The following is a 115,343-nucleotide window of genomic DNA, read 5'->3' on the forward strand; positions in this document are numbered from 1 at the left end:
ACCCGCTTAGATAGTAGAGTAAAAATAGCAAAAAAATTCTATATAAAAAGCTTCTCATTTACTCTTCTCTATAGAGCGTTCCTTTTGCAACTTCTATCCCCTCCTCGTCCAGCTGCATAAAGAGAGATTGCGTATCATTTACTTTTTTTAGCACTACAAATAGCTTGTCTGTACATCTTTGCCACCCGTAATTAAGCTTTTGACGAAACTTAATCATTGTCGAACTCTTTTGCTGAATAATCAAATCTCCGCCGCAATTTGAAGCAATATAGTTTATGGTCGCTTTTCCGGAATTGGTTATCTTTACAATAACATCACTGCTGCTCCCTCCACTTTTCATAATAAAACCCTTCCATGTGCCATAAAAACCTTGTTTTATCTGAGCAATTTTGTCATCTACTCCATCTATGCTAAACTCTTCACTCTCTCTTTGCATAGCCATATTTTGCAAATCTTCATCCGTGGCAAAAGCCTCAATGGTTACGACAATATCACCGAATTTTTCTCCGTTTCTAAATTTCGGTTCGCCTTTAATGCGCACAATGCCGCTTGATTCTTCTCGTATAACATCATCCAAAATCTTTCCGTTAAACATTAGAGTTTCAGAAGTTAAAAATTCACCGTAAATCTCTTTTGCAGCAGCACTTTTTGCCTCCTGCAGAGCAATCTCTTTTACCTGAACAAACGATTTCTCGGGATAGAACATCTGATTTATAGTAACTGTTTTAACAACTGTTTTGTCTGCAAAAGCCAAAGCGAAAAAAAATGTAACGATTATAAATAAATATCTCACTTTTGTTCCCTTTTTTACATATTTTAAACAATTCTAGTTAAAAAAGATTTAATCCAATATTAACCTCTTTGCATTCTTTAACGAAACAATTTTTTTTGCTTCTATATCTGAAATAGTCTTCTCATATTTTTTAGCGTTTTGTAAAACCAAAAGTACCATCAATTCATCCATTGATTTTGCTTCATCTATTTTTTGTAAAAATCTCTTATCTTCACTCTCTTTAGAAGCTCTTTTTTTTATTTTTATTTTTCCCACAAAAAATCCTGTAATAAAAAAGAGAGAGAAATAAAGATAGTCGTAATTAAAAACAAATTTCTCTTTTTCTTCCTTATCAAGAAGTTCCTCTTTACTAAATCCTTTTGCAACACTTATCTCTATATTATCAGCAGCCAGACTCTTTATCTTCTGCTCTTTAAGATTAAAATACTCAATCTCTGTTTTTGGAATTATAAAATCTTTCTCTGAGACAAACGCAAATTTTTGACTCCACTCTCCATGCAGACCATCTTCATGCAGTGTTTGTCTCTGCGTAGGCTCTGCTGCAAAAATTTTAACACCCTCTATAGTAAATTCGATTGGTTTTATAGCTTCAAAATTACCTACTCCATCAATAATAATCTGCATATGATAAGGCTCATAAGCCTTGACTTCAGGTTTGTTTGTTTTTACTTTTAAAGCAAAATCCCCCACTAAAGTGCTATTTGTCTCTTTTACATCAATTTTAAAACTTTTTTGTTTAAACTTCTTTACAAAAAAGTCCTCTTTTTGAACATTATCTCTGCCGATTACGGTATTTTCAATTGACTCTTTTGTCGTCTTTTTCATAAGAGCATCAAACTCAATGATAATCTCTCCCGTCTCTTTAGGATAGACTACAAACTCATAACTGTTTACCCTTTTTCCTTCGATAATGCTTTCGCTCTGGCGTAAATTTTTTACCGTATATTTTTCATACTCTTTTGCAGGGTTAAAATCTATGGTGTAAAGCTCTGAAGCATCACTAAATGTACAAACATATCTAATATAAACAGGCTCATGTAAATAAGCTGTTTTCTTACTTATTGTTGCACTCCATGTATATGTTGAAGCAAAAACTTCTGTATAAAAAAATAAAAAGAATAATAGAAAAATGTTACCAAGGTTTTTTCTCATCTACACTCCTTTTGTTTATAAGCTCATACTGTTTTGAACTCAGCTTTGCTTTGCCGCGGGCCAAGTTTATTGTATTTTGGGATTTTACCTCTTTTCCGCTATCATCAGCTCCGCTGCTTGCAGCCGCACTCACCTGCATATTGGAACCGCCGCCCTCTTTTTTATTTTTCTTACTCTGCTCTTTTTTTGCCAAAGCCGATCTTTTTTTTGCTTGCTGCTGTCCTGTGCTCATCTCTTTGTTCTCGCCAACATCTCGAATATACTCCAAATTTTCATCCGCCTCTTTTGAGTACATAAGCGTTAAAGATTTTATATACGCCTCTCTTGCTTTTTCAAACCGCTTAAGTCTTACAAGTGTATTCCCTATATTGTAAAAAATAATGGATTTTGTCTCACTATCACCCGATTTTACAACCTCAAAATTTTGCAATGCCTTTTCATACTCGCCGCTTCTGTAAAACTCTGTCGCCTTATTGAAAAACTCCATATTTTGGCTTGCATTCAGATGTACCCCAAAGAGAAGTAAAAAAGCCACAATAAATTTCTTAAGTGTTGTAACACTTACTAAAAAAGTGACAATTGCCAATGCGATAAAGTAATAAAAAAGCTCCAAATTTCTCATAATAGTTGTTTTACTCTCTTTATCTTTACTCTTTTGTGCATCAAGTGCATCAAGAAGCGTGTCCAGATCTTTTGTATAGACCCCCTTAGTAGCATCTGAAATCTCTTGAATCATACTGTTTTCTCTGCTTATAACAATATCTCCGAGTTCATCTTTTAAAAGTTCGCCGTTTTCAAGTTTAAGAGTAGAACCCATCTTGGAAGCCGTCATAAAAATATTTACAATCATATTATTCTCTTTTGCAAAATTTGCTTCGGCTTCATAACTAAGCTCGTCTCCTCCGTCGCTAAAGAGTACAACCGTGATTTTTTTTGCTTTTGACATTTTTCTAGCAAGTTGCAGCGCGGAGATAATAGTGCTGCCTTTGGTTATAACAAACTTCTCATCAAGAGAACCAAATAGATGCATCAAAAGCTCTTTGTCTTCGGTCATTGGAGAGAGTATTATCGCATTTGTAGTAAATCCCAACACCCCAAAACGACTTTTATCTTCTACTTGAACCATCTCTTTTAGCTTCTCTTTTGCATAGAGAAGTCTTGTAGGTTTCAGATCTTCTCCCTGCATCGAAAAAGAGAGGTCCACGCCGATAATAATATCGCTTAGCATCTGTTTGGATTCTATGGGTTCTTGTTCGATAACCGGTCTTGAAAGCGCTATCACAATAAACATAAATGTTAAAATATATCCATAAAATGTTATGCGAAACTCTCTAAAATCTTTTTTCATAAAAAATGGCAAAATCAGAAGCAAAAGCCACAGATATTGAGGATATAAAAGAGTCATTTTTTTGCCTCTGTATAAAGTAGGTAAAGCAAAATACCTAAAGCAAAAAGAAGCAACATCCAGTAATAAAAATCTTTTAGAAGATACTCTCTGCTTTTTATCTTTGAAGACTCCATTGCATCAATCTCTTCATAAATGCTCTTTAGCTCTTTTGCCGAGTATGCACTAAAGAAAACTCCCCCGCTCTCCTTCGCTATCTTTTGCAAGAGCGCCTCATCGGCTTCACCTTTGCTGCCCATGCCAATCGTATATATCTTTATATCTGCATCCTGCGCTAGTTTTGCAGCCTCTTTTGGAGAGATCTCACCGCTGTTATGTTCTCCGTCTGTTAAAAGAATTAGGATCTTTGATTTTGCGCGTGAGTGTTCAAATGCGCGCACACCCATCGCTATTGCATCGCCTATTGCCGTGTTTTGTCCTGCCATGCCATGTGAAAGATAACTAAGCATTTCAACAACTATCTCTTTCTCATATGTAATAGGAGAAGCGATAAAAGCAAAATCGCCAAATGCAACAACACCAACATTATCACTCTCTCTTTTATATATAAAATCTGAAGCAATTACCTTTGCAATCTCAAGTCTTGAGAGCCGCTTCCCTCTGCTTACTTCATCCTCCATATCAAACCCTGATGCGTTCATGGAACCGCTTGCATCTATTGCCAAAAGTATATCTTTTCCGTGCCTATTGAGCGGATTTATTTTATCTACAGCTATTGGAGAAGCAAGCGCAGTAAAAAGCAACAAAAATATAAAAATCTTCAAAAGCTGCTCAGCCTTTAAAAAACTCTTTTTTGCAGATAAAAAATGCAGATGCACAAAATAGTTTGGTTTCTTATGCTCTTTGCATCTGTATATACAGTAAAGTGCCGGAAATAACAGTAAAATCAAGAAGGAGTATTCTAAACTAATATTATTCATTCTTATGTATTTTAACTAAAAAAATGTAAAATTTTTATATTTTTTAAATTTTTACTTGACATACAAGCTCTATTTCCCTATAATTCGCGTCCACAAACAATAAGTTTGTATCTGTCTTGTTAGCTCAGCTGGTAGAGCACGTCACTTTTAATGATGTGGCCGATGGTTCGAATCCATCACAGGACACCATTTATATAGACATTAATTTTTCTTTTATCAAGGAAAATTTGATTTTTTTAATAAGAAAATGTACATATGGTACATGACGAATGAAAAATTAAATTTGACGCAGAGAAAAATAAAATTTGGCCCCGTCGTCTAGCGGTCAGGATCCATGGTTTTCATCCATGTTACAGGAGTTCGATTCTCCTCGGGGTCACCACTTTTTATCTTCTAATTCTATATCACTATATTATGCCACTTTAAACTTCAATTGGCAATTTTAATTTACATTACAATCCATTAAAAATGATATAATCAAAATATTAATAAATTTTAGAATAAAAAAGAATTGTTTTTAATGCATAAAAAAAATATTATAAAGTATGTCCTTATTTTTATCTCTCTAAGTGCTGTTGCACTTTTTATCTCAAACTATCAATATAAAAACCATGAACAAGAAATTTTAAATCAAGAAAAAGATCTGCTCTCTATTACCTATAATACAATTAAAAAATCTTACAAAATACATTCAGAGATTTTTTTTATAACTAAAATCAACACCAAAGATATTCTTGATTTAATGAAAAAAGCAAATAGCACAGAAATAGATAAAAAAAACAGTGCAAGAGAAGAGCTCTACTCTTCATTATCTGATACATACAACTCTATGAAGCTTTTTAAAATCAAACAACTTCACTTTCATCTTCCAGACAATGAAAGTTTTTTACGATTTCACAGACCAAACAGATATGGAGACAATTTAACCGGTATAAGAGATACCGTTGCTTATGTCAATAAACATAAAGTGCCTGTATCTAGCTTTGAAGAGGGAAGAATTTACAACGGATACCGTTTTATATATCCTATTATTGAAGAAAATAGACACTACGGAAGTGTTGAAATTTCTGTTTCAATGCATGAAATCATTCAACATATAAAAAATGAAACTATTTCTGATGTGGAATTTATTATTAAGAAAAATATAGTTCAAAAAAAAGTTTTCGAAGATGAGAAAAAAAACTATGCTCAAAGTAAAATACATAAAGACTATTTTTATGAAAAGAGTATCTCAAATAAAGAGAGTGCGCTTATCAAAACTTTTACCGATTCATATCCCTATCTTGGCAATAATATAAACAAAGGTTCCATATTTAATTTTTCTACAAACTATAATAATACTATTTATATAACAACTTTTATTCCAGTCTATAACACTCATTCAAGACAATATGTGGGCAATATTGTTATTACACGCCCTAATATATCTCTTGAATATCACCATAAAAAAAATATATTTATAAACATAATTATCATAATGTTCCTAGCGCTTTTGATATATGCATACTATAGAGTTGAAAAAAAGAATCAAGAGTTAAAGAAAAAAAACAAAACACTCAATAATATACAAGATATTGCAAAATTAGGTTCTTGGGAATTAAATGCAAAAACCAATAAAATAGAGTGGAGTGATGAAGTTTATAAAATTTTTGGATTTAAGCCGCAATCTTTTGAGTTGACATATGAAACTTTTCTTGAATTTATTTACCCAAAAGATAAAATTAAAGTAGATGAAATTTTTAAAAAATCAATAAAATTAAAAGAGACTTATCAAATCCAACATAGAATTATAAAATCTGATAAATCAATCGCTTATGTAAATCAAACAGGACATCATATATATGACCAAAAGGGTGCTTATATTTACACCATCGGAACGATACATGATGTTACAAGCATTATTGAATATGAAAACAAAATTAATTTTATAAAAAATGAATTAGAATCAATAGCAAATCATATTCCCGATATTTTATTTAGATCTAAAACTGATGACGCTATGACTATACTTTTTGTAAATAATGCTATTTATAAAATCACCGGGTACAAAGCACAAAGCTTTATACTAAACAAAGTTAGAAGCTATAGAAGTATCATACATCCTCAAGACAGAGAAAATGTCTATAAAGAGATCAAAAAAGCTTTGATTAAAAATCGTGACTACTCTATAGAGTATAGAATTTTAAACTCAATCGGTGATGTTGTATGGGTTCGAGAAAGTGGCAAAAAAGGTAAAAATGATGAAGGAATGGAAATAGTAGAGGGTATTATTACAGATATCACGCATCAGAAAAACAGTATAGACAAACTTAGAAAATTTATTGACATACAAGACAGTATAGTTATTTTGACAGATACAAAAAAAATTATTTTCGCAAATAAAAAGTTTTTTGATTTTTTTGGATATAAAAATCTAAAAGAGTTCAATAATAATCATAACTGTATCTGTGATATGTTTATAAAAGATGACACTTTTTTTCATCTAGAAAAAATCTCTCCAAAAGAGAAAGACTGGGTAAAAAGTATGCTAAATCTTCCGGGAAGAGAGAGAATCGTCTCAATGTCAAGCAAAAACAACAATCCTCATGCTTTTTCAGTCTCTATCAACAACTTTGATCCACAAATCTATATAATTAATTTCAGTGATATCAGCGACACAATGTTTGAAAAACTTCAACTAGAGAAAAAAGCTACTAGAGATCAGCTTACAAAAGCTTATAATAGAACATATTTTGATTCTTCAATTGAAAATATAATTAAAAACAATGAAAAACTAAATGGAAAAACAGGTGTTATACTACTGGATATTGATTATTTTAAAAAAATAAATGACAACTATGGACATAACACCGGTGATGAAGTTTTAAAAACTTTAGTTAAACTTTTAAATCGTTTGATTAGAAAAGATGATGTTTTAATAAGATGGGGCGGTGAAGAATTTATTATAATTCTTTATGCTAAATCAATTGAAAATGTATTAAAACTAGCAGAAAAATTAAGATATGCCATAGAACATCATAGATTTGCAAACATTCCAAGTGTTACATGCAGCTTCGGAATAGCACTGCATAACTATAATGATACAATTGAAGAGACCATAAATAAAGCTGATCAAAAACTCTATGAAGCTAAAAACAGAGGTAAAAATATAGTTGTATCATAAAAAGTTATTAATTTAAATGATAGTTTATAGGAATATTTAAAATAACTTCTTCACTCGGTTTTGGAAATTTTTCTGAGAGTTGTTTAATAGTTTCTATTGCGGCTTTACTAAGAACATCGCTACTTGACTCAACAACTTCAATATTATGGACAACAGCATTTGTATCTAGTGTAAATTTAACAACAACCAAGCCCGTAGTGCCTCTTCTTCTTGCACTTGCCGGATAGTAAAGATTTTCTTTTAATAATTGTGCTATTTTTTGTATATTTACTTTTATATACTTTTCTGTCAACTCTTTTTGCTGCAGTTGTCCATCTCCCTGCTTTGATTCAAACACTTCTTTTTGAGCAACTTGTTCTTCTGCAACAACTTCTTGTGTGACTTCTTGGGTAACTTCCTGAGTGATTTCTTTTTCTTCTTTGACCGGCTCAGCAACAGGTTTTACATCTGCTACTTTTACCTCTTTTGGTATCTCTTTTTTTGGTTTTTCAACTTTTTTTTCTATCTTTTTTGGTTTTTCTACTTTTTTTTCTATTTTCTTCGGTTTTTCAATTTTCTTTGGCTCTTCAATTTTTTGTACTTTTTCAATTTTTTTCAACTCTTGCTGTTGAGGCACTCTTTTACCTAGCTCCATGTTACAAAGTCTTAAACAAACTCTGTTATGCTCTATTTTTTCAACTTTATTATAAGTTTCCCATGTAAAAAAAAGTGTTAAAAATAAAATAACATGAATAAAAAGAGATATAAAAAATGAACTGCTGCATCTAATCATAAAAGAAATAGTAACAGAAAATCTATTACTATTTTATTAAAATATTTTTAAAGTTTTATATAGCTCTTTTAAACTCCGGATAAGATTCAACACCGCACTCATTTATATCCATACCTATAAGCTGCGCTTCATCGTTTGCTCTAAATTTAAATAACCTATTTATGATGTATATAACTGCGAAAGAGAGTGAAAATGTAAAAATTCCAACAACAATTACTCCTTTGAGCTGAGAAATAAAAGAAACATTATCTACAAAAATTCCAACAGCCAAAGTTCCCCATATACCATTTACCAAATGTACAGAGAGAGCTCCTACAGGATCATCTAATTTAAATTTATCAAATACCGCCACTGCAAAAACTACTAAAGCGCCACCTACAAAACCTATCAAAATAGGTGTATACATATCATAAAGATTTGGAGCAGCAGTTATGGCAACCAACCCCCCTAAAGCTCCGTTTAAAATCATAGTAATATCAAAAAGTTTATATTTGATATACATTATAATTCCAACAATTATAGCGCCTGCAAGACCGGCGGTATTTGTATTCATAATTGTTTTTGCAACACTATTTGCATTTTCTACACTAGAGATTGAACCGATACTCCCGCCGTTAAATCCAAACCATCCGATCCAAAGCAAAAGAGCCCCAAGCACAACAAGCGGAATATTTGAAGCAGGAATAACTCTTATTTTTCCATCAATATAACGACCCTTTCTAGGACCCACAATAAATAACGCTGCTAAAAGAGCCCATCCTCCAGTTGAATGGATAACCGTTGAGCCGGCCAAATCATATATATCGATATCAAATATAGTTCCGGCAATTACATCCGCACCCCAGCTGATGTTTACTACAAGAGGATATATAACAGCGCCCATTACAACCGTAAAAATGGCTAAAGGAATTATGCGTACGCGTTCACTAACGCCGCCGCTCATAATATTTACTGTTTTACCCACAAAAGCCATCTGAAACATAAAAACAGCCCATATACTGCTTGAAACACTATCCCAATTTCCAAAAGCAAGTTTATAACCAACAAGTAAAAAAGCCAAAGAAGCAACCGCATAAATCATCACATTTGTCGTAAGAACTGCTGAAACATTTTTAGTACGAACCAAACCTGCTTCAAGCATAGCAAAACCAGGAACCATAAAAATAATTAGTGTCATTGTAAAAAGGGTAAAGAAAGTATCGAGAATATATTTAAAATCTGTCTCTAGCATATAATATCCTTTAAAATTTAAAAAAAATTATAGCTTAGAAACAGCGTTTATTATTTTTTCATTGATTAATTTTTAATCAATTTTTTTCAGACAAAAAGTTGCTAGAGATGTTTAACTTCTATCCTTAAAATGGATAAAATCCGCTCTAACAGGATTAGGTTAGTTATATAGCTTCGCTGTCTGTTTCACCCGTACGAATACGAATTATTTTTTCAATATCTGTTACAAAGATTTTTCCATCACCTATTTTTCCAGTTCTAGCAGCCTCTACGATAGTATTTGTCACCTCTTCAACACTATCATCTTCGACTACCATCTCCATCTTTATTTTCGGAAGAAAATCCACAACATATTCGGCACCGCGATAAAGTTCGCTATGCCCCTTTTGGCGACCATAACCTTTTACTTCACTTACAGTCATACCTGTAACCCCAATTTCAGCCAAAGCATCTTTTACATCTTCTAATTTAAATGGCTTTATAACCGCTTCTATTTTTTTCATAACAATATCTCCAAATTAAGTTTAAAATTGTAACCATTTTTATGGTTTTAATCAACAAAAATCCAATTTTACATTTTTTGTAATTCTCTAAAAACTCCGTTTTTTCGTAGCTTTAGGATGTTGTAGGGACAAATTGTCCCTGTCATTAAAATGGATGAGCTCATTTTAATGTTAGACATCAAATATTTAACGCCTTCTCTCCATGAAGAGTTTCATCAAGCCCTATGCTTTCGCTCTCTTCATCAACTCTGCCACCTCCTGTCAGCTTTGAAGAGACAAAATAAACGACTGCTGTTGCAGCAGCACTATAAACTATTGTCAAAGAGATAGCTTTTAGCTGATTTACTAGCTGTGAAGCCATATTATACTCAGCAGGCATTGCATAAGATGCTATAAACAGTGCTGTAGCAACTGACCCCCAGATACCGACTAAACCATGAATCCAAAAAGCATCCAGCGCATCATCAACTTTAAACATATTTTTAAGTTTTGTAACGCCAAAAAAGCCAACAATACCACCCACTAAGCCGATGATAATAGCACCTTCTACACCGGCACTTCCAGAAGCGGGAGTAATTGCAACCAAACCTGCAACAGCACCTGATGCACCTCCAACTATGGTAGCTTTTTTATAAATCAGCCACTCAGTTATAACCCAGCCTATAACACCGAGTGATGCAGCAACATTTGTGACCAAAAATGCGGATGCGGCAATACCGTCTGCAGCCAACTGAGATCCTGCATTAAAACCAAACCATCCAAACCAGAGCAGTGCCGCACCAAGAGATACTAAAATCGGAGAAAAAGGTTTTATAGCAACTTTACCGTAATCTTTTCTTCGTCCAAGTATCAAAGCTACTACCAAACCTGCGACACCTGCATTAAGATGAACAACCGTTCCCCCCGCAAAATCCATTTCATTAAAATGCAGAGTTTCTCCTCCACCCCATGCCCAGTGAGTAATCGGTGCGTAAACAACAATTATCCATAAGGCTGCAAATAAAATATAAGTAGAAAACTTTACTCTCTCTATCATAGAACCGCTTGCAATTGCAACTGCAATCGCCGCAAAAGTTCCTTGAAAAGCCACAAAAAGAAGTTCAGGAATAGTTCCGCTTAATGTATCAGAAGTAATCCCGGATAAAAGCACCTTGCCGCTGCCAATGATATCACCTTCTCCAAAAGCAATGGAGTAACCGACTAAAATCCATACCAATGTTCCAACAGCATAAGCACCCAAACTCATGCTTATAGTATTAAGCACATTTTTAGAACGAGTCAAACCGCCGTAAAAAAGTGCCAATCCAGCCGGAGTCATAAGCATTACAAAAGCAGTAGCAACAAGCATCCAAGCAGTATCTCCGCTACTTAACAACTCATCTGCAAATGTCAATGAGGGGAGCATCAATAACATAAAAATGTATCTCTTCATTTTTTATCCTTTATAGTTAAAGTTTTAAAATTATACACCTATAAAAAATTAAATAATCAATTTGTTGATTAATTTTTAATCAAAACAACATTTTACTAATTTTAATATAGAATTATCTTTTTTTATTTTATAATGAAGACTATTATAGCTTTTTAGAGGGATGTTTAATGGAAAGTATGCTTGATTCTTTAGTTAAAAATTTAAAAAGCAGTGATTTGTCTATTATTGAAAAATTGACATATATTATTGATTTTATAAGACCTGCTGATGTAAATGATATTGATAACTCCATTAAAAAAATCCATCAAATTGTTAATTACTTAAATAATAACACTAAAACAGCTGATGATTTATCTGCTTGCGTAAACAGATGGCTGATAAAATCTAGAATTTCAACAAATATCTCAAACTTAGGCATTTTGTCCAGAGATGGATTTTTACATGAACTTAATAAGCGTTTTTATAATAAATTTCTGCCTTCGCCCCCAAAAGAAGGGGATTTTAAATACCTCTTTGCAACACTTTTTTACAAAAACAATGATCATATATGGGTCAATGCAATTGAAAATGAAATCTGGATAGAGTTTTTTTCCACAATTTTATATAATAATGAGTATTCTCAAACAACAAAAGATTATCTTTTTGACGAGCTTCTATATGCTGTCGAAATCTTATCTATCTGGATAGCTTCTGAAGAGTTTGATGAAAACTTTATCAGAATAGACAGCTCTTTGCTCAATAAAGATTCTGCATTTATAGAGCTCCATAGAAGTATAAGCAGCTTTATCACAGTGATTCAAAAAGCAAAAATAGATATTAATTCAACTGAACTAGATTTTCAACATACTAAAGTTATATTAGAACAGTGTCATGATCAAGTCTCATTTTTAAAGAAAAAATCAATAAACAAAGGTATTTCCGTAGCTTTAACTTATGAACTTGAGAGATTAGAACAGATAATCCAAAGAGTAGAAGATATTCTTGAGCTTATCAAAAAATTTGATACCCCTGAATTTTACAACTCTCTTATAGAATTATTTAAAGAATCAGTTCAATACAATAGTAAAAAAAACTCTATTTATTACTTTTATAATCAAAACATTAAAATACTTGCAAAAAGCATCACAAATAATGCCAGTGAACATGGAGAACACTATATAACAAGTGATAAAAATGAGTATCTTAAAATGTTTTTCTCTGCCGCCGGCGCAGGAATTATTATAGCTATTATGGCACTTTTAAAGATAAATATTTATCAGCTAGATCTCTCTCTGTTTTCTCAAACTTTTCTCTCAAGTTTAAATTATGGATTAGGATTTGTGCTTATTCATATGCTGGGTTTTACCATTGCAACAAAACAGCCCGCTATGACAGCTTCTACATTTGCAAAAGCTATCGAAAAAGAGCAAAACAACAAAGCCAACCAACTCAAACTCGTTGAACTTATTTTTCAAGTAAGCCGTTCCCAATTTGCAGCAGTTATGGGGAATGTTATACTGGCGCTTAGCGTTGCTTTTGTAATTAGTTTTTTCTTCTTTTCCAATGATTTTAAAATACTCTCAGTAGAAGAGAAAATGTACTATCTAGAAGGCATAAAATCTTACTCTGCCCTTTTTTATGCAGCCATAGCAGGAATTTGGCTTTTTTGTTCAGGACTTATTGCCGGATACTTTGACAATAGAGCAAACTATCTCAATCTTAAGGAGAGATATTTTTACCACCCTTTTTTTAAAAAATATCTTTCGCCAAATTTAAGAGAAAAAACAGCTGAGTATTTATATGAAAACCATGGGGCAATGGCAGGAAATTTTTTCTTTGGTATTCTTTTAGGCATTACTCCGTTTTTAGGATATCTTTTCAATCTTCCTTTAGAGATAAGACATGTTGCTTTCTCTACTGCAAATCTTGGATACTGTAGTGCAGATTTTCTACTCTCTTTAAAAGACTTTTTTATTGCTTTTGTTTTTGTTTTTATGATAGGTTTTGTAAATCTTAGTGTCAGTTTTATTTTAGCGCTCAAAATATCTTTAAAATCAAGAGACGCCTATTTTGGAAGCGTTTTTTCATTTTTAAAACTCTTAGCAACTGAGTCTCTTAAACGACCTTGGGAATTACTTTTTCCTATAAAAAAGAGTGAAAAAACAAGCTCCTAAAGAAAAAATTCAAATGTTCTTCTTTTTCACAAAAAGCCTTTGTTTAAGAACTTTTACCGCTATTTTCTAATTTCTTAAGGGACAATAAGATATTATAAAAAGATTTTATTTTTAAACTAGGTGTTTTATATGAGCGATTTGCTAACTAACGATAATATACAAACTATAAACATTGAAGAGTCTCTTCAAAACAGCTATCTTGATTACTCTATGAGTGTAATTGTAGGTCGTGCACTTCCTGATGTTCGTGATGGACTAAAACCTGTTCATAGAAGAATTCTATATGCTATGGACAAACTAAATCTCTCTCACGGAGCAAAGTTTAAAAAATCCGCGCGTATTGTCGGTGATGTTATCGGTCAATACCATCCACATGGGGATACAGCTGTCTACGATGCTTTAGTTCGCATGGCGCAAGATTTTTCTATGAGAATGGAACTTGTAGACGGTCAAGGAAACTTTGGTTCAGTTGACGGCGACAGTGCCGCTGCTATGCGTTATACTGAAGCGAGAATGACAAAATATGCCGGTGAACTTCTTAAAGATTTAGAAAAAAACACGGTAAACATGATAGACAACTACGACGGAACGACAAAAGAGCCTGATGTTATGCCTACACGCGTACCAAATATTCTTATAAACGGCTCTTCGGGCATTGCAGTCGGTATGGCAACAAATATCCCTCCACATAATCCAAAAGAGATTATGAACGGGCTAAAAGCACTTTTGGCAAACCCTAAAATTGAACTTGCTGAATTAATGAGGTATATAAAAGCTCCTGATTTTCCAACAGGCGGAACAATATTTGGAAAAAAAGGAATTATGGACGCTTATGAGACTGGACGCGGACGCATAAAAGTTCGTGCTAAAACTCATATTGAAAAAAAAGGAAACAGAGATGTTATCGTCATTGATGAACTTCCTTATCAGGTGAACAAAGCACGCCTTATAGAAAGTATAGCAAATCTTGTAAAAGATAAGATGATCGAGGGTGTATCAGAGATTCGTGATGAGTCTGACCGTGAAGGTATACGCGTAGTAATAGAGCTTAAAAAAGATGCAATGAGCGAAATAGTTTTAAACAATCTTTTCAAGCAGACAAGCATGCAGACTACTTTTGGTATCATTATGCTCTCTATCCTAAACCAAGAGCCAAGAATTTTCGGAATTATAGATATCTTAAAACATTTTATTAATCATCGTAAAACTATTATTATCCGCCGCACTATTTTTGATCTTGAAAAAGCAAAAGCAAGAGCTCACATTTTAGAAGGACTTAAAAAAGCGCTTGATATTATTGATGAGATTATTAGAGTTATTAAATCAAGTAAAAACATTGAAGATGCCAGAGATAATTTAGTCTCAGAATTTGATTTTACGACTATTCAGGCTCAAAGTATCGTTGATATGCGTCTTGGCAAACTAACAGGCCTAGAGCGTGAAAAAATCGAAAACGAACTTCGTGAACTTATTGAACTTATTGAATATTTAGAGTCGATTTTAAAAAGCGAAGAGGTACTACATGGAATCATAGATCAAGAGTTTGACGAAATTCTAACTATCTATACGGATGAAAGACGAACTGATATTGAAGATGATTATGATGACATAGATATTGAAGATCTGATTCCAAACGAGCCAATGGTTGTTACTATTACGCATAGAGGCTACATTAAAAGAGTTCCTTTGGCGCAGTACGAAAAACAAAAAAGAGGCGGAAAAGGCAAAACTGCAGTCACTACTTATGAAGACGATTTTATAGAGAGATTCTTTACATGTAATACACATGATACGCTTCTTTTTGTGACTGACCGCGGACAACTGCACTGGCTAAAAGTTTATAAAATTCCTGAAGGAAGCAGAACGGCAAAAGGAAAAGCTGTTGTAAATCTGCTTAATCTAGTAGCTGATGAACAGATTCAATCCATAAATCCTACAACAGACTTTAGCGAAGAGAAATCTTTGGTATTTTTTACAAAAAAAGGTATTGTAAAAAGAACAAACTTAAGTGAATTTTCAAATATCAGAAGCAACGGCGTAAAAGCTATCAGTCTAGATGATGATGATTCTATTATTACTGCTAAAATTGCAGATCAAAGCATTAAATATCTCTTTATCGTAACAAAACTTGCACAATGTATTAAGTTTGATATAAACAAAACACGCGATCAAGGCAGAAATACAAGAGGTGTTAGAGGCATTAAATTTAAACATGCTGATGATGAAGTTGTAGATGCAAATATTATTTCAAGTGATGAAGAAGAGATTTTAATAGTAAGCGAAAAGGGCATCGGCAAACGAACAGAAGCCGGTGAATACCGTTTAACAAATCGCGGCGGTTCAGGTGTAATCGCTATGAAAATTACTGCAAAAACCGGTAAATATGTAGTAGGATGTTTAATGGTTGATGAACGAATGGACATGATGGCACTTACAAAAGCCGGTAAAATGATAAGAGTTGATATGCAAACTATCTCAAAATCAAGCAGAAATACAAGTGGTGTCTATATTGTCAAAGGCGATGATGTAGCAAGCGTTTCTCGTTGTCCAAAACAGCCTATTGAAGAAGAGGATGATGATGACTCTTTGTTTGATACAGAAGAGTTATAACAATATTTATTTGCAAGTTCACCTGCATTAAATGCAAGTGAACTCTATATATTTTTACAAATTTTGCAATTTAATTCAAAGTCGATTTTAATGATAATTTTGTTATAGTTGCTGCTTAAAAAGATGGCTGTTTATATGTCAAAAATCTAAAATTTTTTAGTAAAAAACTACAAATAGTTAAAGATTATAACAATATGAAAGAATCTTTTAATATAAATACTTTAGTTACTGTTATCAAAAACTTTAGAATCTTCCCCTTAATATGGGTAAAACAAATTTAAAAAAATAAAAATTTATGAACTATAGGAGTAGGAATGTCAAAAAAATATAATGTGGCAGTTGTTGGTGCAAACGGAGCAGTTGGGGAAGAGATATTGGCAATTTTAAATGAAGTTAATTTTCCAATTAACAAACTTGTTCCACTTGCTAGTGCTAGAAGTGCAGGAACAAAGATAGAATTTGCCGGTAAAAGTATAATTATAAAAGAGTTGACTGATACTATTTTTGAAGAAGAAGAGGTAGAAATAGCACTTTTTAGTGCAGGAGGAAGTGTAAGCGCCCAGTTTGCTCCTGCCGCTGTAAAAGCCGGAGCAGTTGTAATTGACAATACTTCACATTTCAGAATGGATCAAAATACTCCGCTTGTTGTTCCTGAAGTAAATCCTGAAGATATTTCAAAATGGGAGAAAACCGGAGTTATTGCAAACCCTAACTGCTCTACCATTCAAATGGTTCAAACACTCAAACCTCTTGATGAAGCTTATGATATTAAAAGAATTGATGTAAGCACATATCAGGCAACCTCAGGAGCCGGAAAAAGTGCAATGGAAGAGTTAGTTACGCAAATGCATGACTTTTTTGCTTTTAAATTAGATCAAAGCGAGCATAAAGCATTTAAACACCAAATAGCTTTAAATGTTATTCCTCAAATAGATGTTTTTATGGAAAACGGGTATACAAAAGAGGAGATGAAAATGGTAAATGAAACAACCAAAATCATGCATAAACAGATTCCTCTAAGTGCTACCTGCGTTCGTGTCCCGACTCTTCGCGGTCATGCAGAAGCTCTTACTATTACTTTTGCGAATGAAGTTAAAGCAGATGAGGCAAGAGAGCTTTTAAGAAAAGCTCCAAATATTGTTATTTTAGACAATCCTTCAGAGTCTCTATACCCTATGCCTGCAATTTGTTTAGAAAAAAATGAAACTTTTGTAGGCCGCATTAGAAATGACAATTTTTCTAAAAATATGCTTCATCTTTTTATTGTTGCTGACAATTTAAGAGTTGGTGCTGCTACAAATGCAGTAAGAATAGCTCAAAAATGGATAGAGATGGAAGAGGAAAAGTAGACAATGCTGGAAAAAATGTTTGAAAAAAGTCTATGGGGTTCAAGATTTATCATAATTCTTGCTGTAGTCTTTGGTCTTGTCGGTGCTGTTTTACTCTTTTTGGTTGCTAGTTTTGACATTTACGAAACAGCAGCTTATGTTATAAACACATATATAACGCATGCTCATCCGGAACATTTCCATGAAGAAGTTGTAGGCGGCATTATCGGTGCAGTAGATCTTTATCTTATTGGTGTTGTAATGATAATTTTCTCTTTTGGTCTATATGAACTTTTTATCTCAGATATAGATCCTGCAAAAGATGAGCATGGAGAAGAGAATCAACTTTTAGCAGTTCACTCTCTGGATCAATTAAAAGATAAAATATCCAAAGTTATTGTTATGGTTTTAGTTGTCGGATTTTTTCAAAAAGTCGGGCATACTACATATAGCGGTGCGCTGGATCTGCTCTACCTGGCTCTTTCAATAACAGCGGTTGCGGTAGGTCTTTACTTTTTAAGCAAAGTCGGAAAAAGTCACTAAAAATAAAATAATATCAAGGATTAAAATGAGTAAAATATTTGTAGACGCATGTTTTGGAAAAGAGACTCCGTACACTCCGGTTTGGATGATGAGACAAGCAGGCCGTTATCTTCCAGAATATATGAAAGTGCGCGCAGAAGCAGGAAACTTTTTAAATCTTTGTCATGATCCAAAAAAAGCTTGCGAAGTAACACTTCAACCAGTTGATATTGTCGGTGTTGATGCCGCTATTCTTTTTAGTGATATATTGGTTGTTCCAAATGAGATGGGAATGGATTTGGAGTTCATAAAAGGCGAGGGACCAAAATTTCATAATCCTATTAAAAATGAAGCTGACTTAAATAGACTTATCGGCGGCAAAGAAGCTGCATCTAAACTGACTTATGTTTACGACACTATTAAACTTATAAGAGAAGAATTAGCAGATGACAAAGCCCTTATCGGTTTTACGGGTGCTCCTTGGACTCTGGCAACATATATGATAGAGGGAGAAGGTACAAAAACTTACAATATCTGTAAAAAAATGATGTACTCAAATCCTGAACTTTTGCATAAAATCTTAGCAAAAGTAACTGAAGTTGTAAAATTTTACATGGAAAAACAGATCGAATCGGGCATAGATGTAGTTCAAATCTTTGACTCATGGGCAGCTGCAATTGAGCCTTCTAAATATGATGAATTTTCTTGGAAATATATGGTAGAAATTGCAGACTATTTAAAAGCAAAATATCCTCATATCCCAATTATCATGTTCCCTAAAGGTATTCCTGCATTTTTGGATAAAGTATATGGAGAGTTTGAAGTATTTGGCGTTGACTGGTCAACTCCTATGGCTTTGGCAAAAGAAAAATTGGGTGAGAAATATGTTCTTCAAGGAAACATGGAGCCATGCAGGCTCTATTCAAAAGAGGCAACGACCGAGTGCGTAGAAGCGCTGCAAAACATCATGGGCGGAAAAAGACATATCTTCAACCTAGGTCACGGCATCCTTCCCGATGTTCCTGTTGAGAATGCAAAACATTTCATAGCTGAATGTCACAGAGTCAGTAAAAAATAAGTGAAGACTATTTTTGGTCCCATAAACTCAAGAAGATTTGGTTCTTCTTTGGGTATAGATCTCTCCCCCGCTCTAAAACAGTGCAATTTTGACTGTCTCTATTGCGAACTAGCTCCAAGTGCAACAACCGATGTACAAAAAAAAGTAGTAGAAGTCTCTACGATAATTAACGAGTTAAAAGAGCATCTAAACGACAAAATAGATGTCATAACCATAACTGCAAACGGTGAACCGACTCTCTACCCTTATCTCGATGAACTTATTGATGAAATAAACAAAATCAAAGGCAATGCACAAACGCTTATCCTAACAAACAGCGCAACACTTGTTGATGATAAAATTTTCAATTCACTTCTAAAACTTGACCAAGTTAAACTCTCTCTTGATGCAGTAAGTAAAAATGTTTTTAAGAGAATAGACAGACCGCATGCAGGCATAGAGATAAAAGATATCGTTCAAAAAGTGATAGATTTCTCCAAGGCTTTCAAAGGAAAACTCTTCATAGAAATACTCTTTGTTCACGGTCTAAACGACACACAAGATGAGATAAAAAAACTAAACGAAGTTCTACTGAAACTTGATGTGAGCAGAATTGATTTAGGCACAATTGACAGACCGCCTGCCTATCCTGTAAGCGGACTTAGCTACAAAGAGCTTCATGATGCATCCCTGCTCTTTGACAGTTCTCTTCCTATCCATATAGCTTCAAGAACTCACGCAGAACCAAACAACTCTAGCTATAGTGATGAAGAGATTTTAAATACGCTCGACAAAAGACCGCTAACCATAGATGACATCAACCTGCTCTTTGACCAAAATAGCAAAAAGCGACTTGAAAATCTCATCTCTTGCTCAAAAATAGTTACTAAAAAAGTGGGAAATTTGGAATTTTTTATCCTAAATGAAAACGAAAAGCGAAAACGCGCAAAGTAGCATAAAAAAATCTTGACTTTTTAAAACTCATTAAGTATAATTTCGACCTATCAAATATTCCGGATTAGCTCAGCGGTAGAGTAGGTGACTGTTAATCACTTGGTCACTGGTTCGAATCCAGTATCCGGAGCCACTCACTTCAAAAGTCTTATTTTAGGCATCTTCAAAGCTTTTATTTTTCATGCTAGCTATATGGTAACTAAAATATATCTATATGAACATCACTTGTTACAATCGATTATTATTATCAAAATATAAGTTTTTTTTAGTTAGCATTTAAAACAAAAAAAATAAAGGCTGTTATGAAGTATATAGTTATTTTATCATTTTTATATACTCTATTATTTAGCCATCCTCATGTATTTGTAGATGTTAAATTTGATATAGTCATAAACCAAAATAGTTCAGATATGGATGTGTATTGGTATTTTGATGAGATGACTTCAAATCTTTTACTGATGGATTTTGATCAAAACAGAAATAATAAACTAGAGAAAGAAGAGATAGCTTTTTTAAAACAAGAATCATTTGACAACTTAAAAGAGTTCAACTACTATATCTCCCCGCATCAAAAAAACAAAAAATTAAAATTTTCAGAGCCGCAAAATTTCACAGCCTATATAGAAGGGGCTAAACTTGTATATAAATTCAGTATTTCAACGAATATAGATTTATCAATAAAAGAGCTTAAGATAGGCTGTTTTGATGAAGAAAATCTAACTTCTTTTCATCTTAGCGAAGATATAAAAATAAAAATTAACCATGAAAATATAGATCTTTCTTCTGTAGATTCTAAACTAGAAGACAAAGATTACTATATCGCAGATATGTTGATTGTCAAATGGAGAGGAATTAAATGAGTGAAATTTGGGGAAAATTTATTTATGAGATAAATAGTTATCAAAAAATATTAAATACAAATATAGCATCCTCTTTTAAACAGGTAGATGAAGCAGGTATTTATGGCTCACTCACCATTATAGCTATTGCTTTTGTTTATGGCATAGTTCATGCGGCCGGACCTGGTCATGGCAAAGCAATAGTAGCTTCATATTTTTTATCTCAAGGCAGAAGGCTTATAAGCGCTTTTAAAATGGGCTATCTTGTTTCAACAATTCATGCTTTATCAGCTTTAATCCTAACATTTTTAATCTACTATTTGGTAGATGGTCTCTTTTCTAGAACATTCAACCAAAGTGTGGATATTATGTATAAAGTTTCCGGAATATTTATTATTTTTGTCGGACTTTATTTAATCTATGAATTAAAAAAAGAGTGGAATACTTATGAAAAAATAGAAAAAACAAAAGATAAAAAGTCATATATTGTAGCGCTCTCAGTCGGCATAGTTCCCTGCCCCGGAGTTATGACTGTTCTTTTTTTCTCTTTAATGATGGGACATCTTGTAACCGGTATTTTGGCAACCATAGCCATGAGTATAGGAATGGGGCTTACTATATCGCTCACAGGAGCTTTAGCCATCAAAAGTTCTCATATAGCAAAAAACAATTCAATTATTATCAAGATACTTCAAGTATTATCTCCTTTTTTGGTACTCTGCATAGGAGTGTTCCTTGTTTTGTAACAATATAAACAAAAATTATTTATTTAAAAAATCATTTTTATATAAAATAATAACAAAATCATCACATTTTCTACTAACTTTCAGAAATTTATACTATAATACTTTTATAAAATAATTACATTTAAACATTATGGATCAAATATGAAAAGAAATTCTATTATTATTGTTGAAGATGATGAAATTACAGCACTGAATCTGAAATTATCTTTATTGAAACATGACTATGATGTTATTGCAGTGTGTAGTGATGCAGTTCAAGCAAAAGAAAAGATAGACAAATATAAGCCTGATGTAATTATTATTGATATCTCTCTTCAAGAGGGTGATGATGGAATTAGACTTGCTAAAACAATAAAAGAGTCTTACACAATTCCTTTTATATATTTGACATCTTACAGCGATGATGAGATAATATCTGAAGCAATTAAAACGGAGCCTTATGGCTATATAGTAAAACCTTTTGATCCATCTTCTCTCCATGCAACAATACAGATGGCAATTTTTAAATTTAATATGGAAAACAAAAGATTTGAAGAGATTGATGCCAATAAAATAAATGAACAAAACATAGAAAAACTGCTCTACTCAAAAAGAGAATCAGATAAACCTATTGTTAATTTTGGAAACGGTTACTCTATAGATATTTCTAAAAATCATATATTTTACAATAATGAAAAAATCAAACTTACAAAAAAAGAGAGTGCAATACTAAGACTTCTTGTTGCAAAAATTGGACATATTATTAGTTTTGACCAAGCTATTGATTATGTTTGGAAAGAACGCGGAGCAACAGAAAACAGTATCAGAACACTTGTTTGGCGGCTTAGAAACAAACTTCCGACAGACATTATAAAAAATGCCTCTGGAATTGGTTACTATATTGAAAAATAATTAAAATATTTTTATTTTCGCTAATCTGCTTTTTATTTTTTCAAATGCACTTTCATAATCATATTTTTTATCTTTAGCTTTAGCCATTTTTTCTATTTTCTCGCTCTGCTCCTGTATCTCTTCAAGCCTAAAATTGCCACTTGAACCTTTTATACTATGAGCAATAAGAGCTATCTTTTTATAATCTTTTGATTTAATTGCTGCTTCTAATTCAGGAATTTGCTTTGACATTTTTTTTAAAAAAAGCTCTACCAGCATAATTAATTCATCATCATTTAGCATAAGCTCTTGACTCAATTTTTCATAATTTAATCCTTCTATCTTACTGTTTATAGCAGATTGTTTTAAATTAGTGTCATCTTCTTTAGTGACTTTTAGATAATTAAAAAATACTCTCTCTAGATCCTTCATCACAATAGGTTTTCCTAAAAATGAATCAAACCCACTCAATAAGCCACGCTCTTTTGCCCCTTTAATAACATTTGCCGTTAAAGCAGATACAGGCGTGTGTCTAAGCCCCTTCTCTTTTTCATATTTTATAATCTCTTGAACAGCTTTATTGCCATCCATCACCGGCATCTGTTCATCCATTAAAATAAGATCATAATTATTTTTTTTGTAAAGATTTACTGCCTCTAAGCCATTAGTTGCCAAATCATAAGTAAGTCCATATTTGTTTAAGAGAATTTTAATTAATTCCTGATTTGCTTCATTGTCTTCGGCTATTAAAATATGTCCTTGGAAATTTAAGTTATTGCTATTTTTATGAGGAGAATATAGTAAATATGGATTAAGCAATTCATTAAAAGCAGCTTTGATTTTTGAACAATAAAGAGGAAAACACACGCATATTATATGTGCATATTTTTCATATTTATCACTTGGTCTGCTTTCAAGAATTATAAATTTTTTATCTGAGTTTAGCATAGTTTTTTTTAGTTTATCATCGATATGCTCATCCAAAAGTATTGCTATATCATACTCTGTGTCAAGATTATCAACAATATCTATATCAAGATTAAATACTTTAGCATATTTAAAAAATGAATCTATTTTATAATTTTTTATAGCATTTTTTGAATAAAACACTGTTTTTAATTTTTTCAATTCATGCATATCAGTGAAAATTTGGCACTCATTATTATGAATTTCAACAGGAATCTCAACCCAAAATGTACTCCCGTGTCCTATTTCGGATTTTACATGAACACTTCCCCCCATATGCTCTGAGAGCTGATGACAAATAGACAATCCCAATCCGGTTCCATGCAACTTTTCTATCTCTCCCTGTCCGGCTTGAGTAAAAGCTGAAAAGATATGATTGATATCATCTTTATTTATGCCGATTCCATTGTCGCTAACACTTACTTTTAATATCTTATCTTTACATGTAGCTTCAATATTTATGTAACCCCCTACCGGAGTAAATTTTATAGCATTGCTTAAAAAATTAGATAAAATTTGTTTAATTCTTAGTGAATCGGCATATAACTCTTTGGGTATATTTGGATCTATAAAAGATGTAATAGTAATATCTTTAGAATTTGCAGAGGCTACAAAAAGTTCTAATGTATGGCTGATTTCATTATGAATTGAAAATACTTTTGGTTCAATAGTAAACTCGCCGCTTCTAAGTTTTGAAAAATCTAAAATATCATTAATAATGCTAAGTAAATTTTCTCCGCTGTTTAAAATAATTTCCAAATATTTTCTATGCTGTTTTGAAGTATCTTGTTCTATTAAAAGATTTACAAAACCTAAAATTGCATTAAGCGGTGTTCTTATCTCATGTGACATATTGGATAAAAAATACTCTTTTGCTTGAGAAGCTCTTTGAGCTTCAAGTCTTGCATCGATTAGTTTTGTTACATCGTTCGCAATAGATATATACTCAACAGAATCATCATAGGCATCCACTATTTTTACAATTGTTACATCTACATAAAAATAGTCTCCGTTTTTTTTATTATTTTTAATAGTTCCTCTAAAAATACCCGCATTTTCTAACTGAAACCATAAATCTTCAAAATACTCTTGGGGCATATCTTCATGTTTGAAAATACTATATTTACTGCCGATAAGCTCCTGTGCGCTATATCCGCTTAGTTGGACAAATTTATCATTTACATAAGTTATATTGCCATCTTTATCCGTTTTTGAAATAATAGCACTCTCATCTAATGCTTTTTGATATTCACTTAAAAGTTTAACATGCCGATCTATCTCTTGCTCTTTTTGAAAAACTGTATCTGTGTAATATTTTAAAACCCCTTTAAAATTTTCATCGAACATAAAAGATATTTCATCAAAGAGCATTTTTGAATTTAAATTAGAATCATATGAAAAATCAATCATTGATTTTCTAAAATGGCTGCATATATCAAAAAGCTCATCTGCTCTGACATCTTTATCTTTTAAAAAATCTAAAAAGTTATGCATCGTAGGACAATCACCTATCTCAAATTCACTGGATATTACACCCATAAAATAGTCAAATACGCCTTTGCCATAATCATTTACAAACTGTTCTACTTCTATATCATGAATTTTTAATATTTTTTTGACAGAAATATATGACGCCCATTGATGCAGAATACTCTCTTTTGAAGATATAAAAATATCTCTATTTTTTATAAGAATCGGTACTTTTTTTTTCATAAACTATTACTTTCTTTACATTATAAAATAAGACAATAGTATAATTACAAAGAGCTTAATTAAAGATATCACGGTAGTTCCGATTATATTTCCTATTTGGCAGCTAGTACAAGATGTGAATTTTCTACCTTCATATTGGGCATAGAAAAAATATATTACATTAAGCACTATCGCACTAGAAAAGAGATAAGTCTGATATTGCCAAAGTTGTTGAGAAATTTCCTCGTCTACAAACAATGAACCAGTAAGCAAAACTGCCATTGCAATCATTACTATATTTATAATCTTAATTATAAAATCTCTCTTAAATGTTGTCGGGCAACTCTCTGAGATAGCGATATCACTTCCAAATTCTAGCTTTTTTTGAAATACTTTTTTTTCATCTTTTGAGAGTTTATTTAAAAAACTTGAACCAAAAGTATAATCAATCTTTCTTTGAAGCAAAATACTAAGATCCCCCTCAGCTTTTAAAGAGTGCTGCTTCCCCTCTCTATCTTGATATACAATGCTTATCTTTTCATATCTTGTAACTTCTGCACTTAATCCCGGAAAATAAGCTGTTGTTTCTGTAGTAGTTACTTTGCCGTTATTGCTTATTATTCTTGGATTTATTAACTCTAAAAAATCTTTCTCATTACTTTTTTTAACAACTACTATATTATAATAACTGCCTATTTGAAAAGCGGCAAGAGCCTCTAAAGAGTTTGCCTCAATTGTATCTTTTATATCCTCGATTAAAGAAAAAATCTCTTCATTAAAAACTCTAACATCCGTTGCGTATTGAACACTCGGCGGAGTTGGGTAAGTAATTATCTCTTTAATCATAAATATGCCTTGCTAAAAAATAATAGTAGTAATTTGTTTTAATAAATAAAGACCTTAGATTTATATTCTAAGGTCTTAAAAATTATAAATTTAGTGGCTTTTGTTTACTACCACTAACATTTTTAGATTTATAACAATAAATCTTATCAATTGCCAAATTTTACATGTTCTTAACTTGACGGCAAACGGACCGGGAGTCATAGTTGTAAAATTTTTGTCATACGCTTTAATATTGTGTTCTGCTTTTTTTTGCATTTTATCTCCTTTGATATCTATCTTAATTTTTATTCTGGGATCATCGTCCAGCCGGTTTTTAACTTAGCCTTCCAAATAAACACATGATGAAGGATATGTTTAATCCAGTGACCAGCAAGACCAATCTCGCCAAAAGTATAATCCGTATCACGACCAGTTCCCGGATATTTTTCAAAATCAGGAACAACAGGATAAATTGTCATTGCAGCAGCAGTTCCGTCAAAAAGACCTTTTCCTGCAGATGCGACACAAGCAGCACCCATATGAGCCATAGAAATCTCATGTAAAGGTGCATTTTCACCTTTTAATATTTTATCGCAGATACTGCGCGCCACTGCTTTGCCTATAATACCAGATGGCATACCCGTACGAGGAGGTGTAGGATTAATAGGTGTTCCATTTGGAGAACTCATAGGTTTAGAGATAGGGTGCGGAGGCGCAAATGCTATACCGCAGGCAAACATATTGTTATATGTAGGATTTTGGTAGGTTTTCGGCCAATCACTTGCTTTCCAGTTTTCATAAGCACCTGCATTATAATTAGCATCAACTTTCATAAAACCGTTTGGAGCAAAAACTGTATTTGTAATATCTGAACCGTCTTTGCCGTAAGCTTTAAGACCAACACCCGCAAACGGAGGAATCAACATTGAAAAGTCAAACTCCTCTTCTCCCATAGAACCGTCAAGCAGCTCATAGTGTACTTTTCCTTTTTCCACCTTATTTACATGAGCACCAATTAGCCAATCAATATTTCTCTCTGTAAAAAGTGACTCAGCGAAAATTTTTGAACTAACTGCATATCCCATACTCTTCATATGTAATCCGCCGACACCGAAATCACCAAGGAATGATTCATTTGAAATCCATGTTAAATCAGCCATATCACGAACACCGGCTTTATTTAACTCATGTTCAATATTAAAAATATATTCAAATGCAGCACCTTGGCAAGTACACAGACCATGTCCGGTACCGATTAAAAACTTTTGACGCTCACCTTTTTTCATCTTCTCTATGCATTTTTGAAACTCTTCATTTGCATGTGTTGCATGATCCGCTGTACAAACAGAGACGGTAAATTCACCCAACCCGTTAGCATCTCCAAGCCCCGGAGTTGCACCAAAATTGAGCTTTGGACCTGTAGCATTGATCAAATAATCATACTCTACATTCTCAACTTCACCTTCACGCCCATCAAGCGTATACTCAATAGTAACAAAAGGCTTGTTATTTGATTCATCACCCTCTGGATTAATAGAGACGGCCTTTGCTTGTTTATAATTAATACCGGCTTTTGCATAAATAGGAGCCAATTCAAAAGTGACCTCCTCTTTTTTCATTTCACCAACACCTACCCAAATATTTGAAGGAATCCAATTCCATTTTGAATTTGGAGTAACAACAACTACTTCATGAGATGATCCTAACCATTTTGCTGCGAAAGTCGCAGCCGTATGACCAGAAATACCTCCACCAAGAACAACTAATCTTGCCATAAAAACATCCTTTTTATAAAAAGTTTTAAAACTTCTTATCTATGATATCAAAAAAAATGGAAATATCATCTATAAAATAAGAAATAATTATTATTCTTTGTAATTATAACAGAAAGAAAAAGTCCTATTTCTGGGAGTTTTTGCCCTTTTATTATAAAAAAAATTATTGATTTTTTATAATTTTACTTACAATTTCATAAACATTTTTTGAAAGAGAGTGTGTAGAAACTACACGCTCTAACTCTACTTTCATCATTTTTTTGTTTTGAACATTTAATTTTTTATAGATTTTAAATGCTCCGGCAAGAGATGAAGCCATCTGCGGATTTATTTTATCTATATCTATAATTTTATCTGCTACAAATTTATATCCGCTTCCATCTTTTGCATGAAAATATTTATAGTTTCGAGTAAATGTTCCAACAAGAGAGCGAACCAAGTTTGGCACAAGTTCATTGTATGCCGCATCCTTTTGAAGCGCGATTACACGCTCTAAGGTACCCTCTCTATGAGAAGCCGCTAAAAGAGAGAAATATTTATTCATAACAAGTGTATTTTGTCTATATTTGTCGTGAAAATGCTTAAATGCAACAGCAGAATACTCAGACGATATATTTTCTAAAATATCAAGTGCTGCAACTTTGTCTGTCATAGTTAGTGAATTGCTGTACTGCTCATTTGCCATCACTGCAACTTCATCACTCTTTAGTGACGAAAGAAGTTTTAAACAACGATTTTTTATACTTCTGCTCCCTATGCTATTTGCATCAAGATCTACGCATAAAGGATTATGAAATTTACTATATATCTCTAAAAGTTTCTCTTTATAAAGTGACGCCAAATGTTTTTGAAGCTTCTCTATCGCATCATAAATAAGTTCAAAATCAACAACATTTTGTCTCTGCATCAGCGCAGATATACTTGGGAGCTCAAGCAACAGAGCTTTATAAGAAATATCTAAATCACTCTCTAAAATATGCCCATAAGCTCTTACATACTCATCATTTATATCATTGCCTTGCATAAGAGATTCTATAATTTGGATACCAAACAATTGCGCTGCTTCATACTTGGCAAAACTATTTGTATCATGCTTCATCAAAAATCCATAATGAGTCTCTTTTTGATCAATAATAATAGGGGCAGAGAAGTCTCTATTTATAGACAAAACGGGCTTAAAAGAGGTTTTAAATAGAAACTCCTCTTTCTCTTTTGAGATAAGAAGCGTTTTTTCTAAAATCTCTTTTCCGCTCTCATCCAAAAGTCCAATCTTTAAAGGAAAAAAGTGTGGTTTCTGCTCACTGCCATCTACTGCATGAGGTATTTTCTGTATAAGAGTAAGAGTATAAGTACCGTCTTCAAATTTTTCATCTACATCCAACTTTGGCGTGCCTGACTGATGGTACCATCTCTTAAACTGTTCGAGATTCATCTCGCCGGCTTTACTCATCGCCCATAAAAAATCATCTGTGCGTACAGCCTGAGCATCAAATGTATCAAAATAGAGATCCATCGCTTTACGGTATTTTTGCTCTCCTAAAAGAGTATGCAGCATGCGGATAACCTCAGCGCCCTTTTCATATACAGTTGCCGTATAAAAGTTATTTATCGCCATGTAAGAATCAGGCTGAATCGGATGCGCCATAGGAGAGTTATCCTCAACAAACTGTCGCTCTCTAAGAGCTTTTACATCCTCTATGCGCTGCACCTCTTTTGAGTTTAAATCTGCAGAAAAGCATTGGTCGCGAAATACTGTAAGCCCCTCTTTTAGAGTTAATTGGAACCAATCCCTGCATGTAATTCTATTTCCCGTCCAGTTGTGAAAATACTCATGCGCAATAACACTTTGAATACCCATAAAGTTGGCATCAGTAGCCGTATCTTCATCCGCTAAAACATAAGCAGAGTTAAAAATATTAAGTCCTTTGTTCTCCATTGCTCCCATATTGAAACTATCAACCGCAACAATATTGTAAAGGCTCAAATCATACTCTCTGCCATATTTTTCTTCATCCCACTGCATCGCTTCTTTTAAAGATTTCATAGCATGTTTGCATTTGGATTCATTCCCTTTGTCAGTGTAAATATTTAATCTTACATATTTCCCGCTTGCAGTAATATACTTATCTTTTACAACACCCAAATCTCCTGCTACCAAAGCAAAAAGGTAGGAGGGTTTTGGATATGGATCACTCCATGTAACGCCATGTCTTCCGTCATCAAGTTTAAAGTTTGATTCAGTATTTCCGTTGCTAAGAAGTACCGGATACTTTTCTCTTGAAGCCACCAGCGTAGTTTTAAACACCGCCATTACATCAGGGCGATCTATATAAGGAGTTATTCTTCTAAAGCCCTCAGGTTCATTTTGTGTACAAAAAATGTTGCCAGATTTATAGAGTCCTTCAAGTTCACTGTTTCGATGCGGATAAATTTTATTAATAATGATAAGTTTAAACTCATCTTCCACATCTAAAACTCTTAAACTCTCTTTTTCAACAACATATCTCTCCTCTTCAAGTTTTACATCATTTAAATGAATCTCGACCAATTCTAATTCAACACTGTCTAACACCAAGTCTTTAGCACTTTTATCCATTTTTACAATCTGCATAAGATTTGTAACCTGCGTATACTCTTCAAAGAGTTCAAAAACCAAATCGCATGTTTTTACAGTAAACTCCGGTGCTTTATAATCTTTTAGATAAATTGTTTTTGCTTCGCTCATAATTTCTCTTTATTTTTTTGCAATAATAGCATATTGGCATCTCAGCTTTTATTAATTAAAAAGCGCGACAACCTTCTTAAACTCTTCACTCTCTTTTATATTTTCAAATAATTTTTCATTATTGATTTCATCTTTTAACTGCGGCGAGTTCTCTACTGCCGTCTGAAGATCTTCTATGGCTTGATGTTTGTTGCCAAGAACTGCATTTGCACATGCCCGCTGCCAATAAGCATACCCATACTGAGGGTCTATCTCTATGGCTTTGTTGCTAAGACTCAGCGCCCACTCATACTCATCCATATCCAAAACAGCATCCGCTTTATAAGCATAAACTTCAGCATCATTATCATTTATCTTTAAAATTTCATCATAAATATCTATTCTTGACTGTGGATTTGTCTCTAAATTTGAGCGCATCCACAAGGAGTGAATATATTGGGTGTTGTAGATTTTGTTTTGATTGTCAAGTATCTTTTTTGACTGCTGAGAGAGTGTGTTTTGCAAAGCTTCAAGTTGAGTGTTGTACTTTTTTGTAATAGTGTCGATTCTCTCTTCGACAATTTTTTCAGTTTTACTTCTAATATCTCTAAGAGAGTTCCAACCGGCAAAAATAAGTATGGATGTAGCAGCCGCTATAAGATAAAAAACATTTCCTATTGTATCTGTTATATATCTTGCAGCTCTGTCAGTCTGCTCTATCTCAGCTCTAGAGAGCCTTTTTTCAACATCTGCTTTCAATTTTATGGTTTCGACACGCAAATCTTTTAACTCATCTAAAATATATCTCTCAACCAAAGGCTTCTCCAGTGACTTGTCAGTGGTTTCACTTACACTGTTTTGAGCACTCAACTGAGATGAAAAAAACAGGAAAAAAACAAGTGTAAAAAATTTTAAAAAGAGATTCATAAACGACCTTTATTATATTGAAATTCTTTTCATTATAACAAATCTCTCTTTGGTAAAATTGAAAAAAAATATTAGGTGCTAAACAAGATATATTTTTTTTTAAAAAACAACTATTTCAATTTCTAATAGTATTGATTATATGATTCTAAAGTGATTTATTGTAAAATTACATTTATACAACCACAAAAGGCAAAAAAGTGAGTATTTACAGAGAGTATGACATAAGAGGGATTTACGAAAAAGAGTTAAATGAACAGAGTGTTGTTCGTATAGGTTATGCACTGGCTTCTAAAATAGAGGGTGAATATGTGGCTGTCGGTTATGATGCCAGAAACCACTCCCCTATCCTCTTTGAGTATTTGGTTCAGGGGCTCAATGCCGGAGGCAAAAAAGTACTCGATATGGGGCTTGTTCCGACTCCCGTTAACTACTTTTGCAACTACAACGAGTTTGACGGAATTACTCCCTCTGCTTCAGTAATGATTACAGGTTCACACAATCCAAGTGAATACAATGGTTTTAAAATCACCATAAACAAAGCACCTTTTTTTGGAGAAGAGATTTATGCTCTTGGGCGAGAATGTGAAGAGATGAACCTTCCTCCAAAAACAGAAAGAGATGTCACAAAAATAGATGCTCTCACAAGATATATTGACTTTTTAGTCAATGAGTTTCAACATCTAAAAAATATGCCGACAAAAATTGTTTACGATTGCGGAAACGGCGTAGCCGGAGTTGTGACAGAGAAGATATTCAGCGCTTTGAATCTCAATACAAAAGGGCTATATGTTGAGCCTGACGGTACTTTTCCAAACCATCATCCAGATCCAACGGATGAGCATAACCTAGAAGATGTCAAAAAGCTTTTAGAAGAAGAAGGCGACATCGCTTTTGCTTATGACGGAGATGCTGACAGAATTGCAGTACTAACGCATAAAAACAATATAAAAGGCGATATGATGGCTCTTTTATTTGCGATGAAAATGGATAAGCCGACCGTTGTAGGTGAAGTAAAATGCTCGCAAGTTATGTATGATGAGCTTGAACGCCGCGGTGCCAAAGTCATTATGTATAAAACCGGTCACTCTAATCTAAAAGTAAAGATGCAGGAGACAAATGCAGATCTTGCATGTGAAGTAAGCGGACATATATTTTTCAAAAATCGCTACTTTGGTTATGATGATGCCATCTATGCAACTCTTAGAATGCTAGAGCTTATAAATGATGGAATAAATTTGGATGATGAACTTGCAAAACTTCCGAAAGTCTTCTCAACAGAGGAGATAAAAGTTCACACGACAGAGAGCGAGAAGTTTAAAATCATCGACAAAGTTAAAGAGCTTCTAAAAAGCCCTCCAGAATCATTTCCTGCCATCAAAAACATTATTGATGTTGATGGTGTTCGCATAAATTTTGAGCATGGATGGGGACTTGTTCGCGCTTCAAACACAACGCCGGTTTTAGTCACCCGCTTTGAATCAACCTCGCAAAAAGAGGTCAAACTCTATGAAAAAGCGATAAACGATTTGATTATTAAAGCAAAAGAATCTTTATAAAATAGATGATTTTTGATACAATTAAAAAGAAATAGACCGATTTACTGAAGGAAAATAATGAAAACTCATACTCTTTTAATGCCTCTTGATATGCATCTGCATCTTCGAGACGGTGTAATGCTTGAAAATGTTGCTCCTCTAAGTGCTTATAGCTTTAGCGGAGGGTTGGTTATGCCAAACCTAGTCCCTCCAGTTGACAGCCTTGAAAGTTTAAAAGCTTACAAAGAGCGAATTATGGCAACAATTCCAAATGATTTTTTTGAACCATATATGACACTTTTTTATAAAAATTACGATAGAAAATTTTTAACAGGCATAGCTGAACATATAACGGCCATAAAGCTTTATCCTGCAGGAATTACAACAAATTCAGAGGGAGGCGTTTCATCTTTTGATATTGAAGAGATGCGTGAAACGCTTGAGGCGATGAGTGATTTAGGAATTCCTCTTTGTGTTCATGGAGAGACTGACGGCTTTGTTATGGATAGAGAAGCAGAATTTATGAGTGTTTATGAACTGCTTGCCAAAAATTTTCCAAACTTAAAAATCATAATGGAGCATATCACAACTAAGGCGGCTGTGGATATGTTAGACAAATATAAAAATCTTTATGCGACCATAACCGTTCATCACCTGCTTCTAACGCTTGATGATGTAATAGGCGGCATGATGATGCCTCATAATTTTTGCAAACCAATAGCTAAACGCCCAGAAGATTTGGATGCACTTCTCTCAGTTGCACTTGAAGCACATCCTAAAGTTATGTTCGGCTCAGACTCTGCACCGCACTCGAGAGAGAAGAAAGAGAGCGCTGGATGTGCAGCCGGAATCTTTACCGCACCTATAGCGCTTCAGCTTTTATGTGAAATTTTTGAACAGTATAACAAGCTTGAGAATCTTCAAGCATTTGTCAGCGACAATGCACAAAACATATATGGAATCTGCCCTGAATTTAAAGAGGTTATTTTAGAGAAACGACCTTTTCTTGTACCTAAAGATTATAACGGTGTTGTTCCTATGTACAGCGATAAAATTATAAACTGGGCAATTCAAAGCATTGAGTAAAATTTTATTGCTTGAAGATGATATGCTTTTTGCAGAAACTCTTGTGGATTTGCTCGAAGAGAGTGGATTTGAAGTTGTTCATGTCCCAAATGGGCAGAGTGCTATGGATATTACATTTTCACAAAAATTTGATCTCTATCTTCTTGATATCAATGTTCCGCTTATAAATGGAACAACTCTTTTAAAAGAGTTAAGAGACTCAAACGACAATACTCCTGCCATTTTTTTAACTTCACATAAAGATAAAGAGATGCTGGAAAAAAGCTTTTTATGCGGCGGAGACGATTTTTTAATCAAGCCGTTTAATACAAAAGAGTTGCTTCTTCGCATAAAAGCACTCTTAAAAAGAGCCACATCCAACAATATTGAATGTATAGGTTTATTATGCAATGATTATATTCATAAACGCATTTTATATAAAAATGAAGAGTTAGAACTCTCAAAAAAAGAGTATGAACTACTTGCACTCCTTATGAAGCATATAAACAACACTGTACCAAAAGAACTGATTTTAAATGAGCTGTGGAGCCATAACGAAAAAGCCAGCGACGGGGCACTAAGAGTTTATGTAAATCGCATAAAACAAATGATTCCTGAAGTAACTATTGAAAATATTCGAGGCATAGGATACAAGCTTGTTTCGTAATCTTCGCATTATTGTTTTTGTTTATTATCTCTTAACTGCTATTTCTATAGTTACTATCTTATACTATTTTATAGAAATTATAAAAATAGAAAATATTCTTTTGTTACTTCTTATACTGCTTTGTTTAATTGCTTTTGCAGGAATTATCCTTGCCAAGCTCTCAATAGATCCACTTGTTGAGCATGTAACAAATCTTCAAAATTTATCAAAAGAGACGCTGTATGAACTAAACCTTCCTATCAGCACTATTATGACAAATATCCATATGTTAAAAAAGAATTTAAACAGTGATAAAGATATAAAAAGAATTTCAAGAATTGAAAATGCATGTGAAATGCTTCAACAAAGATATAATGAACTTGACTATATGATAAAATTGCAAAGTTCAAATGTAACATATGAGATAATAAATCTCGATGAACTTTTAAAAAGCAGAGTTGAATTTATTAAGCATATTTTTCCTCATATAGAATTTGATCTTTTGGTTGAACCTACACAAATCTACAATGATAAAGTAGGTTTATCAAAAGTAATTGACAATCTTATAGACAATGCAGTGAAATATTCACAAAATATTCACAAAATAAGTATAAAATTGCAGGATTCTGCTCTCTATATACAAGATTATGGTTGCGGAATTGATGAAATGGAACTTTTAAGAATTTTTGATGATTACTACCAAAGCAATGAAAACATAAAAGGTTTTGGAATAGGGCTCGGTATGGTAAAAAGATTTTGCGATACAAACAATATTGTTTTAAAGTTTAGATCAAAACCTAATATAGGAACAGTAGTTATATTAAAATTTAAGGAAAATTAATGGAAAAAAATATTTTAGCGTATTCGGAAACAGCTCTAGATTATGGAGTCATAGGTCTTCTTGTTCTTATGAGTATTGTTACTCTTTGGCTTTTTATAGAGAGAATGATGTTTTACAGTACCGTAGATGTTGAAAAATATACGCATAGAGATATTTTAGAGATGGATTTGACAAATAACATAAGTGTTATAAGTGCGATAGGCTCCAATGCGCCCTATGTCGGTCTTTTGGGAACTGTTATCGGGATAATGCTTACCTTTTATACAATGGGTGACGCCAGTGCTATAGATGCTAAAAAAATCATGGTAGGTCTTGCTCTTGCTCTTAAAGCTACTGCCATGGGACTTATTGTTGCAATGCCGGCAATAGTCGCTTATACTATACTGCTTCGCAAAGTAGAGAAAATATTGACTATATTTGATGTAAATCAAGAAGAAAAAGCAAGTAACTAATCATGGCAAAATGTAAAAAACAGAGAAAAAGATTTGATGAGATAAATGTTATTCCTTTTATCGATATCATGCTTGTTCTTTTAGTTATGGTTTTAACAACAGCAACATTTGTAAACAAGGGCCTTATTCCCATTGAGCTTCCAACTGCAAAAGCATCAACAAAAGAAGAATTGAAAAAAGAGGTGACCATTTATATAAATGCTAAAGGAGAACTTTTTATCGAAGAGAAAAGAGTTGATCTAAAAGCACTTGAAACAGAACTCTCTACAATTTCAAAAGAGCAGACAGTTGTTCTTAGAAGCGATAAAGAATCTAAATTTCAAGATTTTGTTGCAGTAATGGATATACTAAAGAGTTTAAATCACGAGCAGCTATACATAGTTACAAAAGAAGATCAATAAGTTTTATCTAAAAGCTTAAACCTGCTTTTTATGGGGTCTTGCTCCTCTTTTTCTCTTGTATCTGTGGATTTTATGCTATTTTGTTCTATGTTAAATACTTTCTTTTCAATATCTTTTGTATCATGAAAAAGAGTGGTTGCAATAAAAAATAGAACCATTATTGCAACTATACCTACATAAAAAAGTAGATAATTTTTAATTTGATCTGTTTCAAAAGGGTTTTGCATATATACTCTTGTTGTTAAATTTTTACAATTGTATTTAAAATTCAAATAATAAAAGATAAATTACATAATTTTTATGATAACATAATTAAAAAAAATCTAAGGAATATTTATGCAAACAACAATGTTCAAAGGCTCAATCGTAAATTTAGCAGGCGATGCAGTTGGTGTAGGAGACAAAGCACCGATTGTCAATGCAATAGGAACTGACTTGAACAGTGTAGAAATCGGCGGAGCAAAAGATAAAATACAGCTGCTTATAACCGTTCCTTCTCTTGATACAGACACATGTGCTGCTGAAACAAGAAGATTTAACGAAGATGTAAACAACCTGGATATCTGCGAAACAACAGTTGTCTCAATGGATTTGCCGTTTGCTTCAGAGCGTTTTTGTACAACCAGCGGCATTGAAAACCTTGCAGTAGCGAGTGATTATCTAGACAAAAATGTAAGTAAAGCCTATGGTGTTCTAATGGATGACAATAAGCTAAAAGGATTAAGCGCAAGAGCTGTTTTTGTGATTGACAGAAGCGGAACTATCGTTTATAAAGAGATTGTAAAAGAGGTTACGGCTGAACCCAACTATGAAGCAGCCCTTGAAGCTATAAAGCAAGCTAGATAAAACTGGAACCTGATTTATTCAGGAACTGGTTTTAAAATTTATTTAGCATTAAAATTAAACCTGATTTTAGCATTTGCGATGCGTTTATAGAGTGAAATTTTCTTTTTATAAGGCACCCATTTAATCAAAAAAGTGGCTAAAGCTTCCCATAAAGAGACCCATGCGGCAACTGTTAATCCTTCTGCCATAACGGCATATCCGATACTTCTATTCATTAACTCACTTTGATGCATAAACACAGAAATTGTAGCTATAAATGCTCCTATAAAAAGCAGAGTTACTGATTTTTTAAGCATGTCCTTCATTTTTGTGCGCTCATGTTCTTGCAGATATAAAAAAAATCTATTAACGCTATTTTGAAGTTTTAAAGCAGATGTATCTTCTATCTGTGATTCAAAATTAAAACATATTATAAATTTTTCTTCCCCAATTTCCATAGCGCAATCAATGATATACTCTACCAAATCTTGATTAAGATCTTTTTTTAAAAAGTGAGATTTTTTATCAAATTTGCTATATAAATCTTCCACTTTCTGCGTTGAAACATCAATAATTATCTCTCCGCTATCAGCTCTCTCATAACGCTCTAAAATCTCTTTTTTCATCATTCGCAACAAACTCTGTTTTTTCCGCTCTTTTTTGATTTGTAGAGCAGCTGGTCAACTTTTTTATAAAGAGAATCTCCTATATCATCCGCTTCAACTTCACACACTCCTATACTTACGGTAATTGTTCTATTTTCTATGGTATTAAGATTGTTTTGTATAATTTTTCTTATTTTTTCAGCAACTTTTTTTGCACTTTGTAAAGAAGTTTGAGGGAAAAGAACAACAAACTCTTCTCCGCCAACTCTATATAAAAAGTCACTCTCCCTAATCTCAGACTTTACCAGCCTTGTGATATCTTTTAAAACATCGTCGCCGACACTATGACCATATGTGTCATTAACTTCTTTAAAATTATCAATATCAAAGAGCATAATTGAAAATGGTATCTGATATCTTTTATAAAGAGATAGAAGTTCTAAAACATTTTCATGATATGCTTTTCGATTTTTCGCTTTTGTTAAAAAATCAATACGAATCAACTCTCTATTTTTCTTTATTTTATTATGTAAGTTTGTAAGCAGTTTATTGTATGCTTGCGCTATATGCCCTATCTCATTCTCATTTTTAATGTTATCAACTAGTTTTGAAGCGGTCATTGCATTTTCTATCTCTTTAATCGGTTGAGTAAAATTTTTATTTAACCAATAAAACATAAATGTCAAAAACATAAACATAAATGTCAAAAAAATTATAATGATGTTTTCAAATTTTTTTAGCGTTTCTATTTTTTTACTTATATCAATATCAAAACTAATAACAATATCATACTGCCAAAATGAATTAACAAATTTTCTATAATCAAGTATAGGCACATAAACTCTGATTATCTTCCCTTGTGTATCTTTTATTATCTTTTTTTCTCTTGCTGTGTTGATTATTTTATCGCTGCTTTGTTTATTTATATCAAATTTTTTTAAACTTTGATAATATTCCTTTTTTGATATATAACTATCTCTTTTAGCAATATCATAATAGTATTGAAATCCATTTACGGATGTTACTCTGTAAAGTTTTAAATCTAAATTTTTGTCTAAAGCATTAAAAATATTGTTATGAAATTCAGTATCTACAAATCCTAACTCTAAAAAAACTCCCTCTTTTAATTTTGAATAGGAGTAAAGTTTATATTTTCCATCTAAAGCATCTTCGGAGACATTATTTGCAATATAGATATTGCCATCTTTTTTGGTTCTATCTAAATACTCTTTTGCTTCTACTATAATTGAGAGATTAAGCCCCATATCTTGAGTAAATGTTGTGTCGAAAATTTTATAATTTTCATCAATTAAAAAAGCCTCTATTTCAAAATTTTTTAATTTGCACTCATTTTGCAACTCTTTTTTTAAAGTTGCCAAATCCGTATCAGGATTTTTTTTTAATATTTGCAGCGCTTTTTCATGTATATTATAAAAAATATTTTTGTTTCCTTCATACTTTAAGGAGACTAATTTTAAAGAGGATGATAGATATTTTTGATAAAGTTCTATCTCTTTATCAATATATTCGTCTAAATCATTTAAATAATAGTTTTTATAAGTTGTGTAAGAGATTGCCAAACAGAAGAAGATAAAAAGTGAAAATATTATCTGAAATAGATACATACTATTTTTTATTTTCACAAGATACCTTTTATTTTTATATTAAAAGATTCTATACAAATTTAAATAATTAACTACTTAAAAAAAATTTGAAAACTAAAATCGTGAAAAAATCACGATTTTAGGCTTTTACATCATCCCCGGCATTCCGCCCATTCCACTCATATCAGGAGCTTCAGGCTTCTCTTCAGGAAGTTCATAAATAGCAGCTTCTGTTGTTAAAAGAAGACTTGAAATAGAAGTAGCATTTGTAAGAGCAACGCGCCCTACTTTTAGCGGATCAATAATTCCTGCTTCAAACATATCAACATATTCACCTGTTGCAGCGTTAAATCCAATGTTTTCATTTGTCGCACTCTCAACTGCATTTACTACTACACCTGCATCATAGCCTGCATTTGTAGCAATCTGCTTGAGTGGAGCTTTGATAGCGCGTAGAATTATCTCGCAACCTATTTTTTGATCACCCTCAAGGTCAAGATTTACTTTTGAAGCAGCACGAACAAGAGCAGCGCCACCGCCGATCACAATTCCCTCTTCAACAGCAGCTTTGGTAGCTGAAAGCGCATCATCAACTCTATCTTTTTTCTCTTTCATCTCAGTCTCGCTTGCCGCACCAACCTTAATGACTGCTACACCGCCGCTTAGTTTTGCCAAACGCTCTTGAAGTTTCTCTTTATCATACTCGCTTGTAGTTGATTCCATCTGAATTTTAATTTCAGATATTCTTTTTTGCACATCTTCAGCTTTTCCAGCGCCGTTTACGATTACAGTATTATCTTTATCTATTACAACACGAGCAGCTTGTCCAAGCATATCTATACTTGCACCCTCTAAAGTATGTCCTGTCTCTTCTGATATTACCGTACCCGCAGTTAAGATTGCAATATCTTGAAGCATTGCTTTTCTTCTGTCTCCAAAACCTGGAGCTTTTACTGCAGAGATATTTAAAACACCGCGAAGCTTATTTACAACCAGTGTTGAAAGCGCTTCACCTTCCACATCTTCGGCAATAATTAGAAGCGGACGAGAAGTTTTTTGAACTTGTTCTAAAACCGGAAGCAGATCTTTGAGTGAAGTGATTTTACTGTCAACTAGCAAAATCCAAGGGTTTTCAATCTCTGCTATCATCTTTTCAGTATTTGTTATAAAGTAAGGACTTAGGTACCCGCGGTCAAACTGCATACCTTCAACTACATCAAGCTCATCAACAATACCTTTAGCTTCCTCAACAGTTATAACACCGTCTTGTCCAACTTTTTCCATAGCTTCAGCAATCATATTTCCGATCTGCTTATCTGAGTTTGCAGAGATAGTCGCAACTTGAGCAATATCTTTTTTACCATTTACTATTTTACTAGATGCTTTTAGATTTGCCAAAATTGCTTCGCATGCTTTATCCATACCGCGTTTAACTTCGATAGGATTTGCACCCGCCGTGATGTTTCTAAGACCTTCAGAAAAAATTGCATTTGCTAAAACAGTTGCCGTAGTTGTTCCATCTCCCGCCTCATCAGCAGTTTTTGAAGCAACATCTTTAACAAGTGTAGCACCCATATTTTCTAGTTTATCTTTTAACTCAATCTCTCTTGCTACTGAAACACCGTCTTTTGTGATTACAGGATTACCGTAACTCTTTTGGATTAAAACATTACGACCGCGAGGTCCCATTGTTACTTTTACCGCATCTGTTAGTTTTGCAACACCGCGAGCTAACGCATTTCTTGCATTGTCTGAAAAAATTATCTCTTTTGCCATTAAAAATCCTTTAAATTTACTTTACTATTCCAAAAATATCTTCTGTCTCTAAAACTAAAAATTTTTCACTATCTAACGAAATTTCATTGCCGGAAAATTTTCCAAAAACTACTATATCGCCAGACGCTATTTCATTCACTTCGGAGCTAACAGCCACAACTTCACCTTTTGAAGGTTTCTCTTGTGCATTATCAGGAATAATAATACCGCTGCTTGTAGTATTTGCCTCTTCTACTCTTTTTACTAGGACTCTTTTGCCTAATGGTTGAAAATTCATTTAAACTCCTTAAATAATATGATTTACAAGCGCAATACTACTAAAAAAATGGTAACAAAGTCAATGACCTTAGTCGATATAACTAAAGTCTATTTATTAAATTTACTCAAGTTTATTGATAGTGTTGTTGTTTTTCGTTTTTTAATTGTTTTTTTCTTTCTCTTAGGTAAATTAAAGTTTTAAATGGATACAATTCTGCCTCTTAAAAGATGTCAGGGTAGCTCAGCTGGTTAGAGCACTGGTCTCATAAGCCGGGGGTCGCGAGTTCAAGTCTCGCCTTTGACACCATTTTTTAAGATTCCGGATTAGCTCAGCGGTAGAGTAGGTGACTGTTAATCACTTGGTCACTGGTTCGAATCCAGTATCCGGAGCCACTACATTTAAAACCCCATAAATACGAACTTTCACAAGATTTATTTTTTAACTGTGCCCAAAGCGTGTCAGTTATAAATAGAAAATCTACTCAACTGTTTTCAAATATTTCACAACTGCATCTACAATGATCTTATATCCTTTTGCATTCGGATGAATATAGTCGATCTTGAGCTCGTTCTTTGATAACACTTTTGAGAGAACATCCTCTTCAAAAAAGACCTCTGTCTCTTTAGCGACCTCAGCGTAGATGGAGTGTGTACTAAATCCCAGCAGACCGAAATTTGGAACTCCAACAAGCAGAACCTCAGCTCCGCTCGCCTTTATGATCTCCACCATCTTGGTAAGGTTTGTTTTTAACTTCTCATCTGAACGCTTCCGGATAATATCATTTCCGCCATGGCAGAGTATGACTAAATCTGGTTTTTGTTCCAAAAGCTTAGGAAGCCTCTCTAATCCTTCAGATGATTCCTCGCCTGAGACGCCGCCCTTTATGACACGGATACCTGTTCTTTTTTGAAGCTGTGCGGGGTAGCTATCTTCTTCTGCAACACCGAAGCCGTAGGTGATACTGTCGCCAAAGGCGAGTATCGTAGCATCACTGTGCAGTTTTATGTGCAAAGAGTTAGAATCTCTCTCTTTTGTCATAATTGTAAATAGCATAATTGCGCCAAGCAGAACAGTTATAACTTTGATCTTGCTCATTTAACTGTCCGCAAAATAGTTACGCGCTAAACATCATTTTTGCAAGTATAATGATAAAAAATCCTAAAAATAAAACAACTTTATGAAAATGCTCTTGCATAAAAAGAGACTTTTTGCGCTTTGTTATTTTAGTAAAAATATTAAAAAGTACTCCTAAAACAATTATCGACGCCAAAGTTATTTTAATAACAAGCATTTTTTGCAAATCAGTTTCAAAAAAACCTGCATTTGTATTGATGTATTTTGACATCATAACACCTCCTGTTAAAACTATAAATAGAAGTGAAATAGGAAAAATTTTAAAACTTTTTGCTCCCAATATTTGATTTATTTTCTCATCCGTCTCTTTACCAAACTTATTTTTAAGTGCTGAAATCATTATAAAATCGGTAAAAACATACCCTAAAAACATAATCGCTAAAATCAAATGTATGATATGTGCGTATGGATAAATTGCATCCATCTCAACTCCTCTGTATTATTTAATTGTGATTATACAAAATTTATTATATTTGCCAACCAAACGAGCTACATAAAGTTTTAAATGCATCGTCTAACGGAGCTTGAATAATAAGCACTTCATTTGTATAAGGGTGTCTGATTTGAAGTTCATTAGCATGCAGAAGCATTCTATGGCAATCAAACTCTTGGCGTATAAACTTATTATGTTCGCCTCTTCCATACTTTGTATCGCCTAAAATATGGTGTGATATATGCTTCATGTGGCGGCGAAGCTGATGTTTTCGGCCCGTTAGCGGTTTTAATTTTACCAGTGAGTAGCGGGTTTTATCATACTTTCCGACTGGATAAGAAAGTTCTACTGTTGCAATTCTTTCATACTCAGTCGCTGCATCTTGCGCCTCTTTTGTTACAGAACTATTATCTTTATCTGCAATTTTATCAAGCTTTACACTAAGAGGATGCTCTATAAAGCCACTCTCATCAGTATAACCTCTAACTATAGCAATATAGCTTTTTTTACTCTCTTTTGTGCGAAACTGCTCACCCATAATTTTTGCACTCTCTTTATCCAGAGCAAAAAGTAAAACTCCAGAAGTCGGCTTATCCAAACGATGAATCGGATAAACAAATTGACCTATTTGATCACGAAGCATCTGCACAGCAAATAGAGTTTCATGCCTGTCAATAGGGGAACGATGAACTAAAAGTCCTGAGGGCTTGTTAATAGCTATTAAAAATTCATCTCTATATAAAATTTCTAACAAATTCTATCTGTCTCGTTTTGTTGTTTTTCTTTTTTTTGTTGTAACAGGTTTTTTGTAGGTTGCGCTTTTTTGAGCTTTTTCTGGTTTTTTATAAGGCTTTTTTGATCTCTTTTGCTCTATTTTTTTATGTTCACTCTTTAGTTTTATCTCATCTTGATCTTTTCTTCTTATAGTAGGATCAGGTTCAAACCCTTCAACTGTTTCCTGAGGGATTTTAATCCCTATAAGTCTCTCTATCTCTTTTATGTCATACTTTTCATAAATATCGATTAAGGAGATGGCTTCTCCCTCTCTTCCGGCACGGCCGGTTCGCCCTACCCTATGAACATAATCTTCAGGAATTGAAGGAAGCTCATAGTTTATAACAAAAGGCAGCTCCTCTATATCCAAACCTCTAGAAGCAATATCAGTTGCAACAAGAACCCTGATTTTTCCCTCTTTAAATTCGCTCAGCGTTTTTAGTCTGTTGGCTTGCGTTTTATCTCCATGAATAACTCCGCATTTAAGCCCATCTTTCTTAAGTTCTACAACAAGCTCATCTGCACTTGCTTTTGTTCTAGTAAAAACTAAAACCTGTCTAAAATTTCTTGAACCAATAATATAAGCTAAAAGCGATGCTTTTTTATCTGTATCAACTAAATATGCTACCTGATTTATCGTATCAACTGTTGAATTTTTCTTTGAAGCCTCTATAAATGCAGGTTTTGTAAGGATTAATTTTGAAAGTTTTCTCACTTTATCGCTATATGTTGCTGAAAAAAGAAGCGTTTGATGTCTTTTTGGCAAAAGCGGATAGATGGTTTTTATCTCTTTTACAAAGCCCATATCCAACATTCTATCAGCTTCATCTAGGACAAAAATTTCTACATGTGAGATATCAAGCCCTTTTCCTACATGTTCAATTATTCTGCCTGGAGTTGCAATTATAATATCAACTCCATCTTTTAATAGTCTCTGCTGTGTTTCAAGATCTTTTCCTCCGACTAATACGGCAATATTTAAGGTCATATTTTTTGCATATTTTTGCAAGTCGTCATATATCTGCAAAGAGAGCTCTCTTGTCGGAGAGAGTATAATCCCTCTTAGCACTCTGTTTTGATCTGCAGATGTTTTTCTAAGTCTTTGCAGCATAGGAAGTCCAAATGCAGCAGTTTTGCCAGTTCCTGTTTGAGCTGTTGCAAAAACATCGCTCTTTGCCAAGACTAACGGAATTGCTCTTGTTTGTATAACTGTAGGTTTTTCATATCCCAAATCTTTTATAGCATTAAGAAGAGGTTTTATAACTCCTAATTTTTCAAATGACATTATTTACCCACTTTATATTTTTATAATGAAATTTTATCATAATATCTGGCATTACGCATTGCAACAGCAAAACCTACTTCAACAGCAGAATCAAATATCTCTTATATTACTTGAGCTAAACAAGCTTCGTAACTTTATTATATTAAAATTATATATTACTAGAAATATAAGCTTTGTATAGATATAATCCCCGCATATTTAACAATGGTATAAATGATGATTAGAAAAACATTTAAAAACATAAGTGCGAGTGAAAAATTAAAAACTCTTATTCAAAAATATAAAATACCGACAGATTACTTATCAGCAAATAGAAGGATGGTATCAAGAGCAGTTTTTATAGGATTTTTTATTGCTTTTATACCAATGCCTATGCAGATGTTGGCAGTTGTGGCATTTATACCATTTTTAAAATTCAATGTACCGATTGCGCTTGCCATATGCTGGCTCAGCAACCCTTTTACCATGCCTGCAATGTACTATATGGAGTATTTAACAGGAAGTTTTTTCTTGGGAATGGAGATGACATCCGTTGAGATGAATATAGAGTGGTTTAGCAAAAATATCGGCAATATCTTTATACCGCTCTATGTCGGAACAGCTTTTTACTCCATAACCGTCTCCTCTTTAGCTTATTATCTTGTAAATCATTTATGGAGAAGTTCTGTTAAAAAAGATAAAGATTTGCGAAAAAATGAAAAAGACAAAAGCAAAAACAAAGATATTTAAATTTTTATATTTCTCTTTTTAAAATAAAACCATGCTGCTACACCTAAAAAGCTCATAGCCAAACTCATAACCTGTCCTTGTGTTACAGCATCACAACATACATATCCTATCTGAATATCGGGTGCTCGCCAAATCTCCGCAATTGCGCGGAAAAGTCCATAACTTATTGCATATACCAAAACCAATTCTCCGCTGAATTTTTGATATTTTTTATAGATATAGACAACTATAAAAACACCAATACCTTCCAAAACAGCTTCATAAAGCTGTGATGGATGACGAAGCACACCATCTACCAAAATCCCCCATGGTACATCTGTTTCCCGTCCGATAAGCTCTTGGTTTAAAAAGTTTCCTATCCGTCCAAAGACAAAAGCCAAAGGAACACTGATGGCCACCAAATCCATTATTTTGCCAAAAGCAATCTTATGCTTTCTAGAGTAAAGATAGCTACTTATAAGAAAACCCAAAACAGCGCCGTGGTAGCTCATCCCCCGGATTCCCACAAATTCGCCATTAACAAAAGGATTAAATATCTGCCACGGATGCGAAAGATAGTAAATCGTCTGTGTGTCATAAAAGAGTATATAACCGAGTCTGGCACCCAAAATAACGCCGATCTCCACATAGATAAAATAGAGGTCTATCCCTTTGGCGCCAAAATCAAGATTATCTTTTTTAATAAAATATTTTCCGATATAAAGAGCGCTTAGAAGTGCCAAAACATACATGATTCCATACCAATGAACCGGCAGTGAAAAGATATGAAAAGCTACTGGATCAAATGTTTTATATATGTTATTCCATGATGACATAAAAAGTTTAGTCTTTCAAGGCTTCGGCGATAAGCTCAATAGGATTTTTAAATACAGTTTTTGCGTCTACATAGTTCATTGATGCATTAATTTGCATTCTGCAGGCACTGCACTCTGCGCTTACCACATCTGCATTTGTTTTTTTAATCATATCTGCTTTTGGAATTCCTGCCGCTTTTGCAAAATGATACTTCTCACTCTGCATAGTCACCCCGCCAAATCCGCAGCATGTATTTGGATCACTCATCTCAACAATATTGTAATTTTTGCTGATAAGATTTCTTGGCTCTTGATGAATGCCTTGCATTTTTTTGGCATGGCACGGATCGTGATATGTAACTATCTTTGAATCTTTTTTCTTAGACTCTAAAAGTTCATTAAGATGTGTATGTTTCTCAAGCCACTCTGTTGCCATAAAAATTTTATCTTTTAACGCAACAGCTCTTGCTTTCCACTCAGGCTGATCATGAAAATAGTGCTCATAATCTATCTTTAACATAGCGCTGCATGTAGCCTCTGGAACTATAATTGCTTCTACATCCTTTGAAAAACTCTCAAAATACTCTATATTAAACTTTGCATTATAATCAACCGTATCAAAATCGCCTGTAAAATAGGCAGGCGCGGAGCAGCACTTCTGATCTTTTGCCAAAAAAGCGTCAATCTCAAGTGCTTTTAATATCTCTAAAAGAGAATTTCCTACATCTACATAGTTGTAATTTCCCAGACAACCTATAAAAATAGCAACTTTTCTCTTCCCTCCATTGTTTATATTTTCCGGGTGAGAATTTAAAAATGATGTTTTTCTAAGGCTTGGAAGGAGTCTGTCTACTTTTAACATCGGCAGATTAAAGCGTGAACTCATTGAGTCAATATCTGCTTGAATTTTAAATCCGCATGTCTGAAATGCCCAGCCAAGTTTAAAAGCCAAGTCATTTAGCCAACGGTGGCGAAGAAGCAAGAAGAAAGCTTTTTTATACCATGCAATGCCAAATTTTTTGCCTATGTCTGCTCTAACCTGCTCTATCACCATATCCGTAGGAAGTGATTTTGGACAAACCTCAACACATGCAGTACATAAGAAGCAGCTCTCAAAGATAGCTTTGGCATTTTCATCAAGCTCTAAATTTCCCCTTTGATACGCTCCCAAAAGATCTAAAAAACCACGGGGAGAGGTAACCTCATCTGCATTTACACCATGAATAGTACAAACGGGTATACATTTTCCACACTTGATACAATCATCAGTAATAGAAGAAAAATTAAAAATCTCTTGCGCTGATTTGCCCATTGCTATACCGTTTTTGAGAATGTTTTTGCGTTAGCCGCATGCTTTTTCATATAAGCATCAAACGGCATCGCAATATTTCTAATAAGCAGAGTACCTGTCTGGCTGCACTCTATAAAATCATCGCTGATAGTTAAAAGTTCATCCTCCTCAAAAGGCTTAAGGGCTTCTATGGCATCAGCAAAATATTTCTTAAACTCAATGTTAAAGAGTTTTTCAAATCTTTTTATATCAAGCTTAAAGTTACTCATAAGCTCCATAATCACATATTGTCTAATCTGATCATCTTCATTGAGAACAATACCGCGTTCAAACGGAAGTTTTCCAGCATCAATTGATTCTTCATACTCTCTCATATCTTTAAAGTTTTGAGCATAATGAGCTACTCCTTCGCCGATGGAAGTAAGCCCTACCCCTATAAGATCAGCTCCGCCTTTTGTAGTATAGCCTTGAAAGTTTCTGTGAAGTTCACCTTTTTGTATAGCTTTAAAAAGTTCATCTTCAGGTTTGGCAAAGTGATCCATTCCAATCATTTTGTAACCGTTTGAAGTTAAAAAATCTATGGTGTACTGCAAAATTTTAAGTTTTTCATCCGGAAGAGGAAGCGTTGTCTCATCAATCTTACGCATAGTTTTTTTCATCCAAGGAACATGCGCGTAGTTAAATACTGCAAATCTGTCCGGATTGAGAGTAATAGCCAGTTCCAAAGTTTCTTTAAATGTTTCAAGCGACTGAAAAGGGAGTCCGTATATAAGGTCAACATTTACTGAAACCATATTGTATTTTCTTGCCAAATCCATAGCATTTTTTGTGGTATCGTAAGGTTGAATTCTGTGAATAGCAATCTGAACTTTTTCATTAAAATCCTGAATACCAAAACTTACACGATTAAAACCGTTTTCGCTTAGAACTCTCATCTGATCTTCATCAATATGACGCGGATCTATCTCGCAGCTGACTTCGGCATCTTTTACAAAATTTGGAAAAAAAGACTTAATCTCTTTTATCACCTCTTCAAGCTGCGCTGCACTGAAAAATGTCGGTGTACCGCCGCCAAAGTGCATCTGAATCACTTCTCTGTTGCAGTTTAAATGTTTTGAAAGAATCTTTAACTCTCTTTTTAAATAGTCCAAGTAACGAAGCATTTTATCTTCTTTGGAGGTAAAAACAACATTGCAGCCGCAAAAATAACATGCATTTTTGCAAAACGGTAGGTGGAAGTAAAGACTCAAAGGACGAGATGGATCTTGCTGTTCTAGTTTTTGTACATATTCATCATATCCAAAAGCGTCACTAAACTCCAAAGCTGTCGGATAACTTGTATAACGAGGCCCTGGTTTTGAGTACTTTGTAAATTTTGCGAAATCTAGCATATTAATAGTCCATTTTTTATAATTATGGCGATTATCTCTAAAAAGTGTTGAAAATCTGATTAATTTAATTTTTAAAAGTTCCGGCTAATCTTTGATAAACCTCAGAATGCTCCAAAAGTTCACTATGTTTTCCGCTTGCTACAATTTTACCTTTTTGCATTACCAATATCATGTCCGCATGCTCAATTGTACTGAGTCTGTGCGCAATTGTTATAGTGATTTTATCTTTTGTATATGCATCAAGAGCAGCATGTATTCTCTTCTCACTCTCATTATCCAGCGCTGATGTTGCTTCATCAAAAAGAATTAAAGAGGCATGTTTATATATTGCTCTTGCAATTGCGATTCTTTGTCTCTGTCCGCCTGATAAGTTTGAACCAAACTCTTCCATTTTAGTATCTATTCCATTTTCAAGAGAATTTACAAAGTCCCATGCATCCGCCAGTTTAAGTGCTTCTTTTACTCTATCTTCATCTACTTCTTGGCCATAAGCGACATTTGCCGCCAAAGTATCTTGAAATATATAAATTCTCTGAGTTACCAGTGAGATATGATGTTTAAGCGAATCCTGCGTAAACTCTTGTATATTTGTGCCATTTATCAAAACCTCGCCGCTATCTGGATCATAAAAACGCAGAAGCATATTTATAAATGTACTTTTTCCGCCTCCGCTGTCACCGACAAGCGCTATATTCTGCCCCTGTTTTATATCTATGTTTATAGTGTCTAGAGCGTAAAAATCATCATATTTTAGCTTTACATCTTTATACTCTATATGCGTGATATCATCTTCTAAAACTTTGTTTCCGTCAACAATCTTGTTTTTAGTATCCAGTACTTCAAAAACCCTCTCACTTGCAGCTATTGCATCTTGGATTTTTGAGTAAATTGTGCCTATGCGGCGGATGGGTTGAAAAACAAGTCCGACAGCGGTTAAAAATGCTGTAAACTCTCCAACACTCATATTACCGTTATAAACCTCTCTGCCGCCTACAAAAATAACCGCCGCAAGCCCCATAGCTCCAACAATCTCCATCATAGGGGAGACTATATCTCCAACATATATGGCTTTCATATTTATCTTAAAAAATTTCCAGTTCTCAATACTAAATCGATTTATCTCAAACTTTTGCGTAGCATTTGCTTTTATGATCTCAGCATTATTAAAAACTTCACTCAAACGCGAAACTACATCAGCGTTTTTTTCCTGAGAACGGCGAGAATATTTTTTTAATTTTTTAGCTATAAGAAGAAGCGGATAGATAATAAGCGGCATTAAAACCAAAGAGTAAAATGCAAGTAAGGGATTTAAATATATAACATAACCTACAAGCGCTACTACAGTCAAACTCTCACGAAATAGCTCCGGCAGCATATTTGAAACGAAATATCTTATGCGGTCTATATCGTTTGTAACCCTTGATATAAGCTCACCGCTGCGGTTGAGATACAAAAATGTCATATCTAGGTTTATAATCTTTTCTAAAAGTATCTCTCGAAGCCTTGTGATAATATGCTGACCGATATAGGCCATAAAAACTGATTGCATATATCTGCCGACTGACTTGAAAAAATATATGCCGACAAGCCCGAAAGGGATAAGATAAAGCATCTGCTCTTTTTTTTCTATAAACATCTCATCCATCAAAGGCTTCATAATATGAGCCGTCGCAGTAGTTGCACTCACTGTCAATAGTATGCCGATAAGAACTAAAAAATATTGTAATTTATACTCTTTTATAAATGGCATATATCGTTTTAAAACTTTTTTCAATAACTGTTCCGTTTAATATTTTTCAAAGAATTTTATCTAAAAAATCAAAATAAGTGCTAACTTATCTAATTTTCATCATCTTTTATGTAAAATCCAAAAATGAAAATTTGTATAGTAAAACTCTCCGCTATGGGAGATATCATCCATGCTATGGTAGCATTGCAATTTATAAAAAAAGTGCTGCCTCATTCGCAAATCGACTGGGTCGTCGAGAGTGCATTTTCAGATGTGCTAAAAAATAATCCGCATATAGATAACATCTTGCCAATCAATCTAAAATCTATCAAAAAGAAAAAAAGCACTATTTTTACTCAATACAAAATCTTAAAGAGCTACTCAAAAAACAATTATGACATCGTTATAGATGCGCAGGGACTTCTAAAATCTGCAATAACTGCTAAAATAATAGGCGCAAAAACAATAGCAGGATTTGACAAAAGTTCTATCAGAGAGGGTATTGCTTCTTATTTTTACGATAAAAAAGTTAATATTGCCTATGAAGCAAATACTATAGACAGAAATGTCGCCGTAATTTGCGAACCGCTTGGCGTAAAAGTATCAAGTAATGATATTTTAGAAAAAGAGAAATTTTTGTACTCATGTTCACATGTAAAAAATCTGCCAAAAAAATTTAATGTATTTGTCATAGGCTCAACTTGGGAGAGTAGAAACTATCCAAAAGAGAAGTTTGTAGAGATCGCAGAAGCATTAAAAACAGACACTTTTATAGTGTGGGGAAGTGAAGATGAGCACAAAAAAGCACTATGGATGCAAGAGCAGTCTGAATTTTTACATCTGCTGCCCCGCGGCTCATTGGATGAACTAAAAGATGTTATCTCCAAATGTTCTCTGCTTATAGGAAACGATACGGGACCTACTCACATGGCATGGGGGCTCAATGTTGCATCTATAACTATTTTTGGTCCGACTCCCACAAATCGCGTGTATGTAACTCCGATTAACAGAGTTGTAAAATCCAAAAGTATTGTAAATCATTATAAACTAAACAAAAACGATTTCTCTATTTGCGATATAGAAGCGGATGAAATTATACGAATTGCAAGGGAACTGCGTGAACAATAAACCAAAATATCATATTTTCAAAAATACAAAATATGCATTAGATGGTCTTTTACATGCTCTAAAAACAGAATCCTCTTTTAGATTGGAACTTTTTTTAGCTCCTTTTATCATTCTAGCAATAATTTTAATAGATTTTGAGTTATGGCAAAAAAGTATTCTGCTTTTTAGTGCATTTTTGATTCTAATAGTGGAGCTCATAAATAGCGCTGTAGAAAACTGTGTTGACCTAATAACAAAAGAGTTTCATCCACTTGCAAAAAGCGCAAAGGACATAGCTGCAACTGCTGTAATGTTTAGTATAATCTTACATATTATTTTTTGGATGGTATTTTTATTTTGCATTCTTTAATAACAAATAAAATTAAAAATGCTGTGACACTTTTTATTGCATCATTAGCAACGCTTACTCTACTTAGAGTATTGCTCTATTTTTTTTATTTTAACAAATTTGAATCTTTAACATTTTATGAAACAGTTGCATCATTTTTTATGGGTGCAAGAGTAGATATCGCGGTAATAGGTATTTTTTTAGGATGGCTTTTATTAATATACTTTTTACCATTTAGATTTACATATGATAAAAAATTCCAAAAATATATCTATATCGTCTGGTATATACTCCTGAGTGTAATTGTCTTAATTCAATTATCCGGCATCGTCTATTTTGAGTATGTTTCACGACATATGGCAAGCGAAATAACTGCTATGCAAAACGACATGCATGTTGTTTTAGACATGGCTATACAAAACTATCACGAGGTCTTTATTTTTTTTATTTTTGAAATTCTGCTCTTTTTTGCCCTTAAAAGAGCATTGACTTTTAAAAATGAGATTGTTCACTTGTCTCTAAAAAAGGATTCATTGACATTGCTAATTGTTGCACTTCTTATTTTTTTGGGAATAAGAAGCAATATCTCTGGCAAACCGCTTGGGCTCTCAGATGCTTTTGTGTCAAATAACTCTCAATCAGGAAATTTAGCCATAAGCACTCCTTTTTCGATTGTAAAAACAATTTCCCAAAAGCATAAAAACTATACATTTTACTCACAAGAAAAAGCACTTGAAAACAGTATAAATGCACTTAAATCTAGTGAATTTACATTTAAAAATAAAAATTTTGCACTTTTAAGAGAATCCACAAATAAAATTAAAAAAAATCACAATGTTGTTATTATCATGCTTGAGAGCTGGAGCGCAAAATATATAGATAGTTTTTCAGGTACAAATTTTGAAGTAACTAAAAATTTTGATGCATTGGCAAAAGAGGGATTGATGTTTACAAACTTTTTTGCCAATGGCCAAAGAAGTATAGATGGTATAACTGCACTCCTAACAGGTATTTGCGTTATGCCTGGATTTGAGTACTTAGGGCATGGCTTAGAGCTTAGCGATATTTCATATCTCCCCGAAATTGCCAAAAAAAACGGATACACAAGCTTAGCCATGCAGAGCTCAAAAAGAGAATCTTTTCGTATAGACTCTATAGCAAAGCTTAGCGGATTTGACAACTATTTCGGCGCCGAGGATATGGAGAAGCTAGGACTTGAGCAAAGTGGAGCAGACCCAAGATTCGGCACATGGGATAATAATATGCTAAATTTTTATCATAAAAAAATAAATGAGTTAAGAGAGCCTTTTTTGTCGTTTGCTTTTACATCTTCAACACATGTTCCTTTTGTAAGCCCAGGCAAGAGATGGGAAAAATATCCACATAATGAGAACAATATATATGGCTTTTTAAATACACTTAACTATAGCGATGAGGTTCTTGGTGATTTTATGAAAAAAGCAAAACAAGAGCCTTGGTTTGACAACACTATCTTTATATTTTTAGCTGATCATACATTAGGTTTCGGGGATGATACAAACATGACGCAAGGCTTAAATTTAAATATACAAAATAGGGAATTAGAGAACTTGAGAATACCTCTGCTAGTTTATGCACCAAAAATATTTCCAAAGCCTCAAGTTATAACAAAACTATCATCACAGGCGGACATACTACCGACTCTTACGCATTTTTTAGGATGGAGCGGAGAAATCGCAACAATATCTAACTCTATTTTTAGTACATCAAATAGTGAATTTGTCCTTTTTTCATATGGGAATATACTCGGTTATAAAAATAATAATGGTTTTTTAAAACACACTTTAGAAAAAGAGCTTGAGAGCAATATAAGCACAAATGATAGAGAAAAAGTACTCTCTTTGTACCAAACTTTTTCATATTTGTACAAAAACAACAAACTCTCAAGGTAGCTGTTTTAAATACACATACAGCATCTTTTAAAACCAGAATTTATAAAACTAAAAAAAAGTGTTCGATGTTTATAAATAATATTTGGATAAAATTGCAAGATACTATAGCAAGGAAATAATTTTACATATGAATCTGCTCGTACTAACATCAACAAAAGGCTCTTATAACAGTATAAGACCAGAAGCTGAGATCTATATCTCTCTTTTAAAATTTGGTTACAACATAACAATAATGACGCAACAAAACAGTGAGTATGCTTCAAGATTTAGAGAGCATGGCATAAAAATCATCGATGAACATTACAAAAAAAAGATTTCGCCTAATACCATTAAAAAAATTAGAAGTGTTATAAAAAAAGAAAATATTGATATCGTTTATGCAGCAAATTCAAAATCGATTTCAAATGCAGTTATCGCCTGCATTGGCACAAAAGTAAAACTTGTAACATACAGAGGCACGACCGGCGGGCTTTACCGTCATGATCCAAGCGCCTACCTCAATGCTCTAAATCCAAGAGTCAACGGTGTTATTTGTGTCTCTGAGGCAGTAACAAAACATGTAAGAAAACAGATTTTTTCTAAGTCAAAAAAAGTTGAAACTATCTATAAAGGACACGATACTTCTTGGTACGATACAACTCCCGTAAATTTAGAACCCTTTGGCACAAATAACCAAAATTTCAATATTGCTTTCGTTGCAAATGTAAGACCACATAAAGGACTTATCTATCTGCTTAAAGCCGCTCATAAATTGGCAAAATATAAAGATATACATATTATTTTAATCGGTGAAAACATATCACAGGAGCCTTACATCTCTGAGATAAAAAAAAGCGGCATGCAAGAGAAAATCCATCTCATCGGATTTAGAAACGATGCCCCTCAAATCATTGCTTCTTGCAGTGTGTTGGTTCAAGCATCAACTAGAAAAGAGGGGCTGCCAAGAGTGATTCTTGAATCATTGGCAGGTAAAACACCGGTTATCGCTTCTGCAATTGAGGGAAATGCAGAAATCATAGAGGATGGATTTAACGGTTTTATAGTGCCCATAAAAGATGCAGACGCTATTGCAGAAAAAATTATACAACTTTATAATACACCCGAAAGACTAAAGGAGTTTTCAAATAACTGCGCATATACCATTGAAAATAAGATGTCACATAGAACTACAACAGAGAAATACAATAATTTTTTCAACGCACTTATCAAAGACAAAAAATGAATAAATTAAAAAATATTACATTAAATGAATATATCAATTATCTCTTTGTTTTGTATGCATTTTTATTGCCGATTTCTAGAGCTGGAATATCTATATTAACAATATCGCTATTTATTCTATGGCTTTTTACAAAAGACTTTAAAAGTAAAATAGAGTTTATAAAATCAAACAAAGTTATCTTATATTTTCTTGCTTTTATCGGCTTTAGCTTACTCTCGCTTTTTTGGTCAAACGATGTAATCAGCGGCTTGGAGTATGTTAGAAAATATTGGTATTTTTTAGTTATTTTAGTTATTGCCACAACAATCCAAAAAAGGTTTGTTGAATACGGAATTTCCGCATTTTTAACAGGTTTATTTATAAGTGAAATACTCTCATACAGCATATTTTTTGAACTTATTCAGTGGAAAAATGTAAGCCCTAACGATCCCACTCCCTTTATGAATCATCTTCAATACTCTATGTTTTTGGCATTTGCGTCACTTTTGCTTTTAAACAGATTTTTTTATGAAAATAAAATGAAATGGAAAGTAATTTATTTTCTCTATTTTTTAATTATTACATCAAACCTGTTTTTAAATGGCGGAAGAACAGGTCAAGCCGCATTTGCAGTCTCTATTTTTGTAGTTGGTTTTTTAAATGTAAAAAATAAAATAATTGCTCTTTTAAGCATGTTTGCATTAGTTCTGTCTATTTTTTATACAGCTTATCATGTAAGTCCTGTTTTTAAAACAAAATTTGACACATCAATAAATGAGATACACAAAATATCCCAAGGATCATTTTGTACCTCTTTTGGCGCGAGACTGGGTTTATGGATAATAGGCGGAGAGATTTTTTTGCAAAATCCTATCATTGGTACCGGTGTTGTAAAAGATATGAATGATTTTGTAAAAATAGTAGAAGAGTCTTACCCAAATAAAGATTGCATCAAACATCTGCCAAGCTATCACAATTTTTATGTACAAACTGCAGTTCATCTTGGAATCATAGGACTGTTTTTATATCTTATGATTTTTTACAATCTCTTAAAACTAAAGATTCAAGATAGATACTATTTTACTTTAATGGTTATATTTGTAAGCGTCTACTCTGTTTCAAGTTTAGTAGAAAATATGTTTCATGAACAGTTTTCAGCCGCACTTCTTGCGCTCTTTAGTGGAATCTTTATAGCACAAAACAGGATAGAAAATGAAGTTTGAATCGATTCAAAGTAAATATATAGAGTTTTTAAAAAACATAAAAAGCCATTTTGACAGCGCAAGCAGCTCAATCCATAAAGCAAGAAACGAGATAAAAATCATTGACTTTAACGGTGAGAGTTTGGTTGTCAAATCTTTTAAGATTCCAAATATTATCAATAAAATTGTTTATACATTTTTTAGAGACTCTAAAGCGAAAAAATCATATCAAAACAGTCTGAAAATAATAGATTTTGTGCCTAAACCTATCGGATATATAGAGTTTTACAGATTTGGTCTGCTTAGTGAGAGCTACTTTGTAAGCGAAAATTTCAAATATGATTTTACCATTAGAGAGGTTCTAAAAGACAGCAATTTTCAAGAAAGAGAGTTTATCTTTAAAGAATTTGCAGCGTTTACTTTCAGGCTCCACGAAAATGGCATTTTACATCTTGATTTCTCTCCGGGAAATATTCTTATAAAAAAAGAGAACGGCGGCTATATATTTAAAATAGTAGACATAAACAGGATGCAGTTTAAAACCCTAGATCTAAACAGCAGACTTAAAAATTTCTCAATGCTGTGGGCAAAAAATGATGACTTGGCAATAATAATCAAAGAGTATGCAAAACTTGTCAAAAATGATGCAAATAGCTGCATTACAACTGCACTAAAATATTCTCAAGCACATAAAGATAAAAAAAATATGAAAAAAAGAGTAAGAGGTGTAAAAGTTGTTGATTAAAACAATATCATGCGTTATTATTGTAAAAAATGCAGCCGCAACAATAGAGCATACCTTAGAATCTCTAAAATCTTTTGAAGATGTGGTTTTATACGATAACGGCTCAACGGACAGCACTATTGAAATCGCAAAAAAATACTCAAATATAAATCTAATTCAAGGTAAATTTTCAGGCTTTGGTCCAACAAAAAACAGAGCTGCAACTTTTGCAAAAAATGAATGGATTCTTTCATTAGATGCGGATGAAACTGTATCAACATCCTTGATTGAAGAACTAAAACATCTTAAGCTAGATAATGCGAAAGAAGTTTTTATACTCAAGCGGGACAACTACTTTTTAGGAAAAGAAGTGAAACACAGCGGATGGGGAAGTGACTACCTAACAAGAATCTACAATAAAACCTACCACAATTTCAACCAAAATATAGTTCATGAATTTGTGGAACTCAAAAATGAGACAAAAAAAACCAAACTCAAAAGCAGTTTTAAACACAATGCTGTGCAAGATATAAATTCATTTCTATATAAAATAGCATCATATTCAGACCTAGCATCAAAAAATAAAAAAACTTGTTGCTTTTTAACAGTACTACTTAAAGCAAAATGGGCATTTTTTAAAACATATTTCTTGCAACTCGGTATTTTAGACGGCTGGAGAGGATTTTTCATCGCTTCAACCAACGCTTATAGTAAATTTTTTAGATACACAAAAAGGTATATAAATTGCAAAAAATAATCACTCATGCAAATTTTGCAAAAGGTTTTCGCGGCGGGGAGAGACAAACACAGCTTCTTATAGAGCAGCTCTCTCTTCATGGTTACAAACAAAAACTTTTAGTTAGAAAAAACTCTGAACTTACAAAAAGATGCAGAGATATAAAAAATTTAGAGATTATTGAGATATCCAAGCCATATATATTACACCTTAATAAAATAAAAAACAACTCCATCATACATGCACATGAGACAAAAGCACTTCAGTTTGCTTATTTTGCAAATATATTGAAAAAAACTCCATATATCGTAACACGAAGAGTTGACAATGCCCTGAAAACAAACTTTTTAAACACGCTAATGTACACAAATGCAAAAACATCTGTCGCACTCTCAAAGGCAATTGAAAAAGAGATATTGAGAGTTGCTCCAAAAGCAACTACAAAGATCATTCCAAGTGCATTTAGCGATATAACGGTTAATGAAACGAATGCACAAGAGATAAAAAAAAGATTTGACAAAAAATTTCTCATAGGTCATGTAGGTGCACTTGACGACAAACACAAAGGACAGTCAATCATTATCGACATAGCAAAAAAATTGCAGACATCACACCCAAATATTCACTTTTTGCTTGTTGGCGGCGGATGCGATGAAGAGCGCTTTAAAGAGATGGCAAAAGAGCTTACAAATATCACTTTTGAGGGTTTTGTAAACAATGTAAACGATTATATAAAAAGCTTTGATATGTTTGTTTTTCCATCGAGAAATGAGGGACTCGGATCTACTCTTCTTGATGTTATGAATATCGGAGCGCCTATTATCGCAAGCCGCGTAGGAGGCATTCCAGATATAATAGAAGATAATGAAAACGGACTGCTTTTTGATATAAACAATCCGGGCGAGCTTGAAAAACTTATCATAACTCTCTATACAGATAAAGAAAAAATGGATTTTTTAGTGTCAAACGCAAAAAAAACAGTTCAAATATATTCAGCTAAAAATATGGCTGAAACATACATAAAAATATATGAGGAATAAAATGACTAATATTAAATCTATTGCTATAGGTCTTAGAAATATCAATACAAAAAGCGGTTTAGGCAAAATAGTATATGAACAAATAAAATATTATCAAAATCAAGGCATTAGAGTAGATATTTATACGCACAAATGTGATGACATTATAAAGAAAAGCGGTGCTAAAATCTTTAAAATTTTCAAAATTCCTTTTATAAATGAATACTACAGAAGACTATTTTTTGCAAAAATTGTTCAAGTAAAAATAGCTAAAAAAAACTACGATTTAGTTATAGGGCATGGTGATCTAATAGAGCAAGATATCTTGTTTTTGCATAATTTAGTTGAAAAAGCCTATCTCTTAACACATAAAAAAAAGATGGAACCACTCAATGATTTAGCTAAATTTAGAGAGTTAATATTTAAATCACAAAAATTTAAACTATTGATAGCCAACTCTGCATTAATGAAAAATGAGTTAATTGAGTATTTCCATATTCCAAAAGATAAAATTAAAATCGTCTATCCCGGATACGATCCAAAACAATTTAATATTAACAATAAAAAAAGCATCAGAACTACTATGAGAAAAAATTTAAAAATAGATGAAGAAAGTGTTTTAGTAGGTTTTATTACTTCCGGTGATTTTAAAAAAAGAGCTTTATCTCTTTTTATAGAAGCAATAAATAAAATTGACAAAAATTTAGATTTTAAAATATTAATGATAGGAAAAGATAACAATATCGATAAATATATGCAAGAGATAAAAACATTTGGATTGGAAAGTAGATTTATCCTAAAAGATCCGATAGATAGCGTGGAGAAATATTTTTGTGCCGTAGATTTTACAGTTCATCCGGCTTATTTTGAAGAGTTTGGTATGGTAGTACAAGAGGCCATGGCTTGTGGCTTACCTGTTATAACATCTACATGCGTGGGAGCATCTGAAATAATACTAGATAAAACACTTGTAATGCAAGAGCCAAATGTTGAAGAGCTCTCCAACATGATAGAAAAACTTATATTAGATAAAAATCTTTATAATACATTGGTTAAAAATTCTTTGCTATCCGTTAAAAATACTACATGGAATGATTATATGAAAAAATGTGACACATATATCAATAGCATTTAAAAAACAAAATACTACAAACTAAAACAATCTGCTGTTTTATCTAAAAAAGGTTATAATTCGTCTTATGAAAAAACCGTATATTTGGGATAACTATTCCGATCAACCATATCCGCTTAAAGACAAAAACTACAAAAAAAAGATGCGAAAAAGCCAGATCGGCTCACTTTTAAAAACTCTTTTTATCTCTATTTTTGTACTGCCTGTATCACTTATTCTCACGCCCTTTGTCAAAAGAAAAAAGATAGACTCAAAAACCTTCTTTTGTATAGGTGTTGATTTTGAACGAAATCCAAAAGAGACTCTGGAGATGATAGAGGAGTTGGGAGTAGAGAGAATTCTGCTGCGCTTAAAACTTTGGGAGCTGGAAAAAGTCTCACTTTTAAAAGATTTTATACTCAAAAACAGAGATAAAAAAGTAACGCTTAAAATCCTCCAAGACAGAGAACATGTAGAAGATTTAACACTTTTACAAAGAGATTTGGAGAGAATCTTTACCACTTTTAATCAATATGTAGATATCTTTGAAATCGGTTCAACCATAAACAGAGCAAAATGGGGGTTTTTTAGTGTAGATGAGTATAATCTTTTTTATAAAACAGCGTATGATCTGAAAACCTCAAAATTTCCAAACATCAAACTCATTGGAAGCGGAGTCATAGATTTTGAATATCATTTTACAGCTCATACGCTTTTTAATCTCTGCAAATACCGCTTTGACGGCGTCTCTTCTCTTTTATATGTAGATAGACGCGGTGCACCTGAAAATATGCAGATGGGATTTACTCTTCAGGATAAAATCTCGCTTCTTAGCACAATGGTCTGGCTGAGTCCAAAAAGTGAACATAAGCTTCATATCACCGAGACAAACTGGCCCCTTAGCGGCACGGCTCCATATGCTCCGACAAGCGAATATGAGTGTGTGAGTGAAAATTTGTATGCAAACTATATGCTGCGCTACTATCTGCTTGCTTTTGCCTCACAACAGGTCGACTCCGTCTCATGGCATCAACTGATTGCTCCCGGATATGGACTTGTAGATAATAGGGAAGGCATTAAAAAACGCTCTGCTTTTAAAACATACAAGTTTATGGTTCAAAATCTCAAAAATGCACAGTTTTTAAGACTTGATATAAAACGAGACTACTATATCCTTCAATGTTTAGTTGATAACAAACTTCTTCAAATCCACTGGTCACTAAAGCCGACAACTTTAAAAAATAAGGAATTTTTTGCAGTATATACTCACGAAGGAGAACCGCTAAGAGATGAAATACTTAGCATTGGTTCATCACCACTCTATATTTACATAAAAGACGCGCTATAATTACATCCATGAAAATACTGATAATTTTACCAAATTGGCTAGGAGACGCCGTTATGGCAACTCCTGCAATAGAACTTTTAGCTCTATATTATCCACAAGCACGATTCACTTTTGTTGGCAGCTTCGTATCCATCGAAGCATTAAAGTATCATCCCAAATGCGAAAAAACAGTTGTAGATGAAACAAAAAAAGCTCCAAACAGAATGAAAGCAACATATGAACTTGCAAAAGAGTTGGGCAGCTTTCATATGGCAATCTCTTTTAGAAACCAGATTCACGCATCTTTGCTTCTTAAACTCACAGGCAGTGTACTTTGCATAGCAAAAAAATCATGGCACTCTATGTTTTTGCTCTCACACACTCCGACCATAAAAACAAATCAGCACCTCTGCAGACAATATGCCCAACTAGCCATGATAAACACGGATGCATGGGACAAAAATACTCCAAAGCTTAAACTCTATATTCTTCCAAAAAGATTTGAAAAACCCACAATGGGAATCAATGCCGGTGCAACATATGGAAGTGCAAAAAGATGGTATCCAGAGAGGTTTGCCGAAGTTGCAAGAGAGTTCAGCGATAAGTACGAAATCATAATTTTTGGCGGACCAAATGAGGTAGAGATGGCAGATGAGATAGAGTCTTATCTCAAATCCTCAGGTGTTTCAAATTATACAAACTTAGCAGGAAAAACAAGTATAAAAGAGCTTTGTGAATTTATAGGCGGATGTTCTTTGTTTGTGACAAATGACAGTGGACCTATGCATGTCGCAGCCGCATATCAAGTTCCAACTGTTGCCATTTTCGGACCTACAAAACATACAGAAACATCACAATGGATGAATAAAAAAAGCAAAATAGTAAGACACGATATGGAGTGCGCACCCTGCATGAGAAGAGAGTGCCCGCTTGGACACCATGAATGCATGAAGAGCATAATGGCATCTGAAGTTATAGAAGCTGCAAAAAAGTTAGATATTTAAAACTCGAACTTCATACCAATATAAACAGAGTCATTATACTCTACATCTCCTCTTTTATAGTTGGTATCCATATGTCTATATCCAACTGTAATGTAGCCGTTTTCTATAACCTGCAGATCTGCATTTGCGCGGTACTCTAAAAATCCATCGGCTTTATCCATAGAAAGAACCTCAGGCGCACAATATATAGCAGCACCGATATAAAGTGGCATTGCTGTATTTATAGGGAGCTTATATTGAGCTTCAAGCCCTAATGGTATAGAGACAAAATCTTCAGTATGATTTAGCTTAACGCCCAATCCTAATCTAAAATCAGCATTGACATTTTTTTGCATTAAAAAATTTACCTCTTGGTAATCTTTTATGCGTCTAACATCGCTATGTCTCTCATCAGCATTAATATATTTTGCACCTATAAAAATTGTATGAGGTTCAACGCTTTCATTGAACTGTCCTGCATCAAGCCTCACTCCAACCTCTAGATCAGAATTATTTATATTTAGCTCAGCGCTATGCATTGCAAAAACAGATGCTGCACTTAGTGCTATTAAAGATATTTTTCGTAACATTTACTCTCCTTGTATTTTTTTAATTGTTTTTGTCGTACTTTTACCTTCAACAAAATCAACTAGTTTGAGTTCGTTAGCAAACTCAGTACCGACAACATCTTTGCCTTTATAGTCACCACCTTTAACAAGCGTGTCAGGCTGTATCATTTTTATAAGTTCATAAGGTGTATCATCCTCAAAAGGAACTACAAAGTCAACCGCTTCAAGTGCGGCAAGCAAATAAGCCCTGTCTTGTGCAATATTTACAGGTCTTGTAGGACCTTTTAAACGAGAAACTGATGCATCAGAGTTTAACCCGACTATCAAAATATCTCCGAAACTTTTTGCCTCTTGCAGATACTTTACATGCCCTACATGCAAAATATCAAAACAACCGTTTGTAAAGACAACCTTTTTACCGTTTTTACGATATCTTTCAACTACAATTTTTATCTCTTCAAAACTCTTTATATGAGCATCTGAAGTACTTTTATGCAACGCTGCTTCATACTCCTCTATCTCGTCTAGAGTGACCGTTGCAGAGCCAATTTTGCCCACAACTACTCCTGCAGCCAAATTTGCAAAGCCGGCAGCTTCGCTTATGCTTCTGTTTGCACTAAAAGCAAAGGCTATAGAAGCGATAACAGTGTCTCCTGCACCGGTTACATCAAAAACCTCTTTTGCAACAGTTGGGAAGAGTTTTAACTCATTATCATAAGTAGCTATTCCATCTTCGGAGAGAGTAATCATAGATATATCCAAATCACATATATCTTTTAGTTTTAAAAGTGCTTTTTTTAATGATTCTTTATCTTTTATATCTACTCCGGTAGCGAGCATGGCTTCTTTTTTATTAGGAGTTAAAAGATATGCACCTTTGTATTTGCTGTAATTGCTTCCTTTTGGATCAACAAAAACTTTGATACTGTTTTTTTTACAAAGCTCTATCAACTTTTGACAAAAATAGCCGCTAAGCACCCCTTTTCCATAATCAGACAGCACTACAGCGTCATAAGTGCAGATTGTGCTATTTACAGAGTTAAGAATTTTATCCGCTTCTTCATCAAGTATCTGCTCTTTACTCTCTTTATCATAACGCAAAACTTGTTGCGAACTGGCAATAATACGGCTTTTTTTTGATGTTTTTCTGTTTTTTAAAGTAAAAATATTTGAAGTATCAACATCTATTCTTCTTAACATATTTAGAAGTTCTTTTCCATTTTCATCATCGCCTATCACACTGCCAACAGATACTTTTGCGCCTAAAGTTACCAGATTATTGATAACATTTCCCGCACCGCCTAAAAGTGTTGTCTCTTTTGCTACATCCACAACTTGAACAGGAGCTTCCGGTGAAATTCTCTCACAACTTCCCCATAGATAGTGATCCAGCATCAAATCACCAAAAACCAAGATCTTTGGAGTAAAATTTTTTAATATTTTCATTTTTTAACTTCTTGAGCATATACTCTTTTAATTTCATCTACATACGCTTTAATTCCATCTTCCATTTCAAATCCAGGCTCATATCCAAGTTTCTCTTTTGTTGATGAAATATCAGCTTCGGTATGAAACTGATAGCTTCCGATAAAAGGATTTTTTATATATTCACATTTCAATGTTGTATCTAACTCTTTTTGCAATATATCTACTATATCTTGAAAACTTCTAGCTCTGCCTGTTCCGACATTATAAATTCCGCTCTCTTTTGGATGCATAGCTTTTATATTGGCCTGAATGACATCTTCTATATATATAAAATCTCTAAGTATTTTATCACTATTTTCAAAAAGTCGTGGGTTTTTACCTGCTAATATTTGATGTCCAAACTGCAAAATCATAGAAGCGGTTGTATTTTTAAAATACTCTCTTGGACCGTAAACATTAAAATATCTAAGACCTACTATTGCGATATTACTTTTTTTCATATACTCTTTGCTTAAATTATCCATGCAGAGTTTAGAGAAACCATAAACATTTTGAGGCGATTCTCGTCCAACTATTTGAGGAGAGAGTGCATTTCCATATGTCGCTGCAGATGATGCGTATATCATATTTGCATTGTGTTTTATGGCGACCTCCAACAAATCTTTATAAGCATTTACATTTGTTTTTATCATTAAATCTTGTTCAAGTGCAGTTGTATCAGATATGGCAGCTTCGTGAAAAATATAATCAAATTTATAATTTAATTCTAAATTAAGCAACAAATCTTTGTCATTAATATCACCACTGATTACTTCACCTCTAAAACCTATCAAATTTTTAAAATGTCCAAAACTTTTAAGATTACCGTTGGAAAGTGTTTTGCCGCTTCTGAAACTATCAAGAATAATTATATTTGCTTCTGGATGATTATTTTGAAAATAAAATGCCAAATTTGAACCAATAAAGCCTGCACCGCCAGTTATTAAAATTGTTTTATCTTTTAAATCATCATTTATGTATCTCATCTGCACACCATAGCCTCTAAAATTTAACAAAATGATAACAGATAAATTATTAACATGTATTTAAGAGTAAAATAACTATAATTTGCCCGAAAAATAATTTCAAAGGGTTAATATTATGAAAAAAATCGCTTTATCAATTGTTGCTTTAACTGCAACTACTGTTTTAATGGCTGAAGTTAATGCTGGTGCTTGTTTAGGTTGTCACGGTGCTGATTGGAGCAAAGCTGCTCTAGGTAAATCTAAAAATGTTGCTGAAATGACTCACGCTGAAATCGCTACTGCACTTAAAGGCTACAAAGATGGTAGTTACGGTGGACCAATGAAAGGTCTTATGAAAGGTCAAGTTGCTAAATACTCTGATGCTGATTTAGAGGCATTTGCACAAACAATCGGTAAATAATTTACTTAAATTGCCCTTTTTGGGCAATTTTCTCTCTCTATTCAGGTTTATACTTTTTTTGTAAATCTTTTTTCTTTTGTTCTCGTTTTACAGCGTCATTTAATTCATCTTCACCATCAAATTTGGCTGCATTTAAAAACTTCTCTTCATCATCAAACTGACCATTTTTTACAGCCCATAAAAATGCAAACAAGGCAATTGCTCCTAAAAATACAGAGACTCCAAGCATCATAGCTACAACCCAACTATCCATAATTTAATCCTTATTCCATTTATAACGAATTCGCATAGAATTGCCCACAACAAGCAAAGAGCTTAATGACATAGATATTGCTGCAAAAAGAGGTATAACATATCCAGCCATCGCAAGAGGAATCGTTATGCTATTATAAACTAAAGATATAAAAAGATTTTGTTTAATCAAGCCATATGTTGTTTTACTAATTTTAAAAGTGTCATTCAGTGATTTTAGAGAATCATCAAGCAAAACAACATCTCCAACTTCAACAGCTATATCGCTTCCGCTTCCCATAGCTATAGCAATATCAGCCGATGCCAATGCTAAAATATCATTCACGCCGTCTCCTACCATAACAACTTTTTTATTTTCGTTATGAAGAGCGTTTATATACTCTGCTTTATCTTGAGGAGTCTGTTCATACATAAAATTATATATGCCAACCTCTTTTGCAATATTTTTTGTTATATTTTTATGATCTCCGCTTAAAAGAACAACTTCAATTTTGCTTTGCCTCATATTTGCTATCAGCTCTTTGATTCCATCTTTGATTCTATCTTTTAACTCGTACATAGCAACAACTTCATTGTCTATTACAAAATAAAAACTTGTCTCCTGTGTTGAAGATTCTATATAAATTTTGTATTCCTCAAGCAGTTTTAAATTACCGCCTAAAAACTCCATATTTTTATATTTTGCTTTTATCCCTTTTGCAGGAATCTGCGTATAATCATCAAAAACTATCTCTGCTATATCTTTGTTCTGCTCTTTAATATATTTTGCAATTCCTTGTGAAATAGGATGTTTTGAAGAGTGAACCATTGAATATAATAGTTGTTTATCAAAATCTTTATATATATACTCTTTTATAACTTCTGGTTTTCCAACAGTAATTGTTCCTGTTTTATCCAAAACAAGAGTATCTATTTTTGCCATAGTCTCAAGTCCTGCTGCCTCTTTAAAAAGTATTCCTCTTGAAGCGCTTATACTGAGTCCAACTAAAGTAGCGACCGGAGTAGCAAGAGCAAGCGCACAAGGGCACGCTATGATGATTACAGATACCGCAACCATAAAAGATGTTTCAAAATTTCCGCAATAATGCCACCATCCTAAAAAAGTCAATAAAGAGAGTAATAAAATTATTGATGAAAAATATTCAGATAATTTATTTGCAATCTGTTGTATCTTTGGTTTTTTATTTATAGCAGCTTCTAAAAGCGTTACTATATTTGAAAGTGTTGAGTGTTTAAAATCTTTTGTTGCTCTAAAATAGATATCTGCATCAATACTTGTTGTACCGCTTACAACATTCATGCCGACACTTTTATATACCGGATTGCTCTCACCTGTTAAGCTAGATTCATCAAAAGAACCGTCTCCTTTTATAATCTCACCATCAAGCAAAACTTTTTCACCGGAAGAAACAATAACAATATCATTAACTTTAACATCATCAAGTTTACATGTAACGACAGTATTATTTTTAATAACTTTGACTTCCGCAGGAATATTTTTTATAATAAGGTCAAGTGTGTCAGCAGCATTTTTTTTACTTAAAACTTCTAAAAATTTACCGATTAAAACAAAAGTAATAATCATGCTCACAGAATCAAAATAGGCTTCACCACGCTGCATAACAGTTATATATATTGAGTAAATATAAGTAAGCAATGCCCCTGTTGCAACCAACAAATCCATATTTACTACTTTTGTTTTTAAGCCATAATAAGCACCTCTAAAAAAGACCCAGCCGCTATAAAAAAGCACAGGTGTTGCTAATATTCCTTCAGCGACATTAAGAATAGTCTTTATATCCTGAGTAATTCCGCTAAAATATCCGGCATATTGTGCAACTGCTATCCACATAATATTCATTGATGCAAATATTGCAACTGCCATTTTTAAATAGTATGCTTTTCTCTCTCTGTTAACATGCACCTCTTGTGTTGTTGCATCATAAGCATGGGCATTATAGCCAATTGCTCTAATCATATCGATAATTTTTGAAAGCTTTACAACATCATCTGCCCAAATAACTTTCGCTTTATTATTTGTAAAGTTGATATTGGCCTCTATCACGCCATCCATTTTATTGAGTGCTTTTTCATTTAACCAAACACAAGCTGAGCAGTGAATTCCTTCTATTATCAAAGAGATCTCACAAAACCCTTCACTATTAACTTTTACAAATTTATCATAAAAAGAGGGTGAATCAAAATTTGAAGAATCTGCATAATTTTGGAGCGGAGAGGTGAGAATTGCATTGTTGTTTTTTTCATAAAAACTGCCGAGACCCTTATCGTTTAAAAGATGGTATACTCCCTGGCAGCCGTTACAACAAAAATAAAGGTCACCATCTTGTATCATAACTGATGGGTCGAACTCTAATTGACAATGAGAACAGGGAATTTTATTCGACAACTTCAAATTTTCCAAATTTTTTGTTTTTTCGAATTTTTTCCCACGGTTCAACATATCCACTCATACAAATATATACACCATTTTCTTTTATGCCTTTAGCAAAACCGATTGCTATACCAAGATTTAAAGTTGCTTCAATATTATCAACTTCAAACGGCTTCATAGCTCCAATAAATACAATTTTTCTATCATCAAATATTTCGGCTAAAAACTCTGCGCTTAAATGCATTGTATCTGTCCCATGTACAATCACAAAAGTATCATCTTTTGACTCCATAATAACACTTGCAAGCATTTTCCTGTCATCCATTGTCATATCTAGACTATCTTTATAGATAACGCCTGCCAAATCATATTTAGCATCCACACTTTGTAAAATTTTTTTGATTGCATTATTGTTGTATGGAACTTCCAACTCTCCGTTTAATGGGTTATATTGCTTGTTAAATGTACCACCGCTATTTAGTATCAACATAATAAATATCCTTTAATTTTGAAACTGTTTTAGTAGCTTTTGATGTTTTATGTAATCCTGTCTCATCAAAAAGATAACTTTTTTTTATTCCTGCAGCTATGGCCGCCTCAATATCACGCTCTTTATCACCAACTAAAATAGAATTTTCTAAATCTATATCAAACTCTTTTTTCGCCTCTAAAATCATACCTGGCTCCGGTTTTCTACAACTGCACGCACCAGAAAGTTCTGGATGATGAGGGCAATGATAAACCTTTGTAATTTTTATACCATCTTTTGCAAACTCATTTATCATCCATGAAGTCAATTTTTCAAAATCTGCTTCACTATAATAGCCTCTTACAATGCCAGATTGATTTGTAACTACAATAATTAAATAACCCAAACTTTGATAATGTCTACATAGCTCAAATATGCCATCAATAAATTTGAAATCTTCTATTTTATAAAGATAATTGAGTTCAACATTTATAATACCATCGCGATCTAAAAAAAGTGCTTTTTTCATAAATGTCAACTAACACCTCTGCCAAAAGTCTCTTTTTCAATAATATCACAAATTATATGTCCTATAAGTATATGAGATTCCTGTATTCTTGGAGTAGAATCAGATGGTATAACTAAAGCTATATCAGCTATTTTAGCCATTTCCCCGCCATCTCTGCCGACCAAAGCTATAGTTTTTATGCCTTTTTCTTTTGCTACTTCAAATGCATTGATTATATTTTTAGAATTTCCGGAAGTTGATATACCAATAAATATATCTCCACTTTGTCCCATACCCTCTAATTGACGAGAAAAAATTTTGTCATACCCATAATCATTTCCAATTGCAGTTAAGCAAGATGTATCAGTTGTTAAAGCCAGAGAAGGTATAGAGGGCCTATCAAATCCATATCTTCCAACAAGCTCAGCAGCTATATGCTGTGCATCCGCTGCACTTCCGCCGTTTCCAGCTAATATCGTTTTATTCTTACCTTTATAGAGCTCTACACACAGTTTGCAGACTTCTACGATTTTATTTAATAACTCTTCATTTTGATAAATAGCTTGTTTTGTCTCAAATGATTTTTTTATCTGATCTTTTATATAATTTTTCATATAACATCCTAAAATAGTTAATATATAAAATAATACCATAGAATCAATTGATAAAACTTCAAGAATAGATAAAAATTTATAATAATAAATAAGAATTTTGTTAAGTTAATAATTTGATTTTAAATAAGAGTTAGAAGAAATGATCAACTAGGCAGCGACCTACATTTCCACACCTGAAAGATGCAGTATTATCAGCGATGAGAGGCTTAGCTTCTGGGTTCGGAATGGGGCCAGGCGTTTCCCTCTCTCTATAGCCACCTAGACAATCACATTTAAATACACTTTATTGTGTGTACTTAAAAATGATTGCTCTTGGTTTAGAGAAGATTTTCATTGTTAAAGTCAACATTTCAGGGTTTAGGGTTTAGATGTTAGGGGTTAGGTAAAACCGCCGACTAATCACTAATCACTAAATAACTACTTCAGACACCTATACACTAAGTAAGGTAGTGAACGATATGTAAAAAAGACAAACGTACTATTAGTACTGGTCAGCTAAACAGATTACTCTGCGTACACATCCAGCCTATCAAGCTTGTAGTCTTCAAGCGTACTTCAGGGAGAGTTCATCTTGGAGTTGGCTTCCCGCTTAGATGCTTTCAGCGGTTATCTCATCCATGCGTAGCTACCCAGCGATGCTCTTGGCAGAACAACTGGTGCACCAGTGGCATGTCCAACCCGGTCCTCTCGTACTAGGGTCAGCTCTCCTCAACTCTCCTACGCCCACGGAAGATAGGGACCGAACTGTCTCACGACGTTCTGAACCCAGCTCGCGTACCGCTTTAAATGGCGAACAGCCATACCCTTGGGACCTGCTCCAGCCCCAGGATGCGATGAGCCGACATCGAGGTGCCAAACCTCCCCGTCGATGTGAGCTCTTGGGGGAGATCAGCCTGTTATCCCCGGCGTACCTTTTATCCTTTGAGCGATGGCCCTTCCACACAGAACCACCGGATCACTATGACCGTCTTTCGACTCTGCTCGAGTTGTCTCTCTCACAGTCAGGCTCGTTTATGCCATTATACTCTACGAAGGATTTCCAACCCTTCTGAACGAACCTTTGTAAGCCTCCGTTACTTTTTAGGAGGCGACCGCCCCAGTCAAACTACCCACCAGACATTGTCCTCGCACGAGATAATCGTACCGAGTTAGCTATCAGAATATTCAAGGGTGGTATCTCAAGGATGCCTCATCTACAACTGGCGTCATAGATTCAACGGCTCCCACCTATCCTGCACATGAATATCCCAATAGCAATGTCAAGCTATAGTAAAGGTGCACGGGGTCTTTCCGTCTTTCCGCGGGTAGGAGGAATTTTCACCTCCACTACAATTTCACTGGATCCCTGGTTGAGACAGCTCCCATCTCGTTACGCCATTCATGCAGGTCGGTATTTAACCGACAAGGAATTTCGCTACCTTAGGACCGTTATAGTTACGGCCGCCGTTTACTTGTGCTTCATTTCAAGCCTTCGCGTGAGCTAAGCAATCCATTTAACATTCAAGCACCGGGCAGGCGTCACACCCTATACATCCTCTTACGAGTTAGCAGAGTGCTGTGTTTTTGGTAAACAGTCGGGAGGGACACTTTGCTGCGACCCGTCAATGCTTCATGGAGCAAGTCCATTTACAAATAGGGCACACCTTATACCGAAGATACGGTGCTAGTTTGCAGAGTTCCTTAACCAGGGTTCATCCACGCGCCTTAGAATACTCATCTCACCCACCTGTGTCGGTTTACGGTACGGGCAACTGCTGTTCTCGTTTAGAGGCTTTTCTCGGCACGACAGTATCATTGATTCAAAGCGCTCTCCGAAGAGATTGCTCTGCCTGTAAGATCTCGGTCTAATGTATCACGGATTTGCCTATGATACAACCTACATCCTTCGACCCACTATTCCATCAGTGAGCTCAATTAACTCTATGCGTCCCCCCATCACTCAAGCGAACAACAGTCGGTATCGGAATATTAACCGATTTGCCATCGTCTACCCCTCTCGGACTCGACTTAGGTCCCGACTAACCCTACGATGACGAGCATCGCGTAGGAAACCTTGGGTTTACGGCGAAGAAGATTCTCACTTCTTTTCTCGCTACTCATGCCTGCATGCTCACTTCCAGCCGCTCCACCACTCCTTGCCGGTATGGCTTCTACGCTGACTGGAACGCTCTCCTACCGCTAAGTTATAATTAAGACGCTATCGGAAGTAATTCCGCTAGCTACGTTAACACTAGGTTTTCCTCGGCGGAAAGCCCATCGCACTAGTGCGATTAAGCGACTAGTCGCGTGAGCCCGCTGCTGAAGCGAACACAGTGTTAACGTAGCTATTGGGACTTTGTTCCAATGGCGTACTAAATAATAATAACTTAACCTAGAGCTTCGGTGCTTGTCTTAGCCCCGTTATATTTTCGGCGCAAAATCGCTAGACCAGTGAGCTGTTACGCTTTCTTTAAAGGGTGGCTGCTTCTAAGCCAACCTCCTGGTTGTCACAGCAACTTCACATCCTTTTCCACTTAGACAAGACTTTGGGACCTTAGCTGCTAGTCTGGGTTGTTCCCCTCTTGACGATGGATTTTATCACCCACCGCCTGACTCCCGAGGTTACACATGAAGTATTCGGAGTTTGATAGGGTTTGGTACCGCGGTAAGCAGCCCTAGCCCTGTCAGTGCTCTACCCCTTCATGCTAATGCTCGAGGCTATACCTAAATATATTTCGGAGAGAACCAGCTATCACTGAGTTTGATTGGCCTTTCACCCCTATCCACAAGTCATCCCAAGACTTTTCAACGCCAGCGGGTTCGGTCCTCCACTGGCTCTTACACCAGCTTCAACCTGCTCATGGATAGATCACTCAGTTTCGGGTCTGCAGCATCTGACTAATTCGCCCTATTAAGACTCGCTTTCGCTACGGCTTCTCGTTCGATTAACCTTGCCAGATACCACAACTCGCAGGCTCATTATGCAAAAGGCAGTCCGTCACACTTATATATAATAGTGCTCCGAATGATTGTAAGCCATAGGTTTCAGGTTCTATTTCACTCTGCTCACCGCAGTCCTTTTCACCTTTCCCTCACGGTACTTGTTCGCTATCGGTCTAGTAGTAGTATTTAGGGTTGGAGGGTGGTCCCCCCATATTCAGTCAAGATAACACGTGTCCCGACCTACTCATTCCTCAGTCTAGTACCATACAAATGTTTTCGCTTACGGGAATATCACCCTCTATGTTCACTCTTTCCAAAGTGTTCAGCTAACAAATATATTATCACTAAGTGCCCTAATCCCTTTTCGCTCGCCGCTACTATGGGAATCTCGTTTGATTTCTTTTCCTTCAGGTACTGAGATGTTTCACTTCCCTGAGTTCGCCCCCCGTAGGGTAACATGACTCGCGCCATGCTGGGTCGCCCCATTCAGAAATCCCCGGATCAAAGCTTCTTGGCAGCTCCCCGAGGCTTTTCGCAGCCTAGTACGTCTTTCATCGCCTCTACTAGCCAAGGCATCCACCTATGGCCCTTAATATCTTTTTTATTCTATGTTGCGTTCACTACCTTACTTAATGTAAGACAGTGCCTGTTTAATTGTAGTTATTTAGTTGATATAATTATTAATTGACTTCTTTATATATAACTTAATATATATCCAGTTATCTTTCTTAACTATATTTTATTGACTTTAACAATGATAATTTAATGAACTTTTGGTATAAAACCAAATATAAATCTTTTCAATTAAAGACTTATATTTGGTTTTTTGAGAAAGTTGTGCTTGATAAGGTTGCGAAGCATACTAAATGTATGTGAGCAAACTTATCAAGTGCAAATTTCCAAAAAATGGTGGAGAATAGCGGGATCGAACCGCTGACCTCCTGCGTGCAAGGCAGGCGCTCTCCCAGCTGAGCTAATTCCCCATAACATTAAATAGTCCGTAAAAGGAACAAGTCCCTTTTCCTTCGCTTTGACCGCTATGGTCACTAAAGCTAGTCTCTTGCGAGACAGAATATTTTCAAAAATTTCAAATGAACACAGATCACTGAAAACTAAGCAAGCAAAAGACTAAAATAACTATTTCTCTTGTGAGATTTTCTTTGACAGAAAAAAATTTAGTTTTTTTCTGCACTGCGTTTTAACGCTAGTATGAGATAAACAAATGAATGTTTTCTCTTTACTCTAGAAAGGAGGTGATCCAACCGCAGGTTCTCCTACGGTTACCTTGTTACGACTTCACCCCAGTCGCTAATTCCACCGTAAGTGGTAGCCCCCCGAAGGTTAGCTTCCCAATTTCGGGTGAAATCAACTCCCATGGTGTGACGGGCGGTGAGTACAAGACCCGGGAACGTATTCACCGTAGCATTGCTGATCTACGATTACTAGTGATTCCAGCTTCATGGAGTCGAGTTGCAGACTCCAATCCGAACTGAGAGACGCTTTAAGTGATTGGCTCCACCTCGCGGTATTGCAACACTCTGTACGCCCCATTGTAGCACGTGTGTAGCCCTGGCCGTAAGGGCCATGATGACTTGACGTCGTCCTCACCTTCCTCCTCCTTGCGAAGGCAGTCTCCTTAGAGTGCCCAGCTTAACCTGCTGGCAACTAAGGACGAGGGTTGCGCTCGTTGCGGGACTTAACCCAACATCTCACGACACGAGCTGACGACAGCCGTGCAGCACCTGTTTTCAAGCTCCCCGAAGGGCACTACCGTATCTCTACAGTATTCTATCAATGTCAAGGCCAGGTAAGGTTCTTCGCGTATCTTCGAATTAAACCACATGCTCCACCACTTGTGCGGGTCCCCGTCTATTCCTTTGAGTTTTAATCTTGCGACCGTACTCCCCAGGCGGAACACTTAATCTGTTAAGTGCATCACCGCAATGACAAGCATCACGACGACTAGTGTTCATCGTTTAGGGCGTGGACTACCAGGGTATCTAATCCTGTTTGCTCCCCACGCTTTCACGCCTTAGCGTCAGTTATGTTCCAGGAGATCGCCTTCGCTTTAGGTATTCCTAGTGATATCTACGGATTTTACCCCTACACCACTAATTCCATCTCCCCCTCCCATACTCTAGGTTACCAGTTTCAAGTGCAGTTCTACAGTTAAGCTGTAGGATTTCACACCTGACTTGATATCCCGCCTACGCGTCCTTTACGCCCAGTGATTCCGAGTAACGCTTGCACCCTCCGTATTACCGCGGCTGCTGGCACGGAGTTAGCCGGTGCTTATTCATATGCTACCGTCATTTTCTTGACATATAAAAGGAGTTTACACACCGAAATGCGTCATCCTCCACGCGGCGTTGCTGCATCAGAGTTTCCTCCATTGTGCAATATTCCTCACTGCTGCCTCCCGTAGGAGTCTGGTCCGTGTCTCAGTACCAGTGTGGCGGATCATCCTCTCAAACCCGCTACCCGTCATAGTCTTGGTGAGCTCTTACCTCACCAACTAACTGATAGGATATAGTCTGATCTTCAAGCGAAAAAACATTTCCCTTCATACCTTGTGATATGAAGGTGTATCTAGTATTAATCACCGTTTCCAGTGGCTATCCCAGTCTTGAAGGTACATTAACTATATATTACTCACCCGTGCGCCACTCGTCGCCAAAGTGCAAGCACTTTGCGTTACCGTTCGACTTGCATGTGTTAAGCACGCCGCCAGCGTTCACTCTGAGCCAGGATCAAACTCTCCATAATTGAAGTTGTTTAATCTTTGCCCAAGATTATTAAATCATTGGCTTTATGTTGCTATCAGTGCGTGAACATCTGATAGACTTTGTATAGTATCTATACTATTGGGTATCTCTAAATAAATAGAGACCAAATAGAATAGACGGTTGTTGTTATTTTAGTTATTTCTAAGTAAACTTATTAATGACCAATCTAACTATCTCTAGTTATTAAAGTCTATTTACTTGCTTAGTTTTCAATGATCTCAAACCTAGATTTTTAATCCTAAACTTTAGGTCTCTCTGTTTGTGGAGGGGAATTATAGAGAAATGATTCTTAATGGCTTCTTAATCTGTAAGAGAGTTTTTGAAGAAATTTTATTTTTCTTATTTTTATACAAAAAATATCATTTTTAATATATCATATGTGCATATCCAGTTTCCGGTTCAACAGCTATTTTCACACTTCCTTCCTCACTACTCAATGTTATAACACAAGGATTGCCAGATATGTCATTTTGTATCAATTGCGAATTTGCACCATTTCTATAAGCATCATCTAACAAATGTGAGCCGTCATATAGTGGTCTACCAAGATGATCAAAAGCTATACGTAAACTATACTTTTTACAATTAGCAGAAAAAACAATATCTGTTATGCCATATGTTTTTCCAATATTTAGCTCTGAAGTTACTTTTGGATCACTATGTAATATACTACTATAACCAGCCGTTAAATATTTTGACATATCTAAAGGATTTTTAGCAATTTCACTTATACCTGGATTTCCTGTACTCTCTCCTGCGTGATCTGAAAATACAGTGTATGCCCATTTTTTATCACTAGCATCAGTTTTTGCAAAAAAGATTTGCCATCTTTCTTTGTACCAATCTGCATTTTTTGCATCAAATTTATCATCCACCATCGCTAAATGTTGTGTATATCTAATATGTGAAATTACTTGCTCTGCAGCTTCTTGCAATCTGTTTGAATATATCCTGGGAATTATAGATACAGCTAAAATTCCAATAACAACAATAGCAATTACAAGTTCTATCATGCTAAATGCTTTTTTCATAATAGATAAATTAGGTACTTTAGCATGCAAAAACCTTAAACCAAAAAATTACAATTTTTTTTAACAGAAATTGTGATTTATGATTATATCTATTTTAAACTTATATATCCACTCTCTTTCATAATAGTTATTTCTGCTTCTTCTGAATCATCACTCAATTTAATTAAACAATCACTTGTCATTAAATTTGCATAAGCTGAACCAGCTGTAGACAAATCGTCTATTAACGGTCTTCCAACATGATCAAAACTTATAACATTATCACCACAATTACTGAAAGTAAGAGTAACTCCATAATCTTGCGAAATATTTATATTAAGATTATCTCTATTCATCGGATTCTTCGCATAAGCTCCATCACTAACTATTGAGTATGAACCGTTATTAAATCTTATTTGCCATAATTTTTTAGACCAGTTAAGATCTGTAGACTCAAACTTATCATCTACCATTGCCAAATGTTGTGTATATCTAATATGCGAAGCTAATTGAGTAGCTGCTTCATATACCCTATTTGAACCAATTCTAGGGATCATAACCACAGCTAAAATCCCAATAACAACAATAACAATAATAAGTTCTATCATACTAAATGCTTTTTTCATAGTAATTCACTTAAAAATAGGTTTATTATAAGTATATCAAAAAGATAAGAAAAGTAAAATTTTTTTAAAGAAGTTAAATAAGAGGTTTTAAAAAAGTTGCATCAAGGAGAAATTTTCTCCCTGATATTATAAATTAGAGTTCTTCTGCTTTATGAACATCATAAAGAATGTCATCCATTGGATGTCTGTACATTGGCATTGCAAGTCTTTTTTCATCTAAAATGTGTCCGATAAATCCGATGCTTCTACCTAAAATAAAGAATGCATTAAGAGCACCTGCATTGATAAACACATCAATCTCTTCATCTTCATATCCTAGTGCTCTCCACATATCAACCATTAAAATACCAATTGTTCCATCTACATTAAGAATTAAATTCTCTTTTTTCGATGTTGTTAATTGTTCAACAGTTAACGCATAATCAAGCAATGGTGTTGATGGAAAGTTTGCAGCTGCAAATCTTTTTAACCCTTCTACACGAAGATCAGGATTTTTAAGAGATTTGATTCTATGTCCTATGCCCGGAATAGGAATTCCCTCTTTTTTCATATGATTTAAAAATTCAGTCGGAGTAAGATTGTTATCTTTTGCATATTTAAAATATTTTGCCGCATCATCGATTGCTCCGCCAAAACGAGGTCCGATTGTTAAAAGTCCTGAAATAAGTGAACTAATAACATCTTTTCCTGCTCTTGCTGTAACTTTAGCATTATGTGCGCCTGAAACTGCCGGACCGTGATCTGCAACAGTTTTAAGAACCGTTTCTAAGAAATCGACTGCCCATCTTGGATATCTTTTCTTAAACCAAAGAATACTCATAACATCACCTACAGTAAAGCCTGTGTCTGGAGTTGCAACTGAGCTAATTGGATAACCGCAGTAGTGTGCCTCTTCTCCTCTGTCATCAGATATAGTACAGATAAACTGCTTTGGTTTTCTTACTTTAGGACAAGCATTTACAGAAGGCTCTTTGATATCTTTAATAATACCTGCTGCATGCAGTTCATGATAAACCGCGCTAATAATTTCCGGTAGATCATTAAATGATGCAGGAACATGTATCCCAACCTCTTTCATAGCTCTATTTTTTGCTTCAGCCGTTTCAGAATCAGCATTTGCAGATGCACCTGCATGTCCAAACTGAACACCGCTGTCATAATATTTAGCAATTGTTCCTATACACCATGCAATAATAGGCTTTTTGATTTTGCCTGATTTAACGGCCTCAATCACTTTATACTCTTCAGTTCCGCCCACTTCGCCTAAAAGCAGCATATACTTTACTTCAGGATTTGCTTCCATTCTTAAAAGATTATCAATGAAAACTGAGCCTACAAATCTGTCTCCTCCTATCGCTACACCCTCTGCAATACCATCTGCATTAATTGCAATAATGTTAGAAAGTTCATTAAAAAGACCGCCTGAACGAGTTACAAGCCCACATGAACCTGCACGGTGAAGCTTAGATTGAATAATATTCTCGATTGTTCCGCCGATATTTGCAATTTTAAATGCACCCGGAGCAATCGCACCAACTGTCGCCGGTCCAATTACTGTTACATTTTTTTCTCTTGCTGTTGCATTCATTTTACGAGCGAGTCTCTCAGGAATACCTTCTGCCGTAATCATTATCGTTTTAAACCCGCCAATTTCAAGAGCTTCCATAGTAACATCATATGCTGTTCTAAAAGAAGCAAAGTTTAAAAGCACATCTGCTTGAGGATGCGCAGCTTTTGCTTCTGCAGTACTTTTATACAGTGGGATCATGATTTCATCCCCGCCGTAAAAAAACTTATCAAATTTAGAACTGCTAGTAGGAGCGACAATTGCTGCTACTGATGGTTTTTCTCTTTTAATTGTGTAATCATAATCAAGCATTCTTTGAATAGCTGTTTTGTTGTTGTTCCAAAAAATTGCCTGTGTATCTCTTGTAAATAATTGTGCCATTTTTTCTCCTTACTTAGCCAGTGCCATACGAACAATATCTGTCACATGTGTTTCTGGTCCATAAACTTCTATGTAAAGACCTAATTTGTCAGCAGCTTCTTTAATATCTTTAAGACCTTTTTCATAATTTGGTCCACCGCGTCTTACATAAATTTTTATGCCCACTTCTTTCATTTTTTCAGCATAATTTTCAAATGCCTGTATAATACCTGTAAATGTTTTTGCAACATCTGTAAAGTTTGCAATCGCACCACCGATAATAAGAACTTTATCTCTGCCTTTTGGATCTTTTTCTCTTGTCATAAGATCTAAAATTGTCTCAGCATAAAACTTTGTCTCACCTGTAGTTGGTCCGCCCGAATATTCACCATAGTTTGCAAGATCTTCAATACCTGCGAAATCAGCAATTGTATCAGCGTAAACAACTGATGCACCACCACCTGCAACCATTGTCCAGATTCTAGCCTCTGGCTTAAGAATCGTAAGTTTTAGCGAAGCACCTGATTTGCTGTCTGCATCTTCGATAGCTAAAACTTCAGGAGATTTTTCTTCCATACCAAATGAAGTTGGATAATCAACATCACCCCATTGCTCTCTCATCATAAATCCGGCAGTATCATCAAGTTTTGCAACCATATCTAAAAGCTCAACTTTTTTGCCTTGTAAAACAAACGGGTTGATCTCTAGGTATGCAAAATTTAACTCTCTGTAAGCTTTAAAGAAGCCTATCGCGAACTCTGCAAACGCTTCTTTATCATTTTTTGCAACATCTTTAGGAATGTTTTTTCTAATCTTATCAGCGATCTCTTCTTCAGTTGCAGTAATTGGAAATGATACTTCTATAACTTTATCCCAATTCTCTTCAACTTCCATACCGCCCTCAGCAGACATGTAAAGAACATCATCATCCCCGACACATGTAGCAGAGATATAGTACTCCTCTTCTTGAGAGTGTGGAGTAAACGGCTCAACGACAAAGTGAGTAAGCATATCAACTTTTGCTTCGCCTGTTGGAGTGTCGCCGTCAAATGAAAAATAAACTGATTGTTTTTCAGAAGATTTTTCATCAATCCAAGATGATGCTTTTGCTAAAGATACATCGCCCGGCTTAGCATCTTTAAACAGAACCAAACCATTCTTTCCTCTTTTACCAAATAGCATATCTGGTTTAGCAACTAATGCTTTTTCTTTTAACCATGTTTTTTCTTTTGCAGCTTTCTTTAGCTCTGATCCATTTTGAACCAAAACTGTTTCATATGCATAAGTAAAACCTGGAAAATACTTATCCCAATGCTTAGCTAAAATTGACTTAGCGTCAAATTCCCTAATTGCTTTTTGAGCCATTGCAACTCCCTGTTTTTAATATTTTATAAAATGGTATCACATGAAAATCAATCTAAGGCTATTTCTATAGATTAACTACTATATAGATTTAATTTATGTTTATTTTCGTAACATTAGCAGAATAAACAATTACATTTTTGTAACTAATTGTTACATTGTTTGGATGAATAGAATCTAAAGGATTCTCTTGAATTAAATAGTTGTAGCAATTTGTTACACCATAAAATTCTAACCTTTTTGCCATTTTAGTATCGCTTTTGACACAATATATATCTCTTTTTTTAAGCTCTTCTGCCAACTCTTTTGCAACATGCATTTTATAAGAGAAGTGTTTTTTTGGATCTTCTATTATATGATATAGATATTTATTGAAAAATACGACTGAACTATTTATCAATAAGAATATTAAAGATACACCAAATGCCCATCTATATTTTTTTCTAAATATATTTAAACGAACCCTATATGAATGTTCAAAAGTTTGTGCAATAAGCGGAAGTGCAAGTATTACATAGGGTGCAAAATGTTCTATGGCAACACGCTGCCTAAATGACAAAAGAAGTGATAAAATAAGTGCTGTAGTTGCAATAAACCACAATATATCAAAATCTTTAGTTAAATATCTTCTGTATAGTGTATAAAAAAGATATATAAAAATGATTGGAGAAAATATTGCTGCGTATATTCCGATAGAATCTAAAAAATATCCTTTTGGCGCGCCATGTGTGTCAATGCCGTAAATAGAGAGTGATGTTAAAAGCAATATAAGATTAAATAAAAAAAATGTTTTCTCTTTTTTATACAAAGAAAAAAGTGCAAGTGCCATAAAAAGAACTACAAAACTGCCATCAATGAACATATAAAATAAAAGTAAAACATAACTATATTTTATGGAATAATTTTCATATAAGTATACAAAAAGCAACAATCCAAACAAAATCAAGCCAGCACTATTAACTATAATAGCTGAGCTTATAACCCCAGGCAACAGGATAAAAATTAAAAGCAGCCAAATCCTATTTCTTTCAATTTTTATATAGTTTTTAGATATTTTAAACAAAAGCAGTGCACTAAATAGATGCAAAATTATCATAGGCAAGCGTAGAGCAAAATCATTCTGCCCAAATAGCATAATTGAGCTATTTATAAAAAGTTGCAAAAACGAAAAATCACCACTTAATAAGAGCGCCTCATTATAAGATATGGACAATTCATTAGTCTGAAATACAAGAACAAATGCATCTAATCCTAAAATAAAGAACAAGATGTATCTAATACTCATATTTTTAAAAAATTTCCTATTATTTCATGCCCATATTGGCTCATTATAGATTCAGGATGAAACTGAACACCGTATATCTCTTTACCTTTAACTTTTAGTGCCATTATCTCATTGTCATCCGTGCTATACGCTGTTGGTTCTATCTCACTCGGAAGTGAGTTTTTATCTACTATTAAAGAGTGATATCTAGTTGCAATAAACTCTTCTGGAATATTTTTAAATATTTCACACTCTTTTGTTCTTTTCATGGTAGAGGTTTTGCCATGCATCATATTTTTGGCACGAACAACTTTTGCTCCAAAAGCCTGTGCAATACTTTGATGACCGAGACAAATTCCCAAAATAGGGACTTTATCTTTAAAATGCTCTATTACTTGAAGCGTAACACCCGCATCATCAGGAGTTGCAGGACCTGGTGATATAATGATTTTTTCAGGTTTTAGAGCTTCTATCTCTTCAACGCTCAATTCATCATTTCTAATAATCTTAAGATCAGCTCCTAATTCTCTGCAATATTGCACAATATTATAAGTAAAGCTGTCATAATTATCTATCATTAAAATCATAATTTATCCTAAATTTATATAAATGCATTTTATCTCTTTTGCTCTTTTTTTTGACTTATTTTTGTTGAATATCTTTTTTATTTGTTAAGTGCTGCAGATAATTTGAAATATTTATAAGTGAAAATGTAACCAAAAATATCATAAGACCGGGGAAAAAACTCACCCACCATGCAATCTCCATAACATCTTTTCCGCTGCTTAAAATTGTTCCCCAGCTCATTTGCGGTGCCACAATTCCAAGTCCTAAAAAACTAAGTCCTGATTCTGCAAGTATAGCACCGCCTACACCAAATGTAAAACTGACAAAATATATAGGGGCTAAAAGCGGCGCATAGTATTTAAAAAGTATCTTCAATCTGCTTACTTTTGCAATATTGAGTATTCTTATGTAAGGTTGAGATGTTATTTGAAAACTCTCAGAGCGTATAAGTCTTGCTGTAGTCATCCAGCCTGTTATAGAAATAATTACAATTAAAACCAATGCTGAAGCATTAACATAACTAACAAGCGCTAGTAATAAAAAAAATGTAGGAAATGTTAAAAACAGATCCACTAAAACAACAAAACCCTTATCTATATTTCCTCGAAAATATCCAGCCGTAGAACCCAAAATCAATCCTATTATTGAAGCAATAAAAGCGCTTCCTACACCAATAATAAGCGAGACTTTTCCGCCTTCAATAAGTCGTGCAAAAATATCCCTGCCAAGTCTGTCAGTGCCAAGAAGATGTTCCCATGAAGGCGGAACTAAAATAGCATTGCTATCTAACATATAGGCATCAACCGAGTAAAAATTAGAACCAAAAAAAGATATTATAAAGACAAAAACAAGTATAAAAATACTAACTTTAGGCATTTAAAATTCTTTGTGTAAAATTCAGTGAACTATAGTTAATATATATCACAATATAAGTCATTCTATATCTTTACTTTTAAAATATGTTAAAGTTGTATTTCCAAATTTTTTTGATTTTATGATATAAAACGGACCTATTGTATCTGGAATTTCTAAACCGCTCATATGCTCTATAATTATAAGTTTTACACACTCTTTTGGCAAAGAAGCTATCAAATCAATAGTTTTATCGTATATATCCTCCATCCCTTCTCTTATGTTAAAAGGAGGATCTATATAAAAATATGCCTTTTCACTCTTTCTCTGCAAAGTTTTTACAACACTCTGAATGTTGATAAATGTATCACCACTGTAAATTTCACACAAAGCCGGATCAGTCTGCTGGATATTTTCTTTTAAAATTTTTATCGCATCACGATCACGCTCCATAAAAATAACATGTTTTGCGCCGCGGCTAAGTGCTTCAAGACCAATAGAACCGCTTCCTGAAAAGAGTTCTACAAAAGTTGCGTCTATTATTTCAAACTGAATTGTATTAAAAAAGGATTCCAAAACTATAGCTTTTGAACTTCTTGTTGTAGTTTTTGATGGAATTTTTAAACTTTTATTTTTAAACTTCCCAGATATTATTTTTTTAGTTATTTCTTTATTTTTCATAAAACTGTCATACTACCTTTAAAACATTCTATCAACGGTGATTTACAAATTGTCAATATTTTTAATTAAAAAGAAGTATAACACATCAAAAAGAAGATTTAATATCTAAATATTTGTTTATACTATATTTTAAATCTTCATCCATATCAGTCACATTTACCAATAACCACTCCAAATATCCTCTGTTGCACATACTTATCTCTTCTATATAACGCCCGCTATATTTACCAAAATCAAATTTCTCAATCAGCACATGTTTAAAACTAAGCTCAAGTAACTCATTATCTGTTTTCATATCTAAAAGATAATCATATAAAAGTTTTACATATAACGCATCAGCAAGCGCATTATGCGCAATAAATTCATTTTCAACCATTGACAAAGAACATTTCAAAGCCTCTTTTTTCTCATTTTTATAGAGTTTTAACTCATACCTTAAAAATTGTAAAGAGAAGTGCTCACACTCCGGAATTAAGTGTTTTGTAGCACGAAGAGTATCAATAATTTTACCATACCATTTAAATCCGCATGCATTTAACATCTTTAGATCAAAACTTGCATTGTGAGCTATAATTGTTGAATTTTCATTGTTATGCTCTTGTAAAAATTTCCAGGCATCGCTCTCTTTTAAAGGTGGTTTTCCTTTTATCATCTCATTTGTAATATGATTTATACTTGAAGCTTTCGAAGAGATTTTTTTCCCTTCATTTACAAGTTCATATTTTGAGACCACCTTGTTTTTATCAACAGAGATTAAACCTATAGAACAGATTTTATCACTGCTATCTAACCCTGTAGTTTCCAAATCCAAAAATATTAACATACTTTAATCTTTAATACTTAAAAATCTAAACATCATCTTTGAAAGATTCTAACATTCCATAATAGTGTTCAAGTGTTATAAAACTTTTCTCAAACCTAAAGCGGATAATAAATTCTACAATTTTGTTTTTTAGATCTGTATCTACATTCTCAGCTTTTCCAAAATAGCCTAAAGATATATTTTTACTTTTTATAACAGCATTTTTATCATAACCGATTGCCAAAATCTGTAAATATTTACCTTTTTTTATCTCACCCAAATTTTCACTAAGAAGTGATGCTCCTGATAAATTTATAGCTTTAAAATTAAAAAGCTCGCTAAATTCTTCAACCTTTTGATCTATGCCTAACTCTTTATATAAATTTTGCAATAAATTTAAATTCTCTTTTCTCGCACGCTCATAACTAGAAATTTTATTTGTTAAATTTTTTAATCTATCCAAAGCTGAATTCATAACTATTCCTATCTTTACTTATAGAGATTATACCCAAAAGCTAAACTATTTTAGTTATAATTATGCATTTAAAAAAAAAGAAAAAAATGGACTACTTAAAAATAAAAAAAGCTGATTCTCTGCATGGAGAAATAAAAATTTCTGGTGCCAAAAATGCATCTTTGCCATTAATAGCAATGAGTATATTGGCAAAAAATCGTGTATCTATTAAAAATTTACCTCATGTTGTAGATATAAATACTCTTTTAAAATTACTATCAAACTTAGGTGCAAAATGTTCATCTACATGGACAAAGAATGAAAATATTACAACTATTGACACCTCTTGTCTGAGTGAAACAAAAGCAACATATGATATAGTAAGGACAATGCGTGCTTCCATACTTGTTTTAGGTCCGATTTTAGCACGGTTTAGACATTGTGAAGTATCTTTGCCTGGCGGCTGTGCAATAGGACAAAGACCTGTTGATTTGCACCTTAAAGCGCTTGAACAGATGGGTGCTGTTATAAATATAGAAGCCGGTTATATTCATGCTACTGCCCCAAATGGGTTAAAAGGCTGCAATATAATTTTTGATAAAATAACTGTTACGGGTACCGCAAATATTGTTATGGCAGCAGCTTTGGCAGATGGAGTCACAACCATTACAAATGCTGCCAGAGAGCCTGAAGTAGTTCAACTTTGTGAGATCTTAAATGCGAGCGGCGTTAAGATAGAGGGTATTGCTACTGCGGTATTGACTATTCACGGAACTTCTGGAAAACTTTTAAATATAGATGATTTTACTATTATCCCAGACCGGATAGAAGCAGGAACCTATCTATGCGCAGCTGCTATAACCAAATCAAAGCTTACATTAACAGATGTAAATGCAAAACATCTTGGTGCTGTTTTATCAAAATTGGAAGAGATGGGAAATAAATTTACAATCACAGATAATACCATCACGATTCATCCAGCGAAAAGTCTTAAACCTGCTAAAATAACCACTCAGGAGTATCCTGCATTTCCTACTGATATGCAAGCTCAATTTTTAGTGCTTGCTACACAAGCAAAAGGGACTTCTATTATTGAAGAGAAACTTTTTGAAAATAGATTTATGCATGTCAGTGAGCTTCAAAGAATGGGTGCAGATGTATCACTAAACGGAAATGTTGCAACTATAAACGGAAAGTCAAAATTAAGCGGAACTGATGTTATGGCAACAGATTTACGAGCTTCCAGTGCACTTGTTTTAGCAGGTCTTGTAGCAGAAGGCATAACCAATGTTCATCGTATATATCATCTTGATAGGGGCTACGACTCTTTAGAAGAAAAGTTGCGAAATGTTGGTGCAGATATAGAAAGATTGAAAGAGTGATCAATCTTCAAAAATGATCATCTCATAAATACTTTTTTTTGTAACTAATGCTTTGTCATGTGAAATGGTGCTGGAACTTTTTGCTTTTAAAATCTCTTCTCTAAGCTCTTTAATATCCTGTTCCATGCTCTCAACATTCTCTTTTAATCTTAAAATTATATCAACTCCAGCCAAATTCACACCAAGTTCACGGGTTAATCTTAAAATTAATTTTATTCTGTCTATATCTCTTTGAGAATAGAGTCTTATTCTACCATTTGACCTTGAAGGAGTAATAAGATTTTCTCTCTCATACTGTCTTAGAGTTTGCGGATGTATATCTAAAACTTTTGCAACGATACTAATCAAATAAACCGGTTCATCATATTGGTGTATCATCTTTTTATCCTTAATTTTTAGGTAATTTTTCTTTCATTAGTTCTACCAATTTTTCATCTAAATCTTCGACTTTTGGCAAAACTATATTTGCTTCTAAGTAAAGATTCCCTCTCTCTTTTGTTTTACGGTTCATTGCTCCCATCTCTTTTACACGGAATCTTTGCCCGTTTTTCGTATTTTGAGGAATCTTTAGCTTTATCTCTTTTTCTAAAGTTTGTACAGATATTTTTTCTCCAAAAAGCGCTGCATATAAAGGTACATCAAATTTTTTTATTAAGTCATCATCTTCTCTGATATATTCAGGATTAGAAGCTACACTTATTTTTAAAAAAAGATCTCCTGCTCTACCACCCTGTTTATGTCCTTTGCCTTTAACACGCATCTTCTCACCGCTTTTTACACCGGCTGGGATTTTGATATCAAATCTCTCTCCATTTAACGAAACAGAGTGCGAACCGCCTAAAATAGAGACGCTAAAAGGAATAGTAACATTTGTTTCTATATCAAGATTTGGCTGTTGCTGCTGCTGCTGAAAGCCACCACCCCCAAAATTACCAAATCCGCTACTGCTAAATCCTCCGCCACCGAAACCACCAAAGCCCCCGCCTGAGAACATACTTCTTAAAATCTCATCTAAATCGGCTTGTCCGCCACCATAAGAGCGCGAAAAATCATGAAAATTCTGCCCGCCGAACATATTGTCTCCATGCATATCATACTGTGCTTTTTTCTGTTTATCGCTAAGTATTTCATATGCAGCATTTATCTCTTTAAACTTCTCTTCTGCGTCTTTGTCTTTATTTACATCCGGATGATACTGTCTTGCTAATTTTCTATATGCTTTTTTTATCTCTGCTTCGCTTGCGTTTTCAGAGACTTCTAATGTTTCGTATAAAGATTTGCTCATTATTTTTCCTAAAATTTATATTATTATTTATTAAGTGAAATTATATCATAAGAGTTGAGTCAAAGTCAATCAACCTTAAAGAGACTTTTTTAGTTTATCTATTCTATCTTCAAGCGATGGATGTGTGCTAAATAGTGTCATCAACCCTTTTCCATTTATTCCAAAACTCTTTATCTGTTCAGGTAGATGCGGCTCCTCTTTTGACCTTGAGAGAGCCTGCAGAGCTGCTATCATATTTTTTCTGCTAGAGAGATATGCACCTGCCTCATCTGCTCTGTATTCCCTGTATCTTGAAAACGCCATTACAATCATCATTGCTAAAATACCCAGGACTATCTCGGCTAAAATGCTTGCTGCCATGTAGCCAATACCTACATTTTCACTTCTATTTTTAAGTATAATTCTGTCAACCAAATAACCGATAATACGAGCAAAAAATATAACAAATGTGTTTACAACGCCTTGAAGAAGTGTAAGAGTCACCATATCTCCGTTTGCAACATGTCCAATCTCATGTCCTAAAACTGCCTCAACTTCATTTTGATTCATGCTTCTTAAAAGCCCGCGGCTCACCGCCACCAAAGCGTCATTTTTAAAAGCTCCCGTTGCAAAAGCGTTTGGGCTCATATCTTCAAATATTGCAACTTCAGGCATCTTTATACCAGCTTTATGTGAGAGTCTTGCCACTGTATCTAGCAGCCAAAATTCTTCTTGATTTAAAGGATTTGTTATAACCCTAGCACCCACTGCCATTTTAGCCATCTGTTTTGACATTAAAAGCGAAATTATAGAACCACTAAAACCGATAACAAGTGAGAAAATAAATAGAGAAGTTAAATCAAGCCCGTTTTCATTTAAAAACTTGTTTAAACCAAAAATATTAACAATAATACTTATTACAACTATTACAGCCAAATTTGTAAGTAGAAAAAGTCCAACTCTTTTAAACATTTTTATCTCTTTGTAAAAAATTTATAAAAAATTATAATCTATGATAGGTTAATAAAAATGTAAATAATGAAAGATTATGTCAAGCAAAATGCTTGACAAGGTGATAAAATTTTAGTGTAAAAAGTGTCTTACCTCTGAAAAATAAAGCGACATGCCATACTCATTTGCAGCTGCTATAACCTCATCATCCCTTATGCTTCCACCAGGTTCTATTACACTCTTAACACCTGCCGCAGCGGCAGCATCAATGCTGTCACGAAATGGAAAAAATGCTTCACTTGCAAGTGCAGCCCCAGTTACATCAAGTCCCATCTCTTTTGCTTTTTTAAGTGCGCACTGACTTGCATCTACACGGCTGGTCATTCCCATACCAACAGCTACCATAGCAGAGTTTTTAACATATACTACACAATTTGATTTTGTAAGAGATGCTACTTTATAAGCTATCTCCATATCTTTTTTCTCACCGGCAGTTGCTTCTCTTTGACTCATAAGTTTTGCGTTTTTTACTTCATCATCATTTACTTTATCTGCATCTTGATATACAAAACCGCCGTCAATATGCTTAAAATCTTTTTCGTCATTTGCAAGAACTAGCTTATCATGACCCATTTCAAATAGTTTAATTCTTTTTTTAGAAGCAAATACTTCTTGAGCTTCCTCCGTAATACGCCCGGCTATAATAACTTCTAAAAATATCTCATTCATCTTAAGTGCAAGTTCTTTTGTCACTACTCCATTAACAGCCACAACACCGCCAAATGCCGAAACTGGATCACATTTTAGTGCTTCCGTATAAGCATCTACAAGATTGTCACGGATAGCAAATCCGCAAGGATTTCCATGCTTTGTGATGCAGACAGCATTCTCATCTCCAAAAGCAGAGGCAATTTTAACAGCACCGCTTAAGTCGTTTAGATTGTTAAAACTTGCTTCGCCCTTTAGAGTTTTAAAGTTCTCTGAGTAGTGTTTGTCAAACTCATAAAGAGCACCTTTTTGATGAGGATTTTCGCCGTAACGGGTATCCATAACTTTATTCCCAACTATAAACTGCTTCTCGCCGAAACCGCCGTTAAAACGCTTGTTCATGTAGTTTGCAATCATTGAATCATATGCTGCTGTATGCTCAAACGCTTTTATCATAAGAGCTCTTCTAAACTCGAGTGTATTTTTCTCGTTCTCTATCGCATCTATTACTTTTACATAATCATTTACATCGGTTACAATCATAACGCTATCAAAGTTTTTAGAAGCTGAGCGAACCATAGCAGGTCCACCGATGTCGATGTTTTCTATAATCTCTTCAAAATCATCAGTTTTTTCTATTGTCTCTTTAAAAGGATATAGATTTACACAAACCAAATCAATTGCTTCAACACCAAGCTCTTTTGCCTGATCTAAGTGAGATTGCTTGTCTCGGCGATGCAGAATTCCACCATGAACGAACGGATTTAAAGTTTTTACGCGCCCTTCAAAGCACTCTGGAAATTTTGTTACTTCATCTATCTCTATAGCCTTTATACCATTTTCAAGAAGTATCTTATATGTTCCGCCCGTTGAAATAATTTCAAAACCATTCTTTACTAAAGATTTGCAAAAATTTACAACACCTGTTTTATTGCTAACGCTTACCAATGCTCTTTTCATTTATAACCTTGTGAAAATTAATTATGGAATTTTATCTAATTTGAGATTAGAAAATGGTAAACTTAAAAAAATGAAAACAGAGAAAAGCAGATGAAAAATATAGCCATTTTATGTTCAGGCGGAGATGTTAGCGGTATGAATCCCGCAATTAAACATTTTGTAGAGTATGCATTAGAAAAGGAGTTAACGCCTTACTTTGTTTATGACGGATTTAAGGGGCTTATTGAAAATAAAATAGTAAAAGCAACTCATAAAGATGTAGCAGGAATCATCAACCGAGGCGGAACTATTTTAGGCTCTGCAAGAAGCAAAAAATTTATGGAGAAAAAGTTTAGAGAAGTTGCAAAAAAAAATCTTGATGCCCTCAACATTGACATGTTGGTTGTTCTTGGCGGTGACGGTTCATTTAGGGGAATGGATATCTTTTACAAAGAACAAGGAATAAAATTTTGCGGTATTCCCTCTACTATAGATAATGATATAAACGGCACAGAATACTGTTTAGGGGTAGATACCGCACTCAATGTCATCAAAGAATCAATAGACAATATCAGAGACACGGCAGCTTCATTCTCAAGAGCTTTTGTTATAGAAACCATGGGAAGAGACTGTGGTTATCTGGCATTGGTTTCGGCTCTTACATGTGGCGCTGAACTCTGTCTTATCCCTGAAGTAGAGTATGATTTAAAAGAGTATGAAAAGAGTTTTAAAAAGCAGATAAAAAACGGACGAAGATATTTTATAGCTGTTGTTTCAGAGGGCATAAAAGAAGAATCAAGCGAGATTGCAAAATGGTTTGAAGAAAAGATTGGTTTTGAATCACGCGCAACCATTTTAGGACATACACAAAGAGGTGGAAACCCGACAATATATGACAGACTTATGGCATATAAGTTTGTAAATCACGCTCTTGATGGTATGCTTGAAGGCAGAGATGAGAGTGTAATATGTTATACAAAAAAAGGTTTTGAGTACAAAAGTATTGATGAAGTTGCAAATAAAAAATATCAATTGGATGATAAACTACTATCTTATTTAAAGAAATTTTAGATGTATAAACTCAATTTTTTTGTTCCTACTGAAGATAAAGAGAGAGTAAAAGAGGCGCTATTTGCTGTAGGTGTTGGCAGCTATAAAAATTATGAGTGTTGCTCTTTTGAAACTCTTGGAGTTGGACAATTCAAACCTATAGAAAAAGCAAATCCATATATTGGCTCTCTTGAGAAAATAGAAAAAGTTCAAGAGTATAAAGTTGAGATGATTTGTAAAGAAGAGCTTCTCTTTAAAGCTGTAAGAGTATTAAAAGAAACACATCCGTACGAAGAAGTGGCTTATGAAATTATTGAAATAAAAAATATTTAAGAAGGTGATTATATGCAAAACAGAGTAATATCACTCCAAATTGGAAAAGTAAAATCATATGGAGATAAAAAGTCTAGCGAGTTTTTGGAAAAATATTGGGAGAGTGCTTCGTTTAAAGAGGTTGTAAACGATAAGGTTTGGGCTGGAAAACTTGGCTTTAAAGGTGATGAAGTAGCTGACAGGGTACATCATGGCGGAGCGGAAAAAGCCATATTTGCAAACAGCTACCAAAATTATGAAAAGTGGACTGAATTTTTAAAAGTAAAACATCTTTCTTTTGGTGCTTTAGCTGAGAATCTTACAGTTAGCGGACTTCACGAAAGCAATGTCTGTTTAGGCGATATTCATAAAATAGGTTCTGCTTTACTTCAAGTATCTCAGCCGAGAAAACCATGCTACAAAATCTCAAAAAAACATAACAATAAAAAATTTACAGATGAAATTTATACATCAGGACTTACAGGATGGTATTATAGAGTCCTTGAAGAAGGGTTTATACAAGCAGGAAATGATATACAAATCGTCTTTAGTGAAGAACCAAAAATATCTATTCTTGAAGCGAATATGGCATTTGCACATCCTGATGAGAAAAGAGACACTCTAGATAAAATTTTAACCATCTCATCTATTGCACCCTCTTACAGAACAAGTATTTTAAAAAGAATAGATAAAACATTTAGCCTGGATTATATGAAAGTAGATTAATTACTCTTTATCTTTTAGACTGCCGATATACGACAGATAAAAGTATCAGAGATTATAAATCCCTTTCTATAACTTTTTTAAATGTATTAAAATAGTTGTCTTTTAATAGATTCATATCCATTGCAACATTATTGATTTTGATTTTATCTCCACCAACTACACCAATCTTTTGATATACAAAATCTCCAACCATTGACTCAAAAGATGCACAATTTTCCTGTTTTACTTCAATAATAGCACGACTCATACTTTCTGCAAAGATATCTCTTTCATCATTTACAGACATTCTAACGCTGCATCCAAGTCCGCTAGTAGCCGCCATTTTAGCAAGTGCTATAGCAACACCCCCGCTGCTTGCATCTTTTGCACACTCTAAAATACCTTTTTTATTTGCCTCTATTACTAAATCCCAAAGAGCCAACTCTTTTTCATAATCAATCTCAGGAAGTTTACCTGCAACCGTTTTGTACATCTCTTTCATATAAAGAGAGCCGCCAAATTCACTTTTAGTTTCACCTATTAAATAAAGAGTATTTCCCTCTTTTTGAAAACTTGACATCAAAACTTTATTTTGATTATCATTTACACCAACAGTTGCAATAGATGGAGTCGGAAAAACAGATACGCCATTTGTCTCATTATAGAGTGAAACATTCCCGCCTATTACCGGTGTCATAAGTTCTGCACACGCCTCTTTAATACCTAAACACCCTTCGCTAAACTGCCACATAACTTCAGGATTTTCAGGATTACCGTAGTTTAGACAATCAGTAATAGCCAAGGGTCTCGCACCGCTCATGGCAACATTGCGCCCGCTCTCGATTACAGCTGCAGCTGCTCCGCCTTTTGGGTCTATATAGCAGTAGCGCACATTACAATCAGCTGACATAGCAAGAGCTTTGCCATTCTCTTTTACGCGAATAACAGAAGCGTCAAGCATGCCGCCTTTTTTTATAGTGTTTGTCTGCACCATTGAGTCATACTGCGTATAAATCCACGATTTATCAACCACTTCCATAGATTTTATAAGCTTCTCAAACGCCTCTTGATTTGTAACACTCTCAAAATCATCAATAGTCACATCGCCGATTTTATCCAAATATGCAGGGCGCACCATAGGACGATTAAGAACAGGTGCTTCTTCACTTACGGGATTAACCGGAACCTCTGCAACTCTCTCTCCATGCCAGAAAAGTTCCATATTGCCAGTTCCGGTTACTTCGCCGATTACCGCTGCATCTAAGTCCCACTTCTCAAAAATTTTAATAATCTCGGCTTCACTCCCTTTTTTCGCACAAAGAAGCATTCGTTCCTGTGATTCACTTAGCATAAAGTCATAAGGAGTCATCCCCTCTTCACGGGCAGGCACACGATCAAGATGCATTATCATACCGCTGCCGCTGCGTCCCGCCATCTCAAAAGATGAAGATGTAAGCCCTGCCGCTCCCATATCTTGGATACCTACGACATGGTCTGTTTTAAAAAGCTCTAAACACGCTTCAAGTAAAAGTTTTTCTGTAAAAGGATCACCCACCTGAACAGTCGGGCGAAGAGATTTACTCTCCTCGGTAAAACTGTCAGAACTCATTACGGCTCCGCCAAGCCCATCACGACCGGTTTTTGCACCAACATACATTACAGGATTTCCTATGCCGTCTGCGCGACCATAAAAAATCTCATCTGATTTTGCTATACCTAAAGTAAATGCATTTACTAAAATATTTCCGTTATAGCACTCATCAAAGCTTGTTTCTCCGCCAATTGTAGGAACACCCATACAGTTTCCGTAACCGCCGATTCCTTCAACTACACCGCGAACCAAATATCTCTGATGTTTAGAGATGTCATCATCGTTTAAAATATTGCCAAATCTAAGAGCATTAAGATTTGCAACAGGACGAGCTCCCATTGTAAAAACATCACGCATAATTCCGCCTACGCCAGTCGCAGCACCTTGGTATGGTTCAATAAAACTTGGGTGGTTGTGTGACTCCATCTTAAATACAGCAGCATAACCATCGCCGATATCGATAACTCCGGCATTTTCGCCCGGACCCTGAATAACCCATGGAGCTTTGGTCGGAAAACCGCTTAAATGAACTTTTGATGATTTATAACTACAGTGCTCACTCCACATTGCAGAAAAGATCCCTATCTCTACCAAGTTCGGTTCACGCCCTAAAATTTGTTTAATATGTGTGTAATCTTCACTTGAAAGTTTATGCGAAGCAAGTACTTTTTCAATATTTTCTAGTTGTTGGCTCACTGGAAATCCTAAAAATTTGGTTTTTAAAGAGAGATTATATCTAAAATAGTTAGTGAAAAAAATTTAATGAAAAGAAAAATCAGATTTTGTTCGAATATTTTTTTTAAGTGAGAAAATATTTTTATAATAAATTTCTAATATCTCATACTCTTTTTTTTCATTTGGAAGCTGTATTTTAAACTCATCTTCTACTTTTTTGCCGATCATAGCACGGGCAAGAGGTGAATGTATGGAAATAAGACCATTTTGGGGTTCTGATTCTAAAACACCGCAAATTGTATATGTTTCCTCTTCATCAGTTTTAATATTTAAAATCTTTACGCTACTTCCAAAAGTCACTTTTTCATGTGAATGTTTTGAGGGATCTATAATTTGAGACTTTTCTATCATTTTGTTTAGATAAAAAAGTCTTTTGTCAATATGACGAAGCTTCTCTTTTGCTGCCTGATAATCAGCATTTTCACTTCTGTCTCCTAAAGCTGCGGCAACTAATTTTTCCTGCGCAACTTTAGGTTTTTCAACTTCAAGTAAAAACTTAAACTCTTCCACGAGAAGATCATATCCTTGAATGCTCATCGGCTCTTGCAATTTTAATGTGCCTATTGATCAAATCCTACTATATAGTAGGTATTTTTATTTTCTAATTTATTGATTTTTACTTTATATTTATCACTAAAATGTTTAATTTTTTCGTGTGCTTCTTGTGCCATTTCAGGATTTGGAGAATCAACTTTTATTTTAAAAAAATCATTTGAATTTGACAAAGCAACATAAGAGTCATCAACTTTTAAATGATCATGTAAATCCATAATATGTTTCTGTATTTTCTCATAACCTACTGTATTTTTTTCAATTCTTTGAAGTTGTTGAACTAAAGCATCATTCGGTGCATAACCAAGCTGTGTAAGCATTGCTTCTTTTTGCATTTTTTTCCCTTTTTTTCTAAAAATATAAGAAAATAATATCAACTATTTGTAAATATTCAGTATTTTTTTATGAACAAATATGTATTATCGATTTAATTTATATATTTAAAATATTAAGAATAAAATAAAAAAAACAATTTTTAGATGTAAAAATTTTAATAAAATAGTGGAGAATATTTAACTATTATGATGAAATCCCTTTTAATAAAACTAACAACCGGTTTAAGTGAGCAAGATGTTACTTCAGAAGAAGAAGAGCATATAAATGATTTTTTAATTAAAAAGTATATTACAAAAAAAGAGAATATATACAAATTCAACTCGAAATACCGCGCAGGAACAGTGGGCATTATTCAACATGACACTGCATATCTCAATGTTATAGGAGAGTATGTTCGCGATCTTTTTATGGGTGAAGGTGATTTAGCGAATGCAAAAGAGGGAGATCTTGTAATCGTACAAAGACTGCTTGGCAAAAGAGGCACTCCCAGCGCTAAAGTTGTTGAAGTTTTAGGCAGAGCACAGACTTACAGTGTCGCATATATCATCTCAAGTGATGGGCGAAAATCTTTAGTAGATTTAAAAACTGAATATCCAACAGGAGTTGAAATATCGCAAGAAGAGTTAGATTTATATGATTACGGAGATATTTTTAAAATCGACAATCAAAACTTTACAATTATGGAACATCTTGGCAACATTAAAGACCCGCTTGTTGATGAAAAAATCGTCCTTGCACAATTTAACAAACATGACGAATTCGAGCCTGAAGTACTGAAGCTTGCCTCATCTTTTGAAGAGGTAGATGCTTTAAAATACTCTTCAAGAACAGATTTAAGAGAACTTCCATTTTGCACAATCGACCCTGTAACCGCAAAAGATTTCGACGATGCAATATGCTGGGATGACAAGAACTCCACGCTTTATGTCGCCATAGCAGATGTGAGCGAATATGTAACCCCTTTTGGCGCAATAGACAACGAAGCTATCTACAGAAGCTTCTCTATCTACCTTCCGCACCGCTCCATCCCGATGCTACCAAGGCAGCTAAGTGAGACACTTTGTTCTTTGCAGCCGCATATCGATAGACTCTCTTATGTTTTTGAGATTAAACTAAACCTTGATTCGCTTGAAGTAGAGAGATCAAAAGTTTACGAAGCAATAATCCACTCGCAGAGAAGATTTAACTATGAAGAGATCGACGATTTTTTAGAGGGAAGACTTGAAGCGCAAAATGAGTCTGAAAAAGAGATTTTTGAATACATTTCCAAACTCAAAGTCATAACGGACAGACTTAAAGAAAAAAGACTTGAAGTGGGTTACAATTTTCGCTCAAATGAGCTTGAGATGTTTATAGATGAAAACTCAAACATTACACATACAACTTATGCAGAAGAAACTCCATCACATGCTCTTATAGAGGATTGTATGCTTCTTGCAAACAAAGAAGCAGCAAAAAGATTTAAAAAAGGGATCTTTCGTATACATGAACCGCCAACTCAGGCCAAACTGCAAAATCTCTATCAAGAACTTGCTGGAATCGGTATATATGTAGATATTAAAGCATCCATTAAAGATACGATTACACAGATACAAAATCAAGCTGAGGAGATGGGTCTCTCAAGCGAAGTCGACACACTTATTATCCAATCTCAGATGCAGGCAAGGTATGCACCCTTTAATGTCGGGCATTTCGGACTCGGTTTTGACGAGTATACGCACTTTACTTCACCCATCAGAAGATACTCGGACCTGATCGTTCACAGACTCTTAAAAGCAATTGCCAGAGGCGACAAAGAGGAGAGCTCTTATGTTCTTAGAAACATAGAGTCACTCTGCATAAGTGTGAGTGAAAAAGAGAGAGAAGCTTCAACGGTTGAAAATGAGTTTATGGCAAGAAAATTCACCCGTTGGGCAAATGAGAATATCGGCGGCATCTTTAAAGCAAGAATAACCTCTACAGATCCGTATCTAAAAGCAGAACTTCATGATGAGATTCAGGGGGCAAGATTTCTTATCAATCATGGACTCGATGCTCAACTATTTGAAGATGTAAAAGTAAGAATCGACAAAGCAGATATTGCCAAAGCAAAAATCTATGCAAGCGTTATTGAACGAATAGAGAGAGAAAGCTGATTTGTACAAAAGCGAACTAGACAAACATATTCAAAACGCCTCCATTTCAAACAGTTTTATACTTTTTGGAGAGAGCACTTTTTTAATCGACAGATATACTCAAATACTCACAAATGTGCCCGATGCTTCTGTTGCAAAGTTTTACCATGACGAGTATAGTTTTAAACCTGCAAAAGCGCATCTATCACAAGCTTCTCTCTTTGGCGATAGAAATGTTCTCATAATAAAAAGCGAGAAAAAGATACCAAAAAAAGAGCTTGAAACGCTCATTGAGTCTTGTGAAAAAAACAAAGAAAATATTTTTGTATATGCTTACTATGGGGATGATCATAAAACATATGCAAAAGCTCCAGCAAAAACAAAAACCATGTGTGTGCGCTTTTTCCATCCAAATCAGGGTGAAGCTATTTTTACGGTATCACAGGTAGCCCGTGAAAAAAAAGTAAATATAGACAACCAATCCATAAGCCATCTTCTCTCAATCCACAACTGGGATGTAGCACTTGCATGCAATGAGATAGATAAGCTAAAAATTTATGACAGAGCAATAACAACAAAAGATGTAGACAACCTTGTTTTTGGGTTAGCCGAAGTCAATATTGAGAGTTTTATAAACAAGATACTAAATAAAAAAGATTTTAAAGCAGATCTTGAAAGTATGTTAGAACATGGAGAGGATGAGATAAGAATATTAACAGCCATTACATCTTATATCACACAACTTTACATGTTTCATATCTACATACGAGTAAACGGCGCTCCAAATGCTCTAGAAATACTTGGATATCCAGCTCCAAAATTTGTTGTCGATGCAAAAGCATCAATGTCGATAAAGATAAAGCCACAAACTTACTACAAACTACATGAACTGCTTCTGACAAGCGAACTGAAAATGAAGAGTTCGCATGTGGACAAAGGCGCTGTTTTGCTCTCGACGCTTATTAGAGCACAACAATTACTATAATAAAAACTAAAGATTTTGATTTATAGTGCTTAGATTTGGATGTTTGTGGGAGAGAGCTTACATATGTAAGTGACCGAGCACATCACCCGAAGATGAGTGACTGGCACTAAATGCCAATACCCCCGTTGCTAAAGCATAAGAGGGGTACTAGAAATTAAAAAGATTAGTTTTTAGTTGTATCTACTATTTTATTTTTCGATATCCACGGCATCATGCCTCTTAACTTAACACCTGTCTGCTCAATTAAAGAAGCTCTTGCATTTGCACGCTCAGCGTTCATTCTTGGATAGCCTGCTTGACCCTCAAGGATAAAGTCTTTTGCAAATCTACCATCTTGAATCTCTTTTAGTATCTCTTTCATAGCAGCTTTACTTTCAGCATTGATAACACGCTTTCCTGAAACATAGTCGCCGTACTCTGCAGTATTTGAAATCGAATATCTCATATCTGCGATTCCACCCTCAAACATCAAGTCTACGATAAGTTTTAACTCATGAAGACACTCAAAATATGCAAGTTCAGGAGCGTATCCAGCTTCAGTCAGAGTTTCAAAACCTGCTTGAACAAGTGATGCTGCACCACCGCAAAGAACAGCCTGCTCTCCGAAAAGGTCAGTCTCAGTCTCATCTTTAAAAGTCGTCTCGATGATTGCAGTTCTACCGCCGCCGATAGCTGATGCATATGAAAGTGCCAACTCTTTTGTTGTTCCGCTCGGGTTTTGACCTACAGCGATCAAATCCGGAATACCGCCACCTCTTACAAACTCGCTTCTAACAGTGTGACCCGGTGCTTTTGGAGCGATCATAGTAACATTGATGTCGGCTCTTGGATGAATTCTTCCATAGTGAATGTTAAAACCGTGTCCAAATGCAATAGTCGCGCCCTGCTTTAGGTTTGGCTCGATCTCATTTTTGTATATCTCTGATTGATTTTCATCAGGTAAAAGAATCATTACAACATCAGCATAAGCAGAAGCTTCAGCAACACTCATTACTTTAAAATTTTTAGCTTCAGCTTTAGCCCATGAAGAACCACCATTACGCAAACCAACAACTACTTCAACACCACTGTCTCTTAAGTTTTCCGCATGCGCGTGACCTTGAGAACCAAATCCTATCATTGCAACTTTTTTGCTTTTGATGAGTTCGATATTACAATCTTTGTCGTAGTAAACATTTAATGCCATTGTTTTTCCTTGATGTTATATTAAGCTTAAATGCTTAATAATTTTTTCGCATTATACTAAAATAAAGCAAAAACTTTTATAATATCGGCAAAAATAGAGGAATATTTATGAAAAAATTTAATCTTTTCAAAGAGATCATAACTGCAGATAAAAAGAGTTTGCAAGAAGCTATAAACTCAGACAAAAAATTTGGAATCAGAATCGATGGAAAGATATGTTATGAACCATTTGATGCACAAGATATACTGATTTACGCCGGTAGAGTTGAAGCAAACACTCTTCTAGAAGCTGCTCTTGGCAAAAACTATCAGGTTTTAGAAGATAACGAGAGAGTTCTTATAAAAGCTTTTGCAAACTGGCAAGAGATTATAGAGTTTAATAAACTCAGAGCTACCTATGATGATACGACTGCAGACGGTGTTGATGAGTTTAGCACCAAAGAGATGGAAGAGATAGGATGGCATGCTACAGAGTTTAATATAAAATACAGAGCTTTAGTCGAAGTAATTGAAGAGAAATGTGACGGCACTCTTATCTGTATAGAACAAGAGGAACCTTATCAATTCAGCGGGCTTGGCTTTGTTGATAATTTAACGCATGCAAAAGATGTTATGTTTGATTACTGTCAAAAAGAGGTTAAAAGAGTTATGTCCGAAGATGAAGATTTTGCACCAGATAATCTAAGCGATGATGAACTTGAAGCCGCAGAGTTTTTTAAGGCTCTTTAGCTTCTACTTTTTTTAGTTGCTCTTTTTTTTGCCAATTTTTGAGACAAGAATATAAAAGAGCGGTATAAACACGATAGCTAAGAATGTTGCGGCTAACATTCCTCCGACAACTCCCGTACCGATGGAATGTCTGCTTGCCGCTCCTGCTCCGCTGCTGATTGCAAGAGGGATAACTCCAAGTGTGAATGCGAGTGATGTCATGATGATTGGTCGCAGACGAATCTTTGCTGCTTCTAAAACTGCTTCCGCCAACTCCATACCCTGCTCTCTTTTTTGCATAGCAAACTCCACGATAAGTATCGCATTTTTAGCCGAGAGTCCCGCTAAAACAAGGATACCTATCTGGAAGTAGATATCGTTTTCAAGCCCTCTCATGCTATTTGCCACGACTGCTCCAAAAACTCCAAACGGTACCGCCAAAATAACAGATATCGGCATCAGCCATCTCTCATACTGCGCCGCTAAGATAAGGTACAAAAATATAATTCCAAATACAAACGCCAGATTTCCGGCACTGCTTATCTGCTTCTCTTGATACGCCGTACCAATCCAACTGATAGCATACCCCTCAGGCAACACCTCATCTGCAACCTCTTCTATAGCCTTTAGCGCATCTCCAGAACTGTACCCAAGAGCGTTTTGCCCCGCCACTTTTGCGGCTAAAAAGAGGTTAAATCTCTCAACCAGATCCGCGCTTGTTGTCTGCTTGAGCGTTACAAAGGAGCTAAGAGGGAGCATTTCACCATCTTTGCTTCGCACAAAAATGTTGTTCAAATCCTCTGGATTTTTTCTAAAAGACTCATCTGCTTGCATATTTACCATATAGGTTCTGCCCATGAGATTAAAATCATTGACATAAAAACTTCCTAGCGTAGCGTTGAGTGTTTGGTAAATTTCATCTACATTTACCCCTTTTGCTTTGGCTTTTGCGGTATCAACGCTAATTTTATACTTTGGAACGCCTGTATTAAGAGTTGTTCTTACCCCTGCAAGCTCAGGTCTTGCATTTGCTTTTTGTATAATCTCATTGACATATTTTTGAAGCTCTTTTATATCTGTGCCCGTTTTATTTTGCACATACATCTCAAATCCGCCTGCAACTCCCATTCCCATGATAGGTGGAGGAACAACACCAAAAGAGAAGCCGTCGCTTGTCGCACCAAGATTTCTGCTCACTTGCGCTGCTATTTGATTTGCATGTTGCTCGGGTCTTGTTCTCTCATCCCAAGGCTGCAATTTTAAGATAGTAGCTGCCGCATTTGTTCTTTGCGCAAATGTCACAAAGTCTATTCCCGCAAACTGCACAATATTTTTTATGCTCTCTTTATCTTGCGAAGCGATATTGTAAATCTCTTTTGTAAGCGCATCTGTTCTGCTAAGAGATGACCCAGGAGGGTTATAACTAAAGACAAATACTGTTCCTTTATCTTCTGATGGAACAAGCCCTGTTTTGAGATTGGCAAACATATCGTATGTTATATAGATAAGTCCGCCAAAGAGAAGTAGGCTCAAAAGTGTATATCTAATTGTTAGTTTTACAGCACTTGTATAACCTCGTGTCATAAAATCAAATGTATTATTAAACCATTTAAAGAAATATTTCGGCTCTTTATGTGTAGACTTTAACATAAGTGCACATAATGAAGGCGTGAGCGTAAGTGCAACAAACCCTGAAATAGCCAAAGATATAACGATAGTTACGGCGAATTGTCTGTACATCTCGCCGCTTAATCCTCCTAAAAATGCAACCGGAATAAATACGGCAGAAAGAACCAAAACGATAGCTACAAGCGCGCCCGAGACCTCTTTCATAGCTTTTAGTGATGCATCAAGCGGAGAGAGACCCTCTTTTATATGTCTCTCGACATTCTCAATAACGATAATTGCATCATCAACAACTATCCCGATTGCCAAAACAAGCCCAAAGAGAGTTAGGAGATTGATGCTAAATCCAAGCATATACATCCCGGCAAATGCTCCGACAATAGAGACGGGAACAGCTAAAATAGGTATAAGAGTAGCTCTCCAGTTTTGCAAAAAGAGATAGATAATAAGAATAACTAAAATAATCGCTTCTATAAAAGTTTTAATAACTTCTTGAATAGATATCTCAACAAAATCGGTAATATCATAAGGAATCACATACTCAACATCTTCCACAAAACTCTCGCTAATAGTCGCAATAGTTTCTCTTACCTCTTTTGCGGTCTCAATCGCATTTGCCCCGCTTTGCAGAAAAACAGCAACAGGAACTGCGGGAGCGTTGTTGAGCTTGTTTTTCATATCGTAACTCTGAGAACCCAGTTCTATAGTCGCTACATCTTTAAGCTTAAGCGCGCTTCCATCCTCGTTCGCTCTGATAACAATCTCTGAAAACTCCGAAGGCTCGCTAAATCTTGAGGGAGTCTCAATTGTATAGGTAAACATCTCACTTCCAGAGACAGGCTCTGCAGAGAGTTTTCCTGCGGCATACTGCTCATTTTGTTCACGCACGGCAACTACAAGATCGTTGACTGTAAGAGAGTATTTTTTGAGCTTCAGAGGGTCAATCCAAATGCGCATAGAGTAATCTTTTGCACCAAAAATGACAACATCGCCGATACCTTTTACCCGCTTAAGACTATCCACAACATTCATAAGCGCATAGTTAGAGAGAAATGTTACATCTCTTGTCTGTTTTGGCGAATTGAGGATGATAACCTGAAGCATATCGGGCGACTTCTCATTGACGCGAACACCCTGTCTTTGAACTTGATCAGGAAGTTTTGAGAGAGCAGCTTGAACGCGGTTGTTTACATCTATCTTTGCATCATCCGGATTTGTTCCAACTTTAAAAAAGATATTTATACTTAATGAACCATTGTCTGCCGCAAGTGAACTCATGTAAAGCATATCTTTGGCACCGTTGATCTGCTCTTCAAGAGGTGCTGCAACCGTTTTGGAAATTGTCTCTGCACTTGCTCCCTGGTAAGAAGCAGAAACTACGATTTGCGGAGGAATGACTCTTGGGTACTCACTAATAGGGAGTGAGCGCATAGAAATCACACCTGCAAGCACGATAATAATCGCAATTACCGATGCAAAAATAGGTCTTTTAATAAAAAAAGCAGAAAACATCTTAATTGCCTTCCATAATGGTTACTTTGCTATTTGGTCTAAGTTTTGCAATATTGCTTGCAGCAATCATGTCACCCTCTTTTACACCGCCTTCAATCATAGCTACACCATTTTTCACATGAAGTACATTCACAGGGCGCATAGTAACAGCTCCCTTGTCTATAACATAAACAACGGTTGCATCTGGAGTTCTTATAAGTGAATTTTGCGGGATTTTTGCAACATTATCATAACTAAAACCTTTCATACTAACCTCAACATAAGAACCTACAACAAGCTCTCTGTTTGGATTTTGAAATGTTGCTCTAATCAGAAGAGTATCTGTCTGCGAATCAACCTTTGGAGCTATATAATCTACTACACCGCTGAAACTTTTTGTACCTGCCTTAAGCGTCACCTCTGAACCTGTTTTAATCTGTGAAGCATACATTAAAACATCACTGCTTGGAAGAGAGAACTCTGCATAAACCCTATCTAATGCAGTAATAGTCGTAAGGTTTGAATTTTGCAAATCAGCATCTATATAGTTACCCTCATCACTGCTGCTAATACCTACAATACCGCTTATAGGCGCTTTTATAGTTGTATAACTATAATTTAGTTCTGCCTTTGCAACTAAAGCTTCTGATTTTTTCACCTCTGCTTTTGCATCATCATAAGCATATAAAAGCTCATCCCTTTGCTGCTCGCTTATTGCGCTGTTTTTAAAAAGATATTCTGCTCTTTTCCAATCTTTTGAAGTTTTGTTAAAATTTGCTTCTGCTTTTAAAAGAGCCGCTTTTGCTTCATCTAGAGCAGCTTTGTACTCCCCTTTTTGTATCTCATAAAGTACATCGCCCTTTTTCACAAATGCGCCCTCTGTGAAATTCTCTTTTTCTAAAAACCCGATTACTCTTGCAAAGATAGCAACTTCCTCAAAAGGTTTTAAAATTGCAGAGTAACTCTTTGCAAAATCAACTTTTTCATATTTTACCATTTCAGCTTTTACAGGCAAAGGTGGCATTTGAACCTTTTGCGGCTGATTTGAAACAGAACTCTTCTCATCACTACACCCCACAAACAGTAGTGAGACCACTACAAGCGATAATGCTAAACTTTTCATCTATAAAAACTCCTTTATATCTTTTCCACTATAGTAAATAACTTCTGCTTTTTTGATTTCCATATCCCAAACCGCTCTCTCATATCCTCTTTTTGCATCATACTTTTCACTTAATGCTTCAAGATATGCAACATTGTCAATTGTTCCGTTTTGGTACTTGAACTTTACCAATTCATATGTTGATGCAGCTGCATCAAATGTTGCCTTTGCTGCATCAACTTTAAGTTTTGAAATTTCAAGCGATTTTTTAGCAAGTCTATACTCTACATCCGCTTTATGTTTTTCATACTCAAATGTAGATTTTTTACTTAAATATTCTTCGAATTTTGATTCATAATTTTTAGTTGTTGTGCCAAAATCAAAAATATTCCATGATATATTAAGCATTGCAATATTTTGAGTATCAACTAAATAGTCGCTCTCCAACATTTTATTATCAAAATAGTAGTCACTGTAACTCAAAGTATTGTCAAAATAGATGCTTGGCAAATTTTCACTTTTTTTACTCTTAGCTTCATACATTACAGATACCGCATCTCTTTGAAGCACTTGAATATCTGCTCTAAGAAATTTTTCTTCTTCATCTATCAGTTTAACACTTGAGCCTTCATTTATAATATCTATCTTTTGTGTAGTATAATACTCTAAAGCATGGAGAATTTTTTGACTCTCTAATTCAATCTCATACAATAATACATTTGCATTTTTCAATCTTGAATCAATTTTATCCAGTTCATCTTTTGTTACAGAACCTGTTTCATAAAAAAGCTGCAACCTTGCATGTTCTGCTTCTAGCTGCTTTATCTCTTGATTTGTTGCCTCTTTATCAGAGTTTAAAGATAAATATTCAAAGTAAAGTCGAGATATATCAAGAGAGAGAGTATTTTTTATTGCTTGAATATTCAACTTGCTTGAGTCTATATCAGACTTAAGTTGAGAGTATAGACTCTCTTTTTTACCGCCGTCATAAATAGTATATTTTAGACTTGCCTGAATTTTTAATGAATTTTCTGCAAGCATTGCAGTCTCTTCATATACATTTTGATAAGTTGCTCCAACTTCAATATTTGGCAAATAGGAGCTTTTTGTACTCTCATACGCTTTCTCTTTTGAGATTAAAAGATGCGAAGCAGACTCTACAACTCTGTTTTTGTGTGATAGCTCTATCAACTCATCTAAAGTATATGCGTAAAGAAAAATCGGCAAACATAGTATTGAAATAAAAAGTCTCAATTGCTCTCCTTTTATTTAACTTATTAAGTACTGAAATTTTATTATAACCACTTAATTGTCGAATAATATCATATGAACTCTTAAATATGTCTTGCTAGAAAGATATATTTTTGCTATAATAACACTATGAAAAAAAATAGAGTAAATGCCAATTTAATCACAAACTTCTATGAAAAAGTCGATTCTAAAGAACTTTCTGAAGTTTTTACAATGACCTTTCCAATCGCACTGATTCAAAAGACTATAGTTTCGCATGCAGAAGTTTTTTTAAAAGAGAAGTTTGACCTGCTAAACTCTGAAGTGGATGTTTTAGCTTCACTATACACACACAACAAAGTTTTATCCCCCACACAGCTTTATGATTTGACCATCTTCTCATCCGGCGGTATGACAAAGGTTTTAAAAAGACTTCAAGAAAGAGGTTTAGTTTATAGAAAAAACGACAAAAACGACAAAAGATGTATGCTCGTATACTTAAGTGAGAGCGGCGAAGAGCTTGTGCAAAAAGCGCTCAGTGAAATTTCAAAAGAGTGCAACAAATATTTTGAAATTTTTGACCCAAAAGAGAGAGAACTTTTTGGCACTCTTTTAAAAAAGATTCTTGTAAATATAAACAAGATTTGATACTGCCTACGGATGCGTCTTTATAATATTTTGATATTTTTAAAATATTATTGATAAGTTATTGATAATATCTAGACTATAATTTAGATAAATTAAAACAAAGATAGCAACATGTCAGTAGCAGATATCGCAATGATAGTCATATTGGTAATTCTTACCGTTATAGTTCTTATAAAACTTCCAAATGCATAATGAAAAATTCTAATTTTAAATATTTAAATTACGGCTACATCTTTAAAGCACTCGGAATCCTTTTTGTAATAACCCTCATTAGCCATGTTTTTCGCGAACATCTGGATATTATAAACATTGGGCTTATCCATATCATCCCTGTTGTTATAGTCGCAATTCACGGTAATATGAAAGCGACCGTTTTTATCACTCTCTTAAGCGTCATCTTTTTTAATTTTCTCTACATTCCTCCTTTATACAGTTTTAGTGTTCATAACGAACTCTATATTTGGAGTTTTATTATTTTTGGAATCGTTGGCTGGATTATTACGGTTCAAGCCAAAAATTTACATACGCAGACAAAACAAAATGAGCTGAGAGAGAGTTTACTGCATATTATCTCACATGACCTAAGAACACCTCTCTCGACTATACATGGCACGACAAATCTTATCTTATCAAATCAAAATTTAGATAAAAACAGCATAAATAACTTGCTTGAAGATATCAACTACGCATCTTTAAGAATGAAAAGATTGATTACAAATCTGCTCGACAGTGCTAGACTCTCAGGTGGAGAGATAAATCTAAAGCTTGACTGGTGCGATTTTGAAGATATTATCGGTGTTGATTTGGAAGATTTTTCACAAAAACAAAATGATGAACTGCTGGATATAAAAATAGATGAAATCGCTTTGTACTGGGGCGACAACATGTTGCTGACTCAACTTATCGTAAACCTTTTAGACAACGCTTTTAAATACTCCATAAACAATACAAAAGTTGTTTTAAAAATAAAAAGCGCTAATGATGCTATAAAAATAGAGATATTTAACCAAAGCAGCCATATCGACAAAGCAAAACTCAAAAACATTTTTGACAAGTTTTATCGCCTTGAAGATACAAACGATATTTCGGGAAGCGGCATAGGACTCTCGATTTGCAAAAGTATCGTAAATCTTCACGGAGGAAGCATCAAAGCAAGCAGTGTAAATGACGGCATACTTATAGAGGTATCTTTACCCGTAATAAAAAAGGCAAAATTAGTATGAAAAATTATCTTATCCAAATAGTAGAAGACGACCCGTCGGTGAAAAAATTATTAGAGATTACTTTTAAAGAGTATGAATTTAATCATATCTCATGTGAAAATAAAAAAAATGCGATGATGATGTTTTTAAGCTACAGTCCCAATCTGCTTATAGTCGACCTCGGCTTGCCTGATGGTGATGGAAAAGAGTTTATAAAACAGGTAAGAGAGATATCAAAACTCCCCATTGTGGTTCTTAGTGCAAGACATGACGAAAAAGAGATAGTTGCAGCCCTTGATGCGGGAGCAGACGACTACATAACAAAGCCGTTTTCGGTAAATGAACTTTTGGCGAGAATCAGAGCAAATCTCAGAAGAGATATAAGCCATGAAGACTTCTGCAGCAAAATTGTTTGCGGCGAACTTGAGATGGATATCGCTTCAAGAGATATATTTTACAAAAGTGAGCAGCTAAAACTCACACCAATCGAATACGAACTTTTAAAATATTTTTTACTAAACCCAAATAAAACACTTACACACAAACAGATTTTAAAAGAGGTTTGGGGCGTAGGATATCAAAACGAGATGCAGTACCTTAGAACTTATGTCAACACACTAAGAAAAAAGATAGAACAAAACAGCACAAGACCAAACTATATAAAGACGGAATCTGGCATAGGCTACAGATTTTGCTGCAACAACTAAAAAAAGGGAAAACAGATGGATATTATCATAGCAGGTGCGGGAAGAGTCGGTTTTAGGCTTGCAAAATCGCTAAGTGAGAACAACAATGTCATTATTATGGACAAAAATGAACAAGCATTAGAGAAACTTCAAGAGAGCATAGATGTCTTGACGATACCCGGAGATGTACAAGACCCAAAAAGTTATAAATCTTTAGAAAACAGAAGTATCGACATTTTCATTGCAGTTACCGACAATGACGAGATAAATCTTATATCATCCATAATAGCTTCGGAAAAAATAGATGTAAAAAGAAAGATTATAAGGCTAAAAAAAGAGTTTTTTGCAAGAAGCTCCATTGCAGCTAAAATCGGGATAACAGATGCCGTCTTTCCATACAATTTAACTGCTAAGAGTTTGGTTTCGCTTCTTGACTATCCTATGGCAAACAATGTTAAAAGTTTCGCTCAAACCTCAAACAAACTTATCTCTGTAAAAATAGAGAGCGATATTCAAGAGCTCTCCGTTTTTAAAATAGATAACGACAAAGCAAAGGTTGTCGGGATTGACAGCGGCAAAAGGTTTTATATACCAAACGGAGACGAAAGACTAAAAAAAGGAGATATGATATATCTTTTCGGTGAAGACAACGCCATTGAAGAGATTTCTAAAAGTTTAAACAAAACAATGCCTAAAAAAATCAAAAATGTTGCCATTTTCGGAGCAGATATTTTAGGTATAGAGATAGCAAAAGCCCTGATTGAACAAAAAGCAATAATAAAAATCATAGAAAAAGATATACAAAAATGCAAAACGGCGTCTGAAATATTGCAAAACAGAGTTACGATTATCAACAGCAAATATGGTGATTTTCGGCTTTACGACGACGAAGGTTTAAAAAATGCCGACATGATCATAGCCTCAACAACAAACGATGAAGAAAATATTATTAAGTGTATTGAAGCAAAAGAGCAGGGAGTACAAAAAGTTATCGCGATAAATAACGACATCGAACACTACAATCTTATGCATTCACTCGGCATTACAGTAGTAAGAGGTCCTAAAATCAACGCTTTTTACTCTATCATGGAGACCATCGGCTCAAGTTCAGTTATCAATGAAAAACTTTTCTGCGGCGGCTCAGGCATCTGCTTTATTAAAGAGTTGAGAGATGACAAAAGAGTAATCAATCCGCTAAATATAAACGGGGCAATCGCCTATATAGTATCAAACAACCAATTGGATATCTTTCATAAAAAACAGACCATTGAAAATCCGGCAATAGTAGCAGTTTTTTGTCTTGCACAAAAAAGAGAAGAGGTAAGAAAGTGGATAAACAAACTCTAAAAAACATAGCAAAACTTCTTGGAAGCGTGGGAATTTATCTCGCTCTTTTCTTTTTGTTTCCTATTGCTACAGGATGGTATTACGGTGAAGATATATTCCTGTTTTTACTCTTTGATATTTTGTTTTTTTTACTAAATGGTACTATATTTTTATACCTTAAAAACCATGATATCACCCTCTCTTTAAGAGACGGCATACTTAGCGTTAATCTTATTTGGATTTTAGTAGGTTTTGCAGGAGCCGTTCCCCTATGGCTCTATAGCAATATAACATTTATGCAGGCTATTTTTGAATCCATTAGCGGTTTTACTACTACCGGAGCCACAATATACTCGGATATTGAGAGTCTGCCTAACATGATTTTAATCCTTAGAAGTCTCATGCACTGGATTGGCGGTATGGGGATTTTAGTTTTGGGTGTGGGTCTTTTATCTTTGATTAACCCCAGTGGTTCACTAGCCCTTTTTAAAGCCGAAGCCAGCGGCATAAAGCTTGACAAATCAACACCGAAGATAAAAGATACCGCCATGATGCTTTGGGGAATCTATATAGTCTTAACTTTTTTCGATGCAATACTTTTAAAACTAGGCGGCATGAGTACTTTTGATGCTATAAATCATGCATTTAGCACCATATCTACAGGAGGTTTTTCTACAAAAAATAGCTCTTTTGGCGCATTTGAGAGTCCGTTTATCTTATGGACCACTACATTTTTTATGGTTATTTCCGGCATTACCTTTTTGGCTCACTTAAAAGCTTTTAGAGGAGAACTAAGCGGCTATAAAAATGAAGAGACAAAGTGGTATATCATCATATTTATTTTGCTCTCCTTATTCATGGGTCTCTTTAGATATCAAAGCAGTGATGATACATTTTTTACGGCTATAACTCATGCAAGCTTTAATATTGCCGCACTTATGACGACGACGGGGTTTGCTTCTCTTGATTATGAAGCATGGGGACAGATGGCGGTCTCAATTGCATTTTTAGCAATGCTTGCAAGCGGAAACGGAGGCTCTACGGCAGGCGGTGTGAAGATAATAAGATATGTTGTATCTATAAAAGTTCTCTTTGTAGAGCTTAAGAAGATACTTCACCCCAGTGCAATTATAAAAGTGTTTATAAATAATTCTCCTGTTTCAAACTCGCTTATATCAATGACTTTCGGATTTATTCTGCTTTTTGTTATCACAAATGCGATAATCACCTTTTATCTCTATGCGAGCGGCTACGATATGATGACCTCTCTCTCAAGCGCACTTGCATGTGTAGGAAATATCGGACCTGGATTTTCTCAAGTCGGGCCGGCTCAAAACTATGGATTTTACGACAGCTTGGATCTGTTTGTTTTGTCACTGGGAATGATTATAGGAAGATTGGAAGTCTTTACATTTTTACTTATATTTTTACCTAGCTTTTGGAAGAAGTTTTAATTTTAGCTAAAAACCTCTGCAAGATTATCATAGCAGAGATAGAGTCGATGCGCCCGTCGCGTATCTGCTTTATCTCGCCTTTCATCATCGCTTCCGCCTCTTTTGAAGAGTTGCTCTCATCCTGGTAAAATATCTCGCCTTTGAAATCGACAAGGTTCATAAAGTGTGCGACGCGGCGTCTCATCTCATCTTCGCTGCTTCCGCCCATCGGTATGCCGACAACGACCGCGTCAGCTTCCCACTCGTCAATAACTTTTTTGACATCCCTTGCGGCTTGGTCTCTGTTTTTTCGCTCAACGGCTTTGAGCGGAGTTACGAGGTCTTTGTGTGCGCTGTACGCCAGACCTACTCTTTTTAAGCCAAGATCAATAGCTATGTATTTCAATTATTTCCCTAAACAAAAAGAGCCAAACATTTTGTCAAGCATCTCATCGTTCTCAAAAGGTCTCGTTATTGACGCCATCTCTTTTACGGCTTCATTTAGATGGAACGAGAATATCTCAAGCTCTTGGTCTCCAAGCGGCTCAAATGCTTCGTCAATGTTTTTGAGCGTATTTTCTACGGCTGATATCTGTCTTTGCGATATAAGCATCATCTCATCGGAAGAGTTTGCTCTGTTCATAATATCTTCAAGAGACTGAATCAACTCATCAACACTCTCTTTTGTGTTAAGCTCCATGTCAAACTCTATATCCAAAGATTTAAACTTCGGCTCTAAATCTATCTTGTTTTTGACATACAAAACATCTTTGGCTTTGGCATGTGACTCTAATAACGAGATTATCTTTTTATCCTCTTCGTCAGCTTCCCTTGATGCGTCAAAAAGAGCGATCACTATATCACTCTCGTTTATCGCTTCAAGTGAACGCTCTATGCCTATGCGCTCTATCTCATCTCCTGCCTCGCGAATACCAGCCGTATCTACTATGCGGATAAGGTGTGTGCCTATCTTAACCTGCTCTTCTATGGTGTCTCTTGTCGTTCCCGCTATATCGCTTACAATCGCGCGGTTGTAACTAAGCAGCGCATTTAGGAGTGAGCTTTTGCCGACATTTGGCTTTCCGATGATTGCTACTTTAAACCCCTGCATCAGCCCCTCTCTTGCCCTGCTTGCAAGAAGAGTTGAGGAGAGTGATTTTTTGAGTTCTCTTAGTTTTGCCTCAATTTGTACTACCAAATCCTCAGGCAAATCCTCCTCTGCATAGTCAATACTTACTTCAGAGTAGGCGAGTATATGGATGATCTCATCGCGGATATTCTCTATATACTCTTTAAGCGAACCCTTCATCTGCTGTGCTAGTATCTTTGCTGCATCTTCGCTTTTTGCCTCTATGAGCTGTGCGATCGCTTCTGCTTCACTGAGATCTATCCTGCCGTTAAAGAAAGCTCTTTTGGAAAACTCACCCGCAGTTGCAAGTCTGGCACCGTGAGCTAGTGTGGCTTTTAGTATGCTTTGCGCAACTATAAAGCCGCCATGACACTGAATTTCCACTACATCTTCAGCCGTAAATGAAAAAGGCGCTTTAAAATAGATGAGTATAGATTCATCTATAAGCTCGCCCTTAAAGTCATAAACACTGCTTAGAGTTGCATATCTTGGGGAAAAATCCTGTTTGCGGGTAAGTTTTTTTGCAATGTCCAAAGCTCTATCCCCGCTTATGCGGATGATTGCTATGGAGCCTATGCCGTTTGCTGTTGCAATGGCACTTATGGTATCTTCACTCATCTCTTAGTTGTGGTAATCGTTTATAATAATAAATTTAAGCCCATCGCGTGTAGAGCGAACTGCAACATATTTATTAGGGTACTTATCTCTAAGCTCTTTGAGTGCAATCTGGATCAAAACACCGTCAAGTATTTTCGTCTGCGCCCTGCCGTCTCTGTCTATATTTTCATAAACATTAATCAAATATCTCATTATTGATTCTTCTTGATTTTTCAAAAATTCGGCTATTTCTAAACGAAGCTGCAGTTGATATTTTGTATTAATCCAGTTGAAAATCATATATGAGAGTGCTTTGTATCTATACCCCTCTTTTCCTATGAGAAGTGCTGCATCTTCACCTTTAAACTCTATAAGAAGAGTATTTTCATCATATACACTTACATCAATTTTATCAATTTTAAAACAAATAAGAGTAAAAAGTTCATTGATCTCTTTTTCAACTTTTTTAGCTATTTCATTAATATTAACATTTATTTGAGCTTTTTCTTCCTCATCCTCTTCATAATCAGCAGTAAAGTTGATATCTGCCATATCATAATAATCATCATCTTCCTGCATGCTAACAAAGGATTCTGGCATTATGGTATCATTAATTATATTTTGCGAAGGTTTTTTAACCTCTTGCTGCTTTTTTTTAGCTTCTACTTTAATTTCTTCTTCTGCTTTAATATTTTGTTTTTCTTTTTGCAAATTAACAGCATCTGATTTTTCATTATTTTGTGTTTTTTTAGCAGCGACTATTATTGCATTTTTTTTAAACAGCCCCATAAAACCACTACTTGGTACTTGAACAACCTCTATTATCAATTCGCTGGCAGAACACTTTAGAGCAGCTGCTGCATCTTTATATGCCTGCTCTAAAGTAACTGATTCTATTTTAATCATTTTTTTTCTCCGCATGCTTATGTGCAGCTATCTCCGCTTCTTTTGCATTTTTAAATTGCTGATTTACAATAAATTGCTGTGCAATAGAAAATAGATTATTAACAAACCAGTAAAGAACTAAACCTGATGGAAAAGTTACAAAGAAAAATGTAAATATTATCGGTAAAAATTTAAAAATCTTTTCTTGCATAGGATCTGTAAAATTATTTGGTGTTAATTTTTGCTGATAATACATTGAAGCTCCCATAAGGATAGGAAGGATAAATGTAGAATCCATTCTTGACAAATCATCAACCCACAACATCCACGAAGCACCTTGAAGCTCAACAGCATTAAGTAAAACACGATATATTGCAAAAAACACCGGTATCTGAAGCAACATCGGGAGGCATCCGCCAAGAGGATTTGCTCCGTGCTTTTTATAAAGATCCATAACTGCAGCATTCATTCTCTGCGGATCTCCCTTATATTTAGCCTGAAGCTCTTTTACTTTAGGTGAAATATCTTTCATTTTTTGCATAGAAACCATACCTTTGTATGTCAAAGGATAGAGAACTACTCTGATAATAAGCGTAAGCGCTACAATAGACCAACCCCAGTTACCAAAGATACCATGCAACCAAGAGAGCAGTTGAAATAACGGTTTTGAAGCAAAAGTAAACCAGCCATACTCAATTGCGTTAGTTAAAACAGGATTAATTGCATAAAGTGTTTTATACTCTTTCTGCCCTATATAACCGCTAAATGACATATTTTTCAATGCTTCAAAATATACTACAGGATTATCTTCTTTATCCCTTTCAACAATTATATTTGTATCTTTTGCGAACCCATACATTATTGTAGCAGAGTACTGATCAAACGCAGAGATAAGTTCAACACCGCTGAAAGTTTTACGACCTGCCGCATCACCATCTTCTATAATAGTTACTATTTCATCATC

103 protein-coding genes, 6 tRNA genes and 3 rRNA genes (2 of these 112 cut by a window edge) are annotated in these 115,343 nt (G+C 34.6%); 47 read left to right on the top strand and 65 right to left on the bottom strand.

All coding sequences use genetic code 11. The annotated features are described in order from the left end of the window. The 5 genes in view from CVO_RS06665 to CVO_RS06685 are tightly spaced (at most 48 nt apart) and all read right to left on the bottom strand, a layout consistent with a single transcriptional unit that may run on beyond the window. Nucleotides 1-58: the start of a hypothetical protein gene (locus CVO_RS06665; protein ID WP_159571060.1), read on the bottom strand. 839 nt of this gene lie to the left of the window's left edge; only the first 58 of its 897 coding nucleotides appear in the window; its start codon is at nt 56-58; the stop codon falls past the left edge of the window. After that, nucleotides 59-793 (bottom strand): hypothetical protein, encoded by a 735-nt coding sequence (locus CVO_RS06670; protein WP_159571063.1) that lies wholly within the window; start codon nt 791-793, stop codon nt 59-61. It lies immediately after the preceding gene. 48 nt (nt 794-841) lie between these two features. Continuing rightward, the gene (locus CVO_RS06675) at nt 842-1,945 is read right to left on the bottom strand and encodes a BatD family protein (protein ID WP_159571066.1); all 1,104 of its coding nucleotides are present in this window, start codon (nt 1,943-1,945) and stop codon (nt 842-844) included. Further along, on the bottom strand, nt 1,926-3,350 hold the full coding sequence (locus CVO_RS06680) for a VWA domain-containing protein (RefSeq protein WP_152298984.1): 1,425 nt from the start codon (nt 3,348-3,350) through the stop codon (nt 1,926-1,928). Before CVO_RS06680 ends, CVO_RS06675 begins: the two co-directional genes overlap by 20 nt. Continuing rightward, a complete protein-coding gene (locus tag CVO_RS06685; protein ID WP_159571069.1) occupies nt 3,347-4,270 on the bottom strand; it encodes a VWA domain-containing protein in 924 nt (307 codons plus the stop codon). Before CVO_RS06685 ends, CVO_RS06680 begins: the two co-directional genes overlap by 4 nt. Nucleotides 4,271-4,383: 113 nt before the next feature. Here CVO_RS06685 and CVO_RS06690 point away from each other — a divergent pair. The 3 genes from CVO_RS06690 to CVO_RS06700 all read left to right on the top strand — a co-directional run bounded on the left by CVO_RS06690 (nt 4,384) and on the right by CVO_RS06700 (nt 7,433). Further along, nucleotides 4,384-4,459, top strand: a tRNA-Lys gene (locus tag CVO_RS06690). A gap of 118 nt (nt 4,460-4,577) precedes the next feature. Further along, nucleotides 4,578-4,652 (top strand) — tRNA-Glu (locus CVO_RS06695). Between the two features lie 138 nt (nt 4,653-4,790). Beyond that, nucleotides 4,791-7,433 (top strand): diguanylate cyclase, encoded by a 2,643-nt coding sequence (locus CVO_RS06700; RefSeq protein ID WP_159571072.1) that lies wholly within the window; start codon nt 4,791-4,793, stop codon nt 7,431-7,433. Nucleotides 7,434-7,440: 7 nt separating this feature from the next. Here the strand turns inward: CVO_RS06700 and CVO_RS06705 are convergent, their stop codons facing one another. From CVO_RS06705 to CVO_RS06720, 4 genes are all read right to left on the bottom strand, one after another. After that, nucleotides 7,441-8,205, bottom strand: coding sequence for an energy transducer TonB (locus CVO_RS06705; RefSeq protein WP_159571075.1), 765 nt, complete (start codon nt 8,203-8,205; stop codon nt 7,441-7,443). A 55-nt stretch (nt 8,206-8,260) separates the two neighbouring features. After that, nucleotides 8,261-9,436, bottom strand: coding sequence for an ammonium transporter (locus CVO_RS06710; protein WP_152298980.1), 1,176 nt, complete (start codon nt 9,434-9,436; stop codon nt 8,261-8,263). Nucleotides 9,437-9,599: 163 nt separating this feature from the next. Continuing rightward, the gene (locus tag CVO_RS06715) at nt 9,600-9,938 is read right to left on the bottom strand and encodes a P-II family nitrogen regulator (RefSeq protein ID WP_152298979.1); all 339 of its coding nucleotides are present in this window, start codon (nt 9,936-9,938) and stop codon (nt 9,600-9,602) included. Nucleotides 9,939-10,116: 178 nt separating this feature from the next. Next, a complete protein-coding gene (locus tag CVO_RS06720; RefSeq protein WP_159571078.1) occupies nt 10,117-11,370 on the bottom strand; it encodes an ammonium transporter in 1,254 nt (417 codons plus the stop codon). A gap of 167 nt (nt 11,371-11,537) precedes the next feature. Between CVO_RS06720 and CVO_RS06725 the strand changes: the two genes are divergently transcribed. The 10 genes from CVO_RS06725 to CVO_RS06770 all read left to right on the top strand — a co-directional run bounded on the left by CVO_RS06725 (nt 11,538) and on the right by CVO_RS06770 (nt 22,470). Continuing rightward, a complete protein-coding gene (locus CVO_RS06725) occupies nt 11,538-13,523 on the top strand; it encodes a transporter-like protein (protein WP_159571082.1) in 1,986 nt (661 codons plus the stop codon). Between the two features lie 129 nt (nt 13,524-13,652). Continuing rightward, nucleotides 13,653-16,133, top strand: coding sequence for a DNA gyrase subunit A (gene gyrA, locus CVO_RS06730; protein WP_152298976.1), 2,481 nt, complete (start codon nt 13,653-13,655; stop codon nt 16,131-16,133). Nucleotides 16,134-16,447: 314 nt separating this feature from the next. Then, nucleotides 16,448-17,482, top strand: a complete 1,035-nt coding sequence (locus CVO_RS06735) for an aspartate-semialdehyde dehydrogenase (RefSeq protein ID WP_152298975.1) — start codon at nt 16,448-16,450, stop codon at nt 17,480-17,482. A gap of 3 nt (nt 17,483-17,485) precedes the next feature. Then, nucleotides 17,486-18,004, top strand: a complete 519-nt coding sequence (locus CVO_RS06740; protein WP_188093743.1) for a YqhA family protein — start codon at nt 17,486-17,488, stop codon at nt 18,002-18,004. Between the two features lie 25 nt (nt 18,005-18,029). Beyond that, nucleotides 18,030-19,061 (top strand): uroporphyrinogen decarboxylase, encoded by a 1,032-nt coding sequence (gene hemE, locus CVO_RS06745; protein WP_152298974.1) that lies wholly within the window; start codon nt 18,030-18,032, stop codon nt 19,059-19,061. Further along, nucleotides 19,062-19,994, top strand: a complete 933-nt coding sequence (locus CVO_RS06750) for a radical SAM protein (RefSeq protein ID WP_159571085.1) — start codon at nt 19,062-19,064, stop codon at nt 19,992-19,994. A 58-nt stretch (nt 19,995-20,052) separates the two neighbouring features. Further along, nucleotides 20,053-20,127, top strand: a tRNA-Asn gene (locus CVO_RS06755). Between the two features lie 169 nt (nt 20,128-20,296). Next, nucleotides 20,297-20,854: a DUF1007 family protein gene (locus CVO_RS06760; protein WP_152298972.1), complete on the top strand. Its 558-nt coding sequence runs from the start codon at nt 20,297-20,299 to the stop codon at nt 20,852-20,854. Beyond that, a complete protein-coding gene (locus CVO_RS06765; protein ID WP_152298971.1) occupies nt 20,851-21,579 on the top strand; it encodes a nickel/cobalt transporter in 729 nt (242 codons plus the stop codon). Before CVO_RS06760 ends, CVO_RS06765 begins: the two co-directional genes overlap by 4 nt. 141 nt (nt 21,580-21,720) lie before the next feature. Beyond that, on the top strand, nt 21,721-22,470 hold the full coding sequence (locus CVO_RS06770) for a response regulator transcription factor (RefSeq protein ID WP_152298970.1): 750 nt from the start codon (nt 21,721-21,723) through the stop codon (nt 22,468-22,470). Here CVO_RS06770 and CVO_RS06775 read toward each other — a convergent pair whose 3' ends face one another. The 6 genes from CVO_RS06775 to CVO_RS06795 all read right to left on the bottom strand — a co-directional run bounded on the left by CVO_RS06775 (nt 22,471) and on the right by CVO_RS06795 (nt 31,338). Further along, complete coding sequence (locus CVO_RS06775; protein WP_188093742.1) at nt 22,471-25,128, bottom strand: PAS domain-containing hybrid sensor histidine kinase/response regulator; 2,658 nt, start codon at nt 25,126-25,128, stop codon at nt 22,471-22,473. Nucleotides 25,129-25,143: 15 nt separating this feature from the next. Next, nucleotides 25,144-25,953, bottom strand: a complete 810-nt coding sequence (locus CVO_RS06780; RefSeq protein ID WP_159571088.1) for a peptide deformylase — start codon at nt 25,951-25,953, stop codon at nt 25,144-25,146. 90 nt (nt 25,954-26,043) lie between these two features. Beyond that, complete coding sequence (locus CVO_RS09825; RefSeq protein ID WP_188093741.1) at nt 26,044-26,208, bottom strand: hypothetical protein; 165 nt, start codon at nt 26,206-26,208, stop codon at nt 26,044-26,046. A gap of 29 nt (nt 26,209-26,237) precedes the next feature. Next, entirely contained in the window at nt 26,238-27,707 is a 1,470-nt protein-coding gene (locus tag CVO_RS06785) for an NAD(P)/FAD-dependent oxidoreductase (RefSeq protein WP_152298968.1), read from the bottom strand. 163 nt (nt 27,708-27,870) lie between these two features. Then, a complete protein-coding gene (gene pepN / locus CVO_RS06790) occupies nt 27,871-30,432 on the bottom strand; it encodes an aminopeptidase N (protein WP_159571091.1) in 2,562 nt (853 codons plus the stop codon). Nucleotides 30,433-30,483: 51 nt separating this feature from the next. Continuing rightward, nucleotides 30,484-31,338: a tetratricopeptide repeat protein gene (locus tag CVO_RS06795; protein ID WP_152298966.1), complete on the bottom strand. Its 855-nt coding sequence runs from the start codon at nt 31,336-31,338 to the stop codon at nt 30,484-30,486. A gap of 197 nt (nt 31,339-31,535) precedes the next feature. Between CVO_RS06795 and CVO_RS06800 the strand changes: the two genes are divergently transcribed. From CVO_RS06800 to exbD, 6 genes are read left to right on the top strand one after another with little or no spacing between them, the layout of a single operon-like run. Then, nucleotides 31,536-32,894, top strand: coding sequence for a phosphomannomutase/phosphoglucomutase (locus tag CVO_RS06800; RefSeq protein ID WP_152298965.1), 1,359 nt, complete (start codon nt 31,536-31,538; stop codon nt 32,892-32,894). A gap of 57 nt (nt 32,895-32,951) precedes the next feature. Continuing rightward, nucleotides 32,952-33,959 (top strand): dihydroorotase, encoded by a 1,008-nt coding sequence (gene pyrC / locus CVO_RS06805; RefSeq protein WP_152298964.1) that lies wholly within the window; start codon nt 32,952-32,954, stop codon nt 33,957-33,959. Next, nucleotides 33,952-34,605: a response regulator transcription factor gene (locus CVO_RS06810; RefSeq protein ID WP_159571094.1), complete on the top strand. Its 654-nt coding sequence runs from the start codon at nt 33,952-33,954 to the stop codon at nt 34,603-34,605. The genes pyrC and CVO_RS06810 overlap by 8 nt, the downstream gene beginning before the upstream one ends. Then, the gene (locus CVO_RS06815; protein ID WP_159571097.1) at nt 34,595-35,425 is read left to right on the top strand and encodes a sensor histidine kinase; all 831 of its coding nucleotides are present in this window, start codon (nt 34,595-34,597) and stop codon (nt 35,423-35,425) included. Before CVO_RS06810 ends, CVO_RS06815 begins: the two co-directional genes overlap by 11 nt. Beyond that, complete coding sequence (gene exbB / locus CVO_RS06820; RefSeq protein ID WP_152298961.1) at nt 35,425-35,877, top strand: TonB-system energizer ExbB; 453 nt, start codon at nt 35,425-35,427, stop codon at nt 35,875-35,877. Before CVO_RS06815 ends, exbB begins: the two co-directional genes overlap by 1 nt. 2 nt (nt 35,878-35,879) lie before the next feature. Then, complete coding sequence (exbD, locus tag CVO_RS06825; protein ID WP_159571100.1) at nt 35,880-36,278, top strand: TonB system transport protein ExbD; 399 nt, start codon at nt 35,880-35,882, stop codon at nt 36,276-36,278. Here exbD and CVO_RS06830 read toward each other — a convergent pair. Further along, nucleotides 36,272-36,505 (bottom strand): hypothetical protein, encoded by a 234-nt coding sequence (locus CVO_RS06830; protein WP_152298959.1) that lies wholly within the window; start codon nt 36,503-36,505, stop codon nt 36,272-36,274. The two genes, exbD and CVO_RS06830, sit on opposite strands and share 7 nt — an antisense overlap. Nucleotides 36,506-36,614: 109 nt before the next feature. Here CVO_RS06830 and tpx point away from each other — a divergent pair, with 109 nt between their 5' ends. Beyond that, entirely contained in the window at nt 36,615-37,124 is a 510-nt protein-coding gene (gene tpx, locus CVO_RS06835; protein ID WP_152298958.1) for a thiol peroxidase, read from the top strand. A gap of 38 nt (nt 37,125-37,162) precedes the next feature. On the opposite strand, the gene CVO_RS06840 is transcribed toward tpx, so the two are convergent. From CVO_RS06840 to groES, 4 genes are all read right to left on the bottom strand, one after another. After that, nucleotides 37,163-37,732: a hypothetical protein gene (locus tag CVO_RS06840; RefSeq protein WP_241690948.1), complete on the bottom strand. Its 570-nt coding sequence runs from the start codon at nt 37,730-37,732 to the stop codon at nt 37,163-37,165. After that, the gene (locus CVO_RS06845) at nt 37,729-39,351 is read right to left on the bottom strand and encodes a sensor domain-containing diguanylate cyclase (protein ID WP_159571103.1); all 1,623 of its coding nucleotides are present in this window, start codon (nt 39,349-39,351) and stop codon (nt 37,729-37,731) included. The genes CVO_RS06840 and CVO_RS06845 overlap by 4 nt, the downstream gene beginning before the upstream one ends. A 108-nt stretch (nt 39,352-39,459) precedes the next feature. After that, nucleotides 39,460-41,088 (bottom strand): chaperonin GroEL, encoded by a 1,629-nt coding sequence (groL, locus tag CVO_RS06850; protein WP_152298955.1) that lies wholly within the window; start codon nt 41,086-41,088, stop codon nt 39,460-39,462. A gap of 16 nt (nt 41,089-41,104) precedes the next feature. Further along, nucleotides 41,105-41,365, bottom strand: a complete 261-nt coding sequence (gene groES / locus CVO_RS06855; RefSeq protein WP_152298954.1) for a co-chaperone GroES — start codon at nt 41,363-41,365, stop codon at nt 41,105-41,107. 211 nt (nt 41,366-41,576) lie between these two features. Between groES and CVO_RS06860 the strand changes: the two genes are divergently transcribed. Then, nucleotides 41,577-41,653 (top strand) — tRNA-Met (locus CVO_RS06860). Nucleotides 41,654-41,664: 11 nt separating this feature from the next. Continuing rightward, nucleotides 41,665-41,739 (top strand) — tRNA-Asn (locus CVO_RS06865). Nucleotides 41,740-41,824: 85 nt separating this feature from the next. Here CVO_RS06865 and CVO_RS06870 read toward each other — a convergent pair. The 4 genes from CVO_RS06870 to CVO_RS06885 are packed head-to-tail and all read right to left on the bottom strand — an operon-like array spanning nt 41,825 to nt 44,973. Beyond that, entirely contained in the window at nt 41,825-42,442 is a 618-nt protein-coding gene (locus CVO_RS06870) for an arylesterase (RefSeq protein WP_159571106.1), read from the bottom strand. 19 nt (nt 42,443-42,461) lie between these two features. Further along, nucleotides 42,462-42,905 carry a hypothetical protein gene (locus tag CVO_RS06875; RefSeq protein WP_159571109.1) on the bottom strand — a complete coding sequence of 148 codons (444 nt, stop codon included), beginning with the start codon at nt 42,903-42,905 and terminating at the stop codon, nt 42,462-42,464. 43 nt (nt 42,906-42,948) lie between these two features. Beyond that, nucleotides 42,949-43,668, bottom strand: coding sequence for a tRNA pseudouridine(65) synthase TruC (gene truC, locus CVO_RS06880; RefSeq protein ID WP_152298925.1), 720 nt, complete (start codon nt 43,666-43,668; stop codon nt 42,949-42,951). A 3-nt stretch (nt 43,669-43,671) separates the two neighbouring features. Beyond that, nucleotides 43,672-44,973, bottom strand: a complete 1,302-nt coding sequence (locus CVO_RS06885) for a DEAD/DEAH box helicase (protein WP_159571112.1) — start codon at nt 44,971-44,973, stop codon at nt 43,672-43,674. A gap of 213 nt (nt 44,974-45,186) precedes the next feature. Between CVO_RS06885 and CVO_RS06890 the strand changes: the two genes are divergently transcribed. Then, entirely contained in the window at nt 45,187-45,702 is a 516-nt protein-coding gene (locus tag CVO_RS06890; protein WP_349636689.1) for a DUF2062 domain-containing protein, read from the top strand. On the opposite strand, the gene lgt is transcribed toward CVO_RS06890, so the two are convergent. From lgt to CVO_RS06910, 4 genes are all read right to left on the bottom strand, one after another. After that, nucleotides 45,699-46,517 (bottom strand): prolipoprotein diacylglyceryl transferase, encoded by an 819-nt coding sequence (gene lgt, locus CVO_RS06895; RefSeq protein ID WP_159571115.1) that lies wholly within the window; start codon nt 46,515-46,517, stop codon nt 45,699-45,701. The genes CVO_RS06890 and lgt overlap by 4 nt on opposite strands. Nucleotides 46,518-46,524: 7 nt before the next feature. Beyond that, a complete protein-coding gene (locus CVO_RS06900) occupies nt 46,525-47,808 on the bottom strand; it encodes a (Fe-S)-binding protein (protein WP_159571118.1) in 1,284 nt (427 codons plus the stop codon). Between the two features lie 2 nt (nt 47,809-47,810). Then, nucleotides 47,811-49,178, bottom strand: a complete 1,368-nt coding sequence (gene hemN, locus CVO_RS06905; protein ID WP_159571121.1) for an oxygen-independent coproporphyrinogen III oxidase — start codon at nt 49,176-49,178, stop codon at nt 47,811-47,813. Nucleotides 49,179-49,242: 64 nt separating this feature from the next. Continuing rightward, a complete protein-coding gene (locus CVO_RS06910) occupies nt 49,243-50,928 on the bottom strand; it encodes an ABC transporter ATP-binding protein (RefSeq protein ID WP_159572193.1) in 1,686 nt (561 codons plus the stop codon). A 123-nt stretch (nt 50,929-51,051) separates the two neighbouring features. On the opposite strand from CVO_RS06910, the gene waaC reads away from it, so the two are divergent. The 11 genes from waaC (at nt 51,052) to waaF (ending at nt 62,618) form a co-directional block, all read left to right on the top strand. After that, nucleotides 51,052-52,035 (top strand): lipopolysaccharide heptosyltransferase I, encoded by a 984-nt coding sequence (gene waaC, locus CVO_RS06915; protein ID WP_159571124.1) that lies wholly within the window; start codon nt 51,052-51,054, stop codon nt 52,033-52,035. Continuing rightward, nucleotides 52,025-52,384, top strand: coding sequence for a diacylglycerol kinase (locus tag CVO_RS06920; protein ID WP_152298917.1), 360 nt, complete (start codon nt 52,025-52,027; stop codon nt 52,382-52,384). The genes waaC and CVO_RS06920 overlap by 11 nt, the downstream gene beginning before the upstream one ends. Further along, entirely contained in the window at nt 52,372-54,294 is a 1,923-nt protein-coding gene (locus tag CVO_RS06925) for an LTA synthase family protein (RefSeq protein WP_159571127.1), read from the top strand. The genes CVO_RS06920 and CVO_RS06925 overlap by 13 nt, the downstream gene beginning before the upstream one ends. Before the next feature lie 127 nt (nt 54,295-54,421). Then, the gene (locus tag CVO_RS06930) at nt 54,422-55,516 is read left to right on the top strand and encodes a glycosyltransferase (protein ID WP_159571129.1); all 1,095 of its coding nucleotides are present in this window, start codon (nt 54,422-54,424) and stop codon (nt 55,514-55,516) included. Beyond that, entirely contained in the window at nt 55,513-56,718 is a 1,206-nt protein-coding gene (locus tag CVO_RS06935) for an O-antigen ligase family protein (protein WP_159571131.1), read from the top strand. The genes CVO_RS06930 and CVO_RS06935 overlap by 4 nt, the downstream gene beginning before the upstream one ends. Then, complete coding sequence (locus CVO_RS06940; protein ID WP_159571133.1) at nt 56,708-57,442, top strand: hypothetical protein; 735 nt, start codon at nt 56,708-56,710, stop codon at nt 57,440-57,442. Before CVO_RS06935 ends, CVO_RS06940 begins: the two co-directional genes overlap by 11 nt. Then, nucleotides 57,435-58,178 (top strand): glycosyltransferase family 2 protein, encoded by a 744-nt coding sequence (locus tag CVO_RS06945; RefSeq protein WP_159571135.1) that lies wholly within the window; start codon nt 57,435-57,437, stop codon nt 58,176-58,178. The genes CVO_RS06940 and CVO_RS06945 overlap by 8 nt, the downstream gene beginning before the upstream one ends. After that, nucleotides 58,166-59,197 carry a glycosyltransferase family 4 protein gene (locus CVO_RS06950; protein WP_159571137.1) on the top strand — a complete coding sequence of 344 codons (1,032 nt, stop codon included), beginning with the start codon at nt 58,166-58,168 and terminating at the stop codon, nt 59,195-59,197. Before CVO_RS06945 ends, CVO_RS06950 begins: the two co-directional genes overlap by 13 nt. Nucleotide 59,198: 1 nt before the next feature. Continuing rightward, complete coding sequence (locus CVO_RS06955) at nt 59,199-60,311, top strand: glycosyltransferase family 4 protein (protein WP_159571139.1); 1,113 nt, start codon at nt 59,199-59,201, stop codon at nt 60,309-60,311. 64 nt (nt 60,312-60,375) lie between these two features. Continuing rightward, the gene (locus CVO_RS06960; protein WP_159571141.1) at nt 60,376-61,635 is read left to right on the top strand and encodes a glycosyl hydrolase; all 1,260 of its coding nucleotides are present in this window, start codon (nt 60,376-60,378) and stop codon (nt 61,633-61,635) included. 8 nt (nt 61,636-61,643) lie between these two features. Further along, complete coding sequence (gene waaF / locus CVO_RS06965; RefSeq protein ID WP_159571143.1) at nt 61,644-62,618, top strand: lipopolysaccharide heptosyltransferase II; 975 nt, start codon at nt 61,644-61,646, stop codon at nt 62,616-62,618. On the opposite strand, the gene CVO_RS06970 is transcribed toward waaF, so the two are convergent. The 3 genes from CVO_RS06970 to rfaD are packed head-to-tail and all read right to left on the bottom strand — an operon-like array spanning nt 62,615 to nt 65,619. Then, a complete protein-coding gene (locus tag CVO_RS06970; RefSeq protein WP_152298908.1) occupies nt 62,615-63,187 on the bottom strand; it encodes a YfaZ family outer membrane protein in 573 nt (190 codons plus the stop codon). The genes waaF and CVO_RS06970 overlap by 4 nt on opposite strands. Then, complete coding sequence (rfaE1, locus tag CVO_RS06975; RefSeq protein ID WP_159571146.1) at nt 63,188-64,612, bottom strand: D-glycero-beta-D-manno-heptose-7-phosphate kinase; 1,425 nt, start codon at nt 64,610-64,612, stop codon at nt 63,188-63,190. Beyond that, a complete protein-coding gene (gene rfaD / locus CVO_RS06980; protein ID WP_159571149.1) occupies nt 64,609-65,619 on the bottom strand; it encodes an ADP-glyceromanno-heptose 6-epimerase in 1,011 nt (336 codons plus the stop codon). Before rfaD ends, rfaE1 begins: the two co-directional genes overlap by 4 nt. Before the next feature lie 115 nt (nt 65,620-65,734). Between rfaD and CVO_RS06985 the strand changes: the two genes are divergently transcribed. Then, the gene (locus tag CVO_RS06985; protein ID WP_152298905.1) at nt 65,735-66,019 is read left to right on the top strand and encodes a c-type cytochrome; all 285 of its coding nucleotides are present in this window, start codon (nt 65,735-65,737) and stop codon (nt 66,017-66,019) included. A gap of 37 nt (nt 66,020-66,056) precedes the next feature. On the opposite strand, the gene ccoS is transcribed toward CVO_RS06985, so the two are convergent. The 19 genes from ccoS to CVO_RS07080 form a co-directional block, all read right to left on the bottom strand. Next, a complete protein-coding gene (ccoS, locus tag CVO_RS06990) occupies nt 66,057-66,272 on the bottom strand; it encodes a cbb3-type cytochrome oxidase assembly protein CcoS (RefSeq protein WP_152298904.1) in 216 nt (71 codons plus the stop codon). Nucleotides 66,273-66,275: 3 nt separating this feature from the next. Further along, nucleotides 66,276-68,732 carry a heavy metal translocating P-type ATPase gene (locus tag CVO_RS06995; protein ID WP_159571152.1) on the bottom strand — a complete coding sequence of 819 codons (2,457 nt, stop codon included), beginning with the start codon at nt 68,730-68,732 and terminating at the stop codon, nt 66,276-66,278. Beyond that, nucleotides 68,668-69,153, bottom strand: a complete 486-nt coding sequence (locus CVO_RS07000) for an asparaginase domain-containing protein (protein ID WP_152298902.1) — start codon at nt 69,151-69,153, stop codon at nt 68,668-68,670. Before CVO_RS07000 ends, CVO_RS06995 begins: the two co-directional genes overlap by 65 nt. Next, entirely contained in the window at nt 69,137-69,661 is a 525-nt protein-coding gene (gene gmhB / locus CVO_RS07005) for a D-glycero-beta-D-manno-heptose 1,7-bisphosphate 7-phosphatase (RefSeq protein WP_159571155.1), read from the bottom strand. The genes CVO_RS07000 and gmhB overlap by 17 nt, the downstream gene beginning before the upstream one ends. 5 nt (nt 69,662-69,666) lie before the next feature. Further along, nucleotides 69,667-70,254: a D-sedoheptulose 7-phosphate isomerase gene (gene gmhA / locus CVO_RS07010; RefSeq protein ID WP_152298900.1), complete on the bottom strand. Its 588-nt coding sequence runs from the start codon at nt 70,252-70,254 to the stop codon at nt 69,667-69,669. Between the two features lie 146 nt (nt 70,255-70,400). Further along, nucleotides 70,401-70,516 (bottom strand): 5S ribosomal RNA (rrf, locus tag CVO_RS07015). Nucleotides 70,517-70,714: 198 nt separating this feature from the next. Further along, nucleotides 70,715-73,779, bottom strand: a 23S ribosomal RNA gene (locus CVO_RS07020). Nucleotides 73,780-74,083: 304 nt separating this feature from the next. Beyond that, nucleotides 74,084-74,159: transfer RNA gene (locus CVO_RS07025), tRNA-Ala, on the bottom strand. A 263-nt stretch (nt 74,160-74,422) separates the two neighbouring features. Continuing rightward, nucleotides 74,423-75,942: ribosomal RNA gene (locus tag CVO_RS07030) — 16S ribosomal RNA — on the bottom strand. Together the 16S, 23S and 5S rRNA genes with 1 tRNA gene alongside form the textbook arrangement of a ribosomal RNA operon. 385 nt (nt 75,943-76,327) lie before the next feature. After that, entirely contained in the window at nt 76,328-76,993 is a 666-nt protein-coding gene (locus CVO_RS07035; RefSeq protein ID WP_152300262.1) for a pilus assembly FimT family protein, read from the bottom strand. An 89-nt stretch (nt 76,994-77,082) separates the two neighbouring features. Then, on the bottom strand, nt 77,083-77,598 hold the full coding sequence (locus tag CVO_RS07040) for a prepilin-type N-terminal cleavage/methylation domain-containing protein (protein WP_159571158.1): 516 nt from the start codon (nt 77,596-77,598) through the stop codon (nt 77,083-77,085). Nucleotides 77,599-77,731: 133 nt separating this feature from the next. Further along, nucleotides 77,732-79,546: a citrate/2-methylcitrate synthase gene (locus CVO_RS07045; protein ID WP_159571161.1), complete on the bottom strand. Its 1,815-nt coding sequence runs from the start codon at nt 79,544-79,546 to the stop codon at nt 77,732-77,734. Between the two features lie 9 nt (nt 79,547-79,555). Then, complete coding sequence (locus tag CVO_RS07050) at nt 79,556-80,890, bottom strand: ATP citrate lyase citrate-binding domain-containing protein (protein WP_152298897.1); 1,335 nt, start codon at nt 80,888-80,890, stop codon at nt 79,556-79,558. A gap of 88 nt (nt 80,891-80,978) precedes the next feature. Further along, nucleotides 80,979-82,172, bottom strand: coding sequence for a hypothetical protein (locus tag CVO_RS07055; protein ID WP_152298896.1), 1,194 nt, complete (start codon nt 82,170-82,172; stop codon nt 80,979-80,981). Next, nucleotides 82,169-82,738, bottom strand: coding sequence for an anthranilate synthase component II (locus CVO_RS07060; RefSeq protein WP_152298895.1), 570 nt, complete (start codon nt 82,736-82,738; stop codon nt 82,169-82,171). Before CVO_RS07060 ends, CVO_RS07055 begins: the two co-directional genes overlap by 4 nt. Before the next feature lie 55 nt (nt 82,739-82,793). Next, entirely contained in the window at nt 82,794-83,594 is an 801-nt protein-coding gene (locus tag CVO_RS07065; protein WP_159571164.1) for an ABC transporter permease, read from the bottom strand. Nucleotides 83,595-83,651: 57 nt separating this feature from the next. Further along, nucleotides 83,652-84,251, bottom strand: a complete 600-nt coding sequence (gene rsmD / locus CVO_RS07070) for a 16S rRNA (guanine(966)-N(2))-methyltransferase RsmD (RefSeq protein ID WP_159571167.1) — start codon at nt 84,249-84,251, stop codon at nt 83,652-83,654. An 85-nt stretch (nt 84,252-84,336) separates the two neighbouring features. Continuing rightward, a complete protein-coding gene (locus tag CVO_RS07075; protein WP_159571170.1) occupies nt 84,337-85,074 on the bottom strand; it encodes a 3'-5' exonuclease in 738 nt (245 codons plus the stop codon). A 25-nt stretch (nt 85,075-85,099) separates the two neighbouring features. Next, complete coding sequence (locus tag CVO_RS07080) at nt 85,100-85,528, bottom strand: hypothetical protein (protein WP_152298872.1); 429 nt, start codon at nt 85,526-85,528, stop codon at nt 85,100-85,102. An 86-nt stretch (nt 85,529-85,614) separates the two neighbouring features. Between CVO_RS07080 and murA the strand changes: the two genes are divergently transcribed. Then, nucleotides 85,615-86,889, top strand: coding sequence for a UDP-N-acetylglucosamine 1-carboxyvinyltransferase (gene murA / locus CVO_RS07085; protein ID WP_159571173.1), 1,275 nt, complete (start codon nt 85,615-85,617; stop codon nt 86,887-86,889). Here the strand turns inward: murA and CVO_RS07090 are convergent, their stop codons facing one another. From CVO_RS07090 to purH, 4 genes are all read right to left on the bottom strand, one after another. Next, nucleotides 86,890-87,267, bottom strand: a complete 378-nt coding sequence (locus CVO_RS07090) for a heat shock protein transcriptional repressor HspR (protein ID WP_159571175.1) — start codon at nt 87,265-87,267, stop codon at nt 86,890-86,892. Between the two features lie 10 nt (nt 87,268-87,277). Next, nucleotides 87,278-88,174, bottom strand: coding sequence for a DnaJ C-terminal domain-containing protein (locus CVO_RS07095; RefSeq protein ID WP_159571177.1), 897 nt, complete (start codon nt 88,172-88,174; stop codon nt 87,278-87,280). Nucleotides 88,175-88,249: 75 nt separating this feature from the next. After that, on the bottom strand, nt 88,250-89,125 hold the full coding sequence (htpX, locus tag CVO_RS07100) for a protease HtpX (RefSeq protein WP_159571179.1): 876 nt from the start codon (nt 89,123-89,125) through the stop codon (nt 88,250-88,252). Nucleotides 89,126-89,236: 111 nt separating this feature from the next. Then, complete coding sequence (gene purH / locus CVO_RS07105) at nt 89,237-90,772, bottom strand: bifunctional phosphoribosylaminoimidazolecarboxamide formyltransferase/IMP cyclohydrolase (protein ID WP_152298867.1); 1,536 nt, start codon at nt 90,770-90,772, stop codon at nt 89,237-89,239. 90 nt (nt 90,773-90,862) lie between these two features. Between purH and CVO_RS07110 the strand changes: the two genes are divergently transcribed. From CVO_RS07110 to CVO_RS07120, 3 genes are read left to right on the top strand one after another with little or no spacing between them, the layout of a single operon-like run. Next, entirely contained in the window at nt 90,863-91,822 is a 960-nt protein-coding gene (locus CVO_RS07110; RefSeq protein WP_152298866.1) for a 6-phosphofructokinase, read from the top strand. Next, nucleotides 91,823-92,134, top strand: a complete 312-nt coding sequence (locus tag CVO_RS07115) for a YqfO family protein (RefSeq protein ID WP_152298865.1) — start codon at nt 91,823-91,825, stop codon at nt 92,132-92,134. 12 nt (nt 92,135-92,146) lie between these two features. After that, entirely contained in the window at nt 92,147-92,839 is a 693-nt protein-coding gene (locus CVO_RS07120) for an MOSC domain-containing protein (RefSeq protein WP_152298864.1), read from the top strand. A gap of 52 nt (nt 92,840-92,891) precedes the next feature. Here CVO_RS07120 and purL read toward each other — a convergent pair whose 3' ends face one another. The 3 genes from purL to CVO_RS07135 form a co-directional block, all read right to left on the bottom strand. After that, a complete protein-coding gene (gene purL / locus CVO_RS07125) occupies nt 92,892-95,105 on the bottom strand; it encodes a phosphoribosylformylglycinamidine synthase subunit PurL (protein ID WP_159571181.1) in 2,214 nt (737 codons plus the stop codon). Between the two features lie 63 nt (nt 95,106-95,168). Continuing rightward, nucleotides 95,169-95,681 carry a transcription elongation factor GreA gene (greA, locus tag CVO_RS07130; RefSeq protein ID WP_188093933.1) on the bottom strand — a complete coding sequence of 171 codons (513 nt, stop codon included), beginning with the start codon at nt 95,679-95,681 and terminating at the stop codon, nt 95,169-95,171. Between the two features lie 23 nt (nt 95,682-95,704). Then, nucleotides 95,705-96,031, bottom strand: a complete 327-nt coding sequence (locus CVO_RS07135; RefSeq protein ID WP_152298861.1) for a hypothetical protein — start codon at nt 96,029-96,031, stop codon at nt 95,705-95,707. Nucleotides 96,032-96,217: 186 nt separating this feature from the next. Here CVO_RS07135 and CVO_RS07140 point away from each other — a divergent pair, with 186 nt between their 5' ends. Together CVO_RS07140 and holA are read left to right on the top strand one after the other, a co-directional pair. Further along, nucleotides 96,218-98,167, top strand: coding sequence for an RNB domain-containing ribonuclease (locus CVO_RS07140; RefSeq protein WP_241690950.1), 1,950 nt, complete (start codon nt 96,218-96,220; stop codon nt 98,165-98,167). A 1-nt stretch (nt 98,168) separates the two neighbouring features. Further along, on the top strand, nt 98,169-99,131 hold the full coding sequence (gene holA / locus CVO_RS07145; protein WP_152298860.1) for a DNA polymerase III subunit delta: 963 nt from the start codon (nt 98,169-98,171) through the stop codon (nt 99,129-99,131). 163 nt (nt 99,132-99,294) lie between these two features. Here the strand turns inward: holA and ilvC are convergent, their stop codons facing one another. After that, nucleotides 99,295-100,317 (bottom strand): ketol-acid reductoisomerase, encoded by a 1,023-nt coding sequence (gene ilvC, locus CVO_RS07150; RefSeq protein WP_152298859.1) that lies wholly within the window; start codon nt 100,315-100,317, stop codon nt 99,295-99,297. Nucleotides 100,318-100,424: 107 nt separating this feature from the next. On the opposite strand from ilvC, the gene CVO_RS07155 reads away from it, so the two are divergent. Continuing rightward, entirely contained in the window at nt 100,425-101,045 is a 621-nt protein-coding gene (locus tag CVO_RS07155; RefSeq protein WP_152298858.1) for a hypothetical protein, read from the top strand. A 12-nt stretch (nt 101,046-101,057) separates the two neighbouring features. On the opposite strand, the gene CVO_RS07160 is transcribed toward CVO_RS07155, so the two are convergent. The 3 genes from CVO_RS07160 to CVO_RS07170 are packed head-to-tail and all read right to left on the bottom strand — an operon-like array spanning nt 101,058 to nt 106,497. After that, the gene (locus tag CVO_RS07160) at nt 101,058-104,162 is read right to left on the bottom strand and encodes an efflux RND transporter permease subunit (RefSeq protein WP_159571185.1); all 3,105 of its coding nucleotides are present in this window, start codon (nt 104,160-104,162) and stop codon (nt 101,058-101,060) included. A 1-nt stretch (nt 104,163) separates the two neighbouring features. Beyond that, nucleotides 104,164-105,264, bottom strand: coding sequence for an efflux RND transporter periplasmic adaptor subunit (locus CVO_RS07165; protein ID WP_159571187.1), 1,101 nt, complete (start codon nt 105,262-105,264; stop codon nt 104,164-104,166). Then, nucleotides 105,265-106,497, bottom strand: a complete 1,233-nt coding sequence (locus tag CVO_RS07170) for a TolC family protein (RefSeq protein ID WP_159571190.1) — start codon at nt 106,495-106,497, stop codon at nt 105,265-105,267. It lies immediately after the preceding gene. A 126-nt stretch (nt 106,498-106,623) separates the two neighbouring features. Between CVO_RS07170 and CVO_RS07175 the strand changes: the two genes are divergently transcribed. The 5 genes from CVO_RS07175 (at nt 106,624) to CVO_RS07195 (ending at nt 111,789) form a co-directional block, all read left to right on the top strand. Beyond that, entirely contained in the window at nt 106,624-107,121 is a 498-nt protein-coding gene (locus tag CVO_RS07175; RefSeq protein WP_159571193.1) for a MarR family winged helix-turn-helix transcriptional regulator, read from the top strand. Between the two features lie 191 nt (nt 107,122-107,312). Continuing rightward, a complete protein-coding gene (locus tag CVO_RS07180) occupies nt 107,313-108,344 on the top strand; it encodes a sensor histidine kinase (protein WP_159571196.1) in 1,032 nt (343 codons plus the stop codon). Next, nucleotides 108,341-109,030, top strand: a complete 690-nt coding sequence (locus CVO_RS07185; RefSeq protein ID WP_159571199.1) for a response regulator — start codon at nt 108,341-108,343, stop codon at nt 109,028-109,030. Before CVO_RS07180 ends, CVO_RS07185 begins: the two co-directional genes overlap by 4 nt. A gap of 15 nt (nt 109,031-109,045) precedes the next feature. After that, nucleotides 109,046-110,356: an NAD-binding protein gene (locus CVO_RS07190; protein ID WP_159571202.1), complete on the top strand. Its 1,311-nt coding sequence runs from the start codon at nt 109,046-109,048 to the stop codon at nt 110,354-110,356. Next, a complete protein-coding gene (locus CVO_RS07195; RefSeq protein WP_159571205.1) occupies nt 110,338-111,789 on the top strand; it encodes a TrkH family potassium uptake protein in 1,452 nt (483 codons plus the stop codon). Before CVO_RS07190 ends, CVO_RS07195 begins: the two co-directional genes overlap by 19 nt. On the opposite strand, the gene ruvX is transcribed toward CVO_RS07195, so the two are convergent. The 4 genes in view from ruvX to yidC are tightly spaced (at most 3 nt apart) and all read right to left on the bottom strand, a layout consistent with a single transcriptional unit that may run on beyond the window. Further along, on the bottom strand, nt 111,767-112,174 hold the full coding sequence (gene ruvX, locus CVO_RS07200) for a Holliday junction resolvase RuvX (RefSeq protein WP_159571209.1): 408 nt from the start codon (nt 112,172-112,174) through the stop codon (nt 111,767-111,769). The two genes, CVO_RS07195 and ruvX, sit on opposite strands and share 23 nt — an antisense overlap. Next, complete coding sequence (gene mnmE / locus CVO_RS07205) at nt 112,175-113,515, bottom strand: tRNA uridine-5-carboxymethylaminomethyl(34) synthesis GTPase MnmE (protein ID WP_159571212.1); 1,341 nt, start codon at nt 113,513-113,515, stop codon at nt 112,175-112,177. A gap of 3 nt (nt 113,516-113,518) precedes the next feature. After that, complete coding sequence (locus tag CVO_RS07210) at nt 113,519-114,400, bottom strand: Jag N-terminal domain-containing protein (protein ID WP_152298847.1); 882 nt, start codon at nt 114,398-114,400, stop codon at nt 113,519-113,521. Then, nucleotides 114,393-115,343: the 3' portion of a membrane protein insertase YidC gene (gene yidC, locus CVO_RS07215; RefSeq protein ID WP_188093934.1), read on the bottom strand. The gene runs 678 nt beyond the window's last position; only the last 951 of its 1,629 coding nucleotides appear in the window; its start codon lies beyond the right edge, outside the window; it ends in the stop codon at nt 114,393-114,395. Before yidC ends, CVO_RS07210 begins: the two co-directional genes overlap by 8 nt.

Source organism: Sulfurimonas sp. CVO (genome assembly GCF_009883775.1).
GTDB lineage: Bacteria > Campylobacterota > Campylobacteria > Campylobacterales > Sulfurimonadaceae > Sulfurimonas > Sulfurimonas xiamenensis.

What these genes read in the sequence shown, in the direction of transcription:
- CVO_RS06675 (WP_159571066.1), bottom strand. Translation starts at nt 1,945, where the DNA reads ATGAGAAAAAACCTTGGTAACATTTTTCTATTATTCTTTTTATTTTTT.
- CVO_RS07035 (WP_152300262.1), bottom strand. Translation starts at nt 76,993, where the DNA reads ATGAAAAAAGCATTTAGCATGATAGAACTTGTAATTGCTATTGTTGTT.
- CVO_RS07140 (WP_241690950.1), top strand. Translation starts at nt 96,218, where the DNA reads ATGATGAAATCCCTTTTAATAAAACTAACAACCGGTTTAAGTGAGCAA.
- CVO_RS06770 (WP_152298970.1), top strand. Translation starts at nt 21,721, where the DNA reads ATGAAAAGAAATTCTATTATTATTGTTGAAGATGATGAAATTACAGCA.
- CVO_RS07060 (WP_152298895.1), bottom strand. Translation starts at nt 82,738, where the DNA reads ATGATTTTAATGATAGATAATTATGACAGCTTTACTTATAATATTGTG.
- CVO_RS07180 (WP_159571196.1), top strand. Translation starts at nt 107,313, where the DNA reads ATGAAAAATTCTAATTTTAAATATTTAAATTACGGCTACATCTTTAAA.
- rfaE1 (WP_159571146.1), bottom strand. Translation starts at nt 64,612, where the DNA reads ATGAAAATATTAAAAAATTTTACTCCAAAGATCTTGGTTTTTGGTGAT.
- waaC (WP_159571124.1), top strand. Translation starts at nt 51,052, where the DNA reads ATGAAAATTTGTATAGTAAAACTCTCCGCTATGGGAGATATCATCCAT.
- CVO_RS06780 (WP_159571088.1), bottom strand. Translation starts at nt 25,953, where the DNA reads ATGATTAAAGAGATAATTACTTACCCAACTCCGCCGAGTGTTCAATAC.
- CVO_RS07120 (WP_152298864.1), top strand. Translation starts at nt 92,147, where the DNA reads ATGCAAAACAGAGTAATATCACTCCAAATTGGAAAAGTAAAATCATAT.
- CVO_RS07075 (WP_159571170.1), bottom strand. Translation starts at nt 85,074, where the DNA reads ATGTTAATATTTTTGGATTTGGAAACTACAGGGTTAGATAGCAGTGAT.
- rfaD (WP_159571149.1), bottom strand. Translation starts at nt 65,619, where the DNA reads ATGAGATACATAAATGATGATTTAAAAGATAAAACAATTTTAATAACT.
- CVO_RS06710 (WP_152298980.1), bottom strand. Translation starts at nt 9,436, where the DNA reads ATGCTAGAGACAGATTTTAAATATATTCTCGATACTTTCTTTACCCTT.
- CVO_RS07175 (WP_159571193.1), top strand. Translation starts at nt 106,624, where the DNA reads ATGAAAAAAAATAGAGTAAATGCCAATTTAATCACAAACTTCTATGAA.
- CVO_RS06885 (WP_159571112.1), bottom strand. Translation starts at nt 44,973, where the DNA reads ATGTCATTTGAAAAATTAGGAGTTATAAAACCTCTTCTTAATGCTATA.
- gmhB (WP_159571155.1), bottom strand. Translation starts at nt 69,661, where the DNA reads ATGAAAAAAGCACTTTTTTTAGATCGCGATGGTATTATAAATGTTGAA.
- CVO_RS07000 (WP_152298902.1), bottom strand. Translation starts at nt 69,153, where the DNA reads ATGTTGATACTAAATAGCGGTGGTACATTTAACAAGCAATATAACCCA.
- htpX (WP_159571179.1), bottom strand. Translation starts at nt 89,125, where the DNA reads ATGTTTAAAAGAGTTGGACTTTTTCTACTTACAAATTTGGCTGTAATA.
- CVO_RS07050 (WP_152298897.1), bottom strand. Translation starts at nt 80,890, where the DNA reads ATGGCTCAAAAAGCAATTAGGGAATTTGACGCTAAGTCAATTTTAGCT.
- pyrC (WP_152298964.1), top strand. Translation starts at nt 32,952, where the DNA reads ATGAAAACTCATACTCTTTTAATGCCTCTTGATATGCATCTGCATCTT.
- CVO_RS06785 (WP_152298968.1), bottom strand. Translation starts at nt 27,707, where the DNA reads ATGGCAAGATTAGTTGTTCTTGGTGGAGGTATTTCTGGTCATACGGCT.
- CVO_RS06875 (WP_159571109.1), bottom strand. Translation starts at nt 42,905, where the DNA reads ATGGATGCAATTTATCCATACGCACATATCATACATTTGATTTTAGCG.
- CVO_RS06725 (WP_159571082.1), top strand. Translation starts at nt 11,538, where the DNA reads ATGGAAAGTATGCTTGATTCTTTAGTTAAAAATTTAAAAAGCAGTGAT.
- CVO_RS06840 (WP_241690948.1), bottom strand. Translation starts at nt 37,732, where the DNA reads ATGATGAAAAAAGAGATTTTAGAGCGTTATGAGAGAGCTGATAGCGGA.
- pepN (WP_159571091.1), bottom strand. Translation starts at nt 30,432, where the DNA reads ATGAGCGAAGCAAAAACAATTTATCTAAAAGATTATAAAGCACCGGAG.
- CVO_RS07115 (WP_152298865.1), top strand. Translation starts at nt 91,823, where the DNA reads ATGTATAAACTCAATTTTTTTGTTCCTACTGAAGATAAAGAGAGAGTA.
- CVO_RS06765 (WP_152298971.1), top strand. Translation starts at nt 20,851, where the DNA reads ATGAGTGAAATTTGGGGAAAATTTATTTATGAGATAAATAGTTATCAA.
- CVO_RS06995 (WP_159571152.1), bottom strand. Translation starts at nt 68,732, where the DNA reads ATGTTGAACCGTGGGAAAAAATTCGAAAAAACAAAAAATTTGGAAAAT.
- hemN (WP_159571121.1), bottom strand. Translation starts at nt 49,178, where the DNA reads ATGCTAGATTTCGCAAAATTTACAAAGTACTCAAAACCAGGGCCTCGT.
- CVO_RS06955 (WP_159571139.1), top strand. Translation starts at nt 59,199, where the DNA reads ATGACTAATATTAAATCTATTGCTATAGGTCTTAGAAATATCAATACA.
- CVO_RS06685 (WP_159571069.1), bottom strand. Translation starts at nt 4,270, where the DNA reads ATGAATAATATTAGTTTAGAATACTCCTTCTTGATTTTACTGTTATTT.
- tpx (WP_152298958.1), top strand. Translation starts at nt 36,615, where the DNA reads ATGCAAACAACAATGTTCAAAGGCTCAATCGTAAATTTAGCAGGCGAT.
- CVO_RS07210 (WP_152298847.1), bottom strand. Translation starts at nt 114,400, where the DNA reads ATGATTAAAATAGAATCAGTTACTTTAGAGCAGGCATATAAAGATGCA.
- hemE (WP_152298974.1), top strand. Translation starts at nt 18,030, where the DNA reads ATGAGTAAAATATTTGTAGACGCATGTTTTGGAAAAGAGACTCCGTAC.
- CVO_RS06705 (WP_159571075.1), bottom strand. Translation starts at nt 8,205, where the DNA reads ATGATTAGATGCAGCAGTTCATTTTTTATATCTCTTTTTATTCATGTT.
- murA (WP_159571173.1), top strand. Translation starts at nt 85,615, where the DNA reads ATGGACTACTTAAAAATAAAAAAAGCTGATTCTCTGCATGGAGAAATA.
- CVO_RS07090 (WP_159571175.1), bottom strand. Translation starts at nt 87,267, where the DNA reads ATGATACACCAATATGATGAACCGGTTTATTTGATTAGTATCGTTGCA.
- waaF (WP_159571143.1), top strand. Translation starts at nt 61,644, where the DNA reads ATGAAAATACTGATAATTTTACCAAATTGGCTAGGAGACGCCGTTATG.
- CVO_RS07065 (WP_159571164.1), bottom strand. Translation starts at nt 83,594, where the DNA reads ATGCCTAAAGTTAGTATTTTTATACTTGTTTTTGTCTTTATAATATCT.
- purH (WP_152298867.1), bottom strand. Translation starts at nt 90,772, where the DNA reads ATGAAAAGAGCATTGGTAAGCGTTAGCAATAAAACAGGTGTTGTAAAT.
- greA (WP_188093933.1), bottom strand. Translation starts at nt 95,681, where the DNA reads ATGAGCATTCAAGGATATGATCTTCTCGTGGAAGAGTTTAAGTTTTTA.
- CVO_RS06720 (WP_159571078.1), bottom strand. Translation starts at nt 11,370, where the DNA reads ATGAAGAGATACATTTTTATGTTATTGATGCTCCCCTCATTGACATTT.
- groL (WP_152298955.1), bottom strand. Translation starts at nt 41,088, where the DNA reads ATGGCAAAAGAGATAATTTTTTCAGACAATGCAAGAAATGCGTTAGCT.
- CVO_RS07185 (WP_159571199.1), top strand. Translation starts at nt 108,341, where the DNA reads ATGAAAAATTATCTTATCCAAATAGTAGAAGACGACCCGTCGGTGAAA.
- exbB (WP_152298961.1), top strand. Translation starts at nt 35,425, where the DNA reads ATGGAAAAAAATATTTTAGCGTATTCGGAAACAGCTCTAGATTATGGA.
- CVO_RS06870 (WP_159571106.1), bottom strand. Translation starts at nt 42,442, where the DNA reads ATGAGCAAGATCAAAGTTATAACTGTTCTGCTTGGCGCAATTATGCTA.
- CVO_RS06760 (WP_152298972.1), top strand. Translation starts at nt 20,297, where the DNA reads ATGAAGTATATAGTTATTTTATCATTTTTATATACTCTATTATTTAGC.
- CVO_RS07110 (WP_152298866.1), top strand. Translation starts at nt 90,863, where the DNA reads ATGAAAAATATAGCCATTTTATGTTCAGGCGGAGATGTTAGCGGTATG.
- CVO_RS07040 (WP_159571158.1), bottom strand. Translation starts at nt 77,598, where the DNA reads ATGAAAAAAGCATTTAGTATGATAGAACTTATTATTGTTATTGTTGTT.
- CVO_RS06700 (WP_159571072.1), top strand. Translation starts at nt 4,791, where the DNA reads ATGCATAAAAAAAATATTATAAAGTATGTCCTTATTTTTATCTCTCTA.
- CVO_RS07045 (WP_159571161.1), bottom strand. Translation starts at nt 79,546, where the DNA reads ATGGCACAATTATTTACAAGAGATACACAGGCAATTTTTTGGAACAAC.
- CVO_RS06775 (WP_188093742.1), bottom strand. Translation starts at nt 25,128, where the DNA reads ATGAAAAAAAAAGTACCGATTCTTATAAAAAATAGAGATATTTTTATA.
- CVO_RS07080 (WP_152298872.1), bottom strand. Translation starts at nt 85,528, where the DNA reads ATGAATTCAGCTTTGGATAGATTAAAAAATTTAACAAATAAAATTTCT.
- CVO_RS06900 (WP_159571118.1), bottom strand. Translation starts at nt 47,808, where the DNA reads ATGGGCAAATCAGCGCAAGAGATTTTTAATTTTTCTTCTATTACTGAT.
- rsmD (WP_159571167.1), bottom strand. Translation starts at nt 84,251, where the DNA reads ATGAAAAATAAAGAAATAACTAAAAAAATAATATCTGGGAAGTTTAAA.
- CVO_RS06890 (WP_349636689.1), top strand. Translation starts at nt 45,187, where the DNA reads ATGATGATTAGAAAAACATTTAAAAACATAAGTGCGAGTGAAAAATTA.
- gmhA (WP_152298900.1), bottom strand. Translation starts at nt 70,254, where the DNA reads ATGAAAAATTATATAAAAGATCAGATAAAAAAATCATTTGAGACAAAA.
- CVO_RS07160 (WP_159571185.1), bottom strand. Translation starts at nt 104,162, where the DNA reads ATGTTTTCTGCTTTTTTTATTAAAAGACCTATTTTTGCATCGGTAATT.
- CVO_RS06740 (WP_188093743.1), top strand. Translation starts at nt 17,486, where the DNA reads ATGCTGGAAAAAATGTTTGAAAAAAGTCTATGGGGTTCAAGATTTATC.
- gyrA (WP_152298976.1), top strand. Translation starts at nt 13,653, where the DNA reads ATGAGCGATTTGCTAACTAACGATAATATACAAACTATAAACATTGAA.
- CVO_RS07135 (WP_152298861.1), bottom strand. Translation starts at nt 96,031, where the DNA reads ATGCAAAAAGAAGCAATGCTTACACAGCTTGGTTATGCACCGAATGAT.
- mnmE (WP_159571212.1), bottom strand. Translation starts at nt 113,515, where the DNA reads ATGAGTGAAGATACCATAAGTGCCATTGCAACAGCAAACGGCATAGGC.
- CVO_RS06985 (WP_152298905.1), top strand. Translation starts at nt 65,735, where the DNA reads ATGAAAAAAATCGCTTTATCAATTGTTGCTTTAACTGCAACTACTGTT.
- CVO_RS06960 (WP_159571141.1), top strand. Translation starts at nt 60,376, where the DNA reads ATGAAAAAACCGTATATTTGGGATAACTATTCCGATCAACCATATCCG.
- groES (WP_152298954.1), bottom strand. Translation starts at nt 41,365, where the DNA reads ATGAATTTTCAACCATTAGGCAAAAGAGTCCTAGTAAAAAGAGTAGAA.
- CVO_RS07190 (WP_159571202.1), top strand. Translation starts at nt 109,046, where the DNA reads ATGGATATTATCATAGCAGGTGCGGGAAGAGTCGGTTTTAGGCTTGCA.
- ilvC (WP_152298859.1), bottom strand. Translation starts at nt 100,317, where the DNA reads ATGGCATTAAATGTTTACTACGACAAAGATTGTAATATCGAACTCATC.
- CVO_RS06795 (WP_152298966.1), bottom strand. Translation starts at nt 31,338, where the DNA reads ATGAATCTCTTTTTAAAATTTTTTACACTTGTTTTTTTCCTGTTTTTT.
- CVO_RS06715 (WP_152298979.1), bottom strand. Translation starts at nt 9,938, where the DNA reads ATGAAAAAAATAGAAGCGGTTATAAAGCCATTTAAATTAGAAGATGTA.
- CVO_RS06940 (WP_159571133.1), top strand. Translation starts at nt 56,708, where the DNA reads ATGAAGTTTGAATCGATTCAAAGTAAATATATAGAGTTTTTAAAAAAC.
- CVO_RS07055 (WP_152298896.1), bottom strand. Translation starts at nt 82,172, where the DNA reads ATGAGTATTAGATACATCTTGTTCTTTATTTTAGGATTAGATGCATTT.
- CVO_RS06680 (WP_152298984.1), bottom strand. Translation starts at nt 3,350, where the DNA reads ATGACTCTTTTATATCCTCAATATCTGTGGCTTTTGCTTCTGATTTTG.
- CVO_RS06935 (WP_159571131.1), top strand. Translation starts at nt 55,513, where the DNA reads ATGAATAAATTAAAAAATATTACATTAAATGAATATATCAATTATCTC.
- CVO_RS06910 (WP_159572193.1), bottom strand. Translation starts at nt 50,928, where the DNA reads ATGCCATTTATAAAAGAGTATAAATTACAATATTTTTTAGTTCTTATC.
- CVO_RS06970 (WP_152298908.1), bottom strand. Translation starts at nt 63,187, where the DNA reads ATGTTACGAAAAATATCTTTAATAGCACTAAGTGCAGCATCTGTTTTT.
- CVO_RS07155 (WP_152298858.1), top strand. Translation starts at nt 100,425, where the DNA reads ATGAAAAAATTTAATCTTTTCAAAGAGATCATAACTGCAGATAAAAAG.
- ccoS (WP_152298904.1), bottom strand. Translation starts at nt 66,272, where the DNA reads ATGGATAGTTGGGTTGTAGCTATGATGCTTGGAGTCTCTGTATTTTTA.
- CVO_RS06930 (WP_159571129.1), top strand. Translation starts at nt 54,422, where the DNA reads ATGAATCTGCTCGTACTAACATCAACAAAAGGCTCTTATAACAGTATA.
- CVO_RS06735 (WP_152298975.1), top strand. Translation starts at nt 16,448, where the DNA reads ATGTCAAAAAAATATAATGTGGCAGTTGTTGGTGCAAACGGAGCAGTT.
- CVO_RS07095 (WP_159571177.1), bottom strand. Translation starts at nt 88,174, where the DNA reads ATGAGCAAATCTTTATACGAAACATTAGAAGTCTCTGAAAACGCAAGC.
- exbD (WP_159571100.1), top strand. Translation starts at nt 35,880, where the DNA reads ATGGCAAAATGTAAAAAACAGAGAAAAAGATTTGATGAGATAAATGTT.
- lgt (WP_159571115.1), bottom strand. Translation starts at nt 46,517, where the DNA reads ATGTCATCATGGAATAACATATATAAAACATTTGATCCAGTAGCTTTT.
- CVO_RS06830 (WP_152298959.1), bottom strand. Translation starts at nt 36,505, where the DNA reads ATGCAAAACCCTTTTGAAACAGATCAAATTAAAAATTATCTACTTTTT.
- CVO_RS09825 (WP_188093741.1), bottom strand. Translation starts at nt 26,208, where the DNA reads ATGCAAAAAAAAGCAGAACACAATATTAAAGCGTATGACAAAAATTTT.
- CVO_RS07165 (WP_159571187.1), bottom strand. Translation starts at nt 105,264, where the DNA reads ATGAAAAGTTTAGCATTATCGCTTGTAGTGGTCTCACTACTGTTTGTG.